The sequence below is a fragment of the Streptomyces iconiensis genome, from assembly GCF_028657195.3.
Lineage (GTDB): Bacteria > Actinomycetota > Actinomycetes > Streptomycetales > Streptomycetaceae > Streptomyces > Streptomyces iconiensis.
In genome coordinates this window covers 1-111,872 of the sequence record NZ_JANCPR020000031.1, presented here as the reverse complement: position 1 = coordinate 111,872, position 111,872 = coordinate 1, and the positions used below count along the sequence as shown (strand labels likewise).

At 70.9% G+C, this 111,872-nt stretch carries 109 protein-coding genes, 1 rRNA gene, 2 pseudogenes and 1 riboswitch; of the genes and pseudogenes, 68 read left to right on the top strand and 44 right to left on the bottom strand.

Annotated features, from left to right (window positions below):
- Window positions 1-8 precede the first annotated feature (8 nt).
- The 12 genes and pseudogenes from rrf to NMN56_RS27870 all read left to right on the top strand — a co-directional run bounded on the left by rrf (window position 9) and on the right by NMN56_RS27870 (window position 10,383).
- Window positions 9-125 (top strand): 5S ribosomal RNA (gene rrf, locus NMN56_RS27920).
- A 140-nt stretch (window positions 126-265) separates the two neighbouring features.
- A complete protein-coding gene (gene clsA, locus NMN56_RS27915; RefSeq protein ID WP_274046406.1) occupies window positions 266-874 on the top strand; it encodes a cardiolipin synthase ClsA in 609 nt (202 codons plus the stop codon).
- A gap of 113 nt (window positions 875-987) precedes the next feature.
- Entirely contained in the window at window positions 988-3,483 is a 2,496-nt protein-coding gene (locus tag NMN56_RS27910; protein ID WP_274046392.1) for a mannose-1-phosphate guanyltransferase, read from the top strand.
- Between the two features lie 112 nt (window positions 3,484-3,595).
- Window positions 3,596-4,495, top strand: coding sequence for a DUF881 domain-containing protein (locus NMN56_RS27905; RefSeq protein WP_274046391.1), 900 nt, complete (start codon window positions 3,596-3,598; stop codon window positions 4,493-4,495).
- Window positions 4,492-4,824 (top strand): small basic family protein, encoded by a 333-nt coding sequence (locus NMN56_RS27900; RefSeq protein ID WP_180928314.1) that lies wholly within the window; start codon window positions 4,492-4,494, stop codon window positions 4,822-4,824. Before NMN56_RS27905 ends, NMN56_RS27900 begins: the two co-directional genes overlap by 4 nt.
- A 5-nt stretch (window positions 4,825-4,829) precedes the next feature.
- Window positions 4,830-5,636: a DUF881 domain-containing protein gene (locus NMN56_RS27895; protein ID WP_274046390.1), complete on the top strand. Its 807-nt coding sequence runs from the start codon at window positions 4,830-4,832 to the stop codon at window positions 5,634-5,636.
- Window positions 5,637-5,783: 147 nt separating this feature from the next.
- Window positions 5,784-6,131 (top strand): annotated as a pseudogene (locus NMN56_RS43085) (FHA domain-containing protein); the annotation flags it as partial.
- A gap of 87 nt (window positions 6,132-6,218) precedes the next feature.
- Window positions 6,219-6,596 (top strand): FHA domain-containing protein, encoded by a 378-nt coding sequence (locus tag NMN56_RS43080; protein ID WP_347178674.1) that lies wholly within the window; start codon window positions 6,219-6,221, stop codon window positions 6,594-6,596.
- A gap of 23 nt (window positions 6,597-6,619) precedes the next feature.
- Window positions 6,620-7,351, top strand: coding sequence for a transcriptional regulator FtsR (ftsR, locus tag NMN56_RS27885; RefSeq protein ID WP_274046389.1), 732 nt, complete (start codon window positions 6,620-6,622; stop codon window positions 7,349-7,351).
- 74 nt (window positions 7,352-7,425) lie between these two features.
- Window positions 7,426-7,899 carry a bifunctional nuclease family protein gene (locus tag NMN56_RS27880; protein WP_274046388.1) on the top strand — a complete coding sequence of 158 codons (474 nt, stop codon included), beginning with the start codon at window positions 7,426-7,428 and terminating at the stop codon, window positions 7,897-7,899.
- Between the two features lie 204 nt (window positions 7,900-8,103).
- Window positions 8,104-8,709 (top strand): MerR family transcriptional regulator, encoded by a 606-nt coding sequence (locus tag NMN56_RS27875; protein ID WP_274046387.1) that lies wholly within the window; start codon window positions 8,104-8,106, stop codon window positions 8,707-8,709.
- Between the two features lie 33 nt (window positions 8,710-8,742).
- Window positions 8,743-10,383: a DNA polymerase IV gene (locus NMN56_RS27870; RefSeq protein WP_274046386.1), complete on the top strand. Its 1,641-nt coding sequence runs from the start codon at window positions 8,743-8,745 to the stop codon at window positions 10,381-10,383.
- On the opposite strand, the gene NMN56_RS27865 is transcribed toward NMN56_RS27870, so the two are convergent.
- Entirely contained in the window at window positions 10,299-10,676 is a 378-nt protein-coding gene (locus NMN56_RS27865) for a PRC-barrel domain-containing protein (RefSeq protein WP_274046385.1), read from the bottom strand. The two genes, NMN56_RS27870 and NMN56_RS27865, sit on opposite strands and share 85 nt — an antisense overlap.
- 135 nt (window positions 10,677-10,811) lie before the next feature.
- Window positions 10,812-10,908: riboswitch (glycine riboswitch) on the top strand.
- 187 nt (window positions 10,909-11,095) lie between these two features.
- On the opposite strand from NMN56_RS27865, the gene gcvP reads away from it, so the two are divergent.
- The gene (gcvP, locus tag NMN56_RS27860) at window positions 11,096-13,990 is read left to right on the top strand and encodes an aminomethyl-transferring glycine dehydrogenase (protein WP_274046384.1); all 2,895 of its coding nucleotides are present in this window, start codon (window positions 11,096-11,098) and stop codon (window positions 13,988-13,990) included.
- Window positions 13,991-14,108: 118 nt separating this feature from the next.
- Here gcvP and NMN56_RS27855 read toward each other — a convergent pair whose 3' ends face one another.
- Together NMN56_RS27855 and NMN56_RS27850 are read right to left on the bottom strand one after the other, a co-directional pair.
- Window positions 14,109-14,315 carry a DUF5999 family protein gene (locus tag NMN56_RS27855; RefSeq protein ID WP_274046404.1) on the bottom strand — a complete coding sequence of 69 codons (207 nt, stop codon included), beginning with the start codon at window positions 14,313-14,315 and terminating at the stop codon, window positions 14,109-14,111.
- Between the two features lie 280 nt (window positions 14,316-14,595).
- Window positions 14,596-15,315: a hypothetical protein gene (locus NMN56_RS27850; protein ID WP_274046383.1), complete on the bottom strand. Its 720-nt coding sequence runs from the start codon at window positions 15,313-15,315 to the stop codon at window positions 14,596-14,598.
- A 490-nt stretch (window positions 15,316-15,805) separates the two neighbouring features.
- On the opposite strand from NMN56_RS27850, the gene NMN56_RS27845 reads away from it, so the two are divergent.
- Window positions 15,806-17,302: a glutamate-cysteine ligase family protein gene (locus tag NMN56_RS27845; protein ID WP_274046382.1), complete on the top strand. Its 1,497-nt coding sequence runs from the start codon at window positions 15,806-15,808 to the stop codon at window positions 17,300-17,302.
- Window positions 17,303-17,395: 93 nt separating this feature from the next.
- Here the strand turns inward: NMN56_RS27845 and NMN56_RS27840 are convergent, their stop codons facing one another.
- Entirely contained in the window at window positions 17,396-19,204 is a 1,809-nt protein-coding gene (locus NMN56_RS27840; protein ID WP_430542727.1) for a substrate-binding and VWA domain-containing protein, read from the bottom strand.
- A gap of 276 nt (window positions 19,205-19,480) precedes the next feature.
- Between NMN56_RS27840 and NMN56_RS27835 the strand changes: the two genes are divergently transcribed.
- Window positions 19,481-20,296, top strand: coding sequence for a CPBP family intramembrane glutamic endopeptidase (locus NMN56_RS27835; RefSeq protein ID WP_430542726.1), 816 nt, complete (start codon window positions 19,481-19,483; stop codon window positions 20,294-20,296).
- A gap of 49 nt (window positions 20,297-20,345) precedes the next feature.
- On the opposite strand, the gene NMN56_RS27830 is transcribed toward NMN56_RS27835, so the two are convergent.
- On the bottom strand, window positions 20,346-21,170 hold the full coding sequence (locus tag NMN56_RS27830) for a PhzF family phenazine biosynthesis protein (protein ID WP_274046381.1): 825 nt from the start codon (window positions 21,168-21,170) through the stop codon (window positions 20,346-20,348).
- Between the two features lie 144 nt (window positions 21,171-21,314).
- Here NMN56_RS27830 and NMN56_RS27825 point away from each other — a divergent pair, with 144 nt between their 5' ends.
- On the top strand, window positions 21,315-21,944 hold the full coding sequence (locus NMN56_RS27825) for a PadR family transcriptional regulator (RefSeq protein WP_274046380.1): 630 nt from the start codon (window positions 21,315-21,317) through the stop codon (window positions 21,942-21,944).
- A gap of 274 nt (window positions 21,945-22,218) precedes the next feature.
- Here the strand turns inward: NMN56_RS27825 and NMN56_RS27820 are convergent, their stop codons facing one another.
- Window positions 22,219-22,953, bottom strand: coding sequence for a DUF4232 domain-containing protein (locus NMN56_RS27820; RefSeq protein ID WP_274046379.1), 735 nt, complete (start codon window positions 22,951-22,953; stop codon window positions 22,219-22,221).
- A 106-nt stretch (window positions 22,954-23,059) separates the two neighbouring features.
- Window positions 23,060-23,287: a hypothetical protein gene (locus tag NMN56_RS27815; RefSeq protein ID WP_274046378.1), complete on the bottom strand. Its 228-nt coding sequence runs from the start codon at window positions 23,285-23,287 to the stop codon at window positions 23,060-23,062.
- A gap of 217 nt (window positions 23,288-23,504) precedes the next feature.
- Here NMN56_RS27815 and NMN56_RS27810 point away from each other — a divergent pair, with 217 nt between their 5' ends.
- The gene (locus NMN56_RS27810; protein WP_274046377.1) at window positions 23,505-24,032 is read left to right on the top strand and encodes a Clp protease N-terminal domain-containing protein; all 528 of its coding nucleotides are present in this window, start codon (window positions 23,505-23,507) and stop codon (window positions 24,030-24,032) included.
- A 106-nt stretch (window positions 24,033-24,138) separates the two neighbouring features.
- Window positions 24,139-25,113 (top strand): EamA family transporter, encoded by a 975-nt coding sequence (locus NMN56_RS27805; RefSeq protein ID WP_274046401.1) that lies wholly within the window; start codon window positions 24,139-24,141, stop codon window positions 25,111-25,113.
- 129 nt (window positions 25,114-25,242) lie between these two features.
- On the opposite strand, the gene NMN56_RS27800 is transcribed toward NMN56_RS27805, so the two are convergent.
- The gene (locus NMN56_RS27800; RefSeq protein ID WP_274046376.1) at window positions 25,243-25,968 is read right to left on the bottom strand and encodes a pyridoxamine 5'-phosphate oxidase family protein; all 726 of its coding nucleotides are present in this window, start codon (window positions 25,966-25,968) and stop codon (window positions 25,243-25,245) included.
- Between the two features lie 55 nt (window positions 25,969-26,023).
- Here NMN56_RS27800 and NMN56_RS27795 point away from each other — a divergent pair, with 55 nt between their 5' ends.
- Window positions 26,024-27,355 carry an aminotransferase class I/II-fold pyridoxal phosphate-dependent enzyme gene (locus tag NMN56_RS27795; protein ID WP_274046375.1) on the top strand — a complete coding sequence of 444 codons (1,332 nt, stop codon included), beginning with the start codon at window positions 26,024-26,026 and terminating at the stop codon, window positions 27,353-27,355.
- A gap of 113 nt (window positions 27,356-27,468) precedes the next feature.
- Entirely contained in the window at window positions 27,469-27,735 is a 267-nt protein-coding gene (locus NMN56_RS27790; RefSeq protein ID WP_274046374.1) for a hypothetical protein, read from the top strand.
- Between the two features lie 125 nt (window positions 27,736-27,860).
- On the opposite strand, the gene NMN56_RS27785 is transcribed toward NMN56_RS27790, so the two are convergent.
- The 4 genes from NMN56_RS27785 to tnpA form a co-directional block, all read right to left on the bottom strand.
- Window positions 27,861-28,601, bottom strand: a complete 741-nt coding sequence (locus NMN56_RS27785) for an ATP-binding cassette domain-containing protein (protein ID WP_274046373.1) — start codon at window positions 28,599-28,601, stop codon at window positions 27,861-27,863.
- A gap of 28 nt (window positions 28,602-28,629) precedes the next feature.
- Window positions 28,630-28,974 carry a hypothetical protein gene (locus NMN56_RS27780; protein WP_274046372.1) on the bottom strand — a complete coding sequence of 115 codons (345 nt, stop codon included), beginning with the start codon at window positions 28,972-28,974 and terminating at the stop codon, window positions 28,630-28,632.
- Entirely contained in the window at window positions 28,953-29,219 is a 267-nt protein-coding gene (locus tag NMN56_RS27775; RefSeq protein ID WP_274046371.1) for a hypothetical protein, read from the bottom strand. The genes NMN56_RS27780 and NMN56_RS27775 overlap by 22 nt, the downstream gene beginning before the upstream one ends.
- A 190-nt stretch (window positions 29,220-29,409) precedes the next feature.
- Window positions 29,410-29,838 carry an IS200/IS605 family transposase gene (tnpA, locus tag NMN56_RS27770; protein WP_274046370.1) on the bottom strand — a complete coding sequence of 143 codons (429 nt, stop codon included), beginning with the start codon at window positions 29,836-29,838 and terminating at the stop codon, window positions 29,410-29,412.
- A 22-nt stretch (window positions 29,839-29,860) separates the two neighbouring features.
- On the opposite strand from tnpA, the gene NMN56_RS27765 reads away from it, so the two are divergent.
- On the top strand, window positions 29,861-31,045 hold the full coding sequence (locus NMN56_RS27765; RefSeq protein ID WP_274046369.1) for an RNA-guided endonuclease InsQ/TnpB family protein: 1,185 nt from the start codon (window positions 29,861-29,863) through the stop codon (window positions 31,043-31,045).
- 73 nt (window positions 31,046-31,118) lie between these two features.
- Here NMN56_RS27765 and NMN56_RS27760 read toward each other — a convergent pair whose 3' ends face one another.
- Window positions 31,119-31,586, bottom strand: coding sequence for a pyridoxamine 5'-phosphate oxidase family protein (locus tag NMN56_RS27760; protein WP_274046368.1), 468 nt, complete (start codon window positions 31,584-31,586; stop codon window positions 31,119-31,121).
- A gap of 205 nt (window positions 31,587-31,791) precedes the next feature.
- Between NMN56_RS27760 and NMN56_RS27755 the strand changes: the two genes are divergently transcribed.
- Window positions 31,792-32,421, top strand: a complete 630-nt coding sequence (locus tag NMN56_RS27755; protein ID WP_274046367.1) for a cysteine hydrolase family protein — start codon at window positions 31,792-31,794, stop codon at window positions 32,419-32,421.
- 86 nt (window positions 32,422-32,507) lie between these two features.
- Here NMN56_RS27755 and NMN56_RS27750 read toward each other — a convergent pair whose 3' ends face one another.
- The 4 genes from NMN56_RS27750 to NMN56_RS27735 form a co-directional block, all read right to left on the bottom strand.
- Window positions 32,508-34,667 carry a S9 family peptidase gene (locus NMN56_RS27750; protein ID WP_274046366.1) on the bottom strand — a complete coding sequence of 720 codons (2,160 nt, stop codon included), beginning with the start codon at window positions 34,665-34,667 and terminating at the stop codon, window positions 32,508-32,510.
- Between the two features lie 26 nt (window positions 34,668-34,693).
- Window positions 34,694-35,350, bottom strand: a complete 657-nt coding sequence (locus NMN56_RS27745; protein ID WP_274046365.1) for a TetR/AcrR family transcriptional regulator — start codon at window positions 35,348-35,350, stop codon at window positions 34,694-34,696.
- 104 nt (window positions 35,351-35,454) lie between these two features.
- Window positions 35,455-36,051 carry a sugar O-acetyltransferase gene (locus NMN56_RS27740; protein ID WP_274046364.1) on the bottom strand — a complete coding sequence of 199 codons (597 nt, stop codon included), beginning with the start codon at window positions 36,049-36,051 and terminating at the stop codon, window positions 35,455-35,457.
- Window positions 36,052-36,158: 107 nt separating this feature from the next.
- Window positions 36,159-37,058, bottom strand: a complete 900-nt coding sequence (locus NMN56_RS27735; protein ID WP_274046363.1) for a dihydrodipicolinate synthase family protein — start codon at window positions 37,056-37,058, stop codon at window positions 36,159-36,161.
- 71 nt (window positions 37,059-37,129) lie between these two features.
- On the opposite strand from NMN56_RS27735, the gene NMN56_RS27730 reads away from it, so the two are divergent.
- On the top strand, window positions 37,130-38,080 hold the full coding sequence (locus NMN56_RS27730; RefSeq protein ID WP_274046362.1) for a LysR family transcriptional regulator: 951 nt from the start codon (window positions 37,130-37,132) through the stop codon (window positions 38,078-38,080).
- Here NMN56_RS27730 and NMN56_RS27725 read toward each other — a convergent pair.
- Both NMN56_RS27725 and NMN56_RS27720 read right to left on the bottom strand, forming a co-directional pair.
- Entirely contained in the window at window positions 38,077-38,463 is a 387-nt protein-coding gene (locus tag NMN56_RS27725) for a DUF2255 family protein (protein ID WP_274046361.1), read from the bottom strand. The two genes, NMN56_RS27730 and NMN56_RS27725, sit on opposite strands and share 4 nt — an antisense overlap.
- Window positions 38,464-38,549: 86 nt before the next feature.
- Entirely contained in the window at window positions 38,550-39,422 is an 873-nt protein-coding gene (locus NMN56_RS27720) for an aldo/keto reductase (protein ID WP_274046360.1), read from the bottom strand.
- Window positions 39,423-39,936: 514 nt separating this feature from the next.
- On the opposite strand from NMN56_RS27720, the gene NMN56_RS27715 reads away from it, so the two are divergent.
- Window positions 39,937-40,455 (top strand): GNAT family N-acetyltransferase, encoded by a 519-nt coding sequence (locus NMN56_RS27715; protein ID WP_274046359.1) that lies wholly within the window; start codon window positions 39,937-39,939, stop codon window positions 40,453-40,455.
- 249 nt (window positions 40,456-40,704) lie between these two features.
- On the opposite strand, the gene NMN56_RS27710 is transcribed toward NMN56_RS27715, so the two are convergent.
- Together NMN56_RS27710 and NMN56_RS27705 are read right to left on the bottom strand one after the other, a co-directional pair.
- On the bottom strand, window positions 40,705-41,817 hold the full coding sequence (locus NMN56_RS27710; protein ID WP_274046358.1) for a type I phosphomannose isomerase catalytic subunit: 1,113 nt from the start codon (window positions 41,815-41,817) through the stop codon (window positions 40,705-40,707).
- Between the two features lie 98 nt (window positions 41,818-41,915).
- Entirely contained in the window at window positions 41,916-42,707 is a 792-nt protein-coding gene (locus NMN56_RS27705; RefSeq protein WP_274046400.1) for an SDR family oxidoreductase, read from the bottom strand.
- Window positions 42,708-43,379: 672 nt separating this feature from the next.
- Here NMN56_RS27705 and NMN56_RS27700 point away from each other — a divergent pair.
- Window positions 43,380-44,936 (top strand): GMC family oxidoreductase, encoded by a 1,557-nt coding sequence (locus NMN56_RS27700; protein ID WP_274046357.1) that lies wholly within the window; start codon window positions 43,380-43,382, stop codon window positions 44,934-44,936.
- A 76-nt stretch (window positions 44,937-45,012) separates the two neighbouring features.
- Here the strand turns inward: NMN56_RS27700 and NMN56_RS27695 are convergent, their stop codons facing one another.
- Both NMN56_RS27695 and NMN56_RS27690 read right to left on the bottom strand, forming a co-directional pair.
- Complete coding sequence (locus NMN56_RS27695) at window positions 45,013-45,717, bottom strand: MSMEG_1061 family FMN-dependent PPOX-type flavoprotein (protein ID WP_274046356.1); 705 nt, start codon at window positions 45,715-45,717, stop codon at window positions 45,013-45,015.
- Between the two features lie 154 nt (window positions 45,718-45,871).
- Window positions 45,872-46,849: a PDR/VanB family oxidoreductase gene (locus tag NMN56_RS27690; RefSeq protein ID WP_274046355.1), complete on the bottom strand. Its 978-nt coding sequence runs from the start codon at window positions 46,847-46,849 to the stop codon at window positions 45,872-45,874.
- A 70-nt stretch (window positions 46,850-46,919) separates the two neighbouring features.
- Here NMN56_RS27690 and NMN56_RS27685 point away from each other — a divergent pair, with 70 nt between their 5' ends.
- Together NMN56_RS27685 and NMN56_RS27680 are read left to right on the top strand one after the other, a co-directional pair.
- Window positions 46,920-47,579 carry a TetR/AcrR family transcriptional regulator C-terminal domain-containing protein gene (locus tag NMN56_RS27685; protein WP_274046354.1) on the top strand — a complete coding sequence of 220 codons (660 nt, stop codon included), beginning with the start codon at window positions 46,920-46,922 and terminating at the stop codon, window positions 47,577-47,579.
- A gap of 9 nt (window positions 47,580-47,588) precedes the next feature.
- Window positions 47,589-47,765 (top strand): annotated as a pseudogene (locus NMN56_RS27680) (aldo/keto reductase); the annotation flags it as partial.
- A gap of 138 nt (window positions 47,766-47,903) precedes the next feature.
- Here NMN56_RS27680 and NMN56_RS27675 read toward each other — a convergent pair.
- Window positions 47,904-49,892 carry a heavy metal translocating P-type ATPase gene (locus NMN56_RS27675; RefSeq protein WP_274046353.1) on the bottom strand — a complete coding sequence of 663 codons (1,989 nt, stop codon included), beginning with the start codon at window positions 49,890-49,892 and terminating at the stop codon, window positions 47,904-47,906.
- On the opposite strand from NMN56_RS27675, the gene NMN56_RS27670 reads away from it, so the two are divergent.
- Window positions 49,871-50,128 carry a hypothetical protein gene (locus NMN56_RS27670; RefSeq protein ID WP_274046352.1) on the top strand — a complete coding sequence of 86 codons (258 nt, stop codon included), beginning with the start codon at window positions 49,871-49,873 and terminating at the stop codon, window positions 50,126-50,128. The two genes, NMN56_RS27675 and NMN56_RS27670, sit on opposite strands and share 22 nt — an antisense overlap.
- A 130-nt stretch (window positions 50,129-50,258) precedes the next feature.
- Window positions 50,259-50,654, top strand: coding sequence for an ArsR/SmtB family transcription factor (locus tag NMN56_RS27665; RefSeq protein WP_274046351.1), 396 nt, complete (start codon window positions 50,259-50,261; stop codon window positions 50,652-50,654).
- A 278-nt stretch (window positions 50,655-50,932) separates the two neighbouring features.
- Here the strand turns inward: NMN56_RS27665 and NMN56_RS27660 are convergent, their stop codons facing one another.
- Window positions 50,933-51,373: a helix-turn-helix domain-containing protein gene (locus tag NMN56_RS27660; RefSeq protein ID WP_274046350.1), complete on the bottom strand. Its 441-nt coding sequence runs from the start codon at window positions 51,371-51,373 to the stop codon at window positions 50,933-50,935.
- A 514-nt stretch (window positions 51,374-51,887) separates the two neighbouring features.
- Between NMN56_RS27660 and NMN56_RS27655 the strand changes: the two genes are divergently transcribed.
- From NMN56_RS27655 to NMN56_RS27615, 9 genes are all read left to right on the top strand, one after another.
- Window positions 51,888-52,619, top strand: coding sequence for a hypothetical protein (locus NMN56_RS27655; RefSeq protein ID WP_274046349.1), 732 nt, complete (start codon window positions 51,888-51,890; stop codon window positions 52,617-52,619).
- Between the two features lie 7 nt (window positions 52,620-52,626).
- Complete coding sequence (locus NMN56_RS27650) at window positions 52,627-53,901, top strand: FAD-dependent oxidoreductase (protein WP_274046348.1); 1,275 nt, start codon at window positions 52,627-52,629, stop codon at window positions 53,899-53,901.
- Window positions 53,902-53,904: 3 nt separating this feature from the next.
- Complete coding sequence (locus NMN56_RS27645) at window positions 53,905-54,720, top strand: HisA/HisF-related TIM barrel protein (protein ID WP_274046347.1); 816 nt, start codon at window positions 53,905-53,907, stop codon at window positions 54,718-54,720.
- Window positions 54,708-55,718, top strand: a complete 1,011-nt coding sequence (locus tag NMN56_RS27640) for a zinc-dependent alcohol dehydrogenase family protein (protein WP_274046346.1) — start codon at window positions 54,708-54,710, stop codon at window positions 55,716-55,718. The genes NMN56_RS27645 and NMN56_RS27640 overlap by 13 nt, the downstream gene beginning before the upstream one ends.
- A gap of 292 nt (window positions 55,719-56,010) precedes the next feature.
- Window positions 56,011-59,217, top strand: coding sequence for an amino acid adenylation domain-containing protein (locus NMN56_RS27635; RefSeq protein ID WP_274046345.1), 3,207 nt, complete (start codon window positions 56,011-56,013; stop codon window positions 59,215-59,217).
- A gap of 165 nt (window positions 59,218-59,382) precedes the next feature.
- The gene (locus NMN56_RS27630) at window positions 59,383-60,720 is read left to right on the top strand and encodes an FAD-dependent oxidoreductase (RefSeq protein ID WP_274046344.1); all 1,338 of its coding nucleotides are present in this window, start codon (window positions 59,383-59,385) and stop codon (window positions 60,718-60,720) included.
- Window positions 60,717-61,988 carry an aminotransferase class I/II-fold pyridoxal phosphate-dependent enzyme gene (locus tag NMN56_RS27625; RefSeq protein WP_274046343.1) on the top strand — a complete coding sequence of 424 codons (1,272 nt, stop codon included), beginning with the start codon at window positions 60,717-60,719 and terminating at the stop codon, window positions 61,986-61,988. The genes NMN56_RS27630 and NMN56_RS27625 overlap by 4 nt, the downstream gene beginning before the upstream one ends.
- 262 nt (window positions 61,989-62,250) lie before the next feature.
- Window positions 62,251-62,922 (top strand): hypothetical protein, encoded by a 672-nt coding sequence (locus tag NMN56_RS27620; protein ID WP_283742514.1) that lies wholly within the window; start codon window positions 62,251-62,253, stop codon window positions 62,920-62,922.
- 51 nt (window positions 62,923-62,973) lie between these two features.
- Complete coding sequence (locus tag NMN56_RS27615) at window positions 62,974-63,909, top strand: SAM-dependent methyltransferase (protein WP_274046341.1); 936 nt, start codon at window positions 62,974-62,976, stop codon at window positions 63,907-63,909.
- Here NMN56_RS27615 and NMN56_RS27610 read toward each other — a convergent pair.
- Both NMN56_RS27610 and NMN56_RS27605 read right to left on the bottom strand, forming a co-directional pair.
- Complete coding sequence (locus NMN56_RS27610; protein ID WP_274046340.1) at window positions 63,872-64,306, bottom strand: tautomerase family protein; 435 nt, start codon at window positions 64,304-64,306, stop codon at window positions 63,872-63,874. The two genes, NMN56_RS27615 and NMN56_RS27610, sit on opposite strands and share 38 nt — an antisense overlap.
- A gap of 359 nt (window positions 64,307-64,665) precedes the next feature.
- Window positions 64,666-65,517 (bottom strand): LysR family transcriptional regulator, encoded by an 852-nt coding sequence (locus NMN56_RS27605; RefSeq protein WP_280842901.1) that lies wholly within the window; start codon window positions 65,515-65,517, stop codon window positions 64,666-64,668.
- Window positions 65,518-66,080: 563 nt separating this feature from the next.
- On the opposite strand from NMN56_RS27605, the gene NMN56_RS27600 reads away from it, so the two are divergent.
- Window positions 66,081-67,109: a nitronate monooxygenase gene (locus NMN56_RS27600; protein WP_274046338.1), complete on the top strand. Its 1,029-nt coding sequence runs from the start codon at window positions 66,081-66,083 to the stop codon at window positions 67,107-67,109.
- Window positions 67,110-67,544: 435 nt separating this feature from the next.
- Here the strand turns inward: NMN56_RS27600 and NMN56_RS27595 are convergent, their stop codons facing one another.
- The gene (locus tag NMN56_RS27595; protein WP_274046337.1) at window positions 67,545-68,168 is read right to left on the bottom strand and encodes an MBL fold metallo-hydrolase; all 624 of its coding nucleotides are present in this window, start codon (window positions 68,166-68,168) and stop codon (window positions 67,545-67,547) included.
- On the opposite strand from NMN56_RS27595, the gene NMN56_RS27590 reads away from it, so the two are divergent.
- Window positions 68,155-68,709 carry a hypothetical protein gene (locus NMN56_RS27590; protein WP_274046336.1) on the top strand — a complete coding sequence of 185 codons (555 nt, stop codon included), beginning with the start codon at window positions 68,155-68,157 and terminating at the stop codon, window positions 68,707-68,709. The genes NMN56_RS27595 and NMN56_RS27590 overlap by 14 nt on opposite strands.
- A 100-nt stretch (window positions 68,710-68,809) precedes the next feature.
- Here NMN56_RS27590 and NMN56_RS27585 read toward each other — a convergent pair whose 3' ends face one another.
- Window positions 68,810-69,403 carry a hypothetical protein gene (locus NMN56_RS27585; protein ID WP_274046335.1) on the bottom strand — a complete coding sequence of 198 codons (594 nt, stop codon included), beginning with the start codon at window positions 69,401-69,403 and terminating at the stop codon, window positions 68,810-68,812.
- 92 nt (window positions 69,404-69,495) lie between these two features.
- Window positions 69,496-69,978 (bottom strand): hypothetical protein, encoded by a 483-nt coding sequence (locus tag NMN56_RS27580; protein ID WP_274046334.1) that lies wholly within the window; start codon window positions 69,976-69,978, stop codon window positions 69,496-69,498.
- Window positions 69,979-70,182: 204 nt separating this feature from the next.
- On the opposite strand from NMN56_RS27580, the gene NMN56_RS27575 reads away from it, so the two are divergent.
- The 10 genes from NMN56_RS27575 (at window position 70,183) to NMN56_RS27530 (ending at window position 78,964) form a co-directional block, all read left to right on the top strand.
- Window positions 70,183-70,566, top strand: coding sequence for a hypothetical protein (locus NMN56_RS27575; protein WP_274046333.1), 384 nt, complete (start codon window positions 70,183-70,185; stop codon window positions 70,564-70,566).
- Window positions 70,566-71,405, top strand: coding sequence for a hypothetical protein (locus NMN56_RS27570; RefSeq protein WP_274046332.1), 840 nt, complete (start codon window positions 70,566-70,568; stop codon window positions 71,403-71,405). The genes NMN56_RS27575 and NMN56_RS27570 overlap by 1 nt, the downstream gene beginning before the upstream one ends.
- Window positions 71,392-71,889 (top strand): hypothetical protein, encoded by a 498-nt coding sequence (locus NMN56_RS27565; RefSeq protein WP_274046331.1) that lies wholly within the window; start codon window positions 71,392-71,394, stop codon window positions 71,887-71,889. Before NMN56_RS27570 ends, NMN56_RS27565 begins: the two co-directional genes overlap by 14 nt.
- 376 nt (window positions 71,890-72,265) lie before the next feature.
- A complete protein-coding gene (locus NMN56_RS27560) occupies window positions 72,266-73,084 on the top strand; it encodes a HipA family kinase (protein ID WP_274046330.1) in 819 nt (272 codons plus the stop codon).
- Complete coding sequence (locus tag NMN56_RS27555) at window positions 73,081-73,494, top strand: DUF3037 domain-containing protein (RefSeq protein ID WP_274046329.1); 414 nt, start codon at window positions 73,081-73,083, stop codon at window positions 73,492-73,494. The genes NMN56_RS27560 and NMN56_RS27555 overlap by 4 nt, the downstream gene beginning before the upstream one ends.
- A gap of 591 nt (window positions 73,495-74,085) precedes the next feature.
- Window positions 74,086-74,847, top strand: coding sequence for a 3-oxoacyl-ACP reductase FabG (gene fabG, locus NMN56_RS27550; protein WP_274046328.1), 762 nt, complete (start codon window positions 74,086-74,088; stop codon window positions 74,845-74,847).
- A gap of 48 nt (window positions 74,848-74,895) precedes the next feature.
- Window positions 74,896-75,678: an SDR family oxidoreductase gene (locus NMN56_RS27545; RefSeq protein ID WP_274046327.1), complete on the top strand. Its 783-nt coding sequence runs from the start codon at window positions 74,896-74,898 to the stop codon at window positions 75,676-75,678.
- Between the two features lie 190 nt (window positions 75,679-75,868).
- Window positions 75,869-77,455 carry an ABC transporter substrate-binding protein gene (locus NMN56_RS27540; RefSeq protein ID WP_274046326.1) on the top strand — a complete coding sequence of 529 codons (1,587 nt, stop codon included), beginning with the start codon at window positions 75,869-75,871 and terminating at the stop codon, window positions 77,453-77,455.
- Between the two features lie 113 nt (window positions 77,456-77,568).
- The gene (gene ung, locus NMN56_RS27535; protein ID WP_274046399.1) at window positions 77,569-78,237 is read left to right on the top strand and encodes a uracil-DNA glycosylase; all 669 of its coding nucleotides are present in this window, start codon (window positions 77,569-77,571) and stop codon (window positions 78,235-78,237) included.
- Between the two features lie 232 nt (window positions 78,238-78,469).
- Window positions 78,470-78,964: a hypothetical protein gene (locus tag NMN56_RS27530; protein WP_430542725.1), complete on the top strand. Its 495-nt coding sequence runs from the start codon at window positions 78,470-78,472 to the stop codon at window positions 78,962-78,964.
- 84 nt (window positions 78,965-79,048) lie between these two features.
- Here NMN56_RS27530 and NMN56_RS27525 read toward each other — a convergent pair whose 3' ends face one another.
- A complete protein-coding gene (locus tag NMN56_RS27525; RefSeq protein WP_274046325.1) occupies window positions 79,049-79,999 on the bottom strand; it encodes an Lrp/AsnC family transcriptional regulator in 951 nt (316 codons plus the stop codon).
- A 186-nt stretch (window positions 80,000-80,185) separates the two neighbouring features.
- Here NMN56_RS27525 and NMN56_RS27520 point away from each other — a divergent pair, with 186 nt between their 5' ends.
- Both NMN56_RS27520 and NMN56_RS27515 read left to right on the top strand, forming a co-directional pair.
- On the top strand, window positions 80,186-81,682 hold the full coding sequence (locus tag NMN56_RS27520; RefSeq protein WP_430542724.1) for an MFS transporter: 1,497 nt from the start codon (window positions 80,186-80,188) through the stop codon (window positions 81,680-81,682).
- 89 nt (window positions 81,683-81,771) lie between these two features.
- A complete protein-coding gene (locus tag NMN56_RS27515; protein WP_274046323.1) occupies window positions 81,772-83,055 on the top strand; it encodes an amidohydrolase family protein in 1,284 nt (427 codons plus the stop codon).
- Between the two features lie 133 nt (window positions 83,056-83,188).
- On the opposite strand, the gene NMN56_RS27510 is transcribed toward NMN56_RS27515, so the two are convergent.
- The 3 genes from NMN56_RS27510 to NMN56_RS27500 all read right to left on the bottom strand — a co-directional run bounded on the left by NMN56_RS27510 (window position 83,189) and on the right by NMN56_RS27500 (window position 85,272).
- Window positions 83,189-83,713 carry a hypothetical protein gene (locus NMN56_RS27510; protein WP_274046322.1) on the bottom strand — a complete coding sequence of 175 codons (525 nt, stop codon included), beginning with the start codon at window positions 83,711-83,713 and terminating at the stop codon, window positions 83,189-83,191.
- A gap of 136 nt (window positions 83,714-83,849) precedes the next feature.
- Window positions 83,850-84,401, bottom strand: a complete 552-nt coding sequence (locus tag NMN56_RS27505; RefSeq protein WP_430542723.1) for a DinB family protein — start codon at window positions 84,399-84,401, stop codon at window positions 83,850-83,852.
- Window positions 84,402-84,627: 226 nt separating this feature from the next.
- Window positions 84,628-85,272, bottom strand: a complete 645-nt coding sequence (locus NMN56_RS27500; protein ID WP_274046321.1) for a TetR/AcrR family transcriptional regulator — start codon at window positions 85,270-85,272, stop codon at window positions 84,628-84,630.
- 85 nt (window positions 85,273-85,357) lie between these two features.
- Here NMN56_RS27500 and NMN56_RS27495 point away from each other — a divergent pair, with 85 nt between their 5' ends.
- Both NMN56_RS27495 and NMN56_RS27490 read left to right on the top strand, forming a co-directional pair.
- On the top strand, window positions 85,358-86,605 hold the full coding sequence (locus NMN56_RS27495) for an FAD-dependent monooxygenase (protein ID WP_274046320.1): 1,248 nt from the start codon (window positions 85,358-85,360) through the stop codon (window positions 86,603-86,605).
- Window positions 86,606-86,643: 38 nt separating this feature from the next.
- Window positions 86,644-87,549 (top strand): Gfo/Idh/MocA family protein, encoded by a 906-nt coding sequence (locus tag NMN56_RS27490; RefSeq protein ID WP_274046319.1) that lies wholly within the window; start codon window positions 86,644-86,646, stop codon window positions 87,547-87,549.
- Here NMN56_RS27490 and lnt read toward each other — a convergent pair.
- The 3 genes from lnt to NMN56_RS27475 all read right to left on the bottom strand — a co-directional run bounded on the left by lnt (window position 87,521) and on the right by NMN56_RS27475 (window position 90,869).
- Window positions 87,521-89,050, bottom strand: a complete 1,530-nt coding sequence (lnt, locus tag NMN56_RS27485) for an apolipoprotein N-acyltransferase (protein WP_274046318.1) — start codon at window positions 89,048-89,050, stop codon at window positions 87,521-87,523. The two genes, NMN56_RS27490 and lnt, sit on opposite strands and share 29 nt — an antisense overlap.
- A gap of 349 nt (window positions 89,051-89,399) precedes the next feature.
- The gene (locus NMN56_RS27480) at window positions 89,400-90,359 is read right to left on the bottom strand and encodes a DMT family transporter (protein WP_274046317.1); all 960 of its coding nucleotides are present in this window, start codon (window positions 90,357-90,359) and stop codon (window positions 89,400-89,402) included.
- Window positions 90,360-90,602: 243 nt separating this feature from the next.
- The gene (locus tag NMN56_RS27475) at window positions 90,603-90,869 is read right to left on the bottom strand and encodes a DUF4873 domain-containing protein (protein ID WP_274046316.1); all 267 of its coding nucleotides are present in this window, start codon (window positions 90,867-90,869) and stop codon (window positions 90,603-90,605) included.
- 215 nt (window positions 90,870-91,084) lie between these two features.
- On the opposite strand from NMN56_RS27475, the gene NMN56_RS27470 reads away from it, so the two are divergent.
- A complete protein-coding gene (locus NMN56_RS27470) occupies window positions 91,085-91,300 on the top strand; it encodes a DUF6011 domain-containing protein (RefSeq protein WP_274046315.1) in 216 nt (71 codons plus the stop codon).
- Window positions 91,301-91,323: 23 nt separating this feature from the next.
- Here NMN56_RS27470 and NMN56_RS27465 read toward each other — a convergent pair whose 3' ends face one another.
- Both NMN56_RS27465 and NMN56_RS27460 read right to left on the bottom strand, forming a co-directional pair.
- A complete protein-coding gene (locus NMN56_RS27465; RefSeq protein ID WP_274046314.1) occupies window positions 91,324-92,205 on the bottom strand; it encodes an undecaprenyl-diphosphate phosphatase in 882 nt (293 codons plus the stop codon).
- Complete coding sequence (locus NMN56_RS27460; protein ID WP_274046313.1) at window positions 92,160-93,047, bottom strand: TVP38/TMEM64 family protein; 888 nt, start codon at window positions 93,045-93,047, stop codon at window positions 92,160-92,162. Before NMN56_RS27460 ends, NMN56_RS27465 begins: the two co-directional genes overlap by 46 nt.
- Window positions 93,048-93,423: 376 nt before the next feature.
- Between NMN56_RS27460 and NMN56_RS27455 the strand changes: the two genes are divergently transcribed.
- Window positions 93,424-94,758: a GTP-binding protein gene (locus tag NMN56_RS27455; RefSeq protein ID WP_274046312.1), complete on the top strand. Its 1,335-nt coding sequence runs from the start codon at window positions 93,424-93,426 to the stop codon at window positions 94,756-94,758.
- Window positions 94,759-94,919: 161 nt separating this feature from the next.
- Window positions 94,920-95,711: a spermidine synthase gene (locus tag NMN56_RS27450; protein WP_274046396.1), complete on the top strand. Its 792-nt coding sequence runs from the start codon at window positions 94,920-94,922 to the stop codon at window positions 95,709-95,711.
- A gap of 47 nt (window positions 95,712-95,758) precedes the next feature.
- On the opposite strand, the gene NMN56_RS27445 is transcribed toward NMN56_RS27450, so the two are convergent.
- A complete protein-coding gene (locus NMN56_RS27445) occupies window positions 95,759-96,913 on the bottom strand; it encodes a DUF8017 domain-containing protein (protein ID WP_274046395.1) in 1,155 nt (384 codons plus the stop codon).
- Between the two features lie 140 nt (window positions 96,914-97,053).
- Between NMN56_RS27445 and NMN56_RS27440 the strand changes: the two genes are divergently transcribed.
- The 4 genes from NMN56_RS27440 (at window position 97,054) to NMN56_RS27425 (ending at window position 99,904) form a co-directional block, all read left to right on the top strand.
- Window positions 97,054-97,509, top strand: coding sequence for a DUF4442 domain-containing protein (locus NMN56_RS27440; RefSeq protein WP_274046311.1), 456 nt, complete (start codon window positions 97,054-97,056; stop codon window positions 97,507-97,509).
- A gap of 76 nt (window positions 97,510-97,585) precedes the next feature.
- Window positions 97,586-98,230, top strand: coding sequence for a DedA family protein (locus tag NMN56_RS27435; protein WP_274046310.1), 645 nt, complete (start codon window positions 97,586-97,588; stop codon window positions 98,228-98,230).
- A gap of 76 nt (window positions 98,231-98,306) precedes the next feature.
- Window positions 98,307-98,852, top strand: a complete 546-nt coding sequence (locus NMN56_RS27430) for a gamma carbonic anhydrase family protein (RefSeq protein ID WP_274046309.1) — start codon at window positions 98,307-98,309, stop codon at window positions 98,850-98,852.
- 275 nt (window positions 98,853-99,127) lie between these two features.
- Entirely contained in the window at window positions 99,128-99,904 is a 777-nt protein-coding gene (locus tag NMN56_RS27425; protein ID WP_274046394.1) for an acyltransferase, read from the top strand.
- A 165-nt stretch (window positions 99,905-100,069) separates the two neighbouring features.
- Here NMN56_RS27425 and NMN56_RS27420 read toward each other — a convergent pair whose 3' ends face one another.
- Entirely contained in the window at window positions 100,070-100,951 is an 882-nt protein-coding gene (locus NMN56_RS27420; RefSeq protein ID WP_274046308.1) for an EamA family transporter, read from the bottom strand.
- A gap of 105 nt (window positions 100,952-101,056) precedes the next feature.
- Here NMN56_RS27420 and NMN56_RS27415 point away from each other — a divergent pair, with 105 nt between their 5' ends.
- Window positions 101,057-101,629 (top strand): helix-turn-helix domain-containing protein, encoded by a 573-nt coding sequence (locus tag NMN56_RS27415; protein ID WP_274046393.1) that lies wholly within the window; start codon window positions 101,057-101,059, stop codon window positions 101,627-101,629.
- A 34-nt stretch (window positions 101,630-101,663) separates the two neighbouring features.
- Window positions 101,664-102,242: a YbaK/EbsC family protein gene (locus tag NMN56_RS27410; RefSeq protein WP_274046307.1), complete on the top strand. Its 579-nt coding sequence runs from the start codon at window positions 101,664-101,666 to the stop codon at window positions 102,240-102,242.
- A gap of 167 nt (window positions 102,243-102,409) precedes the next feature.
- On the opposite strand, the gene NMN56_RS27405 is transcribed toward NMN56_RS27410, so the two are convergent.
- From NMN56_RS27405 to NMN56_RS27395, 3 genes are read right to left on the bottom strand one after another with little or no spacing between them, the layout of a single operon-like run.
- Window positions 102,410-105,319: an FAD-binding and (Fe-S)-binding domain-containing protein gene (locus NMN56_RS27405; protein WP_280842900.1), complete on the bottom strand. Its 2,910-nt coding sequence runs from the start codon at window positions 105,317-105,319 to the stop codon at window positions 102,410-102,412.
- Between the two features lie 5 nt (window positions 105,320-105,324).
- Complete coding sequence (locus tag NMN56_RS27400) at window positions 105,325-106,710, bottom strand: MFS transporter (protein WP_274046305.1); 1,386 nt, start codon at window positions 106,708-106,710, stop codon at window positions 105,325-105,327.
- A 42-nt stretch (window positions 106,711-106,752) separates the two neighbouring features.
- The gene (locus NMN56_RS27395) at window positions 106,753-108,036 is read right to left on the bottom strand and encodes a hydroxyacid-oxoacid transhydrogenase (protein ID WP_274046304.1); all 1,284 of its coding nucleotides are present in this window, start codon (window positions 108,034-108,036) and stop codon (window positions 106,753-106,755) included.
- Between the two features lie 271 nt (window positions 108,037-108,307).
- Here NMN56_RS27395 and NMN56_RS27390 point away from each other — a divergent pair, with 271 nt between their 5' ends.
- From NMN56_RS27390 to NMN56_RS27370, 5 genes are all read left to right on the top strand, one after another.
- Window positions 108,308-109,159 (top strand): IclR family transcriptional regulator, encoded by an 852-nt coding sequence (locus NMN56_RS27390; RefSeq protein WP_274046303.1) that lies wholly within the window; start codon window positions 108,308-108,310, stop codon window positions 109,157-109,159.
- Window positions 109,160-109,384: 225 nt separating this feature from the next.
- Window positions 109,385-110,587, top strand: a complete 1,203-nt coding sequence (locus NMN56_RS27385) for a helix-turn-helix domain-containing protein (RefSeq protein ID WP_274046302.1) — start codon at window positions 109,385-109,387, stop codon at window positions 110,585-110,587.
- A 94-nt stretch (window positions 110,588-110,681) separates the two neighbouring features.
- Window positions 110,682-111,164: a recombinase family protein gene (locus NMN56_RS27380; protein ID WP_274046301.1), complete on the top strand. Its 483-nt coding sequence runs from the start codon at window positions 110,682-110,684 to the stop codon at window positions 111,162-111,164.
- Window positions 111,165-111,221: 57 nt separating this feature from the next.
- A complete protein-coding gene (locus NMN56_RS27375; RefSeq protein ID WP_274046300.1) occupies window positions 111,222-111,362 on the top strand; it encodes a hypothetical protein in 141 nt (46 codons plus the stop codon).
- Complete coding sequence (locus NMN56_RS27370; protein WP_347178671.1) at window positions 111,359-111,778, top strand: methyltransferase domain-containing protein; 420 nt, start codon at window positions 111,359-111,361, stop codon at window positions 111,776-111,778. Before NMN56_RS27375 ends, NMN56_RS27370 begins: the two co-directional genes overlap by 4 nt.
- Window positions 111,779-111,872: the final 94 nt, after the last annotated feature.

Here is a 111,872-nt window from a genome sequence, read left to right as displayed (position 1 = left end):
CATAGTGTTTCGGTGGTCATAGCGTGAGGGAAACGCCCGGTCTCATTCCGAACCCGGAAGCTAAGCCTTTCAGCGCCGATGGTACTGCATGCGGGAGCGTGTGGGAGAGTAGGACACCGCCGAACTCTTTGTGGAGAAAGCCCCGTTGGGACACCCCAACGGGGCTTTTTCGTGTCGCAAACCGGACCCCGTGCACGGTGGGTGAACAGCTGCCCGGTAGGGTCAGGGAGCATCGTTGGCACGGTTACTCACAGGAGGCCCCCGGGTGGAGGTCCAGGAGACGCGGGTCCAGACTGACCGGGTCCTCACCATCCCCAACATCCTCAGCATGGCCCGCCTCGTCGGGGTGCCGGTGTTTCTGTGGTTGATTCTGTGGCCCCGGTTCGGCGGTCCCAACTGCGATGGTTGGGCGCTTCTCGTGCTCGCGTTCAGCGGAGTCAGTGACTATCTGGACGGCAAACTCGCACGGCGCTGGAACCAGATCAGCAGTCTCGGCAGGATTCTCGACCCGGCCGCCGATCGCCTCTACATCCTCTCCACGCTCGTCGGACTCACCTGGCGGGAGATCCTTCCGCTGTGGCTCACCGCGGCTCTGCTGGCCAGAGAGCTGTTGCTACTGGGCATGGTGTGGGTACTGGACAGGCATGGGTATGCGCCACCGCAGGTGAACTTCCTCGGCAAGGCCGCCACGTTCAATCTGATGTACGCGTTTCCGCTGCTGTTGCTCAGTGACGGAAGTGGGTGGCTTGCGTCACTCGCTGCTATTTTCGGGTGGGCGTTCGCCGGCTGGGGTACGGCTCTCTACTGGTGGGCAGGGATCCTCTATGTGGTCCAGGTCCGCCGTCTCATCAGGGCGGATGCCCAGGCCGACTGATCCCGCCTTTCCAGTGTCGCTGAGGCCGGGTGCCCGAAAAGTAGCTTTGTGGGTCATCCTGGATGGGTGAAGGTTGGCGTGACCGTCGTCTGTGCGAGGAGGACGCTTCCAACATGAAGGCCGTCGTAATGGCTGGTGGCGAAGGTACTCGCCTTCGCCCCATGACCGCGAGCATGCCCAAGCCGCTCCTGCCGGTGGTGAATCGGCCGATCATGGAGCATGTGCTGAGGTTGCTCAAACGGCATGGGCTCAACGAGACCGTGGTGACCGTGCAATTCCTGGCCTCTCTCGTCAGGAATTACTTCGGGGACGGCGAAGAGTTGGGCATGGAGCTGACCTATGCCAACGAGGAAAAACCTCTGGGTACGGCCGGCAGCGTCAAGAACGCCGAGGAAGCTCTCAGGGACGACTCGTTCCTCGTCATCTCGGGTGACGCGCTCACGGACTTCGACCTCACCGATCTCATCCGCTTTCACCGCGAACGCGGTGCGCTCGTCACGGTCTGTCTGACCCGGGTACCGAACCCGCTGGAGTTCGGCATCACCATCGTGGACGACGACGGACGGGTCGAGCGCTTCCTGGAGAAGCCGACGTGGGGCCAGGTCTTCTCCGACACCGTCAACACAGGTATCTATGTCATGGAGCCCGAGGTCTTCGACTACGTCGAAGCCGATGCCTCCGTGGACTGGTCCGGAGATGTCTTCCCGCAGTTGATGAAGGAAGGCAAGCCGATCTACGGCTATATCGCCGAGGGTTACTGGGAGGACGTCGGCACGCACGAGAGCTATGTGAAGGCTCAGGCGGACGTCCTGGAGGGCAAGGTCGACGCCGAGATGGACGGCTTCGAGATCTCGCCGGGCGTATGGGTCGCGGAAGGCGCCGAGGTGCATCCGGACGCCGTCCTGCGGGGTCCGCTCTACATCGGCGACTACGCCAAGGTGGAGGCCGACACCGAAATCCGCGAGCACTCCGTCATCGGCTCGAACGTCGTCGTCAAGAGCGGTGCCTTTCTGCACCGGGCCGTCGTCCACGACAACGTCTACATCGGACAGCAGTCCAACCTGCGCGGCTGCGTCATCGGAAAGAACACCGATGTCATGCGTGCCGCGCGCATCGAGGACGGCGCGGTCATCGGCGATGAATGCCTCATCGGCGAGGAATCCATCGTCCAGGGCAATGTGCGCGTCTACCCGTTCAAGACCATCGAGGCCGGTGCGTTCGTCAACACGTCCGTCATCTGGGAGTCCAGGGGACAGGCCCATCTGTTCGGGGCGCGTGGTGTCTCCGGAATCCTGAACGTCGAGATCACCCCGGAGCTGGCGGTCAGGCTGGCGGGCGCGTATGCCACGACGCTGAAGAAAGGTTCAACCGTCACCACGGCGCGTGACCACTCCCGCGGTGCGCGTGCACTCAAACGGGCGATGATTTCCGCGTTGCAGACCAGCGCGATCGACGTCCGCGACCTGGAGAACGTTCCGCTTCCCGTGGCGCGGCAGCAGACGGCCCGCGGGAGCGCCGGCGGAATCATGATCCGCACGACGCCAGGTGTGCCCGACTCCGTCGACATCATGTTCTTCGACGAGCGCGGCGCCGACCTCTCCCAGGCGGGACAGCGCAAGCTCGACCGGGTGTACGCGCGCCAGGAGTACCGCAGGGCCTTCCCCGGTGAGATCGGTGACCTGCGCTTTCCCTCCAGCGTCTACGACTCCTACACGGGCTCGCTGCTCAGGGCCGTGGACACGACGGGTGTCGAGGAGGCCGGGCTGAAGGTCGTCGTCGACGCGTCCAACGGCAGCGCGGGACTCGTACTGCCGAGCCTGCTGGGGCGGCTCGGCGTCGACTCGTTGACCATCAACCCCGGTCTCGACGAGTCCCGGCCGACCGAGACGGTGGAGACCCGCCGCAACGGACTGGTGCGGCTCGGGGAGATCGTGGCCTCGGCGCGCGCCGACTTCGGGGTGCGCTTCGACCCGGTGGGGGAGCGGCTGTCGCTGGTGGACGAGCACGGCCGGATCGTGGAGGACGACAGGGCGCTGCTCGTCATGCTCGACCTGGTGGCGGCTGAGCGCCGCAGTGGCAGGGTCGCGCTGCCCGTGACGACGACGCGCATCGCCGAGCAGGTCGCGGCGTACCACGGCACGCAGGTCGAGTGGACCACCACATCGCCGGGTGATCTCACCCGCGTCAGCAGGGACGAGGCGACGGTATTCGGCGGGGACGGCAGGGGCGGTTTCATCGTTCCCGAGTTCAGTTCGGTCTTCGACGGTTCCGCCGCCTTCGTACGCCTCATCGGGCTGGTCGCGCGCACGCAACTCAGGCTCAGCCAGATCGACGCACGCATCCCGCGCGCGCATGTGGAGCGGCGTGACCTCGCAACGCCCTGGGCGGTCAAGGGACTTGTGATGCGTACGGTCGTGGAGGCCGCCAGCGAGCGGTCGGTGGACACGACCGACGGCGTGCGCGTGGTGGAGCCCGACGGGCGTTGGGTGATGGTGCTGCCGGATCCCGCCGAGGCCGTCACGCATCTGTGGGCCGAGGGACCGGACCAGGCGTCGGCGCAGGCGCTGCTGGACGAGTGGGCGGCCGTGGTCGACAGCGCCGGTCGCTGAACGACCCTCCGTACGGCGGGACGCGGGCCGTCATGTGACGGCAAGTTCCGCCGTACGGCGCGCGGGTGGGCCCGTTCGGCGGCAGGGGTCCGGACGTGCGACGATGTTCGGCATGTCGCAGCAGCCCCCACAACGGAGCACCCCTTCGAGGCCGCCGCGCCCCGATGCCTCCATGTCGCTGCTGAACAACGTGATGGACCACAGCCTCGACGACGGTTACGCGGAAGCGACCAGGCGGCGGGGCATGGAGGGCCGCTCGAAGCTGCCGCGCACTGTGCGTGCGAAGCTCGGCCTGGCGGGCGGACTGGTGCTCGCCGCGCTGGTGGTGACCGTCGGGGCGGCGCAGGCACGTATCGCAGCGCCGACCGTGGCCAAGGAGAAGCAGGAACTCATCGAGCGCATCGAGGACGGCGGACGCCACGCCGACCAACTCCAGGAGAACGTCGACAAGCTGCGCTCCAGCGTGGAGGCCAAGCAGCGCAAGGCCCTGGAGAAGCACGGAGGCCGGCGGGCCAGGGACACGGCCCTGCTGTCGGGCGCCGTTCCCGTCAAGGGCCCGGGCGTCAAGCTGATGGTGGACGACGCGAAGGAGACCGAGTCCAGCGACAGCGGCGGCCCCCGCGAGAGCACCGGCTTCTCGGACACCGGCCGGATCCGCGACCGCGACCTGCAACGTGTCGTCAACGGGCTCTGGGAGTCAGGCGCCGAGGCCGTGGCCATCAACGAACAGCGCCTCACCGCGCGCTCGGCGATCCGCGCGGCAGGTGACGCGATCCTGGTGGACAACAAGCCGCTGGTGCCGCCCTATACGCTGCTGGCTGTGGGTCCGGGCCAGAAACTCAGCAAGACCTTCCAGGACAGCGCCGACGGGCAGTACTTGTACGTGCTGCACAAGGACTACGGGGCCAGGACCAGCATTTCCGTCCAGGACGAGGTACGGCTGCCTGCCGCACCGAGCCTGATCGTACGAACAGCGAAACCTGCGCAGACAGGAGAGGGCAGCACATCGTGATCGCCGTACTGGGCCTCGTCGTGGGTGTCGTGGCCGGACTCGTCGTCCGGCCCGTGGTGCCGACGGTGGTCGAGCCGTATCTGCCCATCGCCGTCGTCGCCGCGCTGGACGCCGTGTTCGGCGGTCTCCGCGCGATGCTGGACGGGATCTTCGACGACAAGGTCTTCGTCGTCTCGTTCCTCTCCAACGTCGTCGTGGCGGCGCTGATCGTCTTCCTTGGCGACAAGCTCGGGGTGGGGGCCCAGCTCTCGACCGGTGTCGTCGTCGTCCTCGGCATCCGTATCTTCTCGAATGCCGCCGCCATCCGCCGGCACGTCTTCAGGGCGTGAGGCCGATGAGCGACGAGGAGACGCCGAGCAACGACGGGACGCCGACGAGCGACGGGCCGTCCCAGGACGCGGCGGCGGGCAAACCGCCCCGGATGACGGGACGCCAGCGGTTGGGCAAGGCCGTATGGCCACCGCGCGTGACCCGTGCACAACTCATCGTGGCCGTGCTGCTGTTCGTGCTCGGGCTCGGCCTGGCGATCCAGGTACGGTCCACCAGCGAGAACAGCGCCCTGAGAGGGGCACGGCACGAGGACCTCGTCCGCATCCTCGACGAACTCGACGACCGCACCAAGCGGCTTGAGGACGAGAAGCGGGAACTCGAAGGGCACCGAACCGAGCTGGAGACCAGCTCCGACCAGCGCGAAGAGGCCCGTAGGCAGACGGAGGAGAAGGCCGCACAGCTCGGTGTCCTCGCTGGCACGGTCGCCGCCGAGGGGCCCGGCATCAGGCTGACGATCAACGACCGCGCGGGCGCGACCGATTCGGACACGCTGCTCGACGCGGTCCAGGAGCTGCGCGCCGCGGGCGCCGAGGCCATCCAGATCAACGGGGTCCGCGTGGTGGCCAGCACGTATTTCTCCGACAGCGGCGGCAGTGTGAGCGTGGACGGGCATAAGATCGGGCAGCCTTATCGTTTCGAGGTCATCGGCAAGGCGAAGGACCTGGAGCCCGCCCTGAACATTCCCGGTGGAATCGTGCAGACTTTGAAGAACAAACAGGCCACAGCGTCGGTTACCCGGTCGGAGAAGATCACGGTGGACGCCTTGCGGCAGGTGAAGCGGCCTGACTACGCTCGGTCGTCGTCGCAGTGAGACGCCGCTAGAGCTTCCGGGGGGTCGGCCGGTCAGTTGAGCACTGCGTGGTGGAAACTGTGCAGAGGTCACGGACGTTATCCGGGCGTCATGTATGACCAATGAGAGCATCGAGGGTCTGTCCTGCCCCACGGGCGGGTCTGTTTCGTGCGAGGGGAATCGCCCGTGAGTTTTTTTGCGAAGTTGTTCGGCAAGAACCGCCAGGACGGCGGTGCTGGTGCCGCGCGGCACCGCGCTTCCCGGAACGCTGAGACGACGGGAAGCGGAGCCGAGGACAGCGGTGAGCGCCCGCTGTTCCGTGATGAGGTGGCGCCTCGTAATGGGGACAATTCGGGTGGTCACGGCGCGGTTTCTGTTGACCCTGGAGCACAGGGACGCATAGGTTCCGATGCACCGCCAACCTCAAGTACGGGTGGAGGGTCTGCCTTGCCGGTGTGTAACAGGTGTGGGACACGTGCCGCTGAAGCGAGCCGGTTCTGCTCCAACTGCGGCGCTCCCCTCCGGGGCGGCGTCCCCGCTGAGGGATCGTCCGAGACGACCTCGACGATCTCCATCTCCGGTCTTGAGGCGTACGACTCCGAGGTGACCGGCCAGCACGCCTCGCCAGTGCTGCCGCCCGAGGCCCAGGCGGCCGTGGACGCGCTCCCCACAGGATCGGCCCTGCTGGTCGTGCGGCGCGGTCCGAACTCGGGCAGCCGCTTCCTGCTGGACGGTGAACTCACCACGGCGGGACGTCACCCAGAGAGCGACATCTTCCTGGACGACGTGACGGTCTCGCGCCGTCATGTGGAGTTCCGGCGCGGTCCCGACGGGGTGTTCACCGTCGCCGACGTCGGCAGCCTCAACGGCACCTATGTGAACCGCGAGCGGATCGAGGCGGGAGTCCCGCTCGGGAACGGGGACGAGGTGCAGATCGGGAAGTACCGGCTGGTCTTCTTCGCGAGCCAGCGCACCTTCTGACAACCTCCCCCGGGGGAAGGTTCATGCTGCACACACCGCCGGGTGGTGCCGATACCGGCACCGCCGCCGCGGAGAGCGGCCCGGTGAGCATCGGCGCCGTCCTCCAGGCGCTGCGCGAGGAGTTTCCCGAGGTCACCGTCTCCAAGATCCGTTTCCTGGAGGCGGAGGGCCTCGTCGAGCCCGAGCGCTCGCCCTCCGGATACCGGAAGTTCCGTACCGAGGACATCGAGCGGCTGAGCTATGTGCTGCGGATGCAGCGGGATCACTATCTGCCGCTCAAGGTCATCAGGGAGCACCTCGACGCGCTCGGAAGGGGAGAGCGTCCGCCCGCGATCCCGGCACCGACGCGCGAGGCTCCCGAACCCGGAGTGACGCCGCCGGCCCCCGCTGTGCGTATAGGGCGCAAGGAACTCCTCACCGTCGCCGGCATCGACGAGGCCGAGCTGGCCGAGTGGGAGGCGTACGGACTGGTGGCAGCTTCGGCGGACGGCGCGTACGAGCTGACGGAGGTCACCGTGGCGCGGCTGGTGACGGATCTCGGCCGATTCGGTCTCGAACCGCGCCATCTGAGGGCGATGAAGGCCGCAGCCGAACGCCAGGTCGATCTTGTGGAGCAGATCGTGGCCCCTCTGCGGCGGCACAGGGACCCCCGCACCAGGGCGCGCGCGGAGAGCACCGCGCAGGAGCTGGCGGGGCTCTCAGTGCGCCTTCACGCAGCTCTTGTGCAGGCGGCGCTGCGCCCGCGTGGTGACTGAATCGGCACACGGATGCCCTCACCGGACGGCTGCCCGACTACCCAAACAGGCGCGGCACGGCCTAGGGTTGCTGTGTGAATGAGCTCGACGTCGTGGGTGTCCGGGTGGAAATGCCCACCAACCAACCGATCGTGCTCCTGCGAGAAGTGGGAGGCGACCGCTACCTCCCCATCTGGATCGGCCCGGGGGAGGCGACTGCGATCGCCTTTGCCCAACAGGGCATGACTCCCGCACGCCCACTGACCCATGACCTGTTCAAGGACGTCCTGGAAGCAGTGGGACAGGAGCTCACCGCGGTTCGCATCATGGACCTGCGGGAAGGCGTGTTCTATGCCGAGCTGGTCTTCGCCAGCGGTGTCGAAGTCAGTGCACGCCCGTCCGATGCCATAGCGCTGGCCCTGCGTACGGGGACGCCGATCTACGGCAGTGACGGGGTACTGGACGACGCCGGGATCGCGATTCCGGACGAGCAGGAGGACGAGGTGGAGAAGTTCCGCGAGTTCCTCGACCAGATTTCTCCTGAGGACTTCGGCTCCAGCAGTCAGTGAGCGGGGGCGCCGGATGCCGTCCGGCCGAAGGCGCCCCGGCCAACCGGCCAGCAATTCCCGGCCCTGGGGCACGTCAAACCACCCCATGGGGGATTATCACTCGCCGTGCCGAGTGTGGCGATCGTTGACGCACCCGGAGTGACTGCCTACCTTCATGTGGGCAGGTTCCGGGGGTAACCCGGGATGTGAAGGACGGAGGTCGGCGTGACAGGCACCGGCGGCGAAGGTACAGCGGCTGGCGACTCCTCCCCACCCGGCGGTCCAGCGAGGCGGCCGAGCCCCTCCAGCACGGAAGTCCCACCGGCTGACCCACCCCCTGACGAAGTCGGATACCGAGGCCCCACCGCCTGTTCGGCGGCGGGCATCACCTATCGGCAGCTCGACTACTGGGCGCGTACGGGCCTGGTCGAGCCCAGCATCAGACCCGCCTACGGTTCGGGCACCCAGCGGCTCTACAGCTTCCGCGACATCGTCGTTCTCAAGATCGTGAAGCGGCTGCTGGACACCGGGGTGTCGCTGCAGAACATCCGCGCGGCCGTTCGGCACCTGCGCTCGCGCGGCAGGACCGATCTGGCGCGTATGACGCTGATGAGCGACGGCGCCACCGTCTACGAGTGCTCCTCGCCCGACGAGGTCGTCGATCTGCTCCAGGGCGGCCAGGGCGTCTTCGGGATCGCGGTCGGCGTGGTCTGGAAGGACGTCGAGGGTGCGCTGTCGCAGCTGCACGGCGAGCGTGTGGACACCGGGGAGACGCTGGTCGGGCACCATCCCGAGGACGAGCTGGCACGGCGCCGCAACCGCGCCGGCTGAGATTGTCAGACCCATGCGGCACCATCGGCTGATGTGAGGAGTCAGCCGACCATCCTGCATCTGGACATGGATGCCTTCTTCGCCGCGGTGGAGCAGGCGTCCAAGCCCAGCCTGCGCGGAAAGCCGGTGGTCGTGGGCGGGCTGGGGCCGCGCGGTGTGGTCTCCACGGCTTCGTACGAGGCGAGACGCTTCGGGGTGCACTCGGCGATGCCCACGGCGCAGGCACGCAGGCTGTGTCCGAACGCGGCGTATCTGGGCGCGCGCTTCGGGCTCTACCGCGCCGTCAGCGACGTGGTGATGGAGCTGCTGCACCGTCTGTCGCCCCTGGTGGAGCCGCTCAGCCTGGACGAGGCGTTCGTCGACCTGGAGGCGGGTGACGCGCTCGCGGGGTCGGCGGGGGGCTCCGAGGCGGCGCGTGAGGTGGGGGAGCGGCTGCGGCGTGACATCCGTGCTGCGACAGGGCTGAGCGGTTCGGTGGGGCTGGCCGGCTCCAAGCTGCTGGCGAAGATCGCCTCTGAGCAGGCGAAGCCGGACGGGCTCGCGCTGATCGAACCCGGCACCGAGCGGGAGATGCTCGCCCCGCGGTCCGTGCGGATCCTGCCGGGTGTGGGGCCCGCGACCGCCGAGACGCTGCGCAAGGCCGGGATCACGACCGTGGGTGAGACGACCGAGGCGGGGGAGGCCGAGCTGCTGAGGCTGCTGGGCAAGGCGCACGGCGCCTCGGTGCACGCGATGGCGTACGGCATCGACGACCGGGACGTGGTGGCGGAGCGGGACGCGAAGTCGGTCTCGGTGGAGGACACCTACGACGTCGACCTCACGGACCGGACGCGCGTACGCATGGAGGTGGCGCGGCTCGCCGATCGCTGTGTGACGCGGCTGCGGGCCGCGGGGCGTTCGGGAAGAACCGTGGTGATCAAGGTGCGCAGCTACGACTTCTCCACGCTCACCAGGTCCGAGACCCTGCGGGGCCCCACCGACGATCACGGGGTCATCAAGGAGGCGGCGCAGCGGCTGCTGGAGGGTGTGGACACGACGGCGGGGGTACGGCTGCTCGGTGTGGGGGTGAGCGGGCTGGCTGACTTCACGCAGGAGGACCTGTTCGCGCAGGCGCGGGCGGCGCGGGACGAGAGGGAGGCGGCCGAGGCCGCCGAGGCTGCGGAGGCGGCCCGGGACGAGGGCGCGGGCGAGGGAGCTGTGGCGGTTCCCACGGCCCATGAGGCCGTCGTGATGCCGGACCGGCAGTGGACGCCGGGGCGCGATGTGCGGCACGCGGAGCACGGCCTCGGCTGGGTGCAGGGGAGCGGCGTGGGGAAGGTCACCGTCCGCTTCGAGGAGCCGGATTCGCCGCCCGGCAGGGTGCGGACCTTCTCCGTCGACGATCCCGCTCTTGAGCCTGCCGAGCCCCGGATGCTGGACGCCGAGGTCGCCCGGGCGCTGGCGGCGCGGGCCGGCGCCGGCTGGGGACGGGCCGGCGGGCGGAGCCCGCAGGAGGGCCTGGCGGGCGCGGAAGCCGCGGCGCTTCAGCGCGGCGGCGGTGCGCCACCCCGCGGCGCGGGGGGCTCCTGGGGTCCGGAGGGCCGGGGAGGTCAGTCCCCGGCGCCGGCTATGCGCCCGAAGTCCCGGTCGGGCACCGCGGGGGCCTCGCCTCCGGCCGGCACGTCGAGCCCGTAGTGGTGGTAGAGCTGAAGCTCCTGCTCGGGCGAGAGGTGGCGGCCCACACCGAGGTCGGGCGCCTCCCTGATCAGGGCACGTTCGAAGGGGACGCGCAGGCCGTCCTCCAGGAGACTGCTGGGCTCCAGCGGTACGAGGGCGTCGCGGCTGAAGAGGCCGGTGCGGACGGCCGCCCACTCGGGTTCGCCGGTGGCGTCGTCGAGGTACACCTCGTCCACGGTTCCGATCTTGCCTCCCTGGCGGTCGAATGCCTTCCGGCCGATCAGGCTCCGGGGATCGATGTCGGTCTGCACGGTGTCCCTCCCACGGGTCGCTACGTGTCGTCCGGACTCGTACCTACAACGAAACGGTACTTTTCGGAGGTTGGCTACTTGAGCACACATCGGGTTACCACTTGAGGGCACGCTGATACCCTCGTTAACGGCTGTCGACCCCGTGCGGGAGAGTCCTCCGGTGAACTGCCGGAGGCGCCGAAGGAGCAACTCCTCCCCGGAATCTCTCAGGCTCACGTACCGCGCGGACGAGGTCACTCTGGAAAGCAGGGCGGGCCACGGACCAGCGCCGCAGCCCCTCCTCACCGACGGTGAAAGCCGGACCGCCGCATTCCGGACGGGCCGGTGAAACTCTCAGGTTGAGATGACAGAGGGGGAGGCCGTCCGGGCACCCGTCAAGGTGCCCCTCGTAGGTCGCAGAGACCAGGAGGCCCCCGCAGATGACTTCCCACCGCACCCCGCTCTCCGCACTGGAGCGCGGCGCACCTTTCGAGAGCCGGCACATCGGCCCCGACGCCGCGGACCAGGCCAAGATGCTGGCGCAGGTCGGATACGGATCGCTCGACGAGCTGACGCAGGCGGCCGTGCCCGAGGTGATCAGGAGCACGGAGCTGCTGAGACTTCCCGAGGCGCGCAGCGAAGCCGACGTACTGGCCGAGCTGCGCTCCCTCGCGTCGCGTAACCAGGTACTCCAGTCCATGATCGGGCTGGGCTACTACGGCACCTTCACGCCGCCGGTCATCCTGCGCAACGTCATGGAGAGCCCGGCCTGGTACACGGCGTACACGCCCTACCAGCCGGAGATCTCGCAGGGGCGTCTGGAGGCGCTGCTCAACTTCCAGACCGTGATCGCGGACCTGACGGGGCTGCCCACCTCGGGCGCCTCGCTGCTGGACGAGTCGACGGCAGCCGCCGAGGCGATGGCGCTCTCGCGGCGGGTGGGCAAGGTCAAGGAAGGCGTCTTCCTGGTCGACGCCGACTGCCTGCCGCAGACCGTTGCCGTGCTGCGGACACGCGCCGAGCCGACCGGTGTCGAGATCGTCGTGGCCGACCTGAGCGGCGGCATCCCCGAAGAGGCAGCCGAGCGGGGCGTCTTCGGCGTGCTGTTGCAGTACCCCGGGGCCTCAGGCGCGGTACGTGACCAGCGTGCCGTGATCGAGCGGGCGCACGAGCTGGGCGCCGTGGTCACCGTTGCCGCCGACCTGCTGGCGCTGACCCTGCTCACCTCGCCCGGCGATCTGGGCGCCGACATCGCGGTGGGCTCCAGCCAGCGCTTCGGCGTACCGATGGGCTTCGGCGGGCCGCACGCCGGCTACATGGCGGTGCGGGAGAAGTTCGCACGCAGCCTGCCTGGACGGCTCGTCGGGGTGTCCAAGGACGCCGACGGCGACCAGGCGTACCGCCTGGCGCTCCAGACGCGCGAGCAGCACATCCGCCGCGAGAAGGCCACCAGCAACATCTGCACGGCGCAGGTGCTGCTCGCCGTGATGGCGGGGATGTACGCCGCGTACCACGGTCCCGACGGGCTCGCGGCCATCGCGCGGCGAACGCACCGTTACGCCGCGCTGCTCGCCGCAGGGCTGCGCGCCGGCGGGGTGGAGACCCTGCACGGTGCCTTCTTCGACACGGTCACGGCGCGCGTGCCGGGACGCGCCGACGAGGTCGTCGCGCTCGCGCGGCAGGACGGGGTGAACCTGCGGCGGGTGGACGCCGATCACGTCGGCATGGCCTGCGACGAGACCACGGGCAGGGAACATCTGGCCGCGGTGTGGAAGGCGTTCGGTATCGACGCCGGCGCCGTGGACGTGGACGAGCTGGACGCCGCGACCGGGGACGCGCTGCCGGACGAGCTGCTGCGCACGGACGACTACCTCACGCACCCCGTCTTCCACGAGCACCGCTCGGAGACCGCGATGCTGCGCTACCTGCGCCGCCTCTCGGACCGGGACTACGCGCTCGACCGGGGCATGATCCCGCTGGGCTCCTGCACCATGAAGCTCAACGCGACCACCGAGATGGAGCCGGTCACCTGGCCCGAGTTCGGTGGCCTGCACCCCTTCGCGCCCGCCGAGCAGGCCGAGGGCTATCTGACCCTGATCCACGAGCTGGAGGACAGGCTCGCCGAGGTCACCGGCTACGACAAGGTCTCGCTCCAGCCCAACGCGGGTTCGCAGGGCGAGCTGGCCGGGCTGCTGGCCGTACGCGCGTACCACCGGGCCAACGGTGACGCGCAGCGGAACGTCTGCCTCATCCCGTCCTCGGCGCACGGCACCAACGCGGCCAGCGCCGTGATGGCGGGCATGAAGGTCGTCGTGGTCAAGACCAGCGACAACGGCGACGTCGACGTGGACGATCTGCACGCCAAGATCGCGAAGCACGGGGACGAGCTGGCCGTGCTGATGGTCACCTACCCCTCGACGCACGGCGTGTTCGAGGAGCACATCACCGACATCTGCGCCGCCGTGCACGACGCGGGCGGCCAGGTGTACGTGGACGGGGCCAACCTCAACGCGCTGCTGGGCCTGGCCAAGCCGGGCAGGTTCGGTGCCGACGTCTCGCACCTGAACCTGCACAAGACGTTCTGCATCCCGCACGGGGGCGGCGGTCCCGGCGTGGGCCCGATCGGTGTGCGCGCGCATCTGGCGCCGTATCTGCCCAACCACCCGCTCCAGCCGGCCGCAGGACCTGAGACGGGCATAGGTCCCGTCTCAGGGGCTCCCTGGGGCTCGGCCGGGATCCTGCCCATCTCGTGGGCGTACGTCCGGCTCATGGGCGGTGAGGGGCTGCGCAAGGCCACACAGGTCGCGGTGCTGAGCGCCAACTACATCGCCAAGCGCCTTGAGCCCCACTACCCCGTTCTGTACGCGGGGCCGAACGGGCTGGTGGCGCACGAGTGCATCATCGACGTCCGCCAGCTGACCAAGCAGACCGGCGTGAGCATCGACGATGTCGCCAAGCGGCTCATCGACTACGGGTTCCACGCGCCGACGATGTCCTTCCCCGTCGCGGGGACGCTGATGACGGAGCCGACGGAGAGCGAGGACCTGGCGGAGCTGGACCGGTTCTGCGAGACGATGATCGCGATCCGTGCGGAGATCGACAAGGTCGGCTCGGGGGAGTGGAGCGCGGAGGACAATCCGCTGGCCAACGCGCCGCACACCGCGGCGATGCTGGGCCGTGAGTGGGAGCACGCCTACTCCCGCGAGGAGGCGGTCTTCCCGGGGAGCGTGCACGCCGCGGACAAGTACTGGCCGCCGGTGCGCCGGATCGACGGGGCCTACGGGGACCGTAATCTCGTGTGCTCGTGCCCGCCGGTCGCGGAGTACGACGAGTAGCCGGAGAGGGCGCGGGGGCTCAGCGGACCCGGAACATGTCAGGGCCGGTGCGGCGGTTGCCGTGCCGGCCCTGTGTGTGCTGTGCGGGATGTCGCGCTGTTGCCTCGGTTACCGCCCCTCAGGCGGCTGTTGCGATGTGGTGCGTGCCGAGCGGCTTGTGCGGAGCGATGATCTGGCCGTCCGGCAGCAGCTCACCGGTGTCCTCGAACAGCAGAACCCCATTGCACAGGAGGCTCCATCCCTGCTCGGGGTGGTGAGCCACGGGCTGGGCGGCTTCCCTGTCTGCTGAGTCCGCTGTCGGGCATGGTGGCTGGTGCTGGCACATTGTCGGTTTCGTCTTCCGTAGTGATGTGGCGTTGGTCCTGCGGCTGTGAATGTCCATGGCCGTCCCCCCGTAAGTTCCGGTCCGTCCCCCAGTGTTCCGCCGCTGGCTCGAATCCGCAGGGATTTCGCGTCAGCACTTACCCAACCGGACAGACGCGTCACCCTACCGGGCGGTTGCGCTCAACAAGACGGTCCCTTTGGGGGGTTCGGACACCGGAGAGGACTAGTCCATACGGACGGTGGCATGGGCGCGTACGGATGGGCCGCAGGTGGAAGACGGTTTAAGCGGGCGTACGCAGAAGGGGCGCGGGGCGCACGAGGCGGCGTGTCAGCAGCGGCAGCAGCGCGTCCACGCGGTGCGGCTGATGGGCGGGGATTCCGGGCGGCGCGGGGGCCAGCGGGATCAGCAGATCAGACGGCGCGGGCGAGCCGGAGGCCGGGTCGGCCGTGACATCGCGGTGCAGCCAGAGCGTGAGCATGTACAGCTCAGGGAAGGACAGCAGCCGGGGCTGGTAGGCCGTCGGCAGTAACTGCGCCTGGCGCAGGGCCCGTACGGTCGAGAGGACATAAGGGCCCTGGCGGAACTGGCCGAACGCCCAGCCGTCGGCCGTCAGCACCGCCTCGGCGGAGCCCGCGTGCGTGCCTACGCCACCCGCGCCTGTGCTCGCGCCTTCCGTGGCGGCGCCTTCGGTGCCCGCTGCCGCGGCGTGTGTCGCGTCGGTCTCCGTGGCCTCGGCCCCCGCGAGGTCGGCGCCGGCGTCGCGGAGCAGGAAGCGCCAGCCGGTGAGCCGTGTCAGTGGCGAGGTGCGGGATGCGCCCGGGTCGCACGGGGCGACGCTCACCATCTCGTGGGCGGGCAGCGGGAGTTCGGGGCGCAGGGGGCCCTGTGCGTGACGCAGGGCGACGGGGGCGCGGGTGCCCCGGACCGCCGTTGGCGAGCCGAGGGCGGTCAGAACGCTGCGCAGGGCAGGAGCGGGAGCCGGGGGAACGTGCAGGGGCATGGCGGGTCGCCTCTCTTCGGAGACACTGTGCTCGGCGGGGGCGCGGACGACTGTGTCGGCGCGGGGGTGGCCGCGGGGGCGGCGAGGGGCGTCGACAGGAGCTAGCCGGGTGCGCCAAGTCTCTGCCTGTTCGCGGAGTTTATACGAGATGTGTTCGAGTGGAGTTTCCGCTAACCTCTCCCGGTGTTTCCGGTAAGGGCATAACAGGCCGAATCGGCAGGGCAATTACCTGCACGGAGATCATGAATACGGCGGTGACCTCGCATTCCGGTGGAATCGCGGTCGGCCGGATGTCGTCGGTTTTTATCACGATCCGCCGGTGCTGGACCTGAGAGCGGGGTCAGGACGCCGCCGTATGCCGAAGGAATGTGCCGTCCAGCAACCTCCAGCGTAGCGGCAGTTACGCGCCCGGTCAGTAGCCGCAGGCGTTATCCGGTACGCGGCAGGGCATCATCGGTGCACGCTCGGACCGACGAGGAGGGACCCTCCGATGGGAGAGAAGGTCGTGGCCGACAGGTTCGACCTGTCCGATCGACAGCGGTACCGGCAGAAGCTCCACAAGTGTCTGAGGGGGCTGGAGCAGCTTCTGGAGGAGAAGAGGTTCGACCGCCCGAGGAATCTCATGGGGCTGGAGATCGAGTTGAATCTCGCCGATGCCGGGGGACAGCCACTCATGAGGAATGCGGAGGTCCTTGAACGTATCGCGAGCCGGGATTTCCAGACGGAGCTGGGACAGTTCAACCTCGAAGTGAATATCGTGCCGCACGCGCTCTCCGGGAGAGTGCTCGACCAACTCGCTGAAGAACTCCGCACAGGACTGGCATACGCGGACCGGCAGGCGCGTGAGGTGTCGGCCCGTATCATCATGATCGGAATTCTGCCGACGCTCACGGCCCAGGACCTCACCTCCGCGAACCTCACGGCCGTCGACCGCTACACGCTGCTCAACGATCAGATCATGGCCTCGCGGGGCGAGGAGGTCGTGCTCGACATCGCCGGGGTCGAGCGTCTGACCTGCACCTCGGAGTCCATAGCGCCCGAGGCGGCCTGCACATCCGTGCAGCTCCATCTCCAGGTGACACCGGGCAGGTTCGCCGACGTGTGGAACGCGGCGCAGGCCGTGTGCGGCGCACAGATCGCCATGGGTGCCAACTCGCCCTTTCTGTTCGGCCGTGAGCTGTGGCGTGAGTCGCGCGTGCCGCTCTTCCTCCAGGCCACCGACACCAGGCCGCCGGAGCTGAGCAACCAGGGGGTGCGGCCCCGTACCTGGTTCGGGGAGCGCTGGATACGGTCGGCCCACGATCTGTTCGAGGAGAACCTGCGCTACTTCCCCTCGCTGCTGCCCATATGCGACGACGAGGACCCGCAGCGGGTGCTCGCCGCCGGGGGTACGCCCTCGCTCGCCGAGATGGTGCTGCACAACGGCACGGTCTACCGCTGGAACCGGCCGGTGTACGGGGTGATGGACGGTGCGCCCCATCTGCGTGTGGAGAACAGGGTGCTGCCCGCCGGGCCGACCGTCACCGACGTACTCGCCAACACCGCCTTCTACTACGGCCTGGTGCGCGCCCTGGCGGACGACCCGCGCCCCGTTTGGTCCCGTATGCCGTTCGCCGACGCGGCACGCAACTTCGACGCCGCATGCCGCCACGGCATCGACGCCGAGCTGTGGTGGCCACGCTCGGGGCGTGTGCCGGGGATGGTGCGGATGCCGGCGACGCGCCTCGTACGGGAGGAACTGCTTCCGCTGGCTGCCGCGGGACTCGATGCCTGGGGAGTGGAGCCGGGGGACCGCGACCACTATCTCTCGGTCATCGAAGAGCGCTGCGCACGGCGGGTCAACGGTGCCTCGTGGCAGGTCGCGGCCTATCGGCGGGCACGGGAGGCGGGGCTCGACAGGGACAAGGCGCTCGCGGCGGTCACCCGCTCCTACGGCGAACTCGTGGACACGGGAGAGCCGGTGCACACCTGGCCGGACGGGCCGTGAGTCGGCCGGACGGGCCGTGAGCGAGTGAGTGAGTGAGGGTGCGAGCGTAGGGCTCGGTGGCCCGGGGAGCCGGCTGCTTCCGTGTGGGGGCGGTCAGCTTCTGCTGCCTGCCTCCATGATGGCCTTGAGGATGACCGTGTGGATCTGCGAGGGGTCGTTGACCTGGTGGGCGGAGCCGCCGGTCGCCTCGGCGATCTCCTTGGCCGCCTTCTCGTCCGCGTCGGGACCCACGGCGATGGCGATCAGCGGGACGGGCCGCTTGCCCTCGCCCCGCTCCTCCAGTTCCGCCGTCAGCTCCTGGCGGGAGATGCTGCCGGGGTCCTCGTTGGCGCCGTCGGTCAGCATCACGACGGCGTTGAACTTCCCGTTCGCGTAACCCTTGTGCGCCTCTTTGTAGGCGGCGAGCGCCGTGTCGTAGAGGCCCGTCGCGCCGCCGGGTATCGGCTCCATCTGGCTGAAGGCCGAGGTCAGCTTGTCGCGTTGGGTCGCGCCGTCGTCCTTCCTGTCGCCGAGGCGTGCCGTGGACACCAGTTCCCTGTAGTCCTTGTCGCCCTTCAGCCGGGTCGAGAACTCCCACAGGCCGACCTCGTCCTCGGGCGTGAACTGCGAGAGCCCCTGCATCAGCGACGCCTTGGTCACGTCCATCCGGGACTGGCCGGGGCGGCCCTGTACGGGGGCCGACATGGACGCGGAGGAGTCCACCACGAGCATGAACCTGGCGCTCTGCACGGTGATCGTCCACATGCCCAGCGCCGTGCGGACGCTCTCCGTCGACGGGGCCTCGGCCGGGGTCGCGGTGTACGGCTGGGGCTCACGGCCGCCCGCCTGCCGGGTGATGCCCTTGTCGGCCTCGCCGTTGACCGGCCTGAAGCCGTTCTTGTCCAGGACCCGGCGGCCCTGCGCGTCGCCCATGAGGGTCTGGAAGCGGATGGCGGCGCGGCTCTTCTCGGTGCTCATTTTCTCGTCGTTGACCAGGGTGTACGGGTAATCGAGGAGCGTGGCCCCGTCCTTGGGGTAGAAGAGCCGCAGTCCCGGCGCATCGCCCTTGGCCTTGTTGTGGGTGAAGGCGGCCTGTTCGGACAGGACGAGGGCCTGGTTGCGCTGCGGGTTGCCCAGCTCGGCGCCCGAGTCGTCGCGCGGCAGGGTGGCCAGGACCTGCGAGTCGCCCGGCGCGGTGCGCTCGGAGAGCTGTTTGGCCGCCGCGGCCGTCTTGGTCTCCGCCTCCTTGCCGCCCTCCTTGAGCGTGGACTTCTGGATCTGGGTGAGCGCGAGCAGCCCCGTGGCGCTGCGGGCCGGGTCGGCGCTGCCGATGCGCAGATCGTCGTCGCCGGTCGCGGAGGCGGCGATACGGGACCACGAGTAGCTCTTGCCGGGCCAGCCCATCTTCCTGGCCGCCGAGGGAACGGCGGCCAGGGCGAGCGGGGAGCCGGCGACGTTGCCGACCGTCTCCAGGGAAGGCGCCCGCCCCGAGGAGGAGGCGCGGTCCACCCACAGCTTCGAATCGGGCAGCCACACGTCGTAGTTGACGCTGCCGTCCTTGCCACCGCCCTGGAGCGTGTCGGCGACCTCGGCACCCGTACGCTCGCTGACGTGCACGTCCAGACAGCGCCCGTCCGACTTCGCCTCGTTCTCCCGCGCCTCGGCCGCGACCGTGCGCAGCGCCGGGGCGATGTCGGGGGAGGCGGCCACGCGCAGGTCGACGGTGGATCCGTCGCAGCCCCCGCCGAAGGGGAGGAGCCCGCTCTTCGCCGCCACGGCCGTGCCGGCGCCCAGTGCGACGACCAGGGCCGTGGCGAGCATGACGTTGCGCCGTCGCGAGCCGGACCGGCGGGGCGGTTCGATGGCGAGGGGTCCCCTCGCGCCGTAGATGCCGGAGTCGTCGGGCAAGCTGTGACGTGGCATGGCGTGGGCGCCTCTCCTGGAAGCCGTCGGGGCGGCAACGACGGAGGGACGGCACACCCTGACGGCGCTTGTCCCCCCGGCCAGCCGCGCGCGATCTTCGTACCTGTTTCCGCGACCCTAGCGCGGTGGCGGTACGGATGAGGCGCGATTGCTGAACTGGAGTCAGCGGACGGGACACGGGGGCCGGACGGTGGCGTGAGGTGGCGCGCCGGTGGCCCGACAGCGGTTCGAGGAGAGGGAACGGGATGGACACGGCGTTCGGAACGGGAGGTTCGTGTGCGCGCACAGGCGCCTGACGACCCGCTGCCCACGGGCGCGGACCTGGCGGACGACGGGCTGCGGCGGCGGACGCTGCGTACGGAGCTGCTGCTGGTCCTCGCGCTCTCGCTGGGCGCGAGCGCGGTCTCCTCGCTGATCAGTTTCCTCGGTGCGCTCACCGAGCCGGGCGGCCTCGCCGACCAGGCGGCTCAGCTCAACTCCTCGCGTGCGCCCGGGCGTCCCTGGCTCGACCTGGCCTGGCAGCTGTTCGCGGTCGCCACGGCGCTGGTGCCGGTCGCGCTGGTGGCGCACCTGCTGCTGCGGGAGCGTACGGGCGGGCTGCGGGTGCTGGGCTTCGACCTGCGCAGGCCGGGCTTCGACCTGGGCTGGGGTGCCGCCGTCGCGGCGGCCATCGGCGGCTGCGGGATCGGGCTCTACCTGCTGGCGCAGGCCGGGGGGCTGAACCTCACCGTGGAGCCCGAATCGCTGCCCCAGGTGTGGTGGAAGTACCCCGTGCTGATCGTCTCCGCCGTGCAGAACTCCGTGGTGGAGGAGGTGATCGTGGTCGGCTATGTGCTGCGCAGGCTGGACCAGTTGGGCTGGTCGCCGCTGGCAGCGCTCTCCGCGAGCGCCGTACTGCGCGGCTCGTACCACCTTTACCAGGGCATCGGCGGGTTCTTCGGGAACATGGCGATGGGCGTCATCTTCGTGCTGCTGTACCGGCGTTGGGGCCGAGTCGGCCCGCTGGTCGCCGCGCACGCGCTGATCGACATCGTCGCCTTCGTCGGGTATGGGCTGCTCGCGGGGAAGGTCGACTGGCTGCCCACGCCGTGAGCGCGCGTGCCTCGTAGCGAAGCAGCGCGCCGCGCGGCGTGGGCGGCACTCACGGTTCCACGAGGAGCTGTGCGTCCAGCATGGTGACGGCGGTACCGGTCAGCAGGGTGCGCTCGCCCCGCAGGCCGGTGCGCACGTAGCCCGTACGCGGGGAGACCTGGAGCCCCGTCAGGTCGTCGCGGCCGGTCCGCCCGGACCACAGCGGGGCGAGCGCGGTGTGGGCGCTGCCGGTGACCGGGTCCTCCGGGATGCCGTGCGCGGGTGCGAACACGCGGGACACGTAGTCGTGTACGCCCCGTACGCCGTCTCCCCGTGCGGTGACGACCACGGCGGGGTTCGGGAAGGCGGTGATGGCGTTCAGGTCGGGCGCCAGCCCGCGCACCGTTCCCTCGTCGGGCAGCTCCAGCAGCAGCATGTCCAGGCTGCCGGTTTCCCAGGCGGCCACGACCTGTGCGCCCAGCACGGCTGCCGCGCTCTCCGGGACGGCGGTCGGGGTGAGCGTGGCCGTGGGGAAGTCGAGAGTGAGGGCACCGTCGGGCGCCGCGGTGGCGGTGAGTACGCCGCTGAGCGAGCGGAAGCGCATCGTCTCGCCCGGCTTCACCGCGCCGTCGCCGGCGAGCAAGTGCGCCGTGGCCAGCGTGGCGTGGCCGCACAGTGCGACCTCATGGCTCGGGGTGAACCAGCGCAGCGCCCAGTCGGCATCGGCGTCGCCGGGCAGCGGGTGCGCGAACGCGGTCTCGGCGAGGTTCATCTCGGCGGCGAGCGCCTGGAGCCGGGAGTCCTCGGGGAACGGGCCGCTGTCGAGGAGGACAACGGCGGCGGGATTGCCGGTGTAGGGGCGGTCGGCGAAGGCGTCGACGGTACGGATCCTCATGGCGGCGGAGCGTAGTCCCGCGGCTGGGTCCCGGATACGGCCAATGTCACAGGAGTGGACCGGCAGGGGGTTGCTATTCGATAGGTAGCGATATATCGTTGACGCATCGCGACCGATCAAAGACAAGAAACGAAGGAGTCAGCGATGCATGTACACGGATATGAACAGGGAGCACGCGAGCAGGGCAGGGGTGGCCACGGCCGTGGCCGCGGGCCCGGGCGCGGATGGGGAGGACGCGAGGGCGGACGCCCCGCCTTCGGGCCCTTCGGCCCCGGCTTCGGCGACGGACCGCCCTTCGGCAGGGGCGGCGGCCGGGGGCGCGGCGGACCGCGCGGCCGGGCCAGGCGCGGCGACGTCAGGGCGTCGATCCTGGCGCTGCTCAAGGACAGGCCCATGCACGGGTACGAGATGATCCAGGAGATCGCCGAGCGCAGCGGCGGGTGGAAGCCGAGCCCGGGCTCCGTCTACCCGACGCTGCAACTGCTGGAGGACGAGGGTCTGATCGGCAGTGAGAGCGAGGGTGGCAAGAAGCACTTCACGCTCACCGAGGCCGGCAGGGCCGAGGCCGAGGCGGGAGCCGAGGCGCCCTGGGAAGAGGCGGGGCGCGGCGTCGACTGGGAGGCCATGCACGAGGCACGCAAGGCGGCCGGAAGCCTGGCCTCCGCGTTCCAGCAGGTATGGGCGACCGGCACCCCTGAGCAGCGGGAGAAGGCGCTCGGTGTCGTCAACGACGCCCGCAAGAAGCTCTATCTGATCCTCGCGGACGAGGACTGAGCGTGCCGGAGGCGCCGCCCTCCGGACGGCACAGAGGCCGGCCCCGGCAACCGCCGGGGCCGGCCTTTCGCGTGCCTGCCGCTCTGCCCTGTGTGCCCGCTCCTTGTGCGCCTGCCGCCCTGTGCGCCTGCTGCTCTGTCGCGTCTGCCCCCTGTGCGCCTGCCGCGCTCTGTTGTGCCTGTTCGCTCTGCGGCCTGCCGTTGCGGGTGCGTGTGTCCCGGCCGTGGCGCGCGGACCCGGGTCGTCGTGGGGCTGGTCGCGCTCGCGTGCGGGTTCAGTGCCGGGGGCCCTCGCCGGTGCGCAGGGCGGTGGCCTCGATCTCGCCGGCGCCGCACACGGTGCCCAGCTTCCAGTCGGCCGTCAATTGCCCCCGCTCGTCGGGCGGGATGACCCGCAGCGCGCCCGGCTCGGGGCACGCGCCGTCCGCGGGATCGCCCGTACCGGGTACGACCGTCCAGTGCAGCCTGCTCCAGGCCCGGTCGTCCGGTTTCAGGGTGAGGGGCCGGGAACGTACCGAGCGGTCCCGTTCGGTGTCGGTCGGGATGGTGCGGCCGGCGTCGGAGGTGAGCTGGAGCCCGGGCCAGCCGCTGGTGCGGCACGGCTCGTTCGAGGTGTTGGTGAACACGAGAGCGGCATAGCGGTTCCCGGCGGCGGGCTCCATCTCGCGCAGCGCGACGGAGAGCGCGCCGGGGGAGCACCACGGGAAACCGGCGGCCTGCCGCGAGGGGCCGGTCGTGCCCTCGCCCTCCGGGGACGGGGCGGTGGCCGGGGCGGACGAGGGTGCGGCGGAGCCCGCGGCGCCGTCACCTGCCGCGCTCTCCCCCTTCGTGCCGGGGGAGGGGTCGGCGGGGCGCGAACTGCCCGCACCGTCCGAGGGGGAGACGGAACCGGAGGGCGAGGACGACTGGCCGCAGCCGGCGGCCAGGAGCGCCGCGGCAACCGCCAGCGTGGCGAGCGCCGGGCGTACGGAGGCTGTGCGGCGCGCAGAGCGTGCATGGTGTGGGGCCATGAGATCTCCAGGTGCTGCCGGAGCGGGGATGTGCGCTTGTACCTGTGCGCTTGGACCCGCGCACTGCTGAGGAGGTTCCCGGTTTTACCGCGATCACTCCCCGTAGCTACCGGCCGCCCCCATGGGGCGAAGGCAGCCGCCAGATACGCGCCGCGTCGAAGCAGTCGTACGCGCGGGGGAAGCGGGAGTCGTCGTGGCAGTGGAAGGCGGCCCAGAACAGATCGCCAAGAAGCGCGTCGTAGGGCGCGTACACGCGGTAGACGTACTGCTTGCCGTCGGTCCCCGGCAGCGCCACCATCCAGCAGCCGGGCCCGGACTGGGTGCTTACGGCCATGGGCCTCCTCGGCCTGGCGGGGTGCGCGGGCAGTGCTGTGAGGGGTGACGCGCGACGGCACCGTCGGGGTTACGGGTGCGGCGGAATCGGGTGCTTCGCGTGACTGTTTCTCCTCCCCAGGGAGGAGGAGTCGGACGTGCGTACCCAACCAGTGGGGGACCTGCATATGCCACGGGGTGCTGATGTCCGGGAGGGGTGTGTGTGATGTGGTGGTCGTGTGCACAGCCCTACACCGTCCAGCGAACCAGCAGACGCGGGAGTCGAGGAGCAGGTCAGCGATGCGCTGGCCTTCATGATCGTGACCGCGCGGCGCCGCGCTGCCCGTGACGGGGACCGGCAGATCGACACGGCCCACCTCCTGCACAGCCTTCTGGAGTCCGACCGCGCGGTCTGGGAACTCCTCGACGGCGGCAGCCCTCAGGTGGGCAAGCTCCTCGGATATCTCGTCCAGCGCAGCATCGGCTACGGGCTCGCATGGCAGGGCAGCATGGAGGACTCCGGCGCCGTGCCCGCCGTCTCCGAGCAGCCCGGTGGTGTGCCCGGCTGGTCGCCCAGCGCAGCGAAGGCCCTCGAACTGGCGGGGGAGCGCGCGCGGAAGAGAGGGGACCAGCACGCGGAGGGCGTTGACCTGTTCGCTGGGCTGGTCGCCGACGACGAGTGCCGGGGCGTCGAGGTGCTGCGGCGGGCCGGTGTGGACACCGATGACCTGGCCGTTCGCCTGGGTGTCAGGGGCGTACAGGGGTGACACCCCTGTTGGGTGCTGGCATGATGCGGCGATGCGTGACACCTCGCCCGCCTCGGGAGGCGCTTCCGGCGCCGCACCTGATGCCTCCCGTGCCCGGACGCCAGGGATGGCCCTCGCGCTGCTGTCGGCCTTCGCCTTCGGCGGCTCGGGGGTCGCGGCCAAGCCGCTGATCGAGGCAGGACTCGAACCCCTCCATGTCACCTGGCTCCGCGTCGCGGGAGCCGCGCTCATCATGCTCCCGCTGGCCTGGCGCCACCGCGGCCTGCTGCGCGAACGCCCGGGGCTGCTCCTCGGGTTCGGGCTGCTGGCGGTCGCGGGTGTGCAGGCGTTCTACTTCGCGGCGCTCTCCCGTATCCCGGTCGGGGTCGCGCTGCTGATCGAGTATCTGGCGCCCGCGCTCGTACTGGGCTGGGTGCGGTTCGTGCAGCGGCGGCCCGTCACGCGGGCGGCGGCCGTGGGTGTCGTGCTGGCCGTCGGCGGACTGTGCTGCGTGGTCGAGGTCTGGGCGGGGCTGCGCCTCGACGGCATCGGACTGCTGCTCGCGCTGGGCGCCGCGTGCTGCCAGGTCGGTTACTTCGTGCTGTCGGACCACGGCAGTTCGGCCGAGGACGGCAGGCGCTCCGCCGATCCGATCGGCGTCATCGCCTACGGGCTGCTGGTGGGAGCCGTGGTCCTCACCCTGATCGCGCGCCCCTGGGACATGGACTGGACCGTGCTCACGCGGGATGCCGTGATGAACGGCGTGCGGGTGGACGCGCTGCTGCTGCTGGCCTGGATCGTGCTGGTGGCGACGGTGACCGCCTATCTGACCGGCGTCGTCTCCATCCGGCGGCTCTCGCCGCAGGTCGCCGGCGTGGTGGCCTGCCTGGAGGCCGTGATCGCGACCGTGCTCGCATGGGTACTGCTCGGTGAGCACCTGAGCGCCGTACAGCTCGTGGGCGGGGCCGTGGTGCTGCTCGGGGCCTTCATCGCGCAGAGTTCCGCGCCCAAGGCGCCCGCACAGGTGTCCTCCTCGGCCCTGGACCGGAAGAGCGGCGGGGACCACCGCGAGGGCGCCGCTGAGGACCTCGGCGCGCGCTGAGGCCCTCAGCGCCTGGTGGGGCTTCACCGCGTGTGAGCTTCAGCGCACGGTGGACGGCAGTGCGCGGTGGTGGCGTCAGCGTGCGGTGGGAGGTCAGCGAGCGGTGGCGTCAGCGTGCGGTGAGACGTCTCAGCGGGGGGTGAGCCGGTCCGCCGTGAGGTAGGCGGGGAGCGGGGTGCCGGGCGCCGTCTCCTCGGCGGGCGCGGGCGTGCCGTACGTACGGGTGACGGGCAGGACGCCGCTCCAGTACGGGAGTTCGAGATCCTCGCGCTCCTCGTTCGGGCCGCCGGTACGGGTCTTGGCCGAGACCTCCTCCAGGTCGAGGCGGAGGACGGCGGTGGCCGCCAGCTCCTTGGCGTTGGCCCTGCGCGAGTCGTCGGCGCGGCCCGCGAGTACGGACTCGACGATGGCGTCCAGTGCGGCCAGCCGCTCCTCGTGGTCGGTGACCTGGTGGGCGATGCCGTGCGCCACCACTGTGCGGTAGTTGATGGAGTGGTGGAAGGCGGACTTGGCCAGCACCAGGCCGTCCACGCGGGTGACCGTCACGCACACCGGCATACCCGGGTCGGACTCGCTCGCCTCGCGCAGCGGGCGCGAGCCCGTCGAGCCGTGCACGTAGAGGTGCTCGTCCACGCGCGCGTAGAGCGTCGGCAGCACCGCGGGGAGGCCGTCGCGGACGAAGCCGAGGTGGCAGACGTAGTCGTCGTCGAGGATCGAGTGCACCAACTCCCGGTCGTACGCGACGCGTTCGCGGGACCGAGAGGGTGTGGTGCGCGAGGTGCGGGCGTAGGAGGAGGAACCGCCGGCTGCGGTGCCGGTCGGTGCTGCCTGTCCGGTGGACGCGTGACTGGTCACGGTGCTCTCCCTGTTCCCCTGGCGAAATCTTTTGTACTAGTGCATACTGTCTTTTGTGCTAGGAGAATACAGGATCGAAGGGCGGCGCGCAGCTGAGATCGCCGCCAGTGTGGAGCGGGGGGTCGGCTCGGGCGAGCTGCCGCCCGGCCAAGTGCTGCCCCCGCTGCGGGAGTTGGCGACCGAACTGGGCGTCAACCCCAACACCGTCGCCGCCGCCTACCGCAATCTGCGCGAGCGCGGAGTCATCGAGACGGCCGGGCGGCGCGGCAGCAGAGTGCGGGCCAGGCCGGCGAGTACGTCCCGCGAGGCGCTCAGGGTCGAGGCGCCGGAGGGAGTCACCGACATTTCGACGGGCAACCCCGACCGCGCGCTGCTGCCTTCCCTCCGGGACGCCTTCGCCGCAGCGGCGGCCAGCGCGCACACGCATCCCGTGCTCTACGGCGCACCCGCGGCCGACCCGGACTTCGCCGCGCTCGCCCGCAGCGCCCTGGACGCCGACGGCGTACCCCCGGGGCCCGTGGCCGTCACCTCCGGCTCGCTCGACGCCATCGAACGCGTCCTCGGCGCGCACCTGCGCCCTGGCGACACCGTCGCCGTCGAGGACCCGGGCTGGGGCAGTCTGCTCGACCTCGTCCCCGCGCTCGGGCTGCGCCCGTTGCCTGTCGCCGTGGACGAGGAGGGGCCGCTGCCGGGCGAGTTGGAACGCGCGCTGGCCCAGGGAGCACGCGCCGCGATCGTCACCGACAGGGCACAGAACCCGACGGGCGCCGCCGTCACGGAGCCGCGCGCCCGGGAATTGCGGGCCGTGCTCGCCGCGCGCCCCGGCACCCTGCTCGTCGAGGACGACCACGGTCACGGCATCGTCGGCCTTGCCCTGCACCCCCTGGCGGGTGCGACCCGGCACTGGGCACTGGTGCGCTCCACCGCCAAGGCGTACGGGCCCGATCTGCGCCTCGCCGTACTGACCGGCGACCACCTCACCGTGGACAGGGTGCGTGGCAGGCAGCGCCTCGGTCCCGGCTGGGTCAGCCACCTCCTCCAGCGCGCGGTCTTCCACCTGTGGCGGGACGGCTCCTTCGACCCCGTGGAGGTGGCCCGCTCCTACGACCGGCGGCGCGAGGCGCTGCTCGAGGGGCTGGCCGCACGGGGCATCACCGCGTACGGGCGCAGCGGCATGAACGTATGGGTGCCCGTGTCCGACGAGACCGGCGCCGTGGCCCGCCTGCTCCAGGCCGGCTGGGCCGCCGCTCCGGGTGCCCGCTTCCGGCTGGCTTCACCTCCCGGACTGCGGCTGACCGTCTCGGAGTTGGTCACGGGCGACATGGAACGGCTCGCCGATGCCCTCGCCGCCGCCGTCAGGCCGGACGAGCATCGCCGGTACGAGTGAGAAGGTGAGCGCGCGGCAGCCCCCGGAGCTGTGACTGTTCACAGCGCGTCACTACCTCTAAGGTGTGTCGTCGTTGAGCCGTTGTTGACAATTCGTATGGGGGGATCGACGTCATGTCCTATTCCGGGCCGCCGCCGCCTTACAAGCCGCCGGGGTCGGGCCACAGCGACTCCAACACGCTGAGCATCGTCGGAATCGTGCTCGGTGCTGTGGCGTTCGTCTTCTGCCCGCCCGCCTTCGGGATCGCGGGCATCGTCTGCGGCGCCGTCGCCAAGTCCAAGAACGAACGGCTCGCGAACACCGCGCTCGGGGTCTCCATCGCCGGCCTCGTCGTCGGGCTGGTCCTCAGCTTCGTGCTGTTCAGGGGCGTCTACACCTGAGCAGGCAGGTAGGCCGACCGCCGCCAGTTGCGCGCGGCCGGCCTGCCTGACCGTGTTGCCGGCAGCACCGACGCGGGTAAGCCCGTCCGCAACGTACAGAAGCCGTACGCGCCCGGGGGTGCCGCCTACAGGTACGCGTCGGTGTCGCTGAGTGCGGAGTAGGCCGCCTCGGCCAGACGGCCGGGAGTGGTACCGGCGGGCGCGTGGCCGAGGAAGTCGTGCGTCTCGCCGGTGAAGACGATGCGCCCGGCGTCCAACACGGTGACCTGATCGCACTCTTCGGCCAGGTCGGTGACGTCGTGGGTGGAGAGCAGAACGTGGACGTCGTCCGCGAAGGATGCCAGGACGTCGCGGAATACCCGGCGCTGCCTGGGGTCCAGGCCGGCGGTGGGTTCGTCCAGGAGAAGGACGCGTACGCCGTGGACGAGGGCGGAGGCGACTCCGACACGGCGGAGTTGGCCGCCGGAGAGCTGCTTGGTCCTGATGTCGGCTTGCGGGAGCAGGTCGACGCGGGAGAGTGCCTGTGCGGCCGAGTCCCATGCTTCGCGTTTGTTCATGCCCTTCAGCCAGCCGCTGTAGGCGACTTGTTCCCGTGCGGTGAGCCCGGCCATGGCCGTGATCTGCTGCGGCATCCACCCCACCGAAGCCCTGTAGGCCCGGCTGCGCGAGCAGGTGCCTTCGTAGGTGACCGTTCCGGTACGGGGGTAGGTCACCGCGGCGGCGAGGCGCAAAAGGGTGGACTTCCCGGCACCGTTGGGCCCGAGCAGGATGGTCAGTCCGGGCGCGAGGGAGTAGTCGAGGCTGCTGAGAACGGGCGCTGACCAGGGGCGGTAGGAGTAGGTGCAGGAGGACAGTTCGAGGGGCATGGGGTCTTCTTCCGTTCTTGCCCGGCGGTCAGGAGGCGGCTCGCGGACGGAGGGTGAGCTGGCACGTCAGGCCGCCGGCGAGTGCCACGGCGGCTGCGGTGAGGGCGATCGGGTCGCCGTTGGCACGGGGGAGCACGCTCCAGAAGTAGGGGTGCCCCTGGCCGAAGCCGAAGAGCATCACCGCGAGCAGCCACACGACGGGAGCCATGACCGCGGGCGCCCCCATGAGCGGGCGCGCGCAGAGCATCAGGCCCACCAGGAAACAGGTGTTGCGGCCCACCGCCAGCGCGCTGGGCGAATCGAGAAGAGAGCCGATGACGAGGCCGGCCAGCACTGCCGCGGCGACCACCGTCAGTACCAGCCCGGCATCCATGACCCGTACCCGCCGGACGCCGGTGTCCTCGGCGGAGTGCAGACGGGGGAGTCCAAGGACACCAGCAGTGCCACGCACAGAGGTACGGGCGCCATCAACGTGGCCACTACGGGGTTGTCGCCTCCTGCGAGGAGGGAAGGCAGGCCGGCCACCACGCCCTGGAACAGCAGCACCAGGACGACGAACGTGCCGTAGGAGGCCAGCAGCAGGGTGGGCGCGCGGCGGGCCTTCAGCCACCAGATCACCCTTCACCGTCCACGTCGGCGTCCGGGTCCACGTCGGCGTCCGCGTCGGCGTCCGTGTTCGCGTCCGGCGACGAGGAGCACGCCTTCTTCAGCATGATCTAGTGCGGAACCCCGGGCGTTCACGCCCGGGAGGAAGCGCTTCTCTGGACTGTTCTGACTCGCAGTGGAGCACGGGTGCGCACTGTTGACCTCAGTCGGGATGCTTCTGGTTCCCGATGTACTCCTTGATGGTCGACAGGGGTGCGCCCCCGCACGATGCGGCGAAGTACGAGGGTGACCAGAAGTGTTCGCCCCACAGGTACTTGCGGATGTGGCCGGGGTACTCCTGGCGGAGCCTGCGGGCGGACACGCCCTTGAGTGAGCCGACCAGCCGGGACAGGGAGACCTTCGGCGGGTAGTGCACGAGGAGGTGTACGTGGTCGCTCTCGCCGTTGAACTCGACCAGCTCTGTTTCGAAGTCGGCGCAGACGGCGCGCATGACTTCTTCGCAGCGTCGAAGGATCTCGTCCGTGAATGGTCCGCGCCGGTACTTGGGCGTGAAGACCAAATGCGCGTGGAGGGTGTGGACGACCGTACGACCCCTGCGGATAACGGGGTTTGGCTCCCAGCGTGGTGACATAGATCAATGCTACGATCACCCGGTGAAGATCGTCACACAGGTGAAGCTGATGCCGGAGGCCGACCATGCCGCCGCGCTGTCGTTGACCCTGCGCACGGTCAACGAGGCGGCAAACTGGGCGTCGGCCGTGGCGTTCGAGCGCGGTGTCCCGCGTGAATACGAGCTGCGCAAGCACACCTATGCCGAGCTGAGGTCGCGGGGGCTGGGGGCGCAGGCCGCCCAGCACACGATCAAGAAGGTCCGCGACGCGTATACGACGCTCAAGGCCAACATCAAGGCCGGGAACCTCGGCAAGCCGGGGTCGAAGCGCCGGACCAGGGCCGGGACGAAGCCGGTCCTCTTCCGCCCCGAGGCTGCCCACCCGTACGACGACCGGTGTTTGAGCTGGCAGTACGACGCGCAGACCGTGTCCATCTGGACGACGACCGGGCGCATCAGGAACATCCCGTTCGTGTGTTCCTCGGACGCGCTCAAGCTGCTGCGGGAACACCGGCAGGGCGAATCCGACCTGATCGAGCGTGACGGCGTGTTCTACCTGGTCGCCGTCTGTGACGTACCCGAGGCTGAGCAGTACGAGCCCGACGGGTTCATCGGCGTGGACCTCGGCATCGCCGGTATCGCCACCGCCTCCACCGGCTACAAGGCCGCCGGGCGCGGCCTGAACCGGCACCGCAGGCGACAGCTCGACCTGCGCCGCAAGTTGCAGGCCAAGGGCACCAAGTCCGCCAAGCGGCGGCTGAAGAACCGTCGCCGCAAAGAGCAGCGCCACGCCGCCAACACCAACCACATCATCGCCAAGACGATCGTGACCGAGGCTGAACGCACCTCCGCCGGTATCTCCCTGGAAGAACTCAAGGGAATCCGGCAGAGGGTACGGCTCCGCAAGCCTTGGGGGCACCTCCCGGCCGGAGGCTGGGGGAGGGTCGCCCTCCACTCCTGGGCCTTCGCCCAGCTCGGAGACTTCATCGTCTACAAGGCCCGCAGGGCTGGCGTGCCCGTGGTCTTCGTCGATCCGGCCTACACCTCGCAGCAGTGCTCCGAGTGCGGCCACACCGACAAGAAGAACCGGGCAGGCCAGGCCGTCTTCACCTGCCGGAACTGCGGGGTCGTTGCCCACGCAGACCGGAACGCTTCCCGCAACGTCGCCCGCAAGGGCGAGGCTGCGTGGACTGCGGGGCGTGAGTCACGCGTCCCTGCCACCCCCTAGGGATGTCTGGACGGAGGAGCCCACCCAGCAGCCAGCCGGGCGCTACCTCCAAGCCCGATCCTTCAGGGCCGGGTCAAGTTGACAGTTTGCGGAAGTCCCAGGAGACGACGGAGGTGGGCGTCAGCCTCAGCCAGGCGTGGCGGCCGTCGTGCGGCATCTCGTCGATGCCGAAGTACTTCGCGGGGAAGTGCCGCTCGGGGTCGGCCAGTTCGGGGCAGGGCTCTCCTGTGCGGGGTGCCTCGCCGATGAACTCCACGCTGCCGGACAGTTCCACGCCGCGCAGCTCGCCGTACTCCTCGCCGTCGTCCACCACGACGGCGATACGGGGGTCATGGCTCAGCTGCGCCCAGCGCCTGCTGCGGGTGACGGAGTACAGCCACAGCGCCTTGCCGTCCCACCAGAACCAGAGCGCGCCCACATGCGGCGTGCCTCCGGCGCCGACGGTCGCGACCCGGCAGGTGCGCCGCGTCTCCAGGAACGCGTCGCGCTCCTGCCGCGTCATCATGATCCGGCGTCCCCGCCGCTGCTCCGTGACGGCCATGCGTACCACGCCTCCCCGTTCCCGGTACTCCGCGGTTCCTGACTAGGTGTCAGAAATCATGGACGCTCTTCCGGGCTCGCGCAATGCCCTCTATCCTGCCGCCGCCGACGGCGCAGCCGCCGGTACAGGTGCCACCAGGGCGCGACTCCGTCGGGATCCCACGGAATCCAGCGAAAATCGACGAAAATCGACGAAAGGGGAGCGCATGCCCCCGGACGACCGGCTTGCCGCACTGCTCGAACCCACCACCACGGCGTTGCTGACCGTCGAGTGCCAGCGCGGCGTGGTCGGCGAGGAGAGCGCGCTGCCCGAACTCGCCAAGGAGGCACGGGAGTCGGGCGCGCTGGAGCGGGTGGCGGCCCTCGCGGAAGCGGCACACGCGGCGGGCGTGCAGGTGATGCACGCGGTGGCCGAGCGCCGCCCCGACGGCAGGGGAGCCAACCACAACGCGCGCCTGTTCCGGGCGGCGGGGCGGCTGCCCGTACAGCAGCTCACCGGGACAGACGCAGTCCGTATCGCGGACCCGGTTCCGGTGGCGGAAGAGGACCTCGTCGTGCGGCGGCTGCACGGGCTCTCACCGCTCGCGGGCACCGACGTCGACGCGCTGCTGCGCAACCTCGGCATCCGTACGCTCGTCGTCACGGGCGTCTCGGCGAACGTGGCCATACCCAATGCGGTGTTCGACGCCGTCAACCTCGGCTACACCGCCGTCGTGCCTGCCGACGCCATCGCGGGAGTGCCCGCCGACTACACCCCCGCGATGGTCAGCAACACCCTGGCCCTGGTCTCGACCGTCACCACGGCAGGGGACGTGATCCGCCACTGGAAGAGCTGAACGTCCGCCGCGCTCGACGGCCACGCGTACCCGGGGGGAGCGGGCACGGCGCCGCCGCGTTCGGCCGCCGTGCTCAGCCGCCCCGTTCAGCGGGCGAGTGCGTCCTTGAGGAACCGGGCCTGGAACGGCAGCAGTTGCTCGGCCGCCGCCTCGTCGCGTACCAGGTGTGAGGCGCCGGGCAGCGGCAGCACGGAGTGGTCGCGCCCGGCGGCGAGCAGCGCTGCGGACAGGCGCAGGGTGTGCGCGAAGGCCACGTTGTCGTCGTCCGTACCGTGGATCAGCAGCAGTGGACGGCGCAGCAGGGGAGCGTCCTGGATCAGCGAACTGCTGTCGTAGTTCCCGGGTTCCTGATCCGGATGCCCGAGGAACCGCTCCTTCCAGTGCGTGTCGTACAGGCGCTGCTCGGAGGGCCCGGCGCCCGCGACGGCCGCGTGGAAGACGTCCGGGTGCCGCAGCACGGCGGCGGCGGCGAGCGTGCCGCTGAACGACCAGCCGCGTATCGCGACCCGGTCCAGGTCCAGGAAAGGGCGCGCGACGGCGGCGGCGCGCAGCGCGTCCCGCTGGTCCTCCAGTACGGGCGTCAACTGGTCGCCCCTGACCGCCTTCTCCCACGCGGGGCCGCGCCCTGGCGTGCCCCTGCCGTCCGTCACCAGGACGGCGAAGCCCTGTTCGGCGAACCACCGCGACACACAGGAAGCCCAGTGCCGCGCCCGCACCACCAGCCGCATGCCGGGCCCGCTGTACGGGTTCAGCAGTACGGGCAGCGAGCGCGGGGGCGCCGTGCCGGGCCTGCACCAGGAGGGCAGGTACAGGGCCGCGCGCAGCCCGCGTTCCCCGAGCGTCAGGAAGAGCGGCTCCGGCGGCAGCGCGGGCTCCTCGGCCACCGCATCGACGCCGCCCGCCGCGCGGCCCGCGCGCAGCACCGTCACCCGCTGCCCGCGCGGAGTGAGCCCGTCCAGGACGACAGTGCCCCGGCCCACGGCGGCGCCGTGTACTCCGTCGGCCCTGCTCACCTGTTCCGGCGCGGCGCCGGGCGACCAGCGCCACACGTGCTCCACGGTCGGGTCCTGGACGGCGGAGAACCAGACGGCCTCGCCGTCCGTGCCCAGCACCGCCTGCACCTGGAGCCCCGGAGGGGTGACCGCCGTGCCGGCGACGGTCAGCCTGCGCGTGTCCCCCTCGTCGGACGTGCGCACGAGAGCGCCGCTCTCCGTACGGCAGGGCGTGCCGGGAACCAGCTCAACCCAGTGCTCGTCCTCGCACATGTCCAGCACCTCGGTGCTGCCGTCGGCCGGATCGGCGGCGAGGGTCAGCACCGTGCGCTGGTCCCGGCTCTGCACCGTCACCAACGGCCCCCACCCGTCCCAGCGGGCGGTGGCCACGTACTCGAACCCGGTACGCCGGGTGTCCACTTCGGTGCGGGTGCCGTCCAGCCGCACGAGGTGCAGGGTCACCTCGGCGTTGGCCGTGCCCGCCGCCGGATACGGGATCGCGCGCGGCGGGCGCTCCGGATGCGCGGGGTCGGACAGCCAGCGGCGCGCGACCCGTGCGGTGTCCACCCGCGCGACCAGCAGGGCGCTGCCGTCCGGCGCCCACCAGTGGCCCCGCAGCCGTCCCATCGACTCGGCAGCGACGTGGTCGGTCAGCCCGTACGTCACCCCGGGACCCTCCGGCACGGCCAACTCCCTGGCGCCGAGGGCACTTTCACCGTCCGCGTCGCCTGGCCTGTGGTGCTGGTCAGGTCCGGCCGGGCTGACCACGCACAGGGTGCCCTCGCGTACGTACGCGATGAGGGTGCCGTCGGGGGAGGGGCGCGGGTCGGTGACGGGGCCCTCGACCGGTACGCGGAAGGGCGGGCCTCCCGCCGTGCGTACCGCCCACAGGGCGCCGCCCACCGTGAAGGCGACGAGGCTTCCCGCGCTGTCCGCCGCGTAGTCCGTGACCCCCACGGCCTGCTCGCGGGTCCGCTCGCGTGCCGCGCGTTCCGGTTCGGACCCGGGCCCGGAGGGCGCGGCGCCCAGCGTGCCGGGTCCCGCCAGCTCACGCTCCGCGCCGTCCTCCCACAGCCACAGACGGGACACCGGGTCGGCGCCGTCTCCCGTACGGACGAACAGCACGCGCGTGCCATCGCCCGGTACCGACAGGTTCCGTACCGTGCCCAGCGCGAAGCGCCTCGTCAGCGCGAACTGCCGGGGGAAGGCCGCGGCCCCTGACTCCCACTCCGCCGCACTCAGTGATCGGTCCATGGCGGGACTCTGCCACTCGCCGTCGATCACACGGAAGGAGCGCGACCTTCCCGGCTCGGCGGTGTGCGGTCCGACCGGCTCGGCGGTGTACGGCCCGCTCCGGTGGACGGTGTGCGGTCCGCCCCGTCCGACGGTGTGCCGTCCGCCCCGGTGAGACGGGCGACGGCCTCCGCCGTGAGGGCCCTGTCGTGGGGTTCGGTGTCCAGCGCGCGGTGGATCGCGAGCCCCTCGATGAGGGCGTCGAGCTGACGTGCGGTGCCGGGGGAGAAGTGCCGTTCGAGGATGCGGCGGGTGCGGCGCATCCATGCGCGGGTGAGTTCCCGGTAGGCGGGCCGCCGTGCGGCCAGCGTGTACAGCTCGTGGGTGAGGACGAGTTGGCGCTGGTCGCCGCGGGAGAGGTGGTGGACGAGATCGACGATCGCCTCACGTGCCTCGTCGGGGGTGCCGGCCGTGCCCAGCCGCTGTTCGAACAGGTCGGTGATGGTGGCCGAGAAACGCGTGAACGCCTCGCGCAGCAGCTCGTCCCTGTTCCGGAAGTGGTAGGTCATCGACCCGAGCGGTACTTCGGCGCGTGCGGCGACCTTGCGGTGGGAGACGCCGGAGACGCCCTCCTCGGCGATGAGGCCGAGCGCGGCGCCGATGATGCGCTCACGCCGGTCGGGATCGGTGTGCCCGGTTGCCACTGGTGCTCTCCTCCTTCCTGCGCTGCTCACCGTGCTTGCGCCGGCTCAGCGTGCCTGCGCTGACTTGTCGCAGCCCGCGCTGCTCCTACTGCCCACGCTGCTTCCTACTGCCTGCGCTTCTCGTAGAGCGTGCGGAGCACCCGCGCGGGGTTGCCCACGGCGACGACGCCTGCCGGGATGTCCTTGGCGACGACGGAACCGGCGCCGATGACGCTGTCGTCGCCGATGGTGACACCGGGCAGCACGATCACGCCGCCGCCGAGCCACACGTTGTCGCCGATGGTGATCGGCTCGGCCGCCTCCAGCTTGTCGCGCCGGGGCTGCGGCTCCAGAGGGTGAGTGGGCGTCAGCAACTGCACGTTCGGGCCGATCTGGCAGTCCTCGCCGATCGTGATGGGCGCGACGTCGAGCGCGGTGAGGTGGTAGTTGACGAACGTACGCGCACCGACGCTGAGATGACTGCCGTAGTCGACGAAGAGCGGCGGCCTGATGCGCACGTTCTCGCCCACGGAGCCCAGGAGTTCGACGAGCAGCGGCTGCGCGGCGTCCGCGTCCTTCACATAGGCGTCCTGATACGCGGCGGACAGCCGCACCGCGCGGTCCTGGATACGGGCGTTGTCCGGATCGTCGTCGATGTAGAGGTCTCCGGCGAGCATGCGCTCACGGTTCGTACGCGGGTCCCTGGCGAAGTAGTCCTTCATGGAGCGAGCGTACAGGTCAGAGTGTACGTTCGTACGCTTGCTGGGGAGAGGTGGTCTGTGGTGCCGGAGGGCGTCAAGCGGCCCGTCCGGCACAGCCGTCCACGGGGTCAACCCCCCAGGTCGGCCAGGCGCTTGAGCGTATCCGTCACCGAGTCGCGGTGGGCGGGCAGCAGAGGGAGGCGTACGTCCGGGGTGGGGATGCGTCCTTGGGCGTGCAGAACGCCCTTGATCACGGTGGGGTTGGGCTCGCTGAAGGCAGCGGTCGACAGCCTCGCCAGGGCGTGTCCGAGGTGACGGGCCCGCGAGAGGTCGCCTTGGCTCCACGCGGTGGCCAGTTCCGCGAAGCGACTGGTGGCCAGGTGTGCCGAGGCGAGGATGCCGCCGGTTGCACCGAGCGCCAGCAGGGGCGAGAGGAACAGATCGTCTCCGGCCAGGACCGCGAAGCCGGGCGGGAGGTCGCCGAGCAGGTCGACGGTCTCCCGGTCCACGCAGCCCTGCGCCAGCTTGACTCCGACGACGCCGGGAAGCTCCCCCAGCGCACGCAGGGTCGCTGCGTCGAGCGGCTGCGCCGTGCGGTAGGGGACGTGGTAGACGATCAGGGACACGGGGCTGACGCGTGCCAAGTGGGCGAAGTGCGCGAGGACACCGGCCTGTGAGGGGCGGGTGAAGTAGGGCACGGGTACCAGCGCCGCGGTGATCTCCGGCCGGTGCGCAAGCTCGCCGAGAGCGCGTTCGCCGGCCCGGGTGTCGTTGGTGCCGATGCCGATCGTCAGTGCCGCGTCGTGTTCCCGGCAGACGCGGGCGCAGACGCTGATGACCGTGGCCTTCTCCGCACTGTCGAGAGCGGCGGCCTCGGAGGTCGTACCGAGCGCGACGATCCCGGTGGCGCCCGCTGCCAGTACGGCACGGGCCAGTTCTTCGAGGGAGTCCTCCGCGATGTGTCCTTCGGGGGCGAAGGGCGTGACGAGCGGTACGTGGACTCCGTGCAGGGATGCGGGTTGCGTCATGAGTGGAGACTGACGCCAGGGCATCGTGCAGGTCCAGTTCGCGTTTCTTCGGCCGAGCGTAAGCTGAGGTGATGCTCGATGTCCGGCGCCTGCGCCTCCTGCGGGAACTGTCCCTGCGCGGCACCATCGCTGCCGTCGCCGAGGCGCTCGCGTTCACGCCCTCGGCGGTCTCCCAGCAATTGAGCGCTCTCGAACGCGAAGCCGGCCTCCCGCTTCTGGAGCGAACGGGACGGAGGGTCAGCCTCACTCCCGCGGGACAGAACCTGGCCCGGCACGCGGACGCCGTCCTCGAACGGCTGGAACAGGCCGCAGCAGAGCTGGCCGACACGCGCCAGGGCATGGCGGGCCCTCTGCGGATCGGCACCTTCCCTGCCGCCACCCGGGCAATGGTCCTCGGGGCGCTGACCTCCCTGGTCCATCAGCACCCGGACCTGGAGCCCATGATGCTGGAGATCGATCCGGTGGGGGTCGCCGGTGCCCTGCGCGCGGGTGACCTGGACGTGGCGCTGATCCATGAGTACGACTTCGTGCCGGCACCCGATGAACCCGGTCTGGTCGCCGAACCCCTGTGCACCGAGCCCATGTACCTCGCGTTCGGGTCGCCCGGACCGGACGAGGGGGCCGGCGGCTCCGGGCTCGCGCACGGGAAGGACCTGCCTTGGATCACGGCGACCCCGGGGACCCTGTGTCACGCGATGACCCTCCGTGCCTGCCAAGCCGCCGGCTTTACGCCACGTGTCCGGCATCAAGTGGACGACTTCGCCACCGTGCTGGCCCTTGTCGCCGCGGGCCAGGGCGTCGCCCTGGTGCCGCAACTCGGAGTGGTGGACCCACCGCCCGGTGTGGCACTGACGCGGTTGCCCCTCCACAGGAGGACCGAGGTCGCCTACCGGGCCGGTGCCGCCCGCCACCCCGCGGTCACCGCAACCATCGCGGCCCTCCGCGCAGCCGTCCCGGAGGACCTGGCTCGCCCCGATGAACCGCCTCGTCAGCGCGGCGGGGGCCCGCGCGTTGTGGTCTAGGCGTGCGGTACGAGGCGCATGGTCGTGGTGCGGGCCTGGGGGCCGTTGATCGCTTCGAGGGGGGCGGCGTAGTCCGCGTACTTGGTCCGGTAGGCGGCGTCGACCTGTTCGTTGAGTGTGGGGTGCGCGTCGGTGTCGGCGTCGACGAAGGTGACGTCCTTCTCCATGCCGTCCGCGCGGATACGGCCCTCGTGCCGGTCCCGGGTGCCGCGGTACCACTGGGACGTGGGGCCGTTGACGGAGCGGACGTAGAGGCCGTCGCCGTCGCGGACCACCCAGATGGTGCGCCAGCTGCTGAGCGAACCGTCCTGCCGGAGGGGCGCCACCTGCATCTCCTCGGTGCCGGCGACCCGGTTCAGTTCGTCGTTGCTCCATGTGGGCATGCGTACTCTCCTTCTCGTACGGGGGAGGGGATAGGGGCGTGCTCCCGGATCGGCCGGGTGCTGGATTCCGGGTGCCGGGCGCCTGGTCAGAGTGTGTTGAGGCCGACCTGTTCCGGGTCGGGGCCGCCGCGTACACCGGTGTCGAGGGCGTCGAGCGCCGCCACCTCGTCGGGGGCGAGGGCGAAGTCGAAGACGCCGAAGTTCTCCGCGATGCGGTGCGGCTTGACGGACTTGGGGATGGGGGAGAGCCCGTGTTCGAGGTGCCAGCGCAGTACGACCTGGGCAGGCGTCTTGCCGTACTTGGCGGCCAGCGCGGTGACGGCCCGGTCCTGTAGGGGGTCGCTGGTTCCCTCCGTGGCCAGGTAGCGGTTGGCGCCGCCGATCGGGGACCAGGACTGGGTGACGATGCCGTGCGCGGCGTCGAACGTACGCAGTTCGGCCTGGGTGAAGTGCGGGTGCAGCTCGACCTGGTTGACCGCGGGGACGATGTCGGTGCGCTCCATGAGGCTGAGCAGGTGTGCGGGGTTGTGGTTGCACACCCCGATGGCGCGTGCACGGCCGTCGGCCAGGAGCTTCTCGGCCGCACGGTAGGAGGCGACCGTTTGCTCCTGAGCCGAGGGCACGGGCCAGTGCAGCAGGTAGAGGTCCAGGCGCTCCAGGCCGAGCTTGGCAAGGCTGGTGTCGAAGGCGCGCAGCGTGGCGTCGTAGCCGTAGTCCGTCATCCACACCTTGGTCGTCACGAACACCTCGTCGCGGTCGACGCCCGAGCGGCGGAGCCCTTCGCCGACCTCGCTCTCGTTGCCGTAGGCGGCTGCGGTGTCGATCAGCCGGTAGCCGTCCTGGAGCGCGGTGACGACAGCGGGCACGGTGTCCTCGGGCGCGCTCTGGTAGACGCCGAGCCCCAGAGCGGGCATCCGGACACCGTTGTTCAGCGTCAGCAGCGGACTGCGCGTGGCCATGGCGGCTGCTCCTTCACGGGGAGGGGGTCGAGTCCATACGGGGAGCGGTTGGGCGGGGGAGATGGTCGAGCTCTTACGAGGGGGCGGAGGCGGTCGAGGGGGAGAGATTGTCGAAGGGGAAGGTGCCGGGTGGGGGAGCGCGGGCGCGGGTGTGGGCTGTACCGGTTCTCCAGCCATTTGCGCGTGCCGTCGGCGCCGCCGCAACCGGAGGAGCAACCGGAGCAACCCTCGCCGCCGAAGCGCGAGCCCGGGGAACGCTCTCGTGCGTGCTGCTCCGGCTCCGGCCGTCCGTCGGCCTGCGGTCCGCCGGGTGCCCAACTCCGGCCTGCCGGAACGTGCTTGACAGAGCCCCGCCGACGCACGAAACCGGGCCGCGCGAACCCGGCGTGCCCGCTGCCTCACGACCAGGGCGGTCGATGAACATGGCCCGCCAGCCACTTCGTCACCATGCCCTTGTCCGGGCCGCACGAGGGAAGTGAGCGGTCCGGGTGTTCGAAACGACCAGGAGTGTCGCGTGTCTTCTTCTTTTCCCCCGACCGGTACCGAACTGACCACCGAACGCCTCGTGCTGCGGCCGTGGGTCACCGACGAGATCGACGCCGTTCTCGATGACGGCCGTATGGCGCACTGGGCGGAGGACTTCCCCGCCGAGGGCGACCGCGTCATCGCCGGCTTCATCACCGAGTGGACTGGCACGCCGGGCGCGTACGGTCACCGGCTGATCGTCGAGCGGGAGAGCGGTCTGGTGGTCGGCTCCACCAGCCTCCTCTGGCCGCCGACCGACGGCGCCCTCGAAGTCGGCTACGGCATCGTGGCCTCACGGCGCGGCCGGGGCTACGCCTCCGAGGCCGCCAGGGCCCTGATCGGGTTCGCGCTGCGCATGCCCGGCGTCCATACGGTGTACGCCGATGTGGAACTGGCGAACCCGGCCTCCGTTCGCGTACTGGAGAAGGCCGGACTGCGCCGCTGGAGCGAGGACGGCACCACGGCCCGTTTCCGTACGGAGGCAGCACCGGGCCTGCCCGAGCGGTGATCCTCCGCCCGGGGGCCGGCGGCGGAACGGCGGCCCAGCACGGAGGAGGCCGTGGTGCCGAGCCCGACGCGGGGATACGCGCGACGTGCGTCGAGCCCGTCCGGGCGACGAGGGGTTGGGGCGGGCGGTGGGGCCGTTGCCCGCACCGTCGTCGGTTGCGGGTTGCGGGTTGCGGGTTGCTGGTTGCCGGTCGTCGGTCGTCGGTCGCTGGTCGTCGGCGTGCACGCCGACGCTCCGCCCCTTGGGCCGTCACGTCCCCTGGTCCGTCGGCGAGTGTCCGCCCAGTCCCTCGCCGAGTGCGGCCACGTCCGCCGCCGGGTGCCCGGCGGCCAGGAGAGGGGTCCGGATGTCGTGGTTCAGGTCGGGTACGTAACCGATGAGTACGTCGGCGGGTGCCTGGATCTCCACGAAACCGAGCGCGGCGGGCAGCAGCAGGGTGCTGGCGCGGCCCAGAGGTTCGCTGAACGGGCCGCAGGTCACAGTGGTCGGCGTTCCCACGTTGCTCAGCACGACTGCCGTGTCGAAGGCGCGGACGAGGGCGCCCGCGTGGCTGTGTGCCCGTAGCCGTTCCAGCGCGAAGTACGGTCCCGCGCAGAGGACCCTGCGTTCGGTGCCCTCCCCGCTCGGCAGGGTCAGACCGGGGGTGAACTCCGGCCGCGGTGCGGGCTTCCACTCGTCCAGCAGCGCCTCGATGTGGGAGTGCCACTGGTCGTCAGGGATCGGACTGCCGTCCTCCATGCGGTGACGCATCGCGTGCTGCTGGAGGTCGGAGGTCTGCTCGATCTCGTAGACCAGGGTCTCAGGGCCGAAACTGTGCAGGGTTCCGGCCGGTACGTAGATGGTCCGGCCCGCCAGGACGGGCAGCCGGCGCATCACGGAGTCGAAGTCCTGCGCGAGCAGTGCCCGTCGCAGCTCGTCGCGGCCCACACCCTCCCGCACACCGACCAGCGCCGTGGCGCCGGGGGCAGCCGCCACGATGTGCCAAGCCTCCGTTTTGCCGTTCGGCTCACCCTCCAGCCGGCGCGCTGCCTCGTCGTCGGGGTGCAGATGTACGGGCAACGGGCGATACGCGTCGATGAACTTGGTCAGCAAGGGGAAGCGCGGGCCGCCACGCCATCCACGCCCCACCAGCTCCTCGGGGAACTCCTCCGTGAGGCCGCGCAGGGAGCGGCCGGCCAGTGCGCCGTTCACGATGTGGGCGCCGTCCCCCTCGACATCGCTGACCTCCCAGGTCTCCGCGATCCGCCCCTCGGGCATACCGTCGCGGCCGAGGTACCGGGGGATGTACCGGCCACCGAAGACGTGCTGCTTGACGGGTGTCGTCAGGCGCAGCGGATACCAGCCCGTGCCCGTACGACTCACAGAGCCGGCGTCCGAACGGCTAACAGAGCCGGCGTCCGAACGGCTCCGGCTAACGGAGCCGGCGTCCGTACGACTCACAGAATCGGCGTCCATACGGCTCAGAGAATCGGCTGGCCGCCGGTGACCGCGATACGGGCCCCGGAGACGTACGAGGACTCGTCGGAGGCGAGCATCACGTAGACGGGCGCCAGCTCCGCCGGCTGCCCTGGCCTGCCCATCGGCACCTGCTTGCCGAAGCTCGCCACGTCCTCCTCCGGCATGGTGGCCGGGATCAGCGGCGTCCAGATCGGGCCGGGCGCCACGCTGTTGACCCGGATACCCCGATCCGCCAGCAACTGCGAGGCGGCCCCTACGAAGTTGGCGATCCCCGCCTTGGTCACGTCGTACGGGAGCAGCTGCGGGGGCGGCATGTCGGAATTGATGGAGGTCGACGCGATGATGGAGGCGCCGGCGCGCAGATGCGGGAGTGCCGCCTTGCACAGATGAAACAGGGCGCTGAGGTTCACCGCGAGTGTGCGGTCCCATTCCTCGTCCGGGATCTCCTCCAGCGAGTTGTGGGTCATCTGCTGCGCCGCGTTGGAGACCAGTACGTCCAGGCCCCCGAACTCCTTCAGCGCCGTCGCCACGACCTCACGGCAATGCGCGGGGACCGCGAGATCTCCCGCGAGCAGCACCGCCTTCCGGCCGGCCTGCTCCACCAGGCGTGCCGTCTCCCTGGCGTCCTCGTGCTCGTCCAGGTAGGAGACCAGAACGTCGGCGCCCTCCCGTGCGTAGGCGATCGCCACCGCACGCCCGATGCCGCTGTCACCACCCGTGACGACGGCCTTCTTGCCCTCCAGCCGCCCCGACCCCCGGTAGCTCTCCTCGCCGTGGTCGGGCGTCGGCTGCATCAGGCCCGTACTGCCCGGCGGATTCTGCTGCTGCGCGGGTGGTGGCTGCTTCACGGCGTTTCCTCCTGCTGCTGGCTGGTCTGGCTGGTCTGGCTGGTCTCGCTGGTCTGGCGGGTCTGGCGGATCTCGCGGTCGGGTGGGTCTGGGGGTCGGGTAGCTCTGGGGCCCGGCAGCCCCTGGGGCCCGCTGACTGGTTCCGGCTCGGGAATCGGCGGTCTGGTCCGGTATCGGCACCACCGGTACCGGCCGCCACACCCACACACCCGTGCCCGTACTCAGCCATGTCACCCCGTACTCCCACTGTCGGCATCTCGGAGGCAGCCGATGGGCGCACGCTCTCCGCCCGCGGAAGGCGGGCGCTGTGGGCGCGTGCCATGCTCAGGCCAGGCGCAGGTTGATTTCGGGCACACCGGACAGCGCGACAGCGGCAGGAAGCTGCGGCAGGAAGCCCGCCTGAGCCACACGGCGTGAACCACACGGCGTGAACCACGGGGCCGAGGCTCACACGGGCCGAGGGCCACGGGCCGTGAACCACTGGACATGAGCCGCGCCGCACGGCACACGCAGCACGGACACACGCCGCACGGCACACGGCACACGGCACACGCACGGCACGCGGCAGCGGTGTCCGTAGGCGCGCGCGGGCCGGGCGCGCAACGGGAGAGGAGGACCGTGAACGGAGTCTGGGACGTGGTCGTCGTAGGCGCGGGGTCGGCCGGAGGAGTGCTGGCCTGCCGCCTCAGTGAGGACCCCGGGCGCTCGGTACTGCTGCTGGAGGCGGGACCCGACTACGGCACCGACAGCGCGGAGCAGCCCGGCGACGTGGCCACCAGTCCGGCCGCGACGGACAGCCACGACTGGGGGTACGTGAGCGAGCCGGGTGCCCTCGGCCGGAGCGTCGCGCTGACCAGGGGAAAACTGGTCGGCGGCTCCTCCGCCATCAACTCGGCCATCGCCTTGCGCGGGCAGCCGGCTGACTACGACGCGTGGGCGGCGTACGGGGGTGACGGCTGGTCGTTCGCGGAGTTCCTGCCCAGCCTGCGACAGGTGGAACGGGACATGGACCGTGCCGACGCGTACCACGGAACGCAAGGCCCCGTCCCCGTACGCCGCCACGGGGCGGACGAACTCAACGCGCATCAGCGGGCTTTCGAGGCCGCCTGCCTGGCCGAAGGGCACCCGCGGGTGGCGGACCACAATGCTCCTGGCGCCCTCGGTGTGGGCCCCGTACCGGTCAACCGGGTCGACGACGTCCGGCAGAGCACCGCCCTGACGTACCTCGCCCGGGCACGTGGCCGCGCCAACCTCCATGTACGCGCGGGAGTTCATGTGGACCGTGTCGTCTTCGAGGGCGGGAAGGCGGTCGGGCTGCGGCTGGCGGACGCCGGCGGAACGCTGGTCCGCGCCCGGCGCACCGTGCTGGCCGCCGGGGCGTACGGCAGCCCGGCCGTACTGATGCGATCAGGCATCGGCCCCGCGGAAGACCTCGCGGCCCTGGGCATCGACGTGCTCGCCGACCTGCCGGGCGTGGGCCAGGGGCTGCGGGAGCACCCGACGGTCACCCTTCAGTTTCCCGTGGACGTGCCGCTGCCGCCTCCGACGGCCCCCGTACTGCAGGTCTACCTCACCTGTCCCGACCCGCACACCGCGGGCGGTGTCCCCACGGCCTCGCGCGAGGACGGCACGGTCGGCCTGCACCTCTTCCCCTCCGGGCCCGAACTCCTCGACGACGGAACCACGGGCCTCACCCTGTGGGTGGCCCTGATGCGCCCCCATTCGACGGGGCGGCTACGGCCGCGCACGGCCGATCCCTTCGCCGCTCCCGCCATCGACCCCGGCCTGCTACGGGACCCGCGCGACACCGACCGGCTGGTCGCGGGCCTCCGTCTCGCCCGCCGCCTCGCCCGCACCGAGCCCCTGGCCGGCCTCCTCGGCGAGGAACGCGGCCCCCTCGCGGCAACGCACTCCGCCGCCGGCCTCGCCACCGCGATCCGCTCGGTCGTGAACCCCTATCAACACGCCGCCGGCACCTGCCGTATGGGACAGCCGACGGACCCGGACGCCGTCGTGGGCCCCGACGGCGCCGTAAACGGAACGGAGAACCTCTACGTCATCGACGCCTCCGTCCTCCCGACCCTCCCCACCGCCAACACCAACCTGACGACCATGGCCACCGCCGAACACTGCGCCGCCCGCCCTCCTTGGTCGCCATCTCTCGGCTCCCCGTAGACCGGTCCGGGCGACAAGGCGGTACGGCGCACGCCGCCTCGCCCCGACCCCGCCGGGGTCCGGCGGGGCCGGGAGGTCAGTACAGGCCGTGGCGGTAGTCGTGTTCCAGGAGGTCGCCCAGTCCGGAGAGCTGGTCGCCCAGGGCGGCGGTCATCTTGCTGGCCTGTTCGGACACCGCCAGGGAGCCGAAATCGCCTCCCAGCATGACGGCTTCGGCGAGGCCGCGCTGGTCGCCGTCCCACAGCTTCGAGCGGATCACCGCCTTTCCGCACTGCGAGTACACCTCGCGTACGCGGACGACGGTGGCCAGTACGGCCGGCTTGCCTTCCGCGCCGAGCATCTGCAGCAGTTCGGAGTCGTCGGTGACGAACGCGTCTCCGTTGACCCGCACGGCCTCGCGTATGCCGGGTACGAAGAAGACCAGGCCGACGGCCGGGTTCCGCATGATGTTCTCGAAGGAGTCGGCGAGCTTGTTGCCGGGGCGGTCGGGTACGGCCAGCGTCCACGGGTCCAGCACGCGCACCGAGCCGGGCGGGTCGCCCTTGGGGCTGTTGTCGATCTGCCCGGTCTCGTCGCTGGTGGCCATGCAGAAGAACGTGCTGTGCGCGATGAACCTCATGGCGAACTCGCCGACGAAGTCCGCCTTCTTGTCCGCGATGAACTGCGGTGGGTGTCCGACGATCTGCCTGACGCGTTCCATGTCTATGGACCGGTAGGCGTCGGCCGCGGTCTGCGGTGTGGTGGCCCCGGTGCTGACGGGGGGCGTGTCGGTGATGGTCATACGTGCTGGCCTTCCCACTCGGGGTCGCTCGGGGCTCGGGCCGCTTCGGGCTCGGGGTCGCTTGGGGGTCGAGCTTGCTTCGGGCTCGGCTTGCTTCGGGCTCGGGGTCGCTTCCGGGAGGTCCCGTGGTGTTCCGGAGTGTCCTGGGCCTCGTTCAGACGTCGAGTACGAGGCGGGGGCCGCGTGCCCGGGAGACGCAGACGTACATGCGGTCACCGGTGGCGCGGTCCTGCTCGGACAGGATGTCGTCGCGGTGGTCGGGCTCGCCGTCGAGTACGCGGGTCTCGCAGGTGCCGCACACGCCCTCCCGGCACGAGCCGGCCACCGGGATGCCCGCGCCTTCAAGGGCGCTCAGGACGCTGGTGTCGGACGGCACCGTGACCGTACGGTCCGATTGGGCGCACACCACCTCCACCGGGCTGTTCTGCTGGGCCGGCTTCTTGCGCGCCTTGAACCGCTCCAGGTGCAGCGCGCCGGGCCGCCAGTGCGCGCCGGCGCTTTCCACCGCGGTCAGCAGGGGTTCGGGGCCGCAGGCGTAGATGTCGGTTCCCTCCTGTTCCCGGTCGAGCCAGCGTGCCAGCGGAATGCGGCCGACCGCGTCCTCCGGGTACAGCTGAACCCGGTCGCCGTACGGCCGCAGTTCGTCGCGGAACGCCATCGAAGCGGCGCGGCGTCCGCCGTAGACGAGCTGCCAGGGCACGCCCCACGCCTCGGCCTGATGGACCATCGGCAGAATCGGCGTGATCCCGACTCCGCCCGCGATGAACAGGTACGACCGCGCGCGGTCGAAGCCGAAGTTGTCCCTCGGGCCCCGCAGCCGCAGCGGCTGCCCCGGGCGCAGGAACATATGGACGTATTCGGAGCCGCCGCGGCCCACCCGTTCACGCAGCACCCCGATGCGGTAGCGGGAGCGGTCCTCGGGGGAGCCGCACAGCGAGTACTGCCGCGTGATCCCGGTGGGCAGCGCCAACTCGATGTGCGCGCCGGGACGCCACGGCGGCAGGTCCCCTCCGTCCGCCGCGCAGAACTCCACCGAGAGTACGCCGTCCGCCTCCCAGCGCAGTTGGCGTACCACGACAGCGAGGTGGTCGGCGGCGGCGGTTGTGGGTCGTGCAGGAGCCGCGCTCGTCATGGTGTCCACTCCCAATTGCGGTAACAGCGTTATCACTTACGTAAAGGAAATTAGTGATAACGTCGTTACTATGTCAAGCGCGGGCGAGAAGCGGCAGGCAAGAGGCGGGACCCCACTGCGGGCGGAGACCGTGGCGCGTACGGCGCTCGCCTTGGTGAACACCGGAGGGCTGGAGTCCCTGACGATGCGCAAGCTCGTCGGAGTACTGGGTGTGCAACCCCCGGCGCTCTACCGCCTGTTCGGCGGCAAGCGTGACCTGCTCGACGAGATGGCCGAGACCGTCCTGGCCGGCGTACCCGACCGGGTGCGGCTGGACCAGGACGCGGACTGGGCGGAGCGGGTGGAGGCACTCGCGCACGCCGTACGCGAGTGCCTGCTGGCCCAGCGGGACGGCGCACGCATCGTCGGCGGCAGCTACGCCGCCAAGGGGCACGCCCGTACGTTCACGCTCGCCGCCACCATGGTCGAGACGATGATGGACGCGGGCTTTCCCGCCGAGTCGGCGCTGTGGCCCTGCACCACGATCTTCAGCTTCATCCTGGGCGAGACACTCGAACAGCAAGGCGCAGCCGACGCCGGAGGCGAGAGCGCCGTCGCCGCGCGTATCAGCGAACACCCGAGTCTGCCGGCGGTCACCGCCGACCGCTTCCTCGACTTCGACGCCCGGTTCGAGTTCGGGCTGCGCGTCCTGCTCGACGGACTGCGCGCGGCGCTCGCCGCGGGGGAGTGACGACTGCTCGTCGTCGCGATCCCCAAGTCGGTACGCGCCGAGCGCATGGCGCAGAACCTCGACGTGTTCGACTTCCAGCTCACCGCCGAGCGGATGGCCCGTATCGCCGAACCGGACGGCGGCAGCTCGCTGTTCTTCGACCACCGCGACCCGGCCATGGTCGTCCAGCTGGGCCGACCCGTATGAACGGCTGAGCCCCGCCGCACCCGTCAACGGCGCCGCACCCGTCAACGGCGCCGCACCCGTCAACGGCGCGGCGGCGCGACGGCACAGCGGCGCCGGCCCGGCGCCGTCACCGCCCCCGAAGGAGGCGCCGAGGCGCTGTCACCGCGGGTCCGGCGCGGCGGCGCGGTTCCAGGCGGTGTCGCGCAGCAGGCGCAGGCCGTTCAGGCCGACGATGACGGTGGAGCCTTCGTGGCCGAGGACGCCCAGGGGCAGTGGCAGGTGGCCGGCCAGGTCCCAGACGACCAGACCGGAGATGAACACCGCTGCGACGACCAGGTTCTGTACGACCAGGCGCCGGGCCGCGCGGGAGAGGTTCACGACGGCGGGGACGGTGGCGAGTTCGTCGCGGACGACGACCGCGTCCGCCGTCTCCAGCGCGAGGTCGGAGCCGGCGCGGCCCATGGCGATACCGGTGTGGGCCGCGGCCAGGGCGGGCGCGTCGTTGACCCCGTCGCCGATGACCAGGACCTTGTGCCCGGCCTTCTCCTGCCCCTGGACAGCGGTGACCTTGTCCTGGGGCAGCAGCCCGGCGCGCACGTCGCCGATGCCGACCTCCTCCGCCAGAAGCGCGGCGGCGCGTGCGTTGTCGCCGGTCAGCAGCATGGGCGCACTGCCCGTCAGGATGGCCAGTGACGCGACGGTGGTGGCGGCATCGGTGCGCAGGCGGTCGGCCACGCCCAGGACGCCGACCGGCAGCCCGGCACGCTGTACGAGGACCGCTGTACGCCCACCGCGCTCCAACTCGGCCCCCACCACGGCCGCTTCGGCCGATGCCGCGCAACCGGCATCAGCGGCCTTGGCGGCATCACGCACATGTGCATGTGCATCACCGGCATCACGTGGCTCACGCGCATCACCGGCATCATCGAGCAGACGGGCCAGGGCGCCGACCGCGATCGTCTGTCCGCCCACCGTCGCGGTGACGCCCACGCCGGGTGCGGAGGTGAAGTCCCGCGTGTCCGGGACCGTCAGACCGCGGTGCAGCGCGGCGGCGACCACGGCACGTGCCAGCGGGTGCTCGCTCGGGTGCTCGGCCGCAGCCGCCAGCGTCAGCAGGGACTCCGCGTCCAGCCCTGAGCCGACCAGCGGGCGGATGTCGGTGACCCGGGGGGTGCCCTCGGTCAGGGTGCCGGTCTTGTCGAGCGCCACCGCGTCAACCTGACCGAGGCGCTCCATCACGACGGCGGACTTCACCAGCACGCCGTGCCGCCCGGCGTTGGCGATCGCGGACAGCAGTGGCGGCATCGTCGCGAGGACGACGGCGCACGGCGAAGCGACGATCATGAACGTCATCGCGCGCAGCAGCGAGCCGGCCGGATCGGCGCCGAGCGCGAGGGGGACAGCGAAGACGGCCAGGGTGGCGAAGACCATGCCGAGGCTGTAGCGCTGTTCGACCTTCTCGATGAACAGCTGTGTGGGCGCCTTGGTCCCGGACGCTTCCTCGACCATCGCGACGATCCGGGCGATGACGGAGTCGGCGGCGTCCCGCCCGACCTCGACCCGCAGCGCTCCAGTGCCGTTCAGCGTGCCGGCGAAGACCTCGTACCCGGCCTCCTTCGCCACCGGCAACGGCTCGCCCGTGATGGTGGCCTGGTCGACCTCACTGGCTCCGGCCAGCACCCGCCCGTCCGCGCCGACCCGCTCGCCGGGCCGGACCAGGAGGGTGTCGCCGACCCTCAGATCGGAGGTGGCGACGCTCTCTTCCGCTCCTCCGTCACCGTCCAGGCGGGTGGCGGTGGTGGGCGCGAGGTCGAGCAGGCAGCGGACGGCGTCCTGGGTCCGTGCGGTCGCCAGCGCCTCCAGGGCGCCGGACGTGGCGAAGATGACGATCAGCAGCGCGCCGTCCATCACCTGCCCGATCGAGGCGGCACCGAGCGCGGCCACGATCATCAGCAGGTCCACGTCCAGGGTCTTCTCCCGCAGCGCCGCAAGCCCGGCCCAGGCAGGCTGCCAGCCGCCGGTGAGGTATGCGGCGGCGTACAGCGGCCCCCACAACCAGGCGGAGGCGCCGGCCAGTTGGAGCGGCAGGGCCATCAGGAACAGCACCAGCGCCGCCCCGGCCCACCGTGCCTCGGCCAGCGCCAACACGCGCGTACGGCGCCGCGGCACCGGCACCTTCGCCGGACCTGACGGAGCCGGCCGACCTGACCGACCCGGCAGAGCTGGCCGACCTGGCCGACCCGACGGAGCTGGCGGGCCTGACGGAGCTGGCGGGCCCGACGGACCCGACGGCCCCTTCGGACCCGACGGTCCCTTCGAACCTGGCGGAGCAGAAGGAGCTGGCTGACCTGACGGAGTCGGCTGAGCGGTCCGAGCCGCCGTAGCCGCTCGTTCAGAACGCCGGGGGAGAGCGGAAGGCATGACGGGGCGACCCTTCGCGGGCGGGGACGACGACCCGCTCACCGTACAGGAATATGTGAACAGGTTTTCAGGTGTCGCCGGTAGGATGGCGTCATGGGTCATGGAGCCGACGGCAAGAACAGCGCGACCCCGCGCGAGCGCCTGGACGCGGCGGGGGCCGGCGATGTCGCCTCGACCCTCCAGGCCCTGGCCACTCCCTCACGCCTGTACATCCTCGCCCGCCTCCAGGAAGGCCCGTGCGCGGTCGGCGACCTGGCCGAGGCCGTGGGCATGGAGGCATCCGCCTGCTCCCACCAGCTCCGTCTGCTGCGCAACCTGGGCCTGGTCACCGGCGAGCGCCACGGCCGCTCCATCGTCTACGCCCTGTACGACAACCATGTGGCCGAGCTGCTGGAGCAGGCGCTCTTCCACGTCGAGCACCTCCGCCTCGGCCTGCGGGACGCCCCCGCCGAGGCGCCGTCGGCAACCGTCGCCGCCGTCCACGATTAGGTGCCGGAGTTCTTCCGGCCTACGTTCCCGGGTCTTCGTGCCGGGGCGGCCCGGGGTATGGGGAAGACCCGGTGTCCCGGGGAGACCCGGTGTCCCCGAGGGGGCCCGGGGGTGCCGGGAGACCCGGGGTCTCCCGGAGAGAGGCCCGGGTTCCCTGTGACCGTTCGCCGGCCCCGCTCCGCGCGTACCCGGCTCCGCTCCGCGCGTACCCGGCTCCGCTCCGCGCGTACTGGGTGCCGCGTTCGCGCTGCCGCCGGGTGTGCGCACGCGGCGGGGGCTCAGCTGTCGTTCGTGTCTTCTTCCGGCTGGGCCGTCGCAACGGACCGGGCGATCGCCTCGGCGCGGCCCGAGACGCCGAGCTTTCTGTAGATGGAATGCAGGTTGTTCTTGACCGTGCGTTCGGCGATACCCAATTGCCTCGCTATATGGCGGTTGGAAGCACCGGTGAGAAGCAGCTCGAAGACCTCCACCTCCCGGGGAGCGAGGCGTTCCGTCTTGAGCCTGACGGGCGGTGCCCTTCCCGGGGGCGGCGAATGAGGACCGCAGGGACCAGGCGTTTCTCGCTCAGCCGTTGAGATGGCGGTGGAATACATCCGCTCTGTGATTTCCAATAAGTCACAGAGAAGCCGCACGATTTCGTGCAGTGCTGCGGTCTGTGCGCCCTGCTCGCAGGGAGAGGGTGCCGAGGCAGAGGAATGTTCCTGTTCTTCGTGTGGCAATTGTGGCCTCCTTCCCGGTGGCCTCCACGCAGAACGCTGCCTTCTTGAGCCGTCAACGACGGATAAAAGTCTCCCACGCCGGCTGCGTGCCGGCCGATGCGGTGGACCCCGGTTTACCCGAACGCTCTTGTGCTGAACCGCTGTTGGCGAGTGGTTCCCAGGGAACGGCTCAGTATTTTCGCAATGTGTCTTCCGCGATGTGTCTCCCCAGGGCGCACCGGCGTGGTCGCCGGGCGCGGGCGCGAGGGCCCGGTCCAGATGTGGGCCCCGCGTGCCGCCAGCGGCGGGGCGTGGTGAACGCCCACCTCACGCCTTCCACCAGAACCGAAAGTCCCGGGAATCCCGTGTCGAAGGTACCCATCGAACCGAGGTGTTGGCCGATCCCGCCTGGCTACCCGGCGACCCCGCGCGAGCGATGAAGGTCTGGACCGGAAGCGAACGGAAGAGATCGGAAGAGGGGTGTACTCCTGTGCAGAGGCCAATCCCGTCCCGGGCCGGTGCACTGATACGAGAGATGGACGACCGCCGCACGGCGGAAGGTCTCGACAACGCTCTGCTGGCGGCTGTCCGTGAGGGCAGGGCTTCCACGGACAACCTGCGTCGTCTGGTGGCCGCCGAGGCGCAGTGCCATCAAGCGGAAATGACGGCCTACGGTGTCATGCTGACGCGTTTCCCGGGCCGCCCCGCGGCAACCCTCTATGTCACGCTGAGCCAACTGGTGAACGGTGCCAGGCCCAAACTGACCGCATGTGCGGAGGAATTGGGAATGGACCCGGACAACCTATGGCTCCGGCCTCGCGATCGGCGCACTTTCGCCTTCGCCGGAGCACTGTCGTGGATAGCACTGAATGGGAGTCAGGCAGCCACGGCCCTCGCCCTCCACACGGACATGGCCGTCTATTTCCCGCAGTGCGAGCAGTTGGTGCGGGACATCGGTTCCTCGAAGATCGAAGCCCCGGATTCCTTCCTGGACTATTACGCGTCAGGAGGTTCCCAGGAGCTTCTGGACCTGGCCGCCGATGTGGTCGCTGACGGGCTGAGCCAGGGCGACGATCCGGAGGCCGCCGCCTTCATGGCCGATCTGCTGTGGAGGAGCATCGACGACCTGTGGCGTGCCGCTGCGGGAGACGCGGAAGACGAGGGTGCCTCCGCCGGCGGGGGAGACGAAGGAGTCTCCGCCGGTACGGGAGGAGGCGCCGAGCCGTCCGCCGGCGCGGCGAACGGCCCCGCCGGCCCGGACGGGTAGCGGGATCATGCGTATCGGCATCGCGGGCGGCGGCCTCGCGGGTCTGGCGGTCGCCTGGCTTCTCGACGGCGTGCACGAGACCGTGCTCGTCGAGGAACGTCCCCGGCTTGGCGGCAACGCGGAATCCGTGACGGTCCGGCACGGCGGGCGGCAGCATCAAGTCGACCTCGGTGTACGCGAGACATCGCCCCAGAGCTTCACGACCTGGCTCCGCATCGCTCAGCTCGTCGGGGTGACCGCAGAGGAGTTCGTGGTCTCACGCGCGTCACGGACCCTGACACGCGACCCGGCCACGACGCCCCTGTGGGTCTCTCCTTCGGAGCCGGGCAGCACCGGACGACCGGTCACCTCGTCGGGTTCGGTGCATCGCGCCCTCTTGCGGCTGGCAACCGATGCCGCCCGCTGGGAGGCCGAGGACCTTCCCTGGGAGACCACGCTGGGGGAGGCCGTGAGCGCGTGGCGGCTGCCGGAGCCGCTCACCTCCGAAGCGGTCTGCGCGCTGCCCGCCTCCCTGTTCGGCTGCACGCTCGACGAGGCCCGCACCCTCTCGGCCCGTGCGGTCGGTGCCCTTTACGCCGACCCGCAGCCTGACCTCGAACGGGCCCCCGAGCTGACCTTTCTGCGCGGCGGAGCCGACAGCCTGACCGCAGCGCTGGCGGCGAAGCTGCGGACGGCATCCGTGCACCTGGACGTTCCCCTGCGCCATGTGGTCAGGAAGGGCGGGGACTTCGAGCTGATCGACGCCGCCGGCCACGCGTACGCCGTGGACGCCGTGGTGCTCGCCCTGCCCGCCGACCGCGCGGCAGCGGTGCTGGACGCACTCGCGGGCACGGACGGCATCCGCACGGCCCTGGCGGACATCCCCCACAGGAACCTGACGTACGGGCTCCACCTGGACCCCTTCGGCATGCCCGCCGATCGCCGTGCGTGGTCCGCCGACAACGTGACGCTCCACGGTCCGTGGAGCGAGACGACGACGTGGTACGGACCGGCCACGGGAGACGATCTTTTCGTCAGCCAGCTCACCCACCGTGATGCTCTGCCGCGGCTGGAACTGGCGCGCTCGCACTTCCGTACCCAACTGCCCACACCGGCGGCGCACAGGGCGAGAGCGCGGCTGGCAGCCGTGCAGGGCCGGGGCGGGCTTTTCATCGCCGGGCGTACCACGGCGGACGTGGACACGCAGGAGACAGCCCTGTACTCCGCCGCCGCTGTCGCCCGGCAACTGGCCCCGGAGAGCGGACGGATACGACAAGTGCTCCGCGGTACCGAAAGGACATGAACCGTGACCTCACAGACGACACCCTTCGCCGACCGCCGCACCCAACTCGCGGACCTTGTGATCCCGTGCATCGACGTCGTACACGGGGAGGCGACCCCGGCTTCGGGCATTTCCGGTCTGTCCGACCCCGGTGACGTCGCAGGCATCGCCGGACGCTATGCGGAGGACGGCGCCACCAAGCTCTTCGTCGACGTGCTCGACGCCTGGCACGAGTGCCCCTATCTGCCCTCTCTCCTGCACGAGTTGAAGCGGACCGGCATGGCGGTACTCGTCTCCGTGCAGCAGGGGCGCCTCCCCTCCGTCGCCGGGGCAGGCACCGTGCTGGAGGCCGGGGCCGATGTGCTGTCCGTCAGTACGAGCGTGATCGAGGACAGGGAGCGGGTGGTCTCAGCCGTCCGCCAGTACGGGGGCGAACGGTTCATGGGTGTCCTCAACTGCGCCTCCGACGGGGCCGGTGGCTGGCTGGTCCGCGTCGAAGGCGGCACACAGGACACAGGCGTCCAGGCCACGGCCGTGGCCACCGGGCTCGGACAGTTGGGGGTCGCAGCCGTGCTCGCCAACAGCCTCGACCGCGAAGGGACGAGCGACGGTTACGACATGGAACTCACCCGGGCGATCGCGCGGGCCTCGGGGCTGCCGACGATCGCCTCGGGAGGCGCGGGCACCGCGGACCACCTGTGGGCCGCGTTGCGTGCGGGTGAGGCGGCGTACGTACTGGTCAACAAGATGGTCCACTCCGGCCACACCTCGGTGGCGGCGTTGCGGGACGAGATGCTGGCCCGCTGGTCGACGGAGAAGGACTCCCCGTGCGCGCCGTGATGTTCGAGAAGTACGGCGAGCCGAGCGACGTACTGCGGCTCGTCGAGGTGCCCTCACCGCTCCCCGGCCCCGGGGAAGTACGGGTGGAGGTGGCCGCGCGCCCTGTGAACCCCTCCGACCTGCTGTTCGTCCAGGGCGAGTACGGGCGCCCCGCGAGGTTCACCACGCTGCGGGCAGGGCCGGGAGACGCGCTGTCGGCTTCCCCCGTGGGCTTCGAAGGCGCGGGGGTGGTCGAAGCGCTGGGTCCAGGAGCGACGGCACCGGCGGTCGGGACCCGGGTCGCCGTGGCGGTCACCGGCACATGGCAGCGGCACGTCTGCGCACCGGCCGATTCCGTGCACCCGCTCGGTGAAGGGGTGTCCCTGGAAGCCGGCTGCCAGTTGACGGTCAACCCCTTCACCGCGCATCTGCTGCTCCGTGCCGCCGCACTGCGGGACGGCGACACCGTGCTCGTCACCGCCGGGGGATCCGCGGTGGGACGCATGATCGCGTACCTCGCCCACCGCCGCGGCCTGCGCTGTGTCTCCGTCGTACGCAGGGCGGAGCACGCGAGAGCGCTTGAGCGCATCGGTGCGGTGCCCGTCCTCACGCACCCGGGCGCTCCCTTGGAAGAACAGCTGAAGACGGTCGTCGGTAGAGAGGGCGCAGCCCTGGGGCTCGATGCCGTAGGAGGGGCGATGGGCCGGTGCCTGCTGGCCTCTTTGCGGCCCGGCGCACGCCTGGTGAGCTACGGCCTGCTGTCAGGCGAGCCTCTGCCCGTGCCGCCCGAGGAGCTGATCTTCCGCGATGTACGGATCGAAGGCTTCTGGCTGCCGGAACGGCTCGGCCGTCTCGACCGGGACGCGGTACGGCAGCTGACTGGCGCGGTCGCGGCGGACATGGCCGACGGCATGCCGGGCCTGGAGGTCGCGGCCTCCTACGACCTGAGCGAGTTCAGGCAGGCCCTGGCGGCGGCGGCCCGGCCAGGACGCACCGGGAAGGTCCTGCTGCGCGGCTGAGCCCCCGTGGGCCAGGACCGTGCTCCGGGCCGGCGGTGCCGGAACCGTTCTCCGGGCCGGCGCCAGGGCCGTACTCCGGTCCGGTGCCAGAACCGTGCTCCGGGGCCCCGGCGCCAGGACCCCGCCTGGGTTCCGGCGTGAGGGCGCGGGCCCAACCCTCGCAGGCCAGGACCGCGTTCGGCCGCGGCGCGAGCCGCCTGCCTGCCCGCGCCCAAAGGCACCACCGCCCGTTTCCCCGTAGACCACCGACTTCTCCGGGTACACCACCGACTTCTCCGGAAGGGGCATTCCGATGCCGACCGGGACACAACAGTCCGGGACACGACAGACACAGAACCTGCCCGACGACATCGCGAAGTGGAACGCCACAACCACCGACTATCCACGGGACGCGCTGCTCACCGACCTGTTCGCCGCCGCCGTCGAACGGACACCTGACGCGCCGGCCCTCACGTGGAGCGCCGGCGAGTGGAGCTACCGCGAGCTGCGCGATCAAGTGCGCCGCGCCGCCTGCCACTTGCGGGCCCGCGGCGTGGGCGAGGGCGAGGTCGTGGCCGTACTGCTGGAGCGGTCGGCGCACTTCGTGGTTGCCGCGCTGGCCGTCCTCGAAGCCGGCGCCGTCTATCTGCCACTGGACCCGGACCATCCGGAGGCACGGCTGGTGCAGGTCCTGGAGGACTCGGAAGCCGGTCACGTCATCACGGCCCAGGACTGCGAAATCCCGGACACCGTACGGGCGACGAGGGTGCCGGTGGACGACATGGCCGGGCACGAGCTGCCCTCGCCGGACACCACCTGGACCGAGGGGCGCGGCGCGCCCGACCCGGCCTACGTCATCTACACCTCCGGGTCGACGGGCACGCCGAAGGGAGTCGTCTGCACCCATCGCGGGCTCGTCAGGCTCGTCCACGCGGACGATCCCTCCGTACCCGGCGCCGACGACCGCCTGCTCGCCACGACCAACCCGACCTTCGACGTCTCCTGTTACGAGATCTTCTGCACCCTGCTGAACGGTGCTTGCCTCGTCATCCCCGACCCCGACGACCTGCTCGACAGTGAGGACCTGGCCCGGACGCTGCGGCGGCGGAGGATCACCACCCTGTGGCTCAGCGCGGGTCTGTTCCACCGGCACGCCGAGGCCAAGCCGGAGATGTTCGGTTCTCTCAGGTGCCTGATGGCCGGTGGTGACGTGCTCAACCCCTCCGCGGTCAGGGCCGTGCTCGAACACGGCGGTCCACGCGTGTTCCTCAACGGGTACGGACCGTCCGAGAACGCGGTCATGTCCACCACGCACCGGATCGACAGGCTCTCCCCGCACGCCGAACTGGTGCCGATCGGCAGGCCGGTTGCGAACACGACCGCGTACGTCGTCAGGCACGACGGTGACCTGGCAGCCCCCGGTGAGGAGGGCGAGCTGTGGCTCGGAGGAGACGGCGTCGCCCTCGGCTACCTCAACGATCCCGGCAAAACAGCGCAGCGCTTCGTCCCCGACCCCTTCGGATCCGACCCGCGAGCGCGCCTGTACCGCACGGGGGACGTGGTGCGCCAACGCAGGGACGGCGTACTGGAGTTCCTGGGGCGCCGGGACCGCCAGGTGAAGATCCGTGGCTTCCGGGTGGAACTCGACGAGGTCGAAGCCGTACTGACAGCACACCCCCAGATCGCACAGGCCGCCGCCGACGTCATCGGGCAAGGAGCGGGAGAGCGCCTCGGAGCGGCTGTCGTCGCTGTCCCCGGCGCCGATACCTCCGGTCTCGACCGGCGGACACTCGACCACGCACGCGACCGGTTACCGGCCTACATGGTGCCCGCGCGTCTCGTAGTGGCGGAGGGGCTGCCGCTCCAGAGCAGCGGGAAGCCGGACCGCGACCAGCTGCTCTCGCTGATGACCGACAGGGGAGAGACCGCCGGGGGAGAGGGAGATCGAGGGGAGGGAGATCGGGCACAAGGGGGTTCCGCGGAGGGGGACAGGACAGCCGGGGGCCGGGCCGGGAACGGTGCGCCCCTCGGCCGCGAGGAAGAGACCGTCGCCGAGATCTGGGGCGACCTCCTCGGCCTCGGCACTCCCGGCGCGGAGGACGACTTCTTCGCACTGGGAGGTACCTCGCTGCGTGCCACCCAGGTCGCCGCGGCCACTCGGCAACGCTTCTCGATCCGCCCCGAGCACAGCCGCGACCTGATCCGCACCCTGCTGGACAACCCGACGCTCTCCGCGTTCACCGGCCGCGTACGCGACCTGGCCACGGCCACGGGACAGCTCCCGGACGCCGCACGCCCCGACTTCACGGCCGATGCGGCGCTCGACCCGCGGCTGCGCTTCGACGCGCCGCCGGCTCCCCGGCGAGCGGTGCCGGAATCGGTGCTGCTCACCGGAGGTACCGGCTTCCTGGGCGTCCACGTGATCGACAGGCTTGTCCAGGCCGGTGTGCGCCGGGTGTTCTGCCTGACCCGGGCGGGCGACGAGGCGGAGGGCCTCGCGCGGCTCGCGGCACGTATGCGCCGCTTCGCTCTCGACCCCTCGGCCTGCGAGGACCACCTGACACCCGTTCCAGGAGAGCTGTCCGAGCCCCGGTTCGGCCTGGACGACACCACCTGGGACCGCGTCGCCCGCGAGAGCGACCTCATCCTGCACGCCGGCTCCCAGGTCAACTTCGCCTACCCCTATGAGGCCCTGGCTCCCACCAACGTGGGAGGCACCGCCACCGTTCTGGAGCTGGCCACCGCACACACGCTCAAGCCGGTCCACTACGTCTCCACGATCGCCGTCATCGCCGGCTTCGGTACCGCCGGCGTACGCCACGTGTCGGAGGACACCCCGCTGGCCCACCCCGACCGCATCTCCCTGGGCTACCCGGAGAGCAAGTGGGTCGCCGAAAGCATGGTGTCCTCGGCGGCCGAACGCGGGCTGCCCGCCGCCATCCACCGGCCCTACGAGGTCACGGGCACCACCGGACGCGGCGTCTGGAACACGGACACCATGATGTGCGCGCTCTTCCGCACCATCGCCGAGACGGGCATCGCCCCCGACATCCCGCTGCCCCTCGACTTCGTGCCCGTCGACTACACAGCGGACGTGATCACGCGCGTCCTCACCCACGAGGAACCGGACGGCAGGGTGTACCACATCACGAACCCCCACGACGCCCGGCTCGATCTGCTCGTCGACCGGCTGCGCACCATGGGATACCGGGTCCGTACCCAGCCGTACGACGCATGGGTGGACGTGATCGCCCGGCTGACGGCCGATCACCCCGAGCACCCCATGGCGCCCTACATCCCCATGTTCATCGAACCGGCCCGCGACTCGGGCATCTCGGTGAAGGAGATGTACTTCGCCGGCGTCTTCCCCGGCTTCGACCGCGGCAACACGGAGAGGGCGACGGCCGGCAGCGGGATCGTCTGCCCGCCCGTCGATGAGCACCTGATCGACCTCTATCTGCGCTACTTCCGCGATTCAGGCTTCTTCCCACCGCCGGAGGCGCAGACCCCCGTCGACTGAAGGCACCCGGCGAACTGCCGCACGGTCCCCGGGACCACCCCGGAAGCGGAGGAGCCGGCGCCCGGAGGCGGAGGAGCCGGCGCCGCGAAAGGGGAGAGTCGGCGCCGCACAAGCCCCGGGGAGCCGGCGCCGCCGATTCCGTCCACCCGACTCAGGAAGGTACGTATGCGCATCGCCGTCATCGGAGCGGGCATCTCGGGCCTGAGCGCGGCCTGGCTGCTGGCTCCTGAACACGAGGTCACGGTCTACGAGTCGAGGCCGCGCTCCGGAGGGAACGTCCTGTCCGTTCCCGTCCCCGTCCCGGTCTCCGTTCCCGATCCCGGCGCCGAGGGGCAGCGCACGGTGCTGGTGGATTCGGGAGCCCAGCACCTGTCGCCGGTGGACTTCCTCGCCCACCGGGCGCTGCGGCGGCTGCTGGGCATCGGTACGGGGGACGAAGTCAGCGCACCCTTGTCCCTCACCGTCACCACACACGGAACAGCCACTCCTTCCCTGGTCACTCCCGACGCCGGGAACGACGCCCGCACGGGACGCTCTCCCGTCACCGGCCGGACCTGGCAGCACGTCCAGGAGTTCCTGGGCGCCGCTGCAGAGCCGGGCCCGGGGCAAGGCGATCCGTCCGTCACCGTGGAGCAACTGACCCGCACACTGGGCACCCCTGCCGCCGTACGCGATCACGTACTGCTGCCGTGGCTGGCGTCCTTCGTCGGCTGTCGGTCCGGGGACGCCGCTGCCATGCCCGCGCGGATCGCGGCGGCCTGGGCCCTGATGTCCCCGCCGGACCGGCCTGACGTGGCCGCCCGGTGGGCCAACCTCACCGGGGGCCTCCAGACGGTCACCACCCGGCTCGCTGCCTCGCTCGGAGATCGCCTCCGTCTCGGCTGCCCGGTCACCTCCCTGTCCGCTGCCGGAGACGGCGGAAGCGCACCGATCCATGTCACAACGCCGGAGAGCGGGGAGGAGACCTACGACCGTGCCGTCGTCGCCCTCCCGGCCGAGGCAGCCGCACAGCTGCTCGACGACCAACCCGCCTACGCCGTGATCGGCGCGCGCCTGCGCCAACTCCCCTACGTACCGGTGACGGTGGCCCTGCACCGGGACCCCGCACACATGCCGGCCGACCGCCGCCACTGGTCGGCCGTGAACGTCACCTCCCATGGCGGGTGGGGCGAGACCACCTATTGGTTCGGGCCTTCGCTGGGGGTGGACATCTTCAAGAGCTGGATCACGCACCGCGCAGCGCCCTCCCACGAACTGCACCGTGAGAACTACCGTCAGCTGCTCCTCACCGCCGACGCCGTCCGGGCCCGCGACGAGCTGCGCGCCCGCTCGGGCAGCCCGCATCTGCAGCTCGCGGGCAGCTATATGCATGACGTCGACAGCCAGGAGGCGGCCGTACGGTCCGCCGTCAGCGCCGTCGAACGCATAGCTCCCGACACGGTGCGCATGGGAGAGCTGCGGGCAGAGCTGACCCGGGTGACGCCGGAGGGAACCGCCCGATGACAGCCCCGCACAGGACCACGGCCCGCGACCCGCGCCCCTCGGTCACCGCCCGCCGCCTCGCTCCCGGACTGCGCGGCCCCCTGATGAAGCTGGCCGCGCGCCTGCGTGCCGAGGGCAGGGAGCTGATCGACCTCAACCTCGGCGACCCCGCCGCACACGGCCTGGATCCCCCCGATCACGTGGTCGGTGCGGTAAGGGAACGCCTCGGTGAGGCAGGCGGGTACACCCCGGAGACCGGCACCGGCGAGGCGCGGACGGCCGTCGCCGAACACTTCCGCGATCGGCGCGGCATCTCCTGGGCCACACCCCGGGACGTGTGCCTGGGCAACGGCGTCTCCGAACTGGCCACGCTGACCACACAGGCACTCCTCGACCCCGGCGACCAGGTACTCGTGCCCTCGCCCGGATATCCGCTCTGGCGCGCGTGCGTGGGCCTCACCGGAGCCGTTCCCGTCCCGTACCCCTGCCGCGAGGACGAGGCTTGGACACCGGATCCGGGCGAACTGGCAGCACGTGTGGGACCGCGGACCCGGGCCATCGTGGTGATCAACCCCGGCAATCCCACCGGCGCGGTCTGGCCGCCCCGCACCCTCGAAGAGATAGCGGCCGTGGCCCGGGCGCACGATCTGGTGCTCTTCGCCGACGAGGTGTACGACGAGGTCCGCTACGGAACCGAACCCTTCGTCCCGCTGGCCACGTTCGCTCCTGACCTGCTGTGCCTCAGCTTCGGAGGACTGTCCAAGTTCTGCCGGCTGCCCGGCTACCGCGTGGGCTGGGTGCTTCTCAGCCGCCCACCCGGTATGGGCGAGGCGTACCGGGACACCCTCGCGGAACTCTGTTCCCTGCGCCTGTGCCCGAACGCCACGGGGCAACTGGCCGTGCCCCCGGCCCTGTCGGCGACCACCCGGGCGGGAGTCAGGCGCGTCACCGCTCCCGACGGCGCGCTCACCCTCCGGCGGAACACGGCGTACCAGGCGCTCACCCAACTGCCCGGCGTCTCCTGCGCCTTGCCCCAAGGGGCCTTTTACGCCTATCCGCGGCTCCCGCTGCCGGCGCGATTGCGGACGGAAGAATTCGCGGAGGCGCTGCTGCGCCGCGAATCCGTACTGGTCGCTCCCGGCAGCGTCTTCGCCCCTTCCGACGACCACCCCGGCGGACCCCCGCACATCCGTCTCACCACGCTCGCCGAGCCGTCCGAACTAGCCGAAGGCATCCGCCGGATGGACAGGCTCCTCACGGAATTCCGCCGCACTCCTGACCCGGCGTGAAGCCCGCCGCGCCCGGTCACAGCGGCGTACAGCTCTCGGTAACCCGGCGCTCGGTAACCCGGCGCTCGGGCAGCCGAGAGAAGCCAGCTCCCGGAAAGCCAGCTTCAGAAAGCCGCCGGCTCTCGGAACGCCAGCTCACGGAAAAGCAGCTCTCGGAAAGCCAGAAAGGAAGCCCCGCGACATGTCCGAATCCGACAGGACCGGCAGGACCGGCAGGACCGGCAGGACTGATAGGACCGGCAGGACCACGGCGAAGGATCTCGTGAGCGAGGTCGAGCATCTGCGTAAGGCCGCTCCCCTCCCCAACGCCTTGCTGGACCTCCCCGCCGACGGAGAAACCGGCCGGGAACGGCTCCGCCGCCTGGTCGCCATCGAGGCACAGTCACACAAAGCCGAACTGGGCGCCTACGGCACCATGCTCGCCCGTTTCCCGCACCCTCCCGCCGCCGATCTCTACCTCACGCTGGGACGCATTGTGTGCGACGCCGGTCCCAAACTCCGACAGGTGGCACGCGCGCTGGGGATGAGCGATTCCCAACTCGTCCGCTGGCCCCCTGAAACCGGCGCCTACGAATTCAACAGCGCGATGTCCTGGACCGCTCTGGCCGGCAGCCAGGCGGCCGGAGCACTCGCCGCGCACACCGACATGCGGGTCTACTACGCGGACTGTTGCGCGCTCGTGAGCCGGTTGCGTGAGGTCGGCGCCCAGGTGCCGGAAGAATTCCTCGACTACTACGACGACGCGGCCGACGACACCTTGTGCGCGCTCGCCCTCGCCGTCGTCCAGGACGGGCTGGACCGCGGCGACGATCCCCGTGACGCCGTCTTCCATGCCCGCAGGATCGAGGAGGCGATCGGTGCCGCCTGGCGCACCGCCGCGATCGACGCGGCAGGACCGGACACGGGAACGCCCCACACGGTGACACCGCGATGAGACCCCCAATGGCCCCTCACCAACCGGCTTTCCGCACCCAGGAGAAGAAAAGTGACCCACGACGAAAGTGCCGGCTACCGCGTGATAGGGGGGCACCAGAAGAACCACCCCTATCTGGAGAAGGTGGCGAGCGCCTATGAAGACAGCCCCGAGGACTGGCGCAAGGTGCTGGGAGATCTCCTCCATTTCCAGTGGGGTGTCTACGACCATCCCGACTCGCCCCGGCCCGTCTCCCTCGACGAGGCCGGAACCCGGCATCTCGAACGACAACTGCAACTCGCCGGCCTCACAGCGCCCGACCGCCCCCGAATGCGACGGGTCCTCGACCTCGGCTGCGGCTGGGGCGCCACCCTGCATCAGCTCGCCCGTGCCTTCCCCGAGTGCGACTGCCTGGAGGGCGTCAACATCAGCAGGCAACAGCTGGAATACAGCGCTGACTTCGTAACCCGCCACGGCGAGAAACGACGCGTTCCTCTCTACCTGTGCGACGCCGCTGAAATCTCCCGGTTACCCGACCCGGAACGCCTTTACGACCTCGTCGTCCTGCGTGGGGCCATCACCCACTTCCCGTACCAGTTGTACGAGGTGACGATGGCCGCGCTGTCGGCACGTATGCGCGAAGGCGGACTGCTCGTCGTCTCCGAGACGCTCTACAGCGAGGAGTTCATCGCCGCCGAGCCCGCCGTCCCGCAGGAGGACGACCATCTGGCGATCGGCTACCGCAAGACACCTGAGTACTTCGCGAAGGTGCTAAGCCAAAGCGGCTTCGCTGTACGGGACATGCGTGTCCTGCCCTCGTACTCCGATGCGGCTCACTGGCTCCTGGAGCTGAAGAGCAACATCGAAACGCGCTTTCCGCACGGCACGCCTCCTCCTTTGGCTGCCATTCGCGATGTGTCCGTTCCGCTGTCGATCGCGCTTCTGGAGGAACGGGTCGGCGCGTACAGCGTCATTGCGGAGCGCCGGGGCCACGGTCCGCTGCCGTAGCGGGGACCGGCAGGGCTCCTTCGGTGTACTGCGCGCGCCCGAAACCGAACGACCAGTCTTGAGGGCCGTTCTCCACGAAGGAGACGAAGACGTCCTCGCCGCCGATGCCGAGGTGCCCCAACTGCTCGGCGACGGCTCGGAAGACGTGCTGCTTCTCCTCGGCGGTACGTCCTGCCTGGGTGAAGATCTGGATCATCACGAGCCGGTCGGTGCGTTCGAAGCCGAGCCCGGCGTCAAGGGCGATGACGTGGTCAGCCTCGTGCTCGGTGATGAGCTGGAACCTGTCCCGCTCGGGGATGCCCAGCACCTCCACCAGCGCGCGGTGCGCGGCGTCCGCGACCGCCTTCAGCTCGTCGGGACGACGGCCGCGTATGAGGTCGATACGTACCTTGGGCATGCTTGTTGCTCCTGGTCGCTCTGTTGCCGGGACGGGCGCTGTCGGGGCGGACGGCTCAGCGGGCAACCGCATCCACGTCCGGCCGCTTCGCGGTCGCGGCCCGGGTGAGGCCCGGTCTGTCCTGCCGGACCGTCCTGCCGAACCGTCCTGCCGGTCTGTCCTGCCGGACCGTTCTGTCGCGCCGTTCTGTCGCACCACCGACGCTAATGACCTGCCGGCCTGGGCGGAAATGCCTGGTGCGACGCGCGTATGCACAGCGGGCATGGATGCCGCTCAGGGCTTACGGCTTGCGGCTTGGGCCTGCGGCTTGGGTCGTGCGGCCTTGGGGCGTGCGGCTCACAGGGGAGCCGCGCCGGGCGTCATTCCGGGGCTGTGCGGAGGGCGGCGTCCAGGAACCGGCGGATCAGCGTGCGCTGCGCGCCGGGGAGATGGACGAGGCTGACCGGGCTCGGCGGGGCGTCGATGAGGGGCACGAAGCGGAGGGCGGCGTGCTGGGTGCGACGCTGCGCGACCTCGGGCACGATGCCGATCCCGCGGTTGGCGGCCACGGTCTCCAGCCACTCGTCGTAGTTGGCCGTCTCGATGATCTGCGCAGGACGCTGGTCCTCAGGCCACGACCAGGGGCCCGTGGTGCCACTGACCGTGTTCACGACCAGTGGCCAGTGCCGGACGTCCGACCAGTCGACATGGCCGAGGCGGGCCAGAGCACAGCGCTCCGAGCACACCGCTACGCGCGGCTCGTCGTACAGGCGCACGGCACGGGCCTCTCCGGGCACCTCGACGTCACCCCGGACCAGCGCGATGTCGACGGCGCGCCGGCGCAGCGCCTGGAGAGGGTCGTCGGTCCTGGTCAGCTCGACCGACGCGCCCGTGCTCTCCTCGAAACGGCTGACCGCCTGCTGCGCCCAGGGGTCGGGCAGCAGCCAGCTGAAACCGAGCCGCAGCGTGACACGGCGGCTCACCACCGCGAGGGCCTCGTCCAGCGTCGCGAGCACCCGTTCTGCGTGGATCAAGAACTCAGCGCCGGTGTCCGTCAGTTCGACATGCCGCGAGGAACGGTCGAGCAGGCGGACGCTCAGATTCCCCTCCAGCTGCGCGATCGTACGACTCAGCGCCGGCTGCGTGATCAGCAGTTCCTCGGCGGCACGGGAGAACGAGCGATGGCGGGCCACGGACGTGAAGGCCCGCAGATGACGGAGTTCGACCTCCATGTTCCCGGCACTCCTCTCGTGCATCCATGCCTACGGCGCATAGCGCCAGCGTAACCGGCATTTCACAGCCACGCGTGCGCTGCCTAGCATTCCAAGTCGGCCCGTGAACGCCGCCAGGAAGGTGCCCACCCCGTGCAGCCCTCAGCCCCCGTGAAGGCGCCGGCAGCTCTGCGGCCGTCGGTAGCCCTGCAGCGGTCGGCATCCGTGAGCGCGCCGACGGTTGTGAGTGCGCCGGCAGTCGTGAGTGCGCCGACAGCCGCGGAGGCGTCCGCGCCGCAGGGGTCAGCGCACGCGGTCGCACTGGTGGCTCATGCACTTGCAGGGGGGCTGCCGCAGCGCCAGCGCATGCACTCGCACGGAGGGCTGCCGCAGCGTCGGCGCACGCAGTCGGACCTGACGCTCATCGCCAGGACGGCGGCTGCCCGCGCCGCGGGAATGAGGCCCGGAAGGTCCGTCCGTACGACCGCTTCCCGCACCCCCGCTTCCCGCACCACCTCGCCCCCGTCACCCCGGCGGCGTGACCCGTACCGACACCGACGCGCTTACCTCCAGGAGGAGTTGTCGTGAGCACCCTGCTGTCCGACCTCGGAACAGACTTGCCGCTCGTCGCGGCCCCGATGGCCGGTGGACCGAGCACCCCCGCACTCGTCACCGCCGCCGCCCGCGCAGGCGGGCTGGGGTTCCTCGCCGGCGGGTACAAGACCGCACAGGCACTCGCCGGACAGATCCACACCGCACGCGCCGAAGGCATCGCTTTCGGCGTCAACCTGTTCGTCCCCAACCCGGCTCCCGTCTCCGACGCGGCGTACCGGCGCTACGCGCGGGCGCTGCGGCCCGAGGCCGACCGCTACGGCCTCACCCTGCCCGGGGAACCCGTCGAGGACGACGACCACTGGGCGGACAAGATCGACCTGCTCACCTCGGCGCCCGTGCCCTGGGTTTCCTTCACCTTCGGCATCCCGGACCGCGCGGTCGTACGTGCTCTTCGCACCGCGGGGAGCACCGTTCTGCAGTGCGTGACCTCGGCCGGAGAAGCGCGCCTGGCCGCTGAATCCGGCGTCCACGCACTGATCGTCCAGGCTCAGGACGCCGGAGGGCACTCGGCCACGCTCACCCCCGCACGGCCGCCCCGGCCCCTCCAGCTCACCGACCTGATCGCCGCCGTGCGCCGCTCCGCCGACCTGCCCCTCATCGCCACTGGAGGCATCACCACCAGCACCGATGTGGCCACCGCGCTGGCCGCAGGCGCCGAAGCCGCCATGGTCGGCACCGCGCTGCTGCGCACCCACGAGAGCGGAGCGTCCGCGCCGCACAAGGCGGCACTGGCCGACCCCGCCTTCCCCGCCACCACCGTCACCCGCGCCTTCACCGGACGGCCCGCACGCGCCCTGCGCAACCGCTTCACCGACCACTACGACCCCATCGCCCCGGCGGGCTATCCCGCCCTCCACCACCTCACAGGCCCTCTCCGCAAGGCGGCCACAGCGGCCGGCGACACCGACCTGATCCACCTGTGGGCAGGCACAGGACACCGCCACGCGAAGGCCGAACCCGCCGCCGACACCTACGCCCGCCTCGCGGCCCAGCTATGAGGCGACCGAGCCCGTACGACGACGCGACCCGCCGGTGCGGGTGCGGGTGCCGGTGCCCGCGACAGGTACGTCGCGACCTGCTCGGCGGGGAAGCCCTCCGGGCCCGCCGTCCACAGCTCCTCCCAGTCCTCCTAGTCCCCCCAGTCCTCCCGGGTCGGAGGTCGCCGTCCAGTACGTCGTAGAGCATCGCCAGCAGCCGCCGGACCAGGGCGAACTCCTGGGTGGGCAGTTCGTCGCACAACACCTCCACCGGTACACCGGCCTCTTTACCGCGGTGTACGGCGGCGGCGAGGTGTTCGACGTTGGAGATCCACGCTGAGATACCTGGTTCAGCGGGGCTGAGGGAGCCGTGCCCCGGCACGAGCGTTTCCACATCGAGCACCGCCCGCATGGTCCGCAGGCTGTGGGCGTAGCCGACGGGGTCGCCCCTGAGCATCATCGGCGTGGCCCCCGCAGGCAGAACGAAGTTGCCGGTGAAGGCCACCTTCGCTGCGGGTACGTGAACGAAGGTGTCTCCGGAGCCGTTGCCCGGCCCCAGAGATGCCACAAGTGGACCACGAGGCCGCCCAGATCGATCTCGCAGAACCGGTCGAAGACGGCGTCCGGCTTGCACCAGGTACGCACCTGGTCCAGCGACCGGTCGCCGTACATGCTCTCCGTGCGGAGCCGCTTCTCCGCTGCGAGATCGGTCATGGCCGCCCTGTCGATACGCGAGGAGATCACGGTGACCTCCTCGCCGAACGCGGTGTTACCGAAGGTGTGATCGCCGTGGTAGGTGGTGTTGGCCAGATAGCGGACAGGTTTGTCGGTCAACTCCGCTGCCACCTCCTGGATGTGGCGGCCGATGCCGGGGGTGATCCCCGAGTCGACAATGAGAGCCGCCTTTTCGCCGACGATGAGACCGTTGCTGTCCTTGGGCACCTCGTTGGCCATCAGCGAGTACACACCCTCGGCCAACTCCTGCGGCTCCAGGCGCAGATCGGCCGGGCTGAGGTTCGGTGCGATGAAGCCAGGGGGGCGCTCATCCATCTCGTGTACGACCGGGATGTTCCCGTTCATCAATCGCTCCGGCACGATCACGCCCCGGCTGGCACTGATCCGCCGCATGGCGGAGTTCACCGGCCTGTATTCGTGGCACTGGACACCTGCCGAGGCTGAGGCGTTCACCAGCCACCTGCGATCGGGCCCCAAACCGATCATGGTGTCCACGACACGCGGGTACGAGATCCCGATCCAGATGTTCTGCGCCTACATCAGCGATTCCCGGTACGGCTGGCTGGAGGAGCGCGAGCAGCGCTTCGGGACGGTGCCGCAGCAGGTCTTTCACGAGTGGAACACGGTGCTGCATGTCGCGGAGTACGAGGGTGATCCGCGGTCTCGGCCCTTGCACTATGACGAGGTGCAGCGGCTGTTCGACGCGGCCGACGGCAGGGCGGAGCAGATCCGTGCGCGGCGGATGAAGGGCTCCGTGTCGGCCATACGAGGTGCTGCGCTGGTCAAGACGCTGTATGCGTACGCATACGGGCTGCGGCGCCAGGAGTCGCGCGGGTTGGACTTGGTCGACCTCCGACGCACGCCGACGAACAGGTCGTGGAACTGAGGCTGTCCCGCGATCTGCGGCCGACCGCGTCGGTTCCAGTTCGAAGACATAGACGCCGTCTCGGTGGACCAGGAGAAGCGGAGAGGACACCTATCGCACGTCATGACGGGGGCGAGGTCCGGGTGATGACCGCCGGGAGACGCCCCTCCAGGATGGTGTTCCGGGGCAGGGAAAGGCTGAGGTGGTTCCCGACTGCGCGCAGCAGCAACTGGTCGGGGTTGAGGTCTACTTCTTCCTCCTCGTCGTTGAACAGCCCGGCCTCGGCGAATGCGTCCCTGAGCGGCCCGTCTGTGTCTCCGTAGGCATCGAACATGCAGAGGGACAGGCCCCGGCCGTCTTCGGAGTAGGTCATGATGTGCGGCGGATTGTCCATCTGCGGGTCGAGGACCAGTACCTCCGCCCCGTCGCGGGACACCTCCGCCGGGAGGTCCCATCCGGGGCACTCACCGGTTTCCACCAGGTAGGACCATTCGCCGCTGGTTCCGATACGGCCGACCGAGCGGACGGTCTTCTTGTCGGCCACAACGTCGGCTGCCTCGCGGAGGGTCAGCGCAGGCAGGATATCGACTGGTTGCCCGGCTACGCGGACCGCGAGTTCTTGCGGGCTGATACCCCGGGCGCAGGTGAAGTACAGGTTGCCGTAGTCGCCCATGCTGAACCAGACGTCTTCGACCCATTCGAGACCATCGGACACAGCGTTCTCCATTCGTGCAGTGGTGTTTCAGGCGGGTGGAGCAGGAGACAGCCAACGCCGCCCCACCCCACCCGAATTCGATCAGGCCGACGTTACGGCTTGGGTACGGTGCAGGTCAGCATGTCCTTGGTGCCGCAGGGCGCGAACTCGGGGAAAGCGACCCAGCATTCTTCACCGCCGATGAGCCGGTTCTTGGTCTCTCCCGAGAACGTGGAGCAGAACGGCTGCGTCGACTGGGTGTTCTGCCAGTTCGACACGGGCGACTGGCCGCAGACCTCCTTGTAGGTGGGTGCGGCCTTGTAGGTGGGTGCGGCGAACCGGGTGTCGTCGTCATACAGCTTCCACACGCCAGAGGTGATGGTGTCCGGGATTCTGTACTTGGTCGCACAGCCCGTGCTGTCGGAGTTCGTGGGGCAGATCACGTCCCGGCTGTCGTTCGGGGTCCAGCCGGCCTGCCCCAGCTGGGGCAGGAACTTCGTCGACTTGCCCGCGCTCTTGGAGCCGGGGCGGTTGGGCCGCCTGGTCTGCACGAGCCAGGAGTGCGCGACCGCGACGGGGGTCTTCTTGAAGTTCATCGCCCACGTCGGGCCGCTGCGGGCGGCTCGGGCGCGGGACGCCCGTGGGGCGGGGCGAGTCGGCCCGGTGGCGTGACGGCGTAGCAACGGCCGTGCCATGTGCGGCAGTTGACGCTGCAGTGGCTGAGGTGGGGGGTCGGCATGTCTTTCGAGGACGAGTAGGAACGGAACAAGTCCCATACCGGTGCCCGGGATTCCGCGCCGATGCAGCTGACCCAGGCCCTCGAACCCGGCGGAGGAGCGCCGCCGGCAGGCGATCTGAAGGTGAGTCAGGAGGACCTGGCGGCCATCGGGGACGCCGCCTTCACGCTCCACAACGACCTGGACAGGGACGGCGACCACGCCCGCTCCAGCAGCTTCAAGGCCGGAGGGGAGCTGGCGAAGGACTTCGCTGTCGGTGGGGCGCTCGACTACGTGGCGACGCGCAGGGTCGAGCAATTGCGCAACGTGCTCGACGCGTGCGCGCACATCTCCAACCACCTGGACTATACGAAGCACGTCCACAAGGACCAGGACGACTATCTCGGTACCGTCATCAGTCGGATCTCCTCCCTGGAGGACGGGTTCGGCAGGGGGGCCGACCGCTGATGGACCTCAGCGCGTTACGGGACGGTGATAACAAGAAGCTTGACCCCGCCATCACCGACTGGGATCAGATGCTGGGCAAGCTGCGGAAGCTCAGGACGCGTGCCGAGACGGAGCTGGAGGGGAAGGCGAAGACGGCCGACTGGACCGGCCTCAACGCCACCGTGACGAAGGAGTTCGTCACCAAGACGGTCGCGGAGTTCGGCGACGCAGTCTCCCAGGCGACCTCGGTCCACAACATCCTCAAGGACGCGCGGCGCGAGACCCTCCGCTGTCAGACCGAACTGTTGGACGCGGTAGAGGAGGCCAAGAAGAAAAACATCGTGGTCGAGGACACCAACGAGCACTCCTTCCTCGTCAAGTCCCAGGCCGAGAAGGGCGAGGACCCGCCCACCACCGCCGAACTGGAGGCGGTCAGGGACAACGTCAAGGGCTTCCTGGACAAGGCCACCACCTCCGACGACGACGCGGCGAAGGCCCTGCGCAAGCTGGCCGACCTCTCGAAGATCGGTTTCTCGGACGCACCGGTCGTAAAGGACCGGGACCATGCGCTGGACGCCCTCAAGCGGGCGGCGAACCGGCAGCGCGGGATCGAGCTGGAGAAGCAGTACAAGAAGGACACGAAGTGGCCGTACGAGTGGGACAAGAACGGCGAGCACGAGCGATGGGGCGACTCCGAGTACGTCGGCAAGGTCGGGTGGGCGGAGCGTGCGGAGCGGCCTGCGGGCATGGCCGGTCCGGGGTCGCTTCCCGAGGCGGGGGAGCGCATCAAAGCGGAGGCCCGGCGCTACGCGACCTCTGAGAACGCGGCGAAGGAGGACGACTTCCGTGGTGTCGGCTGACGGGGCCGCGCCACAGGGCGCCGCACCGTCCAAGGGCCCCCGGCCCCTCTTCGTCGCGCTGGGCGCGGTCGCCCTGCTGCTCGTCCTGCTGGCCGCCTGGGCCTACTTCGGCCTGTTCGGCGGCCCGCCGCCTGACGTGGACGAGTCGGACCTCACCGGCGGTTGGAAGGGGAACCGGGGCGGGCAGATGCACTTCCGCGAGGACGGCCGCTTCAGCGCCGAGGGTATTGCGCTGAGCGCCGCGTGCGCACCCGCCGACGCTCCGCCCGGGGAGAACGCGCGCGTCGCGGGCACCGGTACATGGAAGCTCGGCGAGATCCACGACGAGGGGCCCGGCGCGCTCATCACGTTCAGGCCGGAAGGCGGGAGTGGCGGGGGCGCAGGGAGCTGTGAGATGAAGGCGGTCTTCGTGGGCCCGGACTCGCCGACGAGTCTCTATCTCACTCACGACGACGGCGGCGGTCAGGTCTACGAGCGCAAGTAGCGCCCAGGATGCACCTCGCGGTGCCCCGAAGGTGTACGTGGTCGTCGCCGAGGGCTGGGCCCCGGGCCCCGACACGGCAAGGCCCTGTTCGCCACTCCCGCGCCCGGCTCACCCCGGTCACGCTCGCTCGCCGGCTGCGGCGCTCCTCGCCGACCACCACGCTGGACCACCACGCGCACTTCATGCCGGAGGCCGGTAACAGGGGGCGCCGTGCCATCGATGCTCTGTTCGGCGGCTCGGAGAAGGAGACGGTGGGCGGCGGCGGAAACTCCCCGGCTGCTCCCCAGGGCAGCGGGTGACCGGGGAGGACCGTCGGGTTCGGGGGGCGGGAGCCCGCCGTGGATCTTGAGGTCACGTTGGCGTATAGCCTGGGGGAATGCTTCCAGAAGTCACAGCCACCCGCTATGTCACGCCCTTGCGGGAGGGTGGTTCGCTGCCCGGGCTGGTCGAGGCCGACGACCTGGGTACTTATGTCATGAAGTTCACCGGTGCCGGGCAGGGGCGCAAGACCCTGGTCGCCGAGGTGCTGTGCGGGCGGCTCGCGCGTGAACTCGGGTTGCGGGTACCGGAGTTGGTGCGCATCTGGCTGGACCCGGTGATCGGTCTGGCTGAGCCGGACGAAGAGGTTCAGGAACTGTTGAAGGTGAGCGGCGGGCTCAACTTCGGCATGGACTTCCTGCCGGGCTCACTGGGCTTCGACCCGCTCGCCTACGAGGTGAGCCCGGAGGAGGCCGGTCGCGTCGTGTGGTTCGACGCGCTCGTGAACAACGTCGACCGCTCCTGGCGCAACCCGAACATGCTGGTGTGGCACAACGATCTGTGGCTCATCGACCACGGTGCCACCCTGATCTTCCACCACAACTGGGCCACGGCGCGCGCCGCAGCCGACCGGCCCTACGACGCCTCCGATCACGCCCTTGCCCCGTTCGCGCCCGATATCGAAGCGGCGGCAGCCGCGCTCGCGCCGCGGGTGACGGAGGAGCTGCTGACCGCCTGCGCCGCCGACATCCCCGACGAGTGGCTGGCGGACGAGCCCGGGTTCGCTGACCCCGACGAGGTGCGGGCCGCGTACGCCGGGGCTTTGGCGCCACGCGCCCGTACCATCCATGAGCGGATCACGCTCGGCGAGCCGAGCAAGGACAGGCCCTCCCAGGCACCGGGCTGGCTCACCGGGAAGGGTGGCGATGCCAAGTGAAGCGCAGCCACGCGACACAGGCGCGGCGCAGCGACCTCGACGTGTTCGAGTACGCGTTGCTGCGCGTCGTTCCGCACATCGAGCGGGGCGAGCTGATGAACGCCGGGATTCTCGTGTACTGCCGGGCCCGGTCCTTCCTGGCCGCGCGCACCCACCTGGACGAGGACCGGCTCTACGCGCTCGATCCGTGCGCTGACGTACGGGGTGTACGGGCCGCGCTCCACGCCGTCGAGCGGGTCTGCACCGGCGGGGCGCCGGCGGGGCAGGCAGCCGGGGACGAGGTCGGACGGCGTTTCCGATGGCTGATCGCGCCGCGCAGCACGATCGTTCAGCCGGGCCCCGTGCACACGGGACTGACGGCCGACCCCGAGGCCGAGACCGAGCGCCTGCTCGACCTGCTGGTGCGCTGACCGGCCGACCTGGTGTGTTGACCGGTCGGCGCCCCGGTGCCCTGGCGCCCCAGTGCGCTGACCGGTCGGCGCCCTGACGCCCCGGGCCCCAGTGCGCTGACCGGCCCCGCCCGACCCCCTGGCCTGCCGCGTGGCGCCCGACCCCCTGGCCTGCCGCGTGGCGCCCGACCCCCTGGCCTGCCGCGTGGCGCCCGACCCCCTGGTGTGCCGCGTGGCCCCGGCTGCCCGGTGCGATGTTCTGCGACGGGGCGCCAAGGCGACGCTCCGTACCGCCGCGCGTCTCCGTACCGCTGCCCGTCTCCGCACTGCCGCGCGTCTCAGCCCCGAGGCCCGACCCGAGGCCCGAGGCCCGAGGCCCCGAGGCCCGAAGCCCCGACCCGAGGCCCGAGGCCCGAGGCCCCGAGGCCCGAAGCCCCGACCCGAGGCCCGAGGCCCCGAGGCCCGAAGCCCCGACCCGAGGCCCGAGGCCCCCGCCTCCGTGGCGAGGTCGCCCGGGGCCACCGTTGACAGCGGGTTGCCTGCCTCATAGCGTCACACTGCCGTAGGTACTAAGCGGTTGCTCACTCACCCCAGGCCCGAGGAGACACCAGCATGTCCAGCACCGAGCAGCGAGTCGCGATCGTGACGGGCGCAGCCCGAGGGATCGGCGCGGCGACCGCCGTCCGTCTGGCGGCGGAGGGTCATGCCGTCGCCGTCCTCGACCTCGACGAGGTGGCCTGCGCCGCGACCGTCGCGACGATCACAGGGCAGGGCGGCACGGCGCTCGCCGTCGGCTGCGACGTCTCGGACTCGGGGCAGGTCGAGACGGCCGTCGCGCGCGTCACCGAGCAGCTCGGTGCGCCGGTGGTGCTGGTCAACAACGCGGGGGTGCTGCGGGACAACCTGCTGTTCAAGATGAGCGACGACGACTGGGACACGGTCATGAACGTGCATCTGCGCGGCGCCTTCCTCATGTCACGGGCCTGCCAGAAGCACATGGTGGACGCCGGCTTCGGCCGTATCGTCAACCTCTCCTCGTCCTCGGCGCTGGGCAACCGCGGCCAGGTCAACTACGCGGCGGCCAAGGCGGGCATGCAGGGCTTCACCAAGACGCTGGCCAAGGAACTGGGCAAGTTCGGCATCACCGCGAACGCGGTGGCGCCCGGCTTCATCGCCACCGACATGACGGCGGCCACCGCCGAGCGCGTCGGTATGGGCTTCGAGGACTTCAAGGCAGCGGCTGCCACCCAGATCCCTGTCGCGCGTACGGGGGAGCCGGACGACATCGCCAACGCCGTCGCGTTCTTCGCCGACGAGAAGACCGGGTTCGTCTCCGGCCAGGTGCTGTACGTGGCCGGCGGGCCGCTCAACTGACCGGCGGGCGAGGAGAATCGGCGGGATGAAGGACAGGGAGCCGGCGGAATGAAGGACAGGACGGAGAACACCGTGGGGGAGAGGCCCGACACGGGCGAGGTCGCGCTCGTCACCGGTGCCAGCCGTGGCATCGGCTACGGCGTCGCCGAGGCGCTGGTGGCACGCGGCGACCGCGTGTGCATCACGGGACGTAACGAGGACGCACTCAAGGAAGCCGTCGAGCGGCTCGGTTCCGATCGCGCCATGGCCGTCGCGGGCAAGGCGCACGACCTGGAGCACCAGGCACTCGCCGTCGAGCGCGTGATGGAGACCTACGGACGCATCGACCATCTGGTCAACAACGCGGGCACCAACCCGGTGTTCGGGCCCATGGCGGAGCTGGACCTGAACGTGGTGCGCAAGGTGTACGAGACCAATGTGATCTCGGCGCTCGGCTTCGCGCAGCGCACGTGGGCGGCCTGGCAGAAGGACAACGGCGGCACGATCGTCAACATCGCCTCCATCGCGGGGGTCTCGGCCTCGCCCTTCATCGGTGCCTACGGCATGAGCAAGGCGGCGATGATCAACCTCACGCAGCAGCTCGCGCACGAGTTCGCGCCCGCGGTACGGGTCAACGCGCTCGCGCCCGCCGTGGTGAAGACGAAGTTCGCCGCCTCGCTGTACGAGGGACGCGAGGAGGAGGCCGCGGCGCGCTACCCCATGGGGCGGCTCGGAGCACCGGAGGACGTCGGGGGAGCGGCGCGCTTCCTCACCTCGGGCGAGGCCCGCTGGATCACCGGACAGACCCTGGTCGTGGACGGCGGTCTCTCCCTCAACGCGGGCGTAGAGTAGGCCAGTTGGCCGTTCTCCGCTCGTTCTTCACCCGTCCGCCGGGACCCTGCGGGGGCCCGGCGGACGCGCGTTGATCGCCAGTTGACCTGTGCATGTTCCAGGGGAGTGTGCTGAGGTAATCTCTCATCCCTCCCCCCCCACATGAGCACCGCACCAGCAGTACAGGCACAGCTGACTGAGGAGCGCGCACGTGTCCGACCGCAACGGGCTGCTGAGAACCGCAGCGACAGTCCTTCCCCTCGCACTCATCGCCGGATGCAGTTCGCTGTCCGGCGACGGAGGAGGCGAGGAACGGAGCCTTGTGGTCGGGACCACCAGCGCCCCCAGCTCCCTGGACCCCGCGGCTGCCTGGGACGGCTCGTGGGAGCTGTACCGGAACATCTACCAGACGCTCATGACCGTCCCGAACGCCGGGAGTTCACCCGAGCCCGACGCCGCGAGCAGCTGCGGATTCACCGACTCCAGCAACCGCGCCTACCGCTGCACCCTCCGCGACGACCTGACGTTCTCCAGCGGGTCCCCGCTGGACGCGCGTGCCGTCAAGCACTCCTTCGACCGCACCAGATCGCTGAAGGTCAAGTCGGGGCCCTCCTCGCTGCTCTCCAGCCTCGACAGGGTCGAGGTCGCCGGGGCGCGTACCGTCGTCTTCCATCTGAAGAAGCCGGACGCGACCTTCCCGTTCGTCCTCTCCACTCCCGGCGCCTCCCTGATCGACCCGGCGGAGTATCCGATGTCGAAGCTGCGCAAGGGCAGCGAGGCGACCGGCTCGGGGCCGTACACGCTGAAGAGTTACACGCCGGACAAGGAGGCCGTGCTCGCCAGGAATCCCGACTACAAGGGCGCGGCCAAGGTCAGGAACGACAGCGTCACCATCCGGTACTTCGCGCAGTCCTCGCGGATGGTCAAGGACCTCAAGTCCGGGCGAATAGACCTGACGTACCGCGGCCTGACGCCCCGCCAGATCACCGCCTTCCAGGACGGGGAGGCACAGGGCAAGGACGCCGTCGAGCTGAACGAGATGACGGGCACCGAGATCCACTACCTCGTCTTCAACCCGAAGGACCCCCAGGCACGCAAGCCCGCCGTGCGCGAGGCGGTGGCGCAGCTCGTCGACCGCAAGGCCCTGGTGCGCAGGGTCTACGACCGCACGGCCGACCCTCTCTACTCCATGGTGCCTGCGGGCGTCACAGGGCACACCAACTCCTTCCTCGACCGGTTCGGAGAGCCCAGCAAGGCGAAGGCACGCGCGATCCTGCGCGGCGCCGGCATCGAGGACAAGGTTCCGCTGACCCTCTGGTACGCCAACGACCGCTACGGAGAGGCGACGGAACGGGAGTTCAAGGAGATCAAGCGCCAGCTCGACGCCTCGGGTCTCTTCGACATCACCGTCGAGGGGCGCGGCTGGGGCGACTTCCAGAAGGGCTACCTCAAGGGCGACTACCCCGTCTTCGGGCGCGGCTGGTCGGCGGACTTCCCCGACGCCGACAACTACATCACGCCGTTCGTCGGCAAGGACAACGCCATGGGGACGCCGTACCCCAGCCCGGAACTGACCGACAAGCTGCTTCCCCGCTCCAGGCAGCAGAGCGACAGGGGCACGGCGGGCAAGTCGTTCGCCGCTGCGCAGAAGGTCATGGCCAAGGACGCGCGCCTGCTGCCGCTGTGGCAGGGCAAGGTCTACATCGCCTCGCACAAGGATGTCGCCGGGGTGGAGTGGGCGATCGACGCATCGGTCATCATGCGGATGTGGGAGCTGTACAAGAAGTCCAGCTGGTGATCTTTCCGCCTCCCGCGCGGTCTGTCAGTGCCCGGCTGTACCTTCTGTGCAGCAAGTGAGCACGACCGCACAGACACCCGCACACCGCACCGGAGGTAGAGCGCGTGAAAGAGATGCTGCCCGAGTCCTGGCAGGGCGTCCTCGGCGAGGAGACCGAGAAGCCCTACTTCAAGGAGCTGACGTGCTTCGTGGAGGAGGAGCGGGAGCGCGGGCCGGTGTACCCGCCCCGTGAGGAGGTGTTCGCCGCACTGGATGCGACGCCGTACGACCAGGTCAAGGTGCTTGTGCTCGGTCAGGACCCGTATCACGGCGAGGGGCAGGGCCACGGTCTGTGCTTCTCGGTGCGCCCCGGCGTCAGGACGCCGCCCTCGCTGCGGAACATCTACAAGGAGATGCGGGACGACCTGGGCCATCCCGTGCCCGACAACGGCTATCTGATGCCGTGGGCCGAGCAGGGTGCTCTGCTGCTGAACGCGGTGCTCACCGTGCGCGCCGGTGAGGCCAACTCGCACAAGGGCAAGGGCTGGGAGAAGTTCACCGATGCGGTGATCCGCGCGGTCGCCGCACGCCCCGATCCGGCCGTCTTCGTGCTGTGGGGCAACTACGCGAAGAAGAAGCTCCCCCTCATCGACACCGACAGGCACGCCGTCGTCCAGGGCGCTCACCCCTCGCCGCTGTCCGCCAAGAAGTTCCTGGGCTCTCGCCCGTTCACGCAGATCGACGAGGCGGTCGCGGCGCAGGGGCACACGCCGATCGACTGGCGCCTGCCCGACCTGGGCTGAACAGCACTCCGGGAACGGGCCGGCCTACGCGCCGCCCGCCCGTTCGCCCAGTTCTTCGCGGCGATTGTCAGTGCTGCCCGTTAGCGTCGTCCGTACGACCGCGTCCGGTGGGCCGCCGTGCCACATGGTGGCCGTCCGGCGGGTCCCGACGGATCAGCGCACGGCCGGACAGTGCACGGCTGGAAGCGTGCGGCCGGACAGCGTGCGGCGCACGGCGAACGGGAGGAGCACCGTGGCGGAGCCCCAGCAGGGAGCGCCCGAGGGCGCGGAGGACGCGACGATGGTCAGGATCGGGCAGGCCATCATGCTGCACAGGGGCGGTGACCGGGAGGAGGCCCGCAACCGCTTCACGCTGCTGTGGAAGGAGACCGAGGACACCGGGCACCTCTTCCACCGCTGCACCATCGCGCACTACATGGCGGACACCCAGGACGATCCGGCCGACGAACTGGAGTGGGACCTGCGCGCGCTGTCGGCGGCCGACGCGTTGAGCGAGGAGCGGGTGAGCTGGGGCGAACACCTCCTCGCGGTGCGCGCGCTCTACCCGTCGCTCTATCTGAACCTCGCCGCCGACCACGCCAAGCTCGGAGACCCGCACTCCGCGAGGCGCGACCTGGACAGGGCGCGGGGCACGCTCGACGCGCTGGGCGACGACGCGTACGGGGACGGGATCAGAGCGGCCATCGAACGCCTGGAGCTGCGCCTCGCCGACGACACGGCGCACTAGCCGATGTCGCCGGCGCCCCTGCCGGGGTGCCGTCCTCGGAGCGCCGTCAGCAGGACGCGGGGCGCGAGCGAGCACGTGGAGCCGTCATGCGCCTGTGGCCAGGCCGGCGCGTTTGAGGGTGCGGGTGACGGGGGCGCTCTCGACCTGGGTGAGGCCGGGCAAGGCCGCGACGGGGCCGGTGAGGTAGCCGTGCAGGGCGCGGTTGTCGGTGCAGGTGATGGCCGCGTAGAGGTTGGTGGGGCCGGTGGTGGAGGCCGCGAAGGACACCGCGTCGTGCTGGGCGAGCGCGCGGCCCGCTTCTTCGAGATGTGCCGGCGCGACGGCGGCCCACAGCATGGCCACGCGGGAGCGTTCGAGGACCGCGGGGTCGTAGTCGACGTCGAAGTAGAGGACGCCCGAGTGACGCAGTTCGCTCACGCGGCGCTGAGCGGTCGACTGTGAACAGCCCGCCGCGACGGCGAGTTCCTGGTTGCTCGCGCGTGCGTCCTCGTACAGGACGCGCAGGATGGCGCGGTCGGTGCCTGTCAGGTGCGTGGGCCTGGGCGGTCTGCTGGGAACGGTGAGTGCGGCGATCTGCTCGGGGTCGAGAGGGCGGACTTTGTCGACGAGGCTCTGCGGGCCGCCGTAGTAGCTGTGGAGCAGGCAGTGGGCCGTCATGGAGGTGACGCGGGGGGTCTTGGGCAGGTTGCGCAGAAGGAGGGGTTCGCGGCCTTCGGGGTTGCGGGTGGTGCAGACGATCTCTGTGCCGCCGGAGGTGACATGGATCCAGACGGTCTCCTCGTGACGGGCCAGAGCGCGCGCGACCCGGTCGGTGGCGTCCGGGGTGCAGCGCACGCGCAGGAACCACTCCTCGTCGCCCAGCGCGTAGGGCTGGGTGCGGCCGAGGACGCGCAGTGAGGCCGTGGTGCGCAGGTGGGCGTAGCGGCGCGTGACCGTCTGGGGCGAGGCCCCGATGATCTGGCCGATGGCGCGGAACGACGCCCGGCCGTCGAGCTGCAAGGCATGGATGATTTCCCTGTCAATGGCGTCGACCATGGTTCATATCGTCTCTTGACCGGGGTGGAGTGTCCAACTTTCTCGTCGGCGCCGCTCTCGCTGGATCAGGGGGCACATCCGCTCGCACAGTGGTGACACCGGCATCCGGTCGGTGTCGATGGGGAACTGTGAGGCGGTTCGATGCGTAAGTGGTGGCCATTGGTAGCCATCTGTCTGGGAACGTTCATGCTGCTGGTGGACGTGACCATCGTGAATGTGGCCCTGCCCGACATGTCGCGGTCGTTGCACGCGTCGATGGCCTCGCTGCAGTGGATCGTGGATGCCTATGCGCTGACGCTCGCGGCCCTGCTGCTGACCGCCGGTGCCGCCGCCGACCTCCTGGGGCGGCGCCGCGTCTACCTGGCGGGGCTCGCCGTGTTCGCGCTGGCCTCGCTGATGTGCGCTCTGGCGGCCGACGGCGGTGTGCTGATCGCGGGCCGCGCGCTTCAGGGGACCGGGGGCGCGGTCATGTTCGCCACCACCACGGCGCTGCTGACCTCGGTCTATGAAGGCAGGGACAGGGGGATCGCGTTCAGCGTGTGGGGTGCGGTGAGCAGCTCGGCTGCCGCGGTGGGCCCGACGCTGGGCGGGGTGCTCACCGAGAGCTGGGGCTGGCCGTCGATCTTCCTGGTCAACCTGCCGGTGGCCGTCGTCACCATGGTGCTGGCACGCCGCGTGCTGCCGGAGTTCAAGGCCACTGCGGGGCGGCGGCTCGACGCGGTCGGAGCGCTCAGCTTCACGGTGGCGGCCGGCGCGACCGTTGCCGGGCTGATCGAGAGTGCGCACAGCGGTTGGGGCAGCCCTACGGTCGTCACGCTTCTGGTGGTGGGTGCCATGGCGCTCGCGGTGTTCGTGGTGACCGAGTCCACGGTGGCCCAGCCGATGCTGAACCTGCGACTGTTCCGCCGTCCGGCGTTCACCGCTCTGATGCTGGCCGCTGTCCTGCTCCAGGGCGCCGCGTTCGCACACCTCGGCTACACCTCGATGTGGCTGCAGACCTCGCTGGAGATGGGTCCGCTGGCCGCCGGCCTGGTGCTCACTCCGCTGAGCCTGTCGGCGCTGCTGGTCGCCGCGTTCGCCGGACGTGTTCTGCACGGCCTGCCCGCGCGGATCCCGGTGAGTGCCGGACTCGTGCTCATCGGCGTCGGCGTACTGACCGAGACCTTCATCGGGCCGGGCTCCAACTGGACGGTCCTGCTGGCGGGAATGGTCCTCAGCGGTATCGGGGCAGGCGTGGTGACCGCGCCCCTGGTCTCCGCCGCACTGTCCTCGGTGCCGCCGGCGGACGCCGGGACGGCCAGTGGCGCGGTCAACACCTTCCGCCAGCTCGGCCAGGCCATCGGCGTCGCCGTCCTGGGTACCGTCTTCGTCTCCGAGGCCGCCCACACCCTGGCGGGGAAGAACGTGCCCGGCGTGCCGCAGGAGACCGCATCGGCGCTGGGCGGCGGACAGGGCCGCCAGATCATCGAGAGCGTGGCGCCGGCCCGGCGCGCGGCGCTGACCGAAGCGCTCGACGCCGCCTTCGCACACGGCCTGCAACAGGTCTTCCTCATCGCGGGTTCGGCGGCCGTCGCTGTCGGCGTCGCCGCCTGGTTCCTCATGGGCCGCCTCGGCCGCGACACGCACGTCCCGGCACAGACCGCCGCGACCGCGCCCCCGGCCCCTGCCGGCACCCGGAGCTGAACGGGCCCGGCAGCCAACGGGCCCACACCTGACCGAACGCATCCACGCGGCTGAGCCGCACCGCACATGAACCCTGCCAAGGAGCGAACGTGACTGTCCGTCTGTACCGCAACGCCCGCATCCTCACCATGGACCCGGCGCTGGGCGACCTCGACAACGGCGACCTTCTCCTCGACGGCGACCGCATCGTCGAGGTCGGCACCGGCCTTCAGGCGCCCCACGGTGCCGAGACCGTCGAAGCGCGCGGCTGCGTCATCATTCCCGGCTTCGTCGACACCCACCGCCACATGTGGCAGGCCATACTGCGCGGCATCGCACCCGCCCACACCTTCCCGCAGTACATGGACAACATCCTCGGCGACTTCGGCCCCGCCCTGACGCCGCACGACCTGTACACCGGCAACCTGCTCAGCGCCCGTGCGGCCTTGGCGTCCGGCATCACCACCATCCAGGACATCTCCAACATCCAGGACTCGCCCGAGCACAGCGAAGCCGTGGTCGCTGCGCTCAAGGAGTCGGGGATCCGTGCCGTCTTCGCCTACGGCAAGAGCTTCCCCGCCATCCTCGCCGAGGGGACCGTCCTGCCCGAGGCCACCCGGCGCGTGCGCGGCGAGCTGCTCGACGACCCCTACGGCATGGTGACCATGGCCGTGGTGGCAGAGGGCGGCAGCGACGCGGACGAGTTGGCCAACGCCGCCCTGGCCCGCGAACTCGACGTGCCCGTCTCCCGGCACTTCTCCTCCCGACTGTCCGCCGCCCACCTGCACAAAATCGGCGCGATCCGCCCAGGCACCACCTTCATCCACGCCAACGGCCTCGACGCCGGGGAACTGGCCGTCATCGCCGACAGCGGCGGCAGCGTCTCCGTCTCGCCCGCCATTGAGATGATCATGGGGCACGGGTACCCGATGATCGCGCCGGCCCTGGCGCGGCGCGACCTGCCGGTCAGCCTCAGTGTCGATGTCGAAGTCACCGTCGCCGGGGACATGTTCACCCAGCTGCGCGCGGCCTACCAGGCCGGACGCCACGCCCATCACGACGCCGGCACCCCCAACGGCATCACCGTGCGCGACGTGCTGCGCATGGCCACGCTCGACGGTGCCCGCTCCCTCGGCCTGGACGACCGCACCGGTTCGCTGACCCCCGGAAAGCAGGCCGACCTCGTCGTCCTGCGTGCCGACCGGCCCGATGCGGCCCCCGTCCATGACCCGTACAGCACCGTCGTCCTGCAGATGGACCGCTCCCACATCGACACCGTCACAGCGGCCGGACGCGACCACGTGCGCGCGGGCCGCCTCGTCGACGACAGCTCCCGCCTCCTCGACGACGCGGACGCGACCGCACGCCGCCTCCGTGCGTGCGGCACCCCCTGAGTCGGCCCAGCGGCACCCGGCCGCAGCCGGCTCGCCGGCGCGCCCCCGGCCCGGGTGCCGCGCCGCCGCGACGGCCGCTACCGCCCCCCGAGGTGATCGAGCAACTTCGCGCCTCGCCCGGCCTGTTGGGCGCTCAGTCGCCGTAGGCGGCGCGGCAGGCACGGGCCTGGGTGCTCTGCGGGTCCCATCTGCCGTAGACCTCGCCCAGTTCACAGATGCCGGCTCCAGAGGGGCCGGCGGTGGGGAGGCCCGCCCTGTTGGGGAGTTCGCGCTCGCGGTCCCTGACCTCCGGGGCCGTACGTGGACGTGCCGTGCGCCGCGCGTGCGCTTGTTGTTCGTGGGCCCCTTGGGCGTGCGCCCCCGCCGTCTCCGGTCCGTTCCGCGCGCCGGGCGGGGTGGTGTGCGGCGCGGTCGGCGCGCTCCCTGTCATGTCGCCGCCGGTGTCGGGCAGTTGGGAGAGCGCCTCTTTCACGGGGCCCTGTACGAGGCGCGGCGGTCTGTCCTTGTCGGCGCGGGGCGGCTCGTGCGCGGGGCCCGGTGCGGGTTCCGGCGACCGGTTCGGCGAGGGCGCGGCGCCCGGACCGCCCGGGACCGTCACACAGCCCGCCGCCGACAGGGCGAGGCCCACGACCGCCAGGACTCTTGTCATACGTGGCATTCCGGCAACTCTTCACAACCACACGGAGGGGGGAAAGTCCCCGCACGGGTGAGCGGGGGGCGCATGGCCGGTGCCGCCGGGAGCGCGCCGAGCCCCGGTGGCTCGTTCACGCGGCCCGGCCGCCCCGTCGCGTCCTTCAGACGCCCGTCACGCCGTCGATACGTTCGCGCAGCAGGTCGGCGTGGCCGTTGTGGCGCGCGTACTCCTCGATCATGTGGAGGTAGATCCAGCGCAGCGAGTGTGTGGTGCCCTGCCTGGGATGGATGCCGGTCTCCTCCAGCGCGCGTCCCTCGGCGACCTTACGGACGACCGCCACCTCCTCGCGCCATACGGCCAGGGTGCCCTGACCCGTGTCGCCCTCGCCGACCACGAAGTCGTCGTCGGGCGCCTCAGGGGTGAAGTAGAGCGGCGGGATGTCCTCCCCGGCGAGGACCCGCCGGAACCAGTGGCGTTCGACATCGGTGAGATGCCGCATCAGCCCCAGGAGCGTCAGATCGGACGGAGGCGCTGACGCCTCACGCAGGCCCGCGTCGTCCAGTCCCGCGCACTTCTCGGCGAGCGTGGCGCGGTGGAAGTCGAGCCAGTCCTCCAGCATCTCCCGCTCGGGCCCTGTGCCCTCGGGCTCTTCGCGTGGTACTCCGTGGTCCTCGTGCGGGACGGTGCTCTCATCGGTTGTCATGCCGGTCATCCTGGGCGACACCCGCACGCGGCGCGATCCCTTTTACAGCGCGCCGCCCCGTCGCGTTGCGGCGTCGGCCGTCGAAACGCCGTGCCTCACCTTGTGTTACGGCGTCGAAGGGCCAACTGCCGTGCCTACCCGTTGCGTTACGGTGCCGGCCGCCGAACCTCCCTTTCGCGCGGCTGCGTTGGGTGCCGCTGGCCAAACTGCCGCGCCGCCCCGTTGGTCCGCTGCGTTACGGCGCCGACCCGTCGAGGGCCGTGGCGCCCAGCATGCCGGTGAGCATTTCCCGCATGCTCGCGCGCAGTTCGGCCTCGGTGGGTGCTTCCGTGCTGTAGGTGCCCGCGGTGCAGGAGAAGAGGACTCCGTCGCACCAGGAGAGCAGCATCAGCGTGTGCCGTCGCGGGTCGGTGGAGCCGGCGGACCGCAGCATGGCGTTCAGGGGTGCGCCGAACGAGGCCGCTCCCGTCCTGTCGTAGAAGGCGCGCAGCTCCGGGCGGCGGGTGGCCTCCAGCGCGAGTTCGTAGCGGGCCACCAGCAGCGGTTTGTTGTGGGCCAGGTACCTGTGCAGGGCCGAAGCGATGAGGCCGGCCAGTGCTTCGGGGTCCGCCTGCTGTTGCGCGGTGCCGCCGGCCTCCGGGGGCATCTCGTCCGGGGTGAGGACGCGTGCCTCGCGTACGGCCAGCCGCCGCACCGTGGTCTCCAGCAGCGCCGCGCGGGTGCGCGCGTGGTTCGAGGTGGAGCCCTGCGGCAGTCCGGCAGCCTCGTCGACGGCGCGGTGGGTCAGCCCGCGCAGTCCCCGTTCGGCCAGCAGCGCGATCGCGGTGTCGGCGATCAGCTCGGCGCGGGGCGTGGGAGCGGCGGAGGTGCGTCGGGTCATGGAGGCAACGTACCCGGGCACTACGGGCGTAGTACGCTGGGCATGGCTCACTACAGGTGTAGTGAACGGCCTATGGGAGGTCCGTATGAGCAAGCCCCGAGCCCTCGTCATCGGTGCCGGAGTCGGCGGGCTGACCGCCGCCGTCGCGCTGAGCGCGCGCGGCTGGCGCGTGACCGTACTCGAACGTGCCCCCGCGCTCGAACCCGTGGGCGCCGGGATCGCCGTGGCACCCAACGCGCTGCGTGCCCTCGATGTCGTCGGCCTCGGGGACGCCGTACGCGCGCTGCGCTCGTGGACGGACGAGGGCGGCGGCCTGCGCACCCCCTCGGGGCGATGGCTCGCGCGGACCACGGGCGACAAGGCCGCAGCGCGCTTCGGTGACCCTCTTGTCCTGCTGGCCCGCTCCACGCTCGTGGACCTCCTGCGCTCCCGCCTCCCCGCCGATGTCACCGTCCGTACCGGAACCCCCGCCGCTCTCGACGACCCGGGGGACCCCGGCGAAGGGAAGCGCCCAGCGACCGTCCGTACGGAGGACGGCGAGGTCTTCGAGGCCGAACTCGTCGTGGCCGCCGACGGCATACACTCCGCGACACGGCGCGCGCTCTTCCCCGCGCACCCGGGCCCGCGCTACGCCGGGTTCACCACCTGGCGCTTCCTCGCCGAGGCACCCGGTGAGCGTGTTCCGCCGCACGAGACATGGGGGAGGGGCACGACCTGGGGCACGCAGCCGCTGCCCGACGGCAGGCTCTACGCCTACGCGGCGGCCACCGTGCCCGAGGGGCAGCGCGCCCCCGACGGCGAACGGGCCGAGCTGATGCGGCTGTTCGGCACCTGGCACTGGCCGCTGCCCCAGCTCATCCAGGCCGTACGGTCCGAGGACGTGCTCCGCAACGACGTCCACCACATGACGGAGCCGCTGCCCGCGCACCACGCGGGCCGAACCGTCCTCATCGGCGACGCCGCGCACGCCATGACCCCGAGCGCGGGCCAGGGCGGCAACCAGTCGATCGAGGACGCGATCGTGCTGGGCCAGCACGCCGACCCCGGCAGGGACATCGCCGTGACGCTCGCCGCCCACACCCGCGACCGGCTGCCCCGCACCAGCGAGGTCGTACGCCGCTCGGCGCGCGCTGCGCGTATGACCACCCTCACCAGCGGGCCTGCCTGCGCGCTGCGCAACGCGGTGATCGGCGCCGTCACCCGGCTCGCACCCGGGGCCGCGCTGCGCGTCATGGACGGGATCGCCGACTGGAGCCCACCGCAGCGCACGTATGCTTCGCAGTCGCGGTCGTCCGCACACACGTCCGGGCAGTCACGGCCGCCCGGCCCGTAGCACCCAGTGAGCTTGCAGAACACCAGTGAGGGAGCCCCGTGAAGATCGGCGTGATCGGCCTCGGCGACATCGCGAAGAAGGCATACCTGCCGGTGCTGACCGCCCAACCAGGGCTGGAACCGCACCTGGTCACGCGCACGCCCGCGACGCTCGACGCCGTAGGGGACACCCACCGGATTCCCGCCGAACACCGGCACGGCTCGCTCGACGGGCTGCTCGCCGCGCGCCCCGAAGCCGCCTTCGTGCACGCGCCCACGACCGCGCACCCCGCGTTGGTGGCCAGGCTGCTGGAGGCCGGCATCCCGACGTACGTGGACAAGCCGCTCGCCTACGAACTGCCCGAGGCGCAGCGCCTGGTGGACCTCGCCGAGCGGCGCGGCGTCGGCCTCGCCGTCGGCTTCAACCGCCGCTACGCGCCCGCCTACGCGCAGTGCCTGGAGCACCCCCGTGACCTGCTCATACTCCAGAAGAACCGGGTCGGACTGCCGGAGGACCCACGGCGGATGGTCTTCGACGACTTCATCCACGTGGTCGACACCCTGCGCTTCCTCGTCCCCGGCACCCCCGACCGGATCGACGTACGGGCCCGCGTGCGCGACGGGCTGCTGCACCACGTGGTGCTCCAGTTGTCCGGCGACGGCTTCACCGCGCTCGGCGTCATGAACAGGCTGTCGGGCTCGGCCGAGGAGATCCTTGAGGTCTCGGGCCAGGACGCCAAGCGCGAGGTGCGCAACCTCTCCGAGATCGTCGACCACAAGGGCCAGCCCAGCGTCCGCAGGCGCGGGGACTGGGTCTCCGTGGCCCGGCAGCGCGGCGTCGAACAGGCGGCGCTCGCCTTCCTCGACGCCGTACGCGCCGGCAGGCCACTCAGCGCACAGGACGCGCTGCGCACGCACGAGCTGTGCGAACGGGTCGTCACCTCCGTGCGGGAGCAGGCACGCTGAGCCGCCGCTGGTTCGAGCGCCGTGCCCGCAGCGCCCTGGTGCCCTCCACGCCGCCGAACGCCACCAGCACCGTCAGCGCGAGCCGCAGCGTCCAGTCGCCCGCGCGCGCGTAGAGCGTCGTTCCCGTCGCCAGCGGAACGTCGGTGACCTTCGCCGTGCTGCGCTCCGTGCCCAACCACGCGCCGACGCGCTCCCCGTCGGGCCCGTGCACCGCGCTCACCCCCGTCAGCGTCGCGTGCACCATCGGCCGCCCCGTCTCCGCGGCCCGCAGCGCGGCGAGCGAGGCGTGCTGCTCGGGCGCCCAGCTGTGCTGGAAGCTGGAGGTCGCCGACTGCGCCACGAGCACCCGCGCGCCCTCGGCCGCCAGATGCCTGCTCATGTCGGGGAACGCCGTCTCGAAGCACACCAGCGGCCCGAACCGCACCCCGCCCGCGTGCATCACCACGGGCTCGGTGCCCCGCCGCCGGTCCTCGCCCGCTGCCCGGCCGACCGAGGTGGCCCAGCCCAGTACCGAGCGCGCCGGAACGTACTCGCCGAACGGGACCAGCCGCATCTTGTCGTAGCGCTGCCCTGTCAGCCCGTCACCGTCCACGAGCACCGAACTCTTGAAGATGCCGGGCCCGTCGCTGCGCCGTGAATCGACATTCACCAGCATCGGTGCCCCCGTCAGCTTCGACAGCCGGGAGAGGCGCTGGACGAGTGCGGGGTGCGTGCGCAGGTCGTAGCCCACGCTGCTCTCGCCCCAGACCACCAGGTCGACATGGCGGCCCGCCAGTTCGCGGGTGAGCCTTTCGCCCTGGTCGAAGCGCTCGCGTGCCGAGTCGGTCTCGCCGATCTGCACCACGGCGATCCGCATGTCGCCGCTCCGTTCGGGCCGCGGCGCCCAGGCCCACACCGAACCGGTGAGCACCGCGGTGGCCAGCAGGGCCACCACGGCGCCGAGGCGGGCGCGTGGGCCTGTGGCGAGCGCGGTGACCGCGACGTTCACCGCGACCAGCAGGAAGCTCACCAGCCATACACCGCCGACGGAAGCCATCCGCAGAGCGGGTCCGACCTCCCACTGGCTGGCCCCCAGCAGCCCCCACGGTCCGCCCAGGTACTCCCAGGACCGGACCAGTTCGGCCAGCAGCCATCCCGAGGGGATCACCACGAGGGCGGCGGCGAACCGCCCAGGACCGGGCCGCCCGCTCAGCGTCCTGCGCACGAACCAGCCCCATGGGGCCCACAACAGCCCCAGCAGCGCCGCCAGAAGCAGCAGGAAGATGTGCAGGTCCGGCAGCAGCCAGTGGTGGACGGCGATCATGAAAGCCGTACCGCCGAGCCAGCCTGCGACGGCCGCGGCGCGACCGGTCGGCGCCGCGCGCAGCAGCAGCATCCATGGCACCAGGCCCACATACGCCAGCCACCACAGCGAGGGCGCGGGGAACGCGAGTGCGGGCAGGGCACCCGCCAGCAGCGCGAGAACCGCACGCCCCCAGCGGGAAGCGAGCATCGAGCGCATGCCGCGCCTCCTTCGTCGGGTACGCAGATCACCAGTGTGCGTGACGTGCGTCGGCGCAGGCGAGAGCGCGTACGGCGGTTGGGTGCGGCCGTCGGGTGGAACGCACGCGCGACGGCGGCCCGCAGAGGGAACGGAGGCTTCCGCCGCCATCCCGGCACGGTCAGCGGCCGGTCGGTCCCGATCCCCGCGCCGACCGGGCAGGGAGGCCCTGGCGCAGAACGCCCCGGCGGGCGGGAGGTCTCCGCGCCGGGCGAGAGACCGGCCGGTACGAGAGACCGGCGGGCGGTGGAGGGCGCCGGGCGCTGGAGATTGGCGGAGGTGGGGATGTGGCAGGAGGCGGGGGGCGGCGCTACGGGGCCGCCACCGTGCGGCGCTTGGCCGTCCTGTCCTTCCCGGAGGCGGGCAGCGGGATCACCACGGGCTTGAACTCCCCGCCGCCCGGCCCTTCCCCGGGATCGCGCGGCATGCCCGCCTTGTCGAAGGTGAGCACGATCAGGCCCCAGGCGGCGGCCAGCCCTGCGGCCGAGACCAGCAGTACGCCGGACAGGCCGTAGCGGAACCCCTCGCCCAGCAGCACGATTCCGGCGGTCGCCGCGACCACGGGATTGGCGACGGTCGCCGTGGCCAGGGGCGCGGCGAGCCCGCCGCCCCGGTAGGACGCCTGGGAGGCGGAGAGACCGGCGGCTGCCAGTACGGCTATCAGCGCGAGCAGCGGCAGCGCGGCGAAGAGCGAGGCCGAGGTCCAGTCGTCGGCGAGCGTCTTCACGAAGACCGAAGCCGCGCCGTACGCCACGCCCGCCGCCAGCGCGAGCGTCACGCTACGCAGTACCGGCCCGCGCGAGCCGTGCGCCGTGCGCCGTACGAGCCCCGCCGTGCACACGAGCAGTGCGACGGCGCCCAGTACGGCCCCCGCGAGCACGAACTGACCGTTCCTGGTGAGCGAGTCGTCACCGTCGGCGCCGGTCAGCAGCAGTATTCCGGCGAGCCCGGCCGAGACCAGCGCTATGCCCCGCCAGGCCGCGCGGCTCACGGGCCGCCGCACGAGTACGGCGGCCATCGGAGCCGCCAGCACGAGGGTGAGCACGCCGAGCGGCTGTACCACCGTCAGGGGACCGAGCCCGAGGGCGACCACGTGCAGCAGCGCGCCGCCGCCCTGGAGCAGCGCGGCGGACCACCACCTGCCGGAGCGCAGCAGGCCCAGTCGGCTCGGCGCCGTCGTCGAAGCGATCCGTTCCTGCACGATCGCTGCGAGGGCGTAGCAGAGCGCCGAAACCAGTGACAGCAGCACCGACGTGGTCAGTGGGCTCATGACCCGGCCGCCCTGCGCTGGTTGAGCATCCCGTTCATACGTCCACGATGCTCCGTCCGGCGGGCGATGTCGTCCCCTGGCGGGCCCGTCTTGCCGTACCGCGAGCGGAGTACGACCCCGGACCGCGTACACCCGGCAGGGGACAGCACGACCTGCCGAAAGTCCCAACTGGTCGGCGCCGGGCGGCCCATGGCGGACCACGCCCCTCCGTCGTACGACGGAGGGGCGCCTCGTCCGCAGGTGTCAGGCGGGCGGCGGGCCCTCGCCCGAGACCTCGACGGGCCCGAAGCCGCTGCCGAGCACCGTGACCCGCCCCTCGCGTCCGTCGGGGAGCAGCAGCCGCGCTGAGTCGCCCTCCAGCTCCGTCCACAGCGGCTGGGCCTCCTCGGGCTTGACCGTTCCCGACCACGAAAGACCGCCCCCGACCGCCTCCGTGTACAGCGCGACGCTGACGGGTACCTCGGCGGCTCCGGTGAGCAGCGTCGCCGGGCCGCGGTAGAAGTTCTCCATGGCCTCAGTCTGGCAGCGGGCCGGGCACGTGGCATGACGGAGCCTCGCCGCCCGGCCCGTACGGCAGAACGGCGGCGGCCCGCTCATCCGCGGCGAGGGCGCTGAGCGGTCGGGCCGCGCGTACCGCGTTGGTACGGTGCCCCGGAGGCGCCCGGGTGGGCGCGGTGCGGGTGCCGGGGAGGGTGCCCGGGAAGTGCGGGGGAAGGGGAGGTCGCATGGAGGCCGAGGAAGAGCAGGGGCAGGCGCTGCCGGGGAGCGAACCCGTCGCGGGCCGCCGTGTCCTGTGCCGCATGTGCGGCCAGCCGCTGCGTGACCGCGCCTCCCGCATCTGGGGGCTGGGCCCCGACTGCCGGCACAAGCTCGCACTCCGTACGGCTCCGGCCCGTACAGGCCAGGACGAGGTACCGCAGGACACGCTGCCCGGTATCTGACGGGACCTCGGGTGGGTGGTGGCTCAGCCGACCGGGCCGACCGATTCGCCCGCGTGCGGGCTGAGGACGCCGGTGGCGATGAGGACGAAGAGCAGGATGCCCAGCAGGACGCGGTAGATGACGAACGGCATGAAGCTGCGGGTGGAGATCCACCGCATGAACCACGCGATGACGGCGTACGCGACCACGAAGGCCAGCACCGTCGCGAACACCGTGGGGCCCCAGGCGACATGGCCCTCGCCGATGTCCTTCAGCTCGAAGAGGCCCGAGGCCAGTACGGCGGGGATGGCCAGGAGGAAGGAGTAGCGGGCAGCCGCCTCGCGCTCGTAGCCCATGAAGAGGCCGCCGCTGATGGTGGCGCCCGACCGGGAGACGCCGGGGATCAGGGCGAGGGCCTGGGCGCAGCCGTAGAGCAGGCCGTCCTTCACGGTGAGCTGTTCGAGGGTCTTGCGCTCCCTGCGCACACGGTGACGGCCACCCTTGGCGTCCCGGGAGGCGAGGCGGTCGGCGATGCCGAGGATGATGCCGAGCGCGATCAGCGTCGTGGCGATCAGCCGCAGATCGCGGAACGGGCCCTCGATCTGGTCCTTGAACGTCAGCCCGAGCACCCCGATGGGGATCGAGCCGACGATGACCAGCCAGCCGGTCTTCGCGTCGTGGTTGCCGCGTGCCTCCTTGCTGAAGAGGGAGCGCGACCACGCCGACAGGATGCGGCCGATGTCCTTGCGGAAGTAGATCAGGACGGCGGCCTCCGTCCCGATCTGGGTGACCGCCGTGAACGCAGCCCCGGGGTCCTCCCACCCGGCGAAGGCCGCGGTGAGCCGCAGATGGGCACTGGAGGAGATCGGAAGGAACTCCGTCAGGCCCTGGACGAGTCCGAGGACAAAGGATTCAAACCAAGACATGTGTCGCTTCGCTCGTCCCTGGGGTCGTCGTCGGAGGAGGGAACGGGTGAGAGAGCGGAGGAGGGGCAGGACGCGGGGCCCGGAGCGGAACCCGATACGGGATCGGACGCGGGGTCCGGGGTGGTGCTCGCGCCGGGTGCCGGAGTGCCGCGCAGGTGGGCGCGCTTGCGCCAGGCGACCACGGCGCCCGCGAGGGCGGACAGCGCGATGAAGCCGAACGAGGCCAGGAACACGGGCGAGGTGGGCGTCGCCGCCGTGCTGCCCGCGAGCACGTAGGCCGCGGTGTTCGGCAGGGAGCCGACGGCCGTGGCGCTCAGAAAGGCGGACCAGCGCATGCGCGAGACGGCGGCGCCGTAGTTCGAGGCCGCGAACGGCACCCCGGGCAGCAGCCGGATGATCAGCATCGCGCGGAAGCCACGGCGGCTCATCTGCCGGTCGGCGGCGGCCAGCCACCGCGCGCGCAACAGGGGCCGCAGCGCGTCCTGGCCCAGCAGACGGCCGAGACCGAAGGCGATCCCCGCGCCGATCACGGTCCCCGCCGTGGCGGAGAACGTGCCCGCCTGGGCGCCGAAGAGCGCGCCGGCCGCGAGGTTCAGTACGGGTCTCGGCACGAAGGCCGCCGTGCACAGGCCATAGGCGGCGCCGAAGAGCGCCACAGCGCCGCTGCCGGTGATCTGGGGCGGCCAGCCGTCCGCGAGGAACCGCTGCGGCTCGTACAGCAGCATCGTCGTCGCCGCCGCGCACAGCAGGGCGAGCAGCAGGGCGAACCGGGACCAGGGGGAGAGCAGCGTCTGGGCGAGACGGCCGGGGAGTCCGTCTGACTGCGTTGCGGGGACGGGCACGTGGGGAGCGTAACCGACGAACCGGCCCCTCCGCCGTGCCGGTGACGTACGGAACGCCCCGGAACGGGCGGATCCACCGAGGTGTTCGCTCGCCGTCCACCCTCCCGTAGCACCCGAAAACCGTTCGACGCGTGGCAGTTGGCCAGGGAGGATCGTGGAATGTTCCGGCAGCTTCTGATCCCAGCTCCGGCCGCCGACGCGGTCGCACTGGAGGCTGCCGCCTTTCGGACCCGGCATGCCCGCGCGGGGCGCGGGCCGTGCGGCATCACGGCAACGCCTGGTTGACCCTTCCCGGACAGAACCGAGGACCCCGCGGGGGGAGGGTCGGCCGCCAGGCGGGGTCCTGCTTCCACGCAACCAGGTCCGAGGAGAATCCATGTCCGAGTACGCCCATGTCCGCGTCAAGCCGCACCTCACCATCGGCACCCTGGGTCACGCCGGCCACGGCAAGACCACGCTCACCTCCGCCATCGGGCACGTGCTGGCCAGGGTCCCCGGCTGTCCGCTGGGCGTACCGCCACAGGCACCACCGTGCGCGGCGCAGACGGCGTCACCGTCCGCGATGCCGCCCGCAACGCCGTTCGCGCCACCGCCCCGCACGCCTGCCGCCGTGCCCGGCGTGCCTGCCGCGCCGCCCAGCCCGCCGGACGGCGTGGGGGTCCGGCACACCTACGAGACCGACACCCGGCGCTACACACACCTGGACCTCCCCGGCCGTGCCGAGCGTGCGGGAGCCGTCATCGCCGGGGCCGCACAGCTCGACGGGGCCGTTCTCGTCGTGTCCGCGCTCGACGGCGTACGGGCGCAGACCGCCGAACACGTCCTCCTCGCCCGGCAGATGGGCGTCGAACACCTCGTCGTCGCGCTCAGCATGGCCGAGGAGTGCGGGGACGAGCTGACCGAACTGGTCGAACTGGACGTACGCGCGCTGCTGACGGCACACGGATACGCGGGCGACACCCTGCCCATGGTGCGCGTCTCCGGTACCCGGGCCCTGGCGGGCGACCCGCGCTGGACCGGCGCGATCGAGGCGCTGCTCGACGCCGTCGACACCTATGTGCCCCTGCCCGAACGGGACGTGAGGGCGCCGTTCCTGCTCCCCGTGGAGAGCGCGCGCACCCTGGCGGGGCCGGAGACCGAGCTGGTCGGCACCGTCGAGCGGGGCACGGTGCGGCTGGGCGACCGCGTGATCCTGCACGCCCCACGCGGCGGCGCCGACAGCCATGTGGCGGGCATCGAGATCTCGGGGCGCCCCGTGCCAGGGGCCCGCGCGGGTGACGGCGTCGCACTGCGCCTCGGCGCCGTGCACGGGAACCCGCGCGGGGGCGTCCTCGCCGCGCCGCACGGTCTCGCCGCCGGGCGCGGCCTCACCGCCGAGCTGCGGCTGCTCACCGCGGCGCAGGGCGGACGCGCCGCACCGGCACGCAGCGGATACCGGGCCAGATTCCACTTCCGTACGGCGGAGGTGGGCGGCGTGACGACGTTCTCGCCCGAGCGCGCCGTCTTTCCCGGCACCACCGTCTCGGCGCGTGTCCTGCTGGACGCGGCCGTCCCGTTGGAAGAGGGCCTCCGCTTCGCCGTAAGGGAGGGCGGAGGAACCGTCGCACTGGGCACGGTCACACGCTGCGGGCCCGGCGAAGGAGAGGAACGGGCGGAGGGGGAGGAGGAGCGCGGCGGGGACGGGGGCCAGGGAGCGACAGGCACCAGGTGAGCGACAGGGGCGGGGAAGCGGAGCGGGAAGAGGGGGAGGCGGGGAGTGAGGGGAACGGAACGCCGGCGGGCCCGCACAATGGGACGGTGGAAGCAGAAGAAGATCCCGGCCACGAGCCGATACCCGTCACACGTGCCGTCGCGGGCGGCACCGCCAAGCTGATGCCGGACATCGACAGGGACCGGGCGTGGCTGCTCACCGTCGACGGCGCCCCGCAGTCCTATGTGGACCTCGACGAGCCCACACATCTGGAGTTCGAGTACGCGCGCCGCGTCGGGCACATCCTCGACGTCATGGCGCCTCCCGGCGCACCCCTCGACGTGCTCCACCTCGGCGGCGGAGCGCTCACGCTGCCGCGCTACGTCGCGGTGACCCGGCCGGGGTCCCGGCAGCTGGTCGCCGACCCGGACGCCGAGCTGAACGCGCTCGTCGCCGAGCACCTGCCGCTGCCGCCCGGCGCCGGCGTCGTGGTGGAGGCGGCCGACGGGCGCGCGGCGCTGGAGAGCGCGCAGTCCGCCTCGATGGACGTGCTGCTGTCCGACGTGTACGGGGGCTCGCAGGTGCCCCCGCATCTGACGACCCTGCCGTACGCGCGGGAGGCCGCCCGCGTGCTGCGCCCCGGCGGTCTCTACGTGGCCAACCTCGCCGACGCCACACCCTTCCGCTTCCTCGCCTCGCAACTGGCCACGTTCGGCGAGGTCTTCACGTACCTCTCGCTGGTCGCCGAACCCGGTGTGCTGCGGGGGCGGCGATTCGGCAACATCCTGATGGTCGCCTCGCAGGGCGAGCAGCCGCTGGCCGAGGTGGCACGCCGCTGTGCGGGGGACGCCTTCCCCGGCCGCGTCGAACACGGCCCCGCCCTGGAGCGTTTCACCCGGGGCGCCGTTCCCGTGCGGGACGGCGACGCGGCGCCCTCGCCCGAACCGCCGGACGGCGCCTTCAGCATCGGCTGACGGCGCCGTCCCTCCGGGGCCCGTGTGGGCACCCGCGCTCCCCGCGGTCAGCCGCGGGGCTCGTCGCCGCCCGCGGGTGCCTCGTAGTTGCGCAGGCTCGCGGTCATCTTCTTGATGGTCGCGTCGGGAACCTCGTCCTTGACGCCCGCGTCGGTGTAGAGGACCCAGATCGCCAGGTCACCGTTGGTGTTGATCCACGAAACCGACGTCACCTTGCCGGCGCCCGGGGAGCACTTGTCCTCCTTGGGCGCACCGGTGATGGTCGCCGCCGCGATGTGTCCCTTGATGCCGTGCTTGTTGGCGAAGGGCTTGGCCCCGGACTCCTTGAGGGTGCCCTTCTGCTTCTGGTCGTAGCCCGCGATGGCGAAGTTCGCCGCCGCGATCTTGGCCGCTTCCTTGGTGTCCTTGGAGCCCTTCGCGCCCTTGGTGCCGACGGCGGCGCGGCTGCTGTCCTTGCACCATTCGTCCTTGTAGTACGCGGGCGCCGACATGGCGACAAGCACCTTGCCCTTGTCGTCCTCGAACCCCGTGATGACGCCGGGCTTTCCGACGTCCCAGTCCTTCGTCTTCGGCACGTCGAAGGCGGAGTACCACTTGGGGTTGACGACGGACTGCCAGCCGGGGACCACCGGCTTGGACGGGTCCTTGGAGGCGCCGCCGCCCGGTTCCGCTCCCTCGGAGGGCGTCTTGTTCTCCTTGGGCGCGACGCTGGGGGAGGAGGACGTGTCGCCGCCCGCCTCCTCGTTCTTGCCGTCGTCCCCCGTGAACACGACGAACCCCGCGACGGTGGCGGCGACGACGGCCACGGCGGCGACGATCGCGATGGTGACGGTCTTCTTCTTGTCGCCGCCGCCACCGCCCTTCGGCGGGTGCGGGCCGCCCGGCACGCTGGCCGGTCCCCACTGCCCCGACTGCCCGGGTATCCCGTGCTGCCCCGGCACCGGCGGCTGGCCCGGCACACCGGGCTGACCCGGCTGGCCCGGCTGCGCCTGCTGTCCCGGCATGGGCGGCGGTTGTTGCTGGGGGTAAGGGTGCTGCTCCCCTCCTGGCTGTTGGCCGTAACCAGGCTGCTGCCCATAGCCGGGCTGCTGCCCGTGACCTGGCTGCTGGTACGGGTTCGGCTGCTGGTAACCCGGCTGCTGGTACGGGTTCGGCTGCTGAGGGTTCTGCTCGCCCCCGGGCTGCTGTTGTCCTGGCCACATGGCTGACAACCCTATGGTGCGCATGGTGCGCCGACTACGCCTGCCCACTGATCGGTATGCACCCGCTACATGAGCGAGGGGCGAATCCGTGTGCGTGAGGCCCGGGGTCCTGTCGTATTACTCGGTGGTAACGTGCGGGCATGTCAGCACAGTCGCAGCCGGACATCGGCGGGATGATGGCGGCCACCGTCCCCATGGTCCGCACCCTCAACCTTGAGTTCACCGAGACCACCTCCGAGCGGGCCGTCGTCTCGCTGCCCGACCAGGACGCCTTCCACAATCACGTGGGCGGCCCGCACGCGGGTGCGATGTTCACGCTCGGCGAGTCCGCCAGCGGCGCGATCGTGCTCACCGCCTTCGGCGACCAGCTCTCGCGTGCCGTCCCGCTCACGGTCAGCTCCGAGATCACCTACAAGAAGCTCGCCAAGGGCCGCGTCACCGCCACGGCCGAACTCGGCCGCTCCGTGGCCGAGATCGTGGCGGAGCTGGACAGGGGCGAGCGCCCCGAGTTCCCCGTGCACATCACTCTCACCCGCGAGGACGGCTCCGTCTCGGGCGAGATGAGCATCGTGTGGACCCTGCGCCCCCAGGGCTGAACCGGGCAGACCCAGGGCGTACGCGTGATCGAGTAGGCTGCACGGACCGTCGGGGAGAGGTTCGAGAGGTAGTCGTTTGCACATCCAGGAGTGGCTGGAGAACATTCCGGCAGTAAGCGTCTATCTGCTGGTGGCCCTGGTCATCGGGCTGGAGAGCCTCGGGATTCCGCTGCCGGGGGAGATCGTTCTCGTCAGCTCGGCACTGCTCGCCTCGCAGCAGGGGCACATCGACCCCGTCGTGCTGGGCGTGTGCGCGACGGCGGGAGCCATCGTCGGCGACTCCATCGGCTACGCGATCGGACGCAGAGGCGGCAAGCCACTACTGGTGTGGCTCGGCGGGAAGTTCCCCAAGCACTTCGGCCCCGGGTCCGTGGCCGTCGCCGAACGGTCCTTCCACCGCTGGGGAATGTGGGCGGTCTTCTTCGGCCGTTTCGTCGCGCTCCTGCGGATCTTCGCGGGACCGCTGGCCGGTGTGCTGAAAATGCCGTACTGGAAGTTCCTGACGGCCAACGTGCTCGGCGGCGTCCTCTGGGCCGGCGGCACCACGGCCCTCATCTACTACGTCGGCATCGTCGCCGAGCCGTGGCTGAAGCGCTTCTCCTGGCTCGGCCTGGTGGCCGCGCTGGTGATCGGTCTCGGCTCGATGCTGCTGCTCAAGCGCCGTGCGGCGAAGGCGCAGACGGATGCCGCAGCGGCGGCCCCGGCACCGGCGGCCGACTGACGGCGCACGGCTGAACGGGGCGACGGCGCGGCGGCACGCACGGCGGGACGACAGGCGAGAAGGCGGAGGACCCGGAATGACGCACAGCGCACTGCTCGCGGCCGTGGGCGGCCACCAACCCCAGGTGCACGCCGAGGCGTTCGCCGCTCCCGCCTCCGTGCTCGTCGGCCAGGTGAAACTGGAGGCGGGCGCCAGCGTCTGGTACGGCGCCGTGCTGCGCGGCGACGGCGACCCGATCGTCCTCGGCGCCGGAAGCAACATCCAGGACAACTGCACCGTGCACACCGACGCGGGCTTTCCCGTCACCGTCGGGACCGGTGTCTCCGTCGGGCACAACGCGGTGCTGCACGGCTGCGTCGTCGAGGACGACGTGCTCATCGGGATGGGCGCGACCGTCCTCAACGGGGCTTCCATCGGCACCGGTTCGCTCATCGCCGCACAGACCCTCGTCCCGCAGGGCATGCGCGTACCGCCCGGCTCCCTGGTCGCCGGGGTGCCCGGCAGGGTCAAGCGGGAGCTGACCGACGAAGAGCGTGCGGGCGTGCAGCTCAACGCCGCCGTCTACGTCGACCTCGCCAAGCAGCACCGCGGCGCGGTCATCATGCGGCCCGACCCCTCGTGAAGGCCGCAACCCCCGCCGACGGATCTGCTCCGGGGGCCGGCCCTCTCGCTGGTGATGGGGATGGCTGGCCGCGCAGCGGCCTGCGAGGACCTTGAGGGGGACGGTGCGGCAGTCCTGCGCGCCCGACTGCGCTCAGGTCGAAGTTCACGTTCGGGGCCCGTCGGACTCCCTCCTCCGCCTGGTGCGACGTCACGGCATCGCCAACCGCTCCCTGATCCGGGCCTGACCCGGGCGGAAGACCCTAGTAGCGTGACCGCGTGCCCTCGATCAGGAACATGTTCTCGTCCCTCGCCTCGCGCGCCGTGCACGGTATGTGGCGGCGGGTGCAGCGCGCGGGTGCCGTCACGGCACGGCACCCCGGGCCGTATGCCTTCCGCCGTATCGGCACGGGCACCAGGCTGGCCTTTCCGCAGGGCACCATCTTCGGCGCCCCGTGGATCGAGATCGGTGACCACTGCATCGTCGGGCAGGACGTCACGCTCACCGCGGGCATGATGCCCGACCTCGACCTGGGCCCGGACACGGCGCTGCGGCTGGGCAACGGGGTCGTGCTCGGGCGCGGCAGCCACATCATCGCGGACACCCGCGTACGCATAGGCGACGAGGTCTTCTGCGGTCCGTACGTCTACATCACCTCGACCAACCACTCCTACGACGACCCCACGCGGCCCGTCGGCAAGCAGTGGCCGCGCACGGCGCCCGTGGACATAGGCGCGGGCAGCTGGCTCGGAGCCGGTGCGGTGGTGCTGCCCGGCGCGCGGCTCGGGCGGAACGTGGTGGTCGCGGCGGGCGCCGTCGTACGGGGCGAGGTGCCCGATCACTCGGTGGTCGCCGGGGCGCCGGCCAAGGTCGTACGGCGACTGGACCCGGAAGAGGGCTGGCAGCCGCCGCTGCGCACCCCCGCACCCGTGCCCGTCCCCGAGGGCGTCACTCCCGAGGAACTGCTCGCGCTGGCCGAACTGCCGCTTCCGCACGCGGAGTCCGGCGGTGACGGCGGTCCGAGCGGTACGCGGCTGCGGCCCGGCACACTGGGGTCAGCAGCCGACCGCTGAGCGCACTGGAGGCGCCGTGAGCAACCGGACCCTGCGCATCCTGCTCGCACTCGCCGTCGCCATCCAGGGGTTCGCGCTGCTGCTGTACGTGCTGCGGCAGATGTGAGCCGCTGGTCCCGATGACGGCCGGGCGTTCATCCGGTTCCGGTCGGCGGCGTGCCCGGCTCAGCCCGAGGCGAGAAGGACCGATCCGACCACGGCCAGTCCCGCGCCCGCCGTCTGGAGCGCGCGCAGCCGCTCGTGGAGGATGCCGCGTGCGGCGAGCGCCGTGACGACGGGGTAGAGCGAGGCGAGGACGGCGGCGACGGTGACCGGGCCGTTCTGCGCGGCGATCGCGTAGGTGCCGTTGGCCGCGACATCGGCCAGGCCGACGAAGGCGAGGGCGGGCAGCGCGACGCGGATCGCCTTCATGCCGCCCTCCGGGCCCACGGGGAGCGCCGGTGTGCCGCGGCGCACGGAGGCCCAGAGCGCGCCGCCGCCCACGACGACGTTCACGACGCGCTGGATGAACAGGGTGAGGAAAAGCCCTGTCAGCGTCGTCGACGCCTCGGCGACCAGGCTCATCGTGGCGCCGAAGCCGAAGGCGGCTATGAGGGTGAGCAGGATCGTGCGCTGCCGTACGGGCGCGCCGCCGCCTCCCACGCCGCCCGCGAGCACCACACCGGCGACGGCGACGAGCGTGCCCAGGGCCTGGAGTACGCCGAGGCGTTCACCGTGCAGCACGACGCCGACCCCGACCAGGACGACGACGCCGCCCAGCGTCGCGATGGGGGAGACCACGCCCATGGGACCCACGGCCAGGGCGCGGTAGAAGCAGAGCATCGCCAGCGGGCCGATGGCGCCGGCGGCTGCCGCGCACCACAGCAGCCGGGGGTCCGCCTCGGACCAGGCGCCGGTCGCCACCACGACGGCGGCCAGCACGGCGGTCGCGATGCCCTGGGAGACGAGGACCACTGTCAGCTCGCGCATGCGTTTGCTGAGCACCCCGCCGCCGAAATCGGCCAGCCCGTACAGCAGGCTGGTGGCCAGGGCGAAGACAGCGGTCATGGAAGGGACTCCTCGCAGTACAGTGTGGTGAACGTTCGAGTGCAGCACACCGTAGTTCAGCAAAGTGGACCTTGTTATCAATTATTTTGGACGGTACGGAACACCGTGACGGACCTCGACCACCTCACGCAGTCCCTCGCCCGCAACCTCAAGCGCTGCCGGGCCGAGCGGGGCTTCACCCTCGACGCGCTGGCCGCACGCGCGGGCGTCAGCAGAGGCATGCTCATCCAGATCGAACAGGCGCGCACCAACCCGAGCGTCGGGACCGTCGTCAAGGTGGCCGACGCGCTGGGCATCAGCATCACCTCGCTGCTCGACTTCGACCATGACCCGCAGGTCAGGCTGGTCCCGCCCGAGCAGGCAGTGCGGCTGTGGTCCACCGAGGCCGGCAGCCACAGCACCCTGCTCGCCGGCACGGAGGCACCGGGTCCGCTGGAGCTGTGGTCGTGGAAGCTGGTGCCGGGCGACGCCAGCGTCTCCGATCCGCACCCCGCGGGCACGACCGAACTCGTGCATGTCTCGGCGGGCACGCTCGTCCTCACCGTCGACGGCGCCGACTACGCCGTCGAGGCCGGTACCTCGGCCTGCTTCGAGTCCCACGTTCCGCACGCCTACCGCAACGACGGCACCGTTCCCGTGGAGATGACGATGGCCGTCTCGGTACCCGAACCACGCTGACAGCGGCGCCCGGCGGGGGATTAGGGTGCGTGCCATGCGCGCACCCATCGGTACTTTCGATCACGCTGTCCCCGCGACCGAGGCGCTCCAACTGCTCTGCGAGCCCGTCGCGAAGGCCGTACGGGAGTGGCGGGGGCCCGTGCCCGCCGACCAGTTGCTCTTTGTCGACACCGACCCGGACAAGGCCGACACCGCGGTCTTCATCGAGACCTACGGCGCCGACCTCACGGACGCCTCGGCGAACCTCGTCGTCGTGGCGGCCAAGCGTGCCGTCGCCGGCGGTACGGGCAGCGAGCGCGGCCTCGCCGCCTGCCTGGTGCCCGCCACGACGCGCGCCGATGTCAACGGGGCTGTGCGGCGGCAGCTGGGCGCACGCAAGGTCTCCTTCGCGCCGCATGCGACGGCCGTGGAGGAGACCGGCATGGAGTTCGGCGGCATCACCCCCTTCGGACTGCCCGCGGGCTGGCCGCTGTTGGTGGACTCCGCCGTGGTGGACCTCCCGTGGGTGCTCGTGGGAAGCGGCTCGCGCAGGGGCAAGCTGATCGTGCCCGGCAAGGCGCTGGAGGCCCTCCCGGACGCGTACGTCATGGAGGGCCTCGGCCTGCGCGCCTGACGCCCGCAGGTCCTGGGCGGTGCTGGCTGGGTACTGGACGCCAGCCGCTCCCGGGCCGTTCGCCCTGGAGCGGCCGTTCGCCGGGAGCGGCCGTCCGCCCGGGAACGCGCAGGACCGCGCGGTTCGCCTCACGCGCCTCGGTCCGGACGGGCTGCGGCTGGCGCGCGTCAGCCGGGCCGCAGGTGCCGTGCCAGTACTTCGGCCAGATGGTCGCCCTCGTGGTCGGTGAGCGCCTGGAGCTGGGTACGGCAGCTGAACCCGTCGGCCAGGACGACGGTTCCGGGCGCCGCCTTCCGTACGGCGGGCAGGAGCTGCTGGGACGCCACGGCGACGGACACGTCGTGGTGGCCGCGCTCGACGCCGAAGTTCCCCGCCAACCCGCAGCATCCGCCGAGCCGTTCGACCTCGGCGCCCGCCTCGCGCAGGAGCGCGGCGTCCGCGTCCCAGCCCATCACCGCGTGGTGGTGGCAGTGGGGCTGGGCCACCGCGCTGGTGCCCGTGAGGTCCGGCGGGCTCCAGCCGGGGGTCGCGCCGAGCAGCTCGGCCAGCGTCCGGGTGGCGGCGGCGACCTCGGCAGCCGCCTCCGCGTCGGCGGGCTCCCCGCCCTCCCCGCCCAGGAGTTCGGCCGCGTCGGAGCGCAGCACTCCGGTGCAGGACGGTTCGAGCCCCACGACGAGGGCGCCTTCGCGTACGTACGGCAGCAGGGCGCCCACCGTCGCGCGTACCTGCCGTCGCGCACCGTCGAGCTGGCCGGTGGAGATCCATGTCAGCCCGCAGCACACGGGCCGCTCCGTGACGACGACCTCGTATCCCGCGTCCTCCAGTACCGCAACGGCCGCCTGCCCCGTGGCGGGCGCGAAGGCATCGGTGAAGGTGTCGACGAACAGGACGACCCGCCCGTGCGGCGCTGCGCCCGCACGTTCCGGCGCCGCCCTCCCGGCGAACCAGCGGCGGAAGGGCGCGGGCGCGAAAGCGGGCAGCGAGCGGCGCCGGTCGACCCCCGCGGCCCAGGTGATCAACGGGTGCAGCAGCCGCGAGCGCAGCACCGCGTTCGCCAGCCGCGTCCCGCCCGGCAGCCGTGCGGCCAGGCGGGTCCAGCGCGGGAGGAGGCCCAGCGCGTAGTGGGAGCGTGGGCGCGGGCGGTGGCGGTAGCGCTGGTGCAGTGCCTCGGCCTTGTACGCGGCCATGTCCACGCCTGTTGGGCAGTCCGAGGAGCAGCCCTTGCAGGACAGGCACAGGTCGAGTGCGTCGTGCAGTGCCTCCGATCTCCAGCCGTCCGGACCCAGGTGACCCGACACCACGTCCTGGAGCACACGTGCCCGGCCCCGAGTGGAGTCCTTCTCCTCGCGCGTGGCCAGGAAGCTGGGGCACATCACGCCCCCGCTGCCCGTATCGGCGCGGCACTTGCCGACGCCGGTGCACCGGTGCACGGCCATGGACAGATCGCCACGGTCGTGTGCGTAGGCCAGCGCGAGCTGCGTGCGAGGCGCGGCGCCGGACGGGGACGCCGACGCGGCGCGCAGGGAGGAGTCGAGGGGGTCGGGGCGCACGATGACGCCGGGGTTGAGCAGGTCGTCGGGGTCGAGGATGCCCTTGACCCGTTCGAACAGCGCGATGGCCTTGGGGGAGTACATCAGCGGCAGCAGCTCACCGCGTGCCCTGCCGTCCCCGTGTTCGCCCGACATCGAACCGCCGTGCCGCGCGACCAGCTCGCCCGCGGCGAAGAGGAACTCCCGCAGTGCGCCAGCTCCTTGGGGTGTGCCGAGCGGGAAGTCGATGCGGATGTGCAGGCAGCCGTCGCCGAAGTGGCCGTAGGGGAGCCCCGTCAGCCGGTGTGCCGAGAGCAGCTTCTCGAACTCCCGCAGATACGCGCCCAGCCGCTCGGGCGGAACGGCCGCGTCCTCCCACCCGGAGTGCGCCGGGTCGCCCGCCGGGGTGCGGGCCGAGAGGCCCGCACCGTCCTCGCGGATCTTCCACAGCGCGGCGGCGTGCGCGGTGTCGGTGACCGTACGGGCCTCCAGTGCGCCGGCGTCGGCCGTCAGCCCGGCCGCCTCGCCGAGGAGCGAGGCCGCGTCCTCTCCCGCCAGTTCGACCAGCAGCCAGCCGCGCCCGCGCGGGAGACGGGGCACGGCGGAGGCGCCGCGGCGCGTGGTGACGGCCTCGACGATGCGGGCGTCGAGCCCCTCGCACGCGACCGGCGCGTGCCGCAGCACGGCGGGTACGGCGTCGGCCGCCTCGGCCATCGAGGGGTAGCCGAGCACGACGAGCACCCGCGCGGGCGCGTCGCGCACCAGCCGTACGCGCGCGCCCAGCGTCAGGGCGAGGGTGCCCTCGCTGCCGGTGAGGGCGCGGGCGAGGTCGAAGCCCCGCTCGGGCAGCAGGTGTTCCAGGGAGTAGCCGGAGACCTGGCGCGGGAAGCGGCCCAACTCGGTGCGCAGAGTGGCCAGTTCCTCGCCGACAGCGCCGCGCAGCCGCTCCAGCAGCGGCGAGCTGTCCTGGGTGCCGGGTACGGCGCCCAGGCGCAGCCGCTCGCCCGTGCCGGTGAGCACGTCGAGTCCGAGTACGTTGTCGCTGGTGCGCCCGTAGCCCAGGGCCCTGGTGCCGCAGGCGTTGTTGCCGATCATGCCGCCGAGGGTGGCGCGGTTGTGGGTGGAGGGGTCGGGCCCGAAGCGCAGTCCGTGCGGTGCCGCGGCGCGCTGCAGGTTCGCCTGGACGACGCCGGGTTCGACCAGCGCCGTTCTGGCCTCGGGGTCGACCTCCAGTACCCGGTGCAGATGCCTGCTGGCGTCGATGACGACGCCGGGCCCTACGGCGTTCCCCGCGATCGAGGTGCCGGCGCCGCGCGCGGTCAGCGGGACATGGTGCGCGGCGCACACCTCCCGTACGGCGGCGATCTCGTCGGTGTGCCGGGGGAAGGCGACGGCGAGGGGAGGGACACGGTAGAGGGAGGCGTCGGAGGCGTAGAGGGAGCGGGCCAGTTCGGAGTCGTCCACGTCGCGCAGCCCTGCCCGCCGGAGGGCAGCCGCGATGCCGGTGGTGGGTCCGGTGGGTCCGGTGGGTTCGGCGCCGGGGGCCACGGGCCTCACCTCGGCTCCGCCGCTGCGACCGCTGCGGCGGCCGGTACGGCGGCGGGGGAGTGGGCCGGTGAGGTGATGACGTTCCTGCGGCGCAGTACGGCGATGAGGATCACCGAGGCCAGGCTGACGGCGGACATGAACACGACGTAGACCGTCAGGAGCCAGGGGCTGCCGCCGCCGTACTGGAGCAGCGCGGTCAGGATGAGCGGCGTGAGGCCGCTCGCGAAGATCCCGGAGATCTGGTAGACGCAGGAGACGCCGCTGTAGCGGATGTTGGGCGGGAACAGCTCGGCGTACAGGGCGGCCTGTGGTCCGTACATCGCCCCGTAGAACAGGCCCAGGGTCACCACGAGGGTGCCTCCGATGACCAGCGCCGAGCCGGTGTTGAAGAGCGCGAAGGCGGGGAAGGCCGACAGGCCGAAGAGCGCGGCGCCCAGGCCGAAGGTCCGCAACCTGCCGAACTTGTCCGACAGATGGCCCCACAGCGGAATCACGGGCACACAGACCGCTGCGGCGATCATCACGCCGAGCAGCACATGGGTCCTGGGCACGTCGAGCTGCGTGGTGGCGTAGGCGATGGCGAAGACGCCCCAGGTGTTGAAGGCGATGCCCTCGGCCATGCGGGTGCCCATGCCCAGCAGCAGGTTCAGCTTGGAGGTGCGCAGCAGTTCCACGATCGGGACGCGGGCCTCGGTGCCCTCGTCCTTGACGTTCTGGAACGCGGGCGTCTCGAAGACCTGGAGGCGTATCCACAGCCCGATCAGGACGAGGACGGCGCTCAGCAGGAAGGCGATGCGCCAGCCCCAGGCGAGGAACTGTTCGCTGGTCAGGGTGCTGGAGAGCACCGCGAACACGCCGGTGCCCAGCATGAGTCCTGCGGGCACGCCGATCTGCGGCCAGCTTCCGTAGTAGCCCTTGCGGCCCTCGGGTGCGTGCTCGACGGACATCAGGACGGCGCCGCCCCACTCGCCGCCGATGCCGATGCCCTGCACGATGCGCAGGAAGACCAGGAGCAGGGGCGCCCAGACGCCGATGCTGTCGTAGGTGGGCAGGACGCCGATGAGGGTGGTGCCGGCGCCCATGATGAACATCGTGGTGATCAGCGCCGCCTTGCGGCCCACCCGGTCACCGAAGTGTCCGAAGATCACGCCGCCGAGCGGGCGGGCCACGAAGCCGATGGCGAAGGCCGAGAAGGCGATGAGAGTGCCGACCAGGCTGTCGAACTCGGGGAAGAAGAGCCGGTCGAAGACGATGCTGGCGGCTGTCCCGTAGAGGAAGAAGTCGTACCACTCGATGGTCGTGCCGATGGCGCCGGCCAGCGCGACCTTGCGGGGCGAGGAGGACGGGGGAGCGGGTGGAGCGGCGGAGGGTGGTGGTGCGGGTGTGGGCATGCGGATGCCTCCCGGTTCAGGGGCGGGGTGCCTGGGGACCGTTCACCAGTTGCGCAGCGACTCGCGGAAGATCCGACCCGCGGCCTCGGCCGTCAACGGGCGCGGGACGACGGACAGTTGGCGTGACTGCTTGAGCGCGCCCGAGACGAGCGTGTCGAGGTGGTCCTCGCCGTAGCCGAACGCGCTGATGCCGTTGGGCATCCCGATGTCGTGCATCAGCTCGCGCAGCACGCGCGGCAGCGCCTCGGCACCCTCGTCCGGGTCGACGGGGCGCCCTCCGATCAGCTCGGCCGCGCGCAGATGGCGCCCCGGGTCGGCCGGGTAGGTGAAGCGGAACGCCGCCATGGCGGTGGAGGCCACGGCCTGTCCGTGCGGCACCATCGGCATCTCGGGGTAGCCCGCCGCCTGGTAGTTCTCGACGGCTCCCGCTATGGGGTACGCGTTGGCGTGCGGGATGTGCGTACCGGCGTTGCCGAAGCCCATGCCGGTGATGGCGGACGCGTAGGCCATGCCGTAACGGGCCGACAGGTCACCGCCGTTCATCACCGCCTTGCGCAGATGGGTGCCGACCAGTTCCATCGCCTTCTCGCACCACACGTCGCTGATCGGGTTGGCGCCGCAGAAGGCCGCGCGCGCCTTGGCGTTGGGGAAGGCGGGCCGCGCGTCGAAGGAGAGCGCGGTGTAGCTCTCGGCCGCGTGCGTGAGCACGTCCATGCCGCTGGCCGCCGTGACCTCCGGCGGTACGGAGAGCGTGGTGAGCGGGTCGACGACGGCGAGTACGGGCCGCAGCCTGGGATGGCTGATGCCCGCCTTGAGGTGCAGGTCGAGCAGGTCGACGACGCAGATCGTGGTCGCCTCAGAGCCCGTGCCCGCCGTCGTCGGCACGGCGATCAGCGGCTTGAGCGGCTGGTCGGGCGCCCGGCCGCCGCCTATGGGGGGTGCGATGAAGTCCATGAGCGAACCGTCGTGGCTGGTCAGGAGGTTGACGGCCTTGGCGGTGTCCATCGCGGAGCCGCCGCCCACCGCGACATAGCCGTCCCACGGACCCGAGCGCGCGAAGGCGACGGCTTCCTCGATGCTCGCGTCGGTCGGCTCGACGGCGACACCGTCGTAGATCTGCACATCGAGCCCGGCGGCCTTGACCGCGTGGGCGATCCGGTCGGGCACGTCACTGGCGGCAACGCCGGGGTCGGTGATGATCAGCGCGTTGGTGACGCCGAGTTCGTGCAGGTCCTCGCCGATCTCGGCGAGGGCGCCGAGGCCGAACTTCAGCGACGGGGCTGCCCAGGTGAAGACGGTCTCGGTGGGGTGGTCGAAGCGGGGCACAGAGCCTCCAGGGAAGCGGGGTGAGTAATTGTGGAACACCATCCACAATGTGGAGTGCCGTCACGCTAGGGACGGCCGACATCCGCCGTCAATGGGCGTGCAACGCCTCGTTCACGCCGCCCGCAGCCAGAAACAGCCGGACAACCCGCCGTGATACGGGAGGTGTTGGGCAGGCCATTCCGGCCAGCAGGAGCGGTGTGACGTGCTGGAACGTACGCACGAGCCCGCCCGGTAGGCTGCACACGGATCAGAGGCGAAAGGAGCGGACCCGGTGGCTGCTGGTACCCCTCACGAGCGGGCCGCCAAGGCCCCCGACAGCCCGGCGGGCACCCAGGCGATCGGCAGGGCGGTCGCCGTGCTGCGGCTGTGCGTCGAGGCCGAGGGCGACGTCCAGGTCACCGAGATCGTCAGCAGGCTCGGCCTCACCCCAGGCACCGCGCACCGTGTCGTGGGAGCGCTCGCGGCCGAGGGCCTGCTCACCCGCAACCCGGCGACGGAGGGCTACTACCTCGGCAGCACCGCCATCCTGCTGGGGCAGGCCGCTGAACGCGCCCTCGGTGCCGACCGGGCCATGCCGCTGCTCAAGCAGCTCAACGCGGAGACCAACGAATCCGTCAACCTCGTCGTCCGCGACGGCGACGAGTCCGTCGTGGTCATGCGCGTGCAGTCCACCATGCCGCTCCGCTTCGAACAGCACCCCGGAGCGCGCTTCCCGCTCTACTCCACGGCCTCGGGCAAGGCACTCATGAGCGTCGCCGAGGACGCGGACGCGTATGTCGCGCGCCTGCCCGCCCACCTGCCCCAGGTCACGGCCAACACCCTTGCCACCCCCGGCGAACTGGCCGAGGAGCTGGCCCGTACCCGCGAGCGGGGCTACAGCGTCGACAACGAGGAGAACGTCGAGGGCGTCTCCAGCATCGGCGCCCCCGTCCTGGACCGGCACGGCAGGGCCCAGGCAGCCGTCGTGGTCCAGGTGCCCACGGTCCGCCTCCCCGCCACCCGTATCAGCGAACTCGCCCCGCGCCTCCTGGAGATCGCGGGCGAGGTGGCCGAGGTCCTGCCGACGGACAGAACCATGCACCCCGCACGCTTCGCACTCGGCCAGGTCCCGAAGGACGCGTGAACGCGCCCCGGGCCCGCGTGTCTCCGCCGCGCCCGTGCACCGTCGCGCGCGGCCGGTGTTGACCCGGGCACAGCGGGAACGCTCCGTGAAACGGGGCAGGTTACGGCAATGGCGGGGCAGGCTACGGCAATTGCGAGCAGCCGCGTTGTTCGCCGTGGGCGGTCACCCGCCCGCCCGTACCATCGAAGCGAAGCCACCACGCCCGAAACCCGCTGAGGTGCACACGTGAGCAATTGGGCTGATCTGACGACAGGTAAGCGCATCAAGGCGCTACGGGGCTCCGACCTGACACAGCAGGGTCTGGCCGAGGCGGCGGGCGTCTCGTACGCCCTGATCCAGAAAGCCGAGCAGGACAGGGGCGAACTGTCCGTCGGCTCCCTGCTCAAGCTGGCCGCCGCGCTCCGCACGGACGTGAGCGTGATGCTGGGGCAGCAGGCGCCGCGCCGGGGCATGAGCAGGGACACGCGGGCCGCTGTCCGGCGGCTTTCCGACGCCGTGCACGACAGCGCGCTCGGCGGGTGGGAAGGTGTTGAGGACCCGAGCACGCTCAGTGAATTGTCGGGGGCTCACGACCATTTGTGTGCCGCCTATTGGCGGGGTTCATACGGGGAGCTGAGTGAACTCGCGGCCAAAGTGCTACTTGAAGGCCAGGCCCGGTACGCGCGTTCCACGGGGTACGAACGTGAGCGCCTGGGCTCGGTCCTCGCCAGTACTTACCAGTTCGCTTCCTCGGCCGCGCTTCTTCTCGGACAGCGCGATCTCGCCCTGAGCGCGCTCACCTCCGCGCGTCATCTGGCGGAGCGCTCTGGAGACGAGGTGCTGTGTGCGCTTTTGGACTCGACCCTGTCCTGGATCTACCTGCGCAGCGCGAGAGTTCCCCGGGCGATTGCTGTTGCTGTGCAGGCGGCCTCGCGGATCGAACCGTCGTTCAGCCGAGCCGCCCGTCCCCAACTGTTCGGGTACGGACGGCTGATGATCTCGGCGGCCGTAGCCGCCTCGCGGCGGGGCGATTCCGTCTCCGCAGACGACTACTTGTCGCAAGCCCATGCGGCGGCTGCTCGGCTCGGCGAGGACGAGGCGCTGTACGGCACGCATTTCGGCCCTACTGCGGCGAACACCGAAGCTGTAGGAATCGCCGTGGCGCTCGGAGACCACGGGAAGGCGCTGCAACTGGCCTCGCGCACCGAACTGCCCCGGGCCATGCCCAAGCTCGCCCGTAACCGGTACAAGCTCGACGTCGCCCTCGCGCAGTGCGCGGCAGGGCTGTACGACAAGGCCGGTGACACGCTGATCGAGGTGGGCCTCGACGCCCCGGAGTGGGTGAAGCACCAGGCGTTGCCGGGTGTTATCGGGCAGCGGATCGCGAAGGTGTCCACGTCGCGTGTGCGCAGCATCAGCGAACTGATCGGGATTCCGCTGGTCGCATGAGGCTTACGGGCCATAGGAGTTGATGGGGCATCACCTCACACGCTCCTATGACTCGTCTCTTCACCGTGTGTGATCGACGCGTCACGATTGGCGCATGGTCAGCACCGAGAGCGGACAGAGGCAGGGGCCCGTCGCGGCCCGTCACACCGAGAGTGGCCGCAGGCGGCGGCAGGCGCTCGCCGACCACGCCGCCGGCCACGTACCGGGTGAGGGAGGGCTACCGGCCGCCACGAAGCGGGTCGAGCGGTTCCGTGTGGTGATCTACCTGTGCGCGGCGCCGAACTCCGACATCAGCAAGCCGCGCCGCGACTGCACCGACTACGCGGAGGCTTTCTGCTGGGACATCGTCGCCACGATCGAGGACCGTGTCGGCCTGCTACCGCCGGAGGGCAGGGAAGGGCTCCCGCGCGCGGTCGAGTTGATCGAGCAGAGGAAGGCCGACGCGGTGCTCACCCCGTGGCGGTCGATGATCTCCTCCGTTCCCCAGGAGTACGAAGAGGTCGCGCGCGAGGTCGAAAAGGCGGGCGGTTTCCTGCACGTGATGGACACCGACCGCGCCCGGTCGGGGCGGGCCTGAGCGGCACCAGCAACATGCAGACACAGCATGAGGAGACACGGCATGAGGAGGCACAGCATGCGAGCACGACCGTGGGTCACGCGGGCCGATGGAGGCAACCCGCAGGACGACAGCGACAGCGGCAACAAGCACGGAGGCGGCGGGTCCGACGAGGGAGGCAACACTTCGGACGGCCAGGGCCCTGCGGACGGCGAGTGACTGAGGTGGACGCACAGGACGCAACGGGGGGCGGTCCGGGAGAGCTGGCCTCCGTGCTGCTGGAGAAGGGCGCGCTCTCCTCGGACTGGTTGCCGGCGTACAAGGCCGTACCCCGTGACGCGTTCGTGCCCGATCGGCTGTGGCCGGGAAGCGCGGGCGGCAACCGGCAGGGCGAGGCGATCGACCGGAACACGGACCCGGCGCGGTGGTGGGCGAAGGTCTACAGCGACGTTCCTCTCACGACGCAATGGGACGACGGCGAGCACTCGGGCAGTGCCAGGGGCCGGGCCCCGACCTCGTCCAACTCCATGCCCAAGATGGTGTTCTCGATGCTCGGAGCGCTGAACGTCGAGCGCGGAAACCGGGTGCTGGAGATCGGCACAGGCGTGCGACACGAGGTCGCACATTGCAAGTAGACACGATAAGGAGGTTGGCTCTCTGAAGTAGCCAATATCGCTGTCTCAGGTCAGTGCTCAAGACCTGTCCCCACCTCGGCGTGCGTCGTGAGTA

Excerpts from the sequence above, each read along its gene's own strand:
- NMN56_RS27910 (WP_274046392.1), top strand. The coding sequence starts at position 988 with ATGAAGGCCGTCGTAATGGCTGGTGGCGAAGGTACTCGCCTTCGCCCC.
- NMN56_RS27905 (WP_274046391.1), top strand. The coding sequence starts at position 3,596 with ATGTCGCAGCAGCCCCCACAACGGAGCACCCCTTCGAGGCCGCCGCGC.
- NMN56_RS27895 (WP_274046390.1), top strand. The coding sequence starts at position 4,830 with ATGAGCGACGAGGAGACGCCGAGCAACGACGGGACGCCGACGAGCGAC.
- ftsR (WP_274046389.1), top strand. The coding sequence starts at position 6,620 with ATGCTGCACACACCGCCGGGTGGTGCCGATACCGGCACCGCCGCCGCG.
- gcvP (WP_274046384.1), top strand. The coding sequence starts at position 11,096 with ATGACTTCCCACCGCACCCCGCTCTCCGCACTGGAGCGCGGCGCACCT.
- NMN56_RS27855 (WP_274046404.1), bottom strand. The coding sequence starts at position 14,315 with ATGTGCCAGCACCAGCCACCATGCCCGACAGCGGACTCAGCAGACAGG.
- NMN56_RS27850 (WP_274046383.1), bottom strand. The coding sequence starts at position 15,315 with ATGCCCCTGCACGTTCCCCCGGCTCCCGCTCCTGCCCTGCGCAGCGTT.
- NMN56_RS27845 (WP_274046382.1), top strand. The coding sequence starts at position 15,806 with ATGGGAGAGAAGGTCGTGGCCGACAGGTTCGACCTGTCCGATCGACAG.
- NMN56_RS27840 (WP_430542727.1), bottom strand. The coding sequence starts at position 19,204 with ATGCCACGTCACAGCTTGCCCGACGACTCCGGCATCTACGGCGCGAGG.
- NMN56_RS27830 (WP_274046381.1), bottom strand. The coding sequence starts at position 21,170 with ATGAGGATCCGTACCGTCGACGCCTTCGCCGACCGCCCCTACACCGGC.
- NMN56_RS27825 (WP_274046380.1), top strand. The coding sequence starts at position 21,315 with ATGCATGTACACGGATATGAACAGGGAGCACGCGAGCAGGGCAGGGGT.
- NMN56_RS27820 (WP_274046379.1), bottom strand. The coding sequence starts at position 22,953 with ATGGCCCCACACCATGCACGCTCTGCGCGCCGCACAGCCTCCGTACGC.
- NMN56_RS27815 (WP_274046378.1), bottom strand. The coding sequence starts at position 23,287 with ATGGCCGTAAGCACCCAGTCCGGGCCCGGCTGCTGGATGGTGGCGCTG.
- NMN56_RS27805 (WP_274046401.1), top strand. The coding sequence starts at position 24,139 with ATGGCCCTCGCGCTGCTGTCGGCCTTCGCCTTCGGCGGCTCGGGGGTC.
- NMN56_RS27790 (WP_274046374.1), top strand. The coding sequence starts at position 27,469 with ATGTCCTATTCCGGGCCGCCGCCGCCTTACAAGCCGCCGGGGTCGGGC.
- NMN56_RS27785 (WP_274046373.1), bottom strand. The coding sequence starts at position 28,601 with ATGCCCCTCGAACTGTCCTCCTGCACCTACTCCTACCGCCCCTGGTCA.
- NMN56_RS27780 (WP_274046372.1), bottom strand. The coding sequence starts at position 28,974 with ATGGATGCCGGGCTGGTACTGACGGTGGTCGCCGCGGCAGTGCTGGCC.
- tnpA (WP_274046370.1), bottom strand. The coding sequence starts at position 29,838 with ATGTCACCACGCTGGGAGCCAAACCCCGTTATCCGCAGGGGTCGTACG.
- NMN56_RS27760 (WP_274046368.1), bottom strand. The coding sequence starts at position 31,586 with ATGGCCGTCACGGAGCAGCGGCGGGGACGCCGGATCATGATGACGCGG.
- NMN56_RS27755 (WP_274046367.1), top strand. The coding sequence starts at position 31,792 with ATGCCCCCGGACGACCGGCTTGCCGCACTGCTCGAACCCACCACCACG.
- NMN56_RS27750 (WP_274046366.1), bottom strand. The coding sequence starts at position 34,667 with ATGGACCGATCACTGAGTGCGGCGGAGTGGGAGTCAGGGGCCGCGGCC.
- NMN56_RS27740 (WP_274046364.1), bottom strand. The coding sequence starts at position 36,051 with ATGAAGGACTACTTCGCCAGGGACCCGCGTACGAACCGTGAGCGCATG.
- NMN56_RS27735 (WP_274046363.1), bottom strand. The coding sequence starts at position 37,058 with ATGACGCAACCCGCATCCCTGCACGGAGTCCACGTACCGCTCGTCACG.
- NMN56_RS27730 (WP_274046362.1), top strand. The coding sequence starts at position 37,130 with ATGCTCGATGTCCGGCGCCTGCGCCTCCTGCGGGAACTGTCCCTGCGC.
- NMN56_RS27725 (WP_274046361.1), bottom strand. The coding sequence starts at position 38,463 with ATGCCCACATGGAGCAACGACGAACTGAACCGGGTCGCCGGCACCGAG.
- NMN56_RS27720 (WP_274046360.1), bottom strand. The coding sequence starts at position 39,422 with ATGGCCACGCGCAGTCCGCTGCTGACGCTGAACAACGGTGTCCGGATG.
- NMN56_RS27705 (WP_274046400.1), bottom strand. The coding sequence starts at position 42,707 with ATGCAGCCGACGCCCGACCACGGCGAGGAGAGCTACCGGGGGTCGGGG.
- NMN56_RS27695 (WP_274046356.1), bottom strand. The coding sequence starts at position 45,717 with ATGACCATCACCGACACGCCCCCCGTCAGCACCGGGGCCACCACACCG.
- NMN56_RS27690 (WP_274046355.1), bottom strand. The coding sequence starts at position 46,849 with ATGACGAGCGCGGCTCCTGCACGACCCACAACCGCCGCCGCCGACCAC.
- NMN56_RS27685 (WP_274046354.1), top strand. The coding sequence starts at position 46,920 with ATGTCAAGCGCGGGCGAGAAGCGGCAGGCAAGAGGCGGGACCCCACTG.
- NMN56_RS27665 (WP_274046351.1), top strand. The coding sequence starts at position 50,259 with ATGGGTCATGGAGCCGACGGCAAGAACAGCGCGACCCCGCGCGAGCGC.
- NMN56_RS27655 (WP_274046349.1), top strand. The coding sequence starts at position 51,888 with ATGGACGACCGCCGCACGGCGGAAGGTCTCGACAACGCTCTGCTGGCG.
- NMN56_RS27650 (WP_274046348.1), top strand. The coding sequence starts at position 52,627 with ATGCGTATCGGCATCGCGGGCGGCGGCCTCGCGGGTCTGGCGGTCGCC.
- NMN56_RS27635 (WP_274046345.1), top strand. The coding sequence starts at position 56,011 with ATGCCGACCGGGACACAACAGTCCGGGACACGACAGACACAGAACCTG.
- NMN56_RS27630 (WP_274046344.1), top strand. The coding sequence starts at position 59,383 with ATGCGCATCGCCGTCATCGGAGCGGGCATCTCGGGCCTGAGCGCGGCC.
- NMN56_RS27625 (WP_274046343.1), top strand. The coding sequence starts at position 60,717 with ATGACAGCCCCGCACAGGACCACGGCCCGCGACCCGCGCCCCTCGGTC.
- NMN56_RS27610 (WP_274046340.1), bottom strand. The coding sequence starts at position 64,306 with ATGCCCAAGGTACGTATCGACCTCATACGCGGCCGTCGTCCCGACGAG.
- NMN56_RS27605 (WP_280842901.1), bottom strand. The coding sequence starts at position 65,517 with ATGGAGGTCGAACTCCGTCATCTGCGGGCCTTCACGTCCGTGGCCCGC.
- NMN56_RS27590 (WP_274046336.1), top strand. The coding sequence starts at position 68,155 with ATGTTCCCGTTCATCAATCGCTCCGGCACGATCACGCCCCGGCTGGCA.
- NMN56_RS27595 (WP_274046337.1), bottom strand. The coding sequence starts at position 68,168 with ATGAACGGGAACATCCCGGTCGTACACGAGATGGATGAGCGCCCCCCT.
- NMN56_RS27580 (WP_274046334.1), bottom strand. The coding sequence starts at position 69,978 with ATGAACTTCAAGAAGACCCCCGTCGCGGTCGCGCACTCCTGGCTCGTG.
- NMN56_RS27575 (WP_274046333.1), top strand. The coding sequence starts at position 70,183 with ATGCAGCTGACCCAGGCCCTCGAACCCGGCGGAGGAGCGCCGCCGGCA.
- NMN56_RS27570 (WP_274046332.1), top strand. The coding sequence starts at position 70,566 with ATGGACCTCAGCGCGTTACGGGACGGTGATAACAAGAAGCTTGACCCC.
- NMN56_RS27560 (WP_274046330.1), top strand. The coding sequence starts at position 72,266 with ATGCTTCCAGAAGTCACAGCCACCCGCTATGTCACGCCCTTGCGGGAG.
- fabG (WP_274046328.1), top strand. The coding sequence starts at position 74,086 with ATGTCCAGCACCGAGCAGCGAGTCGCGATCGTGACGGGCGCAGCCCGA.
- NMN56_RS27545 (WP_274046327.1), top strand. The coding sequence starts at position 74,896 with ATGAAGGACAGGACGGAGAACACCGTGGGGGAGAGGCCCGACACGGGC.
- ung (WP_274046399.1), top strand. The coding sequence starts at position 77,569 with ATGCTGCCCGAGTCCTGGCAGGGCGTCCTCGGCGAGGAGACCGAGAAG.
- NMN56_RS27525 (WP_274046325.1), bottom strand. The coding sequence starts at position 79,999 with ATGGTCGACGCCATTGACAGGGAAATCATCCATGCCTTGCAGCTCGAC.
- NMN56_RS27520 (WP_430542724.1), top strand. The coding sequence starts at position 80,186 with ATGCTGCTGGTGGACGTGACCATCGTGAATGTGGCCCTGCCCGACATG.
- NMN56_RS27510 (WP_274046322.1), bottom strand. The coding sequence starts at position 83,713 with ATGCCACGTATGACAAGAGTCCTGGCGGTCGTGGGCCTCGCCCTGTCG.
- NMN56_RS27505 (WP_430542723.1), bottom strand. The coding sequence starts at position 84,401 with ATGACCGGCATGACAACCGATGAGAGCACCGTCCCGCACGAGGACCAC.
- NMN56_RS27500 (WP_274046321.1), bottom strand. The coding sequence starts at position 85,272 with ATGACCCGACGCACCTCCGCCGCTCCCACGCCCCGCGCCGAGCTGATC.
- NMN56_RS27495 (WP_274046320.1), top strand. The coding sequence starts at position 85,358 with ATGAGCAAGCCCCGAGCCCTCGTCATCGGTGCCGGAGTCGGCGGGCTG.
- lnt (WP_274046318.1), bottom strand. The coding sequence starts at position 89,050 with ATGCGCTCGATGCTCGCTTCCCGCTGGGGGCGTGCGGTTCTCGCGCTG.
- NMN56_RS27480 (WP_274046317.1), bottom strand. The coding sequence starts at position 90,359 with ATGAGCCCACTGACCACGTCGGTGCTGCTGTCACTGGTTTCGGCGCTC.
- NMN56_RS27475 (WP_274046316.1), bottom strand. The coding sequence starts at position 90,869 with ATGGAGAACTTCTACCGCGGCCCGGCGACGCTGCTCACCGGAGCCGCC.
- NMN56_RS27470 (WP_274046315.1), top strand. The coding sequence starts at position 91,085 with ATGGAGGCCGAGGAAGAGCAGGGGCAGGCGCTGCCGGGGAGCGAACCC.
- NMN56_RS27465 (WP_274046314.1), bottom strand. The coding sequence starts at position 92,205 with ATGTCTTGGTTTGAATCCTTTGTCCTCGGACTCGTCCAGGGCCTGACG.
- NMN56_RS27455 (WP_274046312.1), top strand. The coding sequence starts at position 93,424 with ATGTCCGAGTACGCCCATGTCCGCGTCAAGCCGCACCTCACCATCGGC.
- NMN56_RS27450 (WP_274046396.1), top strand. The coding sequence starts at position 94,920 with ATGCCGGACATCGACAGGGACCGGGCGTGGCTGCTCACCGTCGACGGC.
- NMN56_RS27445 (WP_274046395.1), bottom strand. The coding sequence starts at position 96,913 with ATGTGGCCAGGACAACAGCAGCCCGGGGGCGAGCAGAACCCTCAGCAG.
- NMN56_RS27440 (WP_274046311.1), top strand. The coding sequence starts at position 97,054 with ATGTCAGCACAGTCGCAGCCGGACATCGGCGGGATGATGGCGGCCACC.
- NMN56_RS27430 (WP_274046309.1), top strand. The coding sequence starts at position 98,307 with ATGACGCACAGCGCACTGCTCGCGGCCGTGGGCGGCCACCAACCCCAG.
- NMN56_RS27425 (WP_274046394.1), top strand. The coding sequence starts at position 99,128 with ATGTTCTCGTCCCTCGCCTCGCGCGCCGTGCACGGTATGTGGCGGCGG.
- NMN56_RS27420 (WP_274046308.1), bottom strand. The coding sequence starts at position 100,951 with ATGACCGCTGTCTTCGCCCTGGCCACCAGCCTGCTGTACGGGCTGGCC.
- NMN56_RS27410 (WP_274046307.1), top strand. The coding sequence starts at position 101,664 with ATGCGCGCACCCATCGGTACTTTCGATCACGCTGTCCCCGCGACCGAG.
- NMN56_RS27400 (WP_274046305.1), bottom strand. The coding sequence starts at position 106,710 with ATGCCCACACCCGCACCACCACCCTCCGCCGCTCCACCCGCTCCCCCG.
- NMN56_RS27380 (WP_274046301.1), top strand. The coding sequence starts at position 110,682 with ATGGTCAGCACCGAGAGCGGACAGAGGCAGGGGCCCGTCGCGGCCCGT.
- NMN56_RS27375 (WP_274046300.1), top strand. The coding sequence starts at position 111,222 with ATGCGAGCACGACCGTGGGTCACGCGGGCCGATGGAGGCAACCCGCAG.